We start from the raw sequence: 113,030 nt of genomic DNA, 5'->3' as shown, positions 1-113,030 counted from the left end.
ATGCTGCTTGAGCGCTGCAGGCAGTTGCAGCCTTTCCATGTCATCTTCGGTCAGCGGATAGTTGGCGGCGCGGATACCGAACTGCATGGCCATGTACAGACAGGTCGGGGTTTTGCCGCAGCGCGAGACGCCGACGAGGATGATATCGGCCTTGTCGTAATAATGCGTCCGCGCGCCGTCATCGTTGTCCAGCGCGAAGTTGACCGCCTCGATGCGCTCCATGTAATTGGAGTTATGCCCGATGGAATGCGATTTACCCACGGAGTAGGACGAGTGTGAACTAAGCTCCTGCTCCAGCGGGGCCAGGAAGGTCGAAAAGATATCGATCATGAAGCCATTGGACGTTGCCAGAATCTCGCGAATGTCCTGATTGACGATGGTATCGAAGATGATCGGCCGCACATCGTCCTTGTCGGCGGCATTATTGATTTGTTGTACCATCGCCCGCGCCTTCTCGACGCTGTCGATATAGGGCCTGGTGAACTTGTTGAAGGTAATGTTTTCAAATTGTGCCAACAGGCTCTGGCCCAGGGTTTCGGCGGTGATACCCGTGCCGTCCGAGATGAAGAAAGCGGATCGTTTCATTTTTGCCCCAGGCCTTAAGCAGTTGACGAATTCTGGCTATCATAGGCGTGCTGGCCGGTCCTGAGAGCCCGCAGTTCAGCTTTTTTGCACGCATGCTTTTCGAACACTCGGTTTTGCACGCCCGATCTGTACGTCCGGGCAGACACGCCTGAAGCCACACCGCATGTGGCGCAGGTGAATGAGCTTTTCCCAACAACAAACACAGTTAGTGGAGAGATCACCTTGGTAGAGTACGTAGTTTCCCTCGATAAGCTCGGCGTCCATGATGTAGAGCACGTGGGGGGCAAAAACTCGTCCCTCGGCGAGATGATCAGCAACCTCGCAGGTGCTGGTGTTTCGGTGCCCGGCGGCTTCGCGACTACCGCCCAGGCTTACCGTGACTTTCTCGAGCTCAGCGGCCTGAACGAGCAGATCCATGCGGCGCTGGACGCCCTTGACGTCGATGATGTCAACGCGTTGGCCCGCACCGGTGCGCAGATTCGTCAGTGGATCATGGAGGCCGAGTTCCCCGAGCAGCTCAACGCCCAGATCCGTACTGCGTTTGCCGAGCTCTCTGCCGGTAATCCGAACCTGGCCGTGGCCGTGCGTTCCTCCGCAACGGCCGAAGACTTGCCGGATGCCTCGTTCGCCGGCCAGCAGGAGACCTTCCTGAACATCCGCGGCGTCGAGAACGTGATCCGTGCCGCCAAGGAAGTCTTCGCTTCACTGTTCAACGACCGTGCGATTTCCTACCGCGTACACCAGGGCTTCGACCACAAGCTGGTCGCGCTGTCTGCGGGTGTGCAGCGCATGGTGCGCTCCGAAACCGGTACGGCCGGTGTCATGTTCACCCTCGACACCGAGTCCGGTTTCCGCGATGTGGTGTTCATCACCGGTGCCTACGGTCTGGGCGAGACGGTCGTGCAGGGCGCCGTCAACCCCGACGAATTCTACGTGCACAAGGACACGCTGGCGGCTGGTCGCCCGGCGATCCTGCGTCGCAATCTGGGCAGCAAGGCGATCAAGATGATTTACGGCGAAGAAGCCAAGGCCGGTCGTTCGGTCAAGGTGATCGACGTCGAGCCTGCCGATCGTGCACGTTTCTGTCTGAGCGATGCCGAAGTGTCCGAACTGGCCAAACAGGCGATGATCATCGAGAAGCACTACAAGTGCCCGATGGACATCGAGTGGGCCAAGGACGGTGACGACGGCAAGCTGTACATCGTCCAGGCACGTCCGGAAACGGTGAAGAGCCGTGCGTCGGCCAACGTCATGGAACGCTATCTGCTCAAGGAGACCGGCAAGGTGCTGGTCGAAGGCCGTGCCATCGGTCAGCGCATCGGCGCGGGCAAGGTGCGTATCATCAAGGACGTGTCCGAGATGGACAAGGTCCAGCCCGGTGACGTGCTGGTGTCGGACATGACCGACCCGGACTGGGAACCGGTGATGAAGCGTGCCAGCGCAATCGTCACCAACCGTGGCGGTCGTACCTGCCACGCCGCGATCATCGCCCGTGAGCTGGGCATCCCGGCAGTGGTCGGCTGCGGCAACGCCACGCATACCCTTCAGGATGGCCAGGGTGTCACGGTTTCCTGTGCAGAGGGCGACACCGGTTATATCTTCGAAGGCGAGCTGGGCTTCGACATCAAGACCAACTCGGTCGATGCCATGCCTGATCTGCCGTTCAAGATCATGATGAACGTCGGCAACCCGGACCGTGCCTTTGATTTCGCCCAGTTGCCCAATGCCGGTGTCGGCCTGGCGCGTCTGGAGTTCATCATCAACCGCATGATCGGCGTGCACCCCAAGGCGCTGCTCAACTATTCGGTGCTGCCACCGGAAATCAAGGAAAGCGTCGACAAGCGCATCGCCGGTTACGACGATCCGGTCGGTTTCTATGTCGACAAGCTGGTCGAGGGCATCAGCACTCTGGCCGCCGCGTTCACGCCGAAAAAAGTCATCGTGCGCCTCTCGGACTTCAAGTCCAACGAGTACGCGAACCTGATCGGCGGCAAGCTCTACGAGCCCGAAGAAGAAAACCCGATGCTGGGCTTCCGCGGTGCGTCGCGCTATATCAGCGAGAACTTCCGTGACTGCTTCGAGCTGGAGTGCCGCGCTCTCAAGCGTGTGCGCGAGGAGATGGGCCTGACCAACGTCGAGATCATGGTGCCGTTCGTCCGCACCCTGGGCGAGGCGAGCCAGGTGATCGATCTGCTGGCCGCCAACGGGCTGAAGCGTGGCGAAAACGGCCTGCGCATCATCATGATGTGCGAGCTGCCGTCCAACGCGATTCTGGCGGAAGAGTTCCTCGAGTATTTCGACGGCTTCTCCATCGGCTCCAACGACCTGACTCAGCTGACGCTCGGTCTCGACCGTGACTCCGGTGTGATCGCTCACCTGTTCGACGAGCGTAACCCGGCCGTCAAGAAGCTGCTGTCCAACGCCATTCAGGCGTGCAACAAGGCCGGCAAGTACATCGGCATCTGCGGGCAGGGGCCTTCCGATCATCCGGATCTGGCGCGCTGGCTGATGGATCAGGGCATCGAGAGTGTCTCGCTCAACCCCGATTCGGTACTGGAGACCTGGTTCTTCCTCGCCGAGGCACAGGCGCCTGTCTGACAGGCGGTGGCTCGCCTGAGGCGCATTCCTCGCAACACCGGGCTGCCGTGTGACGCGAACGCGGCCTGAGCCGTCATGTGGTTCAGGTGTTTGAATGAGGCGGTTTCTTCGGAAGCCGCCTTTTTTATGGCGCACCGCGAGACCCCGGAGCGCGTGGTTTCATCCCGTCTGTCAAACCAGATAAAGAGTGATATGCAGAGCAGCAGCCAGCTTTTTCCCGTGGCCTTGATCAGCGCCGAGCGTCGTGGCGATCTGGTCGAGGACGTCTACCGTCTCAAACCTGCCAACAGTCCCGACGCCAGTGTCGAACTCGCGGTAACCCGGCTGGGGCGGGCCGATCAGCCCGACGTGCGTGGCACTCCGGTCATCCTGCTGCATGGCAGCTTTTCCAACCGGCGTTTCTGGTATTCGCCCAAGGGCATCGGTCTGGGCGCGTATCTGGCGCGTGCCGGTTATGACGTGTGGATTCCTGAAATGCGCGGCCATGGCCTGTCGGCTCGCAACCTGAGTTACCGCAGCAATTGCGTGGCGGACTACGCGCGTTTCGATTTGCCAGCCATTGCCGCGTTCATCGTCGAGCAAAGTGGCCAGATACCGCACTGGATCGGCCATTCGCTGGGCGGCACGAGCCTGGCGGCAGCCTTGGGCGGTCAGTACCTGGGGGCTGATACTGCGGCGTCCGTGGCGCTGTTCGGCAGCCAGGTCAGCCGCACCTACTGGCCGCTGAAAGTCCCGCCCCTGCAATGGTCTGCGAAGTGGCTGCTGAGGTCCTTCGAGCATATCTCCGGACCGCGTTTCAAGCGCGGGCCGGAAGACGAGCCGATTGGCCTGGTTCTGGAAAGCATGCGTTGGCACGGGTTGTTCGGGCGTTTCGGTGAGCGTGACAACAACTGGTGGGCAGGGTTGAGCGCGGTTCAGGTGCCGCTTCTGGCTGTCGCTGCGGCCGGCGACCATCAGGATCCGGTGTGGGCTTGCCGTGAGCTGTTCGAGCAGATCGGCAGCGCGCACAGGCAGTTTCTCTGCCTGAGCCGTGAACACGGCTTCAGCGAGGATTTCGACCATGTGCAGATGCTGGTCAGCAAGGCCGCGCAGCAGCAGGTCTGGCCGCGGGTGATCGAGTGGCTGGGCGAGCGGTCCGTTCCTGAACAGGTTGCAGAGTTTCAGGTCGCGGTGGGCAGTTAGCCGTTAAAGTCGCTATGGTTACCGTCAGCCGGTCGTGTCTATTTCAATGTCTGTATCAAGCGCGACCTCATAGCCGATGACAGGAGTTGCCCCCATGCATTACCTCACCCCCGATCTGTGTGACGCCTATCCGGACCTGATTCAGGTCGTGGAGCCGATGTTCAGCAATTTTGGCGGCCGCGATTCGTTTGGTGGCCAGATCGTCACGCTGAAATGTTTCGAGGACAACTCCAAGGTCAGGGAGCAAGTCGAGCTCGACGGCAAGGGCAAGGTGCTGGTCGTCGACGGCGGCGGTTCGCTGCGTTGCGCGCTGCTGGGTGACATGCTGGCAGACAAGGCTGCAAAGAACGGCTGGGAAGGCATGTTGATCTACGGCTGCATCCGCGACGTGGATGTCATCGCCCAGACCGACCTGGGTGTCCAGGCGCTCGCCAGTCATCCGAAGAAAACCGAGAAGCGCGGCATAGGCGAGCTGAATGTGCCGGTGACCTTTGGCGGCGTGACGTTCCGCCCGGGTGAGTACCTGTACGCCGACAACAATGGCGTCATCATTTCCCCATCAACCCTGACCATGCCGGAATAAGCGAAGTATCCATGTTCGATGAAGCAAACGCGCAGTGGGGGCTGGTTCATGCCCTCGTTTTGGACGGTAAGGGTGGGGCGCGTTTCATCGCTCGAACCGAATTGCAGGACCTTGCGTTGCAGCCAGAGGAAAGCCTCTGGCTGCATTGGGACCGCAGCCACCCGCAGACACATGCCTGGCTGCGCACCGGCAGCGGTCTGAGCGAGTTTGCCTGCGACCTGTTGCTGGAAGAGAACACCCGGCCGCGCTTGCTGCCGTTGCCGGAGCAGGAGCTGCTGCTGTTTCTGCGCGGTGTGAATCTGAATCCCGGTGCCGAGCCGGAAGACATGGTCTCGGTGCGTATCTTCGCCGCCGCGCAGCGGGTGATCTCGCTGCGCCTGCGTCCGCTGCGTGCCACCGAGGAACTGATTGAGCTACTGGGGCAGGGCAAAGGCCCGAAGGGCGCCTCGGAGCTGATCCTGCACCTGGCGCAGCACCTCACTGACAAGGTTCAGGATCTGGTGGGTGAACTGACCGAAATGGTCGATGAAGAGGAAGAAAAGAACGACGCCGACGAACGGTACAATCCCGAGCATGGCAAGCTGCTGCACATCCGTCGACGCGCTGCCGGCCTGCGTCGGTTCCTTGGGCCGCAGCGAGATATTTATGGTCAGCTTTCACGCATCAAGCTGTCCTGGTTTGCCCATGACGACGCTGATTACTGGAATGAGCTGAACAACAGCCTGACCCGTTATCTGGAAGAGCTCGAGCTGACCCGCGAGCGGGTGGGGCTGCTGCTGGAGTCCGAGGACCGGCGCCTGCGCGAGCACATGAACCGCACCATGTACCGCTTCGGGATCATTACCTGTATCTTTCTGCCGATGAGTTTTCTCACCGGTCTGCTGGGTATCAACGTTGGCGGCATTCCGGGTTCGGCCAGTTCGTACGGCTTTCTGGTGGCCTGTCTGCTGATCGTCGCACTGGGCGCAGGGCAGTGGTGGCTGTTCCGCCGTTTGCGTTGGGTATAGGGCGAGCCTGGATGGTTATTTGGCGAGCCTGTGTGACTTGTTGTTTTCGCGTCGCGTCTTTGAATGACATTACGTGAGGTGCCTGATGCACGATCCGTTTGAAGAATCTTTACGCGACATGCTCAATTCTTCATCCTCCAGCCGGGATGATGATGCATGTCTGGGACGCGTCCTGAAGACCGCCAATCGCCAGGTCGGCGCTGGTGTGTTGTTCGGGCTGCTGGGCCGCTGGTCAGAGGCGCTTATGATTGCCGTGAACAACGGCTCGGCCCACGTCTCTCCCGTTTCTCGTCGCACCACGAGTGGTGCGCGTTCTATCGATAAGGCTGATTGAGCATGGAATTGAATCTCTGGACCCAGAGCCTTCTTGCTGCAATGACTGCATTGTGGACCAAAGTCGCAAACTTCATCCCCAACCTGTTCGGCGCCCTGGTTGTGGTGCTGCTCGGTTTTGTCGTCGCCAAGCTGCTCGACGCACTGCTCTCCAAATTGCTGGCCAAGCTGGGCCTTGATCGTCTGGTCGGCGGTACCGGCCTGACCAAGATTATCGGCCGCGCTGGCGTCAAGGTGCCGGTCTCCACGCTGATCGGCAAGGTCGTCTACTGGTTCGTTCTGCTTATCTTTCTCGTATCGGCCGCTGAATCATTGGGTCTGCAGAGGGTCTCAGCCACGCTGGACATGCTGGCGCTGTATTTGCCCAAGGTATTTGGTGCCGCGCTGGTGCTGCTGGTCGGAGTGCTGCTGGCGCAACTGGTCAATGGCCTGGTGCGCGGCGCTGCTGAAGGCGTAGGGATCGATTACTCTGCCGGGCTGGGGCGAATTGCCCAGGGGCTGGTCATCATCATCAGTATTTCGGTTGCCATCAGCCAGCTCGAGGTCAAAACCGACCTGCTGAACCACGTTATCGTGATTGCGCTGATTACCGTTGGTCTGACAGTGGCGCTTGCCCTGGGCCTCGGCAGTCGCGAAATTGCCGGGCAGATCATTGCCGGAATCTACGTCCGTGAACTGTTTCAGGTCGGGCAGCAGGTCCAGATAGGGGATACAGAAGGGCAGATCGAGGAAATCGGTACGGTCAAGACAACGCTACTGACAGACGAGGGGGAGCTGGTGTCGTTTTCCAATCGCATCCTGCTCGAGCAGAGAGTAAGCAGCCGTTAAGCGGTTAACCTGCTAATGTATGCCGCCAGGTTGCCGATACAGGCCATGGCGGACATTGACCTGACTGTCGGCAAGATTTGTTTTGAATAAACCTCAACCGTTTTCGACGCGCTATGATCCACACGAGCTCTCAGACGAGGAGCTGGTTGCGCGCGCCCACGTTGAGCTGTTCAATGTGACGCGGGCCTACGAAGAATTGATGCGCCGTTACCAGAGAACACTTTTTAACGTCTGTGCACGTTATCTGGGGAACGATCGCGACGCTGACGATGTCTGTCAGGAGGTGATGCTTAAAGTGTTGTATGGGTTGAAAAATTTTGAAGGTAAATCTAAATTTAAAACCTGGCTGTACAGCATCACCTACAATGAATGCATCACGCAGTACAGGAAGGAACGGCGTAAGCGTCGCTTGATGGACGCGCTGAGTCTGGATCCACTTGAGGAAGCGTCGGAAGAAAAGGCGCCCAAACCTGAAGAACGGGGCGGACTTGATCGCTGGCTTGTGTATGTGAACCCGATCGATCGGGAGATTCTGGTCCTGCGGTTTGTTGCAGAACTTGAATTCCAGGAAATCGCTGACATCATGCACATGGGCTTGAGCGCAACGAAAATGCGTTACAAGCGGGCTTTAGATAAATTACGAGAGAAATTTGCGGGAATCGCCGAAACTTAATACGGTGCAAATATCTCTAACAAACTGGCAAGGTCTGGTAGACTTGCCGCTGAGTTGTCCCCCTGTGTGGGACTGCTTAATAATCATCAGATGGGGATTTAACGGATGAAACTGAAAAACACCTTGGGCTTGGCCATTGGTACTATTGTTGCCGCAACTTCGTTCGGCGCGCTGGCTCAAGGCCAAGGCGCGGTCGAAATCGAAGGCTTCGCCAAGAAAGAGTACTACGACAGCGATCGTAACTTCAAAAACGACGGCAACCTGTTCGGCGGCTCCGTTGGCTACTTCCTGACTGACGATGTTGAGCTGCGTCTGGGCTACGACGAAGTCCACAACGTTCGTAGCGACAGCGGCAAGAACATCAAGGGCGCAGACACTGCTCTGGACGCTCTGTACCACTTCAACAACCCAGGCGACATGCTGCGTCCATACGTATCTGCCGGCTTCTCTGACCAGAGCATCGGTCAAGACGCTCGCCGTGGCCGTGACGGCTCCACCTTCGCCAACATCGGCGGCGGCGCCAAGCTGTACTTCACTGACAACTTCTATGCCCGTGCAGGCGTTGAAGCTCAGTACAACATCGACCAAGGCAACACCGAGTGGGCGCCTAGCGTCGGTATCGGTGTAAACTTCGGCGGCGGCAGCAAGAAAGTTGAAGCGGCTCCAGCTCCAGTAGCTGAAGTGTGCTCCGACAGCGACAACGACGGCGTGTGCGACAACGTCGACAAGTGCCCGGACACCCCAGCCAACGTTACCGTTGACGCTGATGGCTGCCCAGCAGTTGCCGAAGTGGTTCGTGTTGAGCTGGACGTGAAGTTCGACTTCGACAAATCCGTAGTCAAGCCTAGCAGCTACGGCGACATCAAGAACCTCGCTGACTTCATGCAGCAGTACCCACAGACCACCACCACTGTTGAAGGTCACACTGACTCCGTCGGTCCTGACGCTTACAACCAGAAACTGTCCGAGCGTCGTGCAAACGCCGTTAAACAGGTTCTGGTTAACCAGTACGGTGTTGGCGCTAGCCGCGTAAACTCGGTTGGTTACGGCGAAACCAAGCCAGTTGCTGACAACGCAACTGAAGCAGGTCGCGCAGTTAACCGTCGCGTAGAAGCAGAAGTAGAAGCTCAAGCTAAGTAATTAGCCGCTTGTACTGAAAAGCCCGGCTCAGGCCGGGCTTTTCTTTGCCTGCGATTTGGCAGGGTGCTTGTTCAGACGGGCCTGGTGTCAGCTGGCATTCAGCTGCGCGTGGTCCATCAGGGTTTGATTCAGCAGCTCATTGCTGTAAGCCGCAACCGCGCCGATCACCAGAATGGCGGGGCTCTTCAGCTGGAAAGCGGGTGCGTCCTGTTGCATGGCATTCAGGGTGCTACGGCATTCGCGCTGCCATGGCAGCGAAGCGTTCTCGATCATCGCCACCGGCATCTCGCCACTCATTCCGCCTGCCAGCAGGCTCTCGCGAATTTCCGCCAGTTTCGCCACGCCCATGTAAACCACCAGGGTGGTTCCGCCTTGCGCGAGCGCTTGCCAGTTGAGCGTGCTGTCATCCTGAGTGTGGGCGGTGACCAGTGTCACGCCACGGCTTATACCGCGCAGGGTCAGCGAAATGCCGCACTGTGTTGCACCAGCAAGACCCGCTGTAATGCCGTTGACCAGCTCCACGGCCACACCGTGTTCCTGCAGCCATTGAGCCTCTTCACCACCACGTCCGAAGATGCACGGATCGCCGCCTTTGAGGCGGACCACACATTTGCCCTGACGGACGTAGCGCAGCATCAGGCGATGGATAAACGCTTGCGGCGTCGAGCGGCAACCGCCGCGCTTGCCGACCGCGATCACCCGCGCCCCCGGACAATGCTCCAGCACTGCGGGGTTGACCAGATCGTCGATCAGCACCACGTCGGCTTCATGCAAGGCGCGTACTGCCTTGAGGGTCAGCAATTCCGGGTCGCCGGGGCCCGCGCCTACCAGCCATACTTTTGCGCTCATGCCGCATTCCTCATTCTGTAACCGCCACGGTATGGATCAGTCTTCTTATTTCCGGCACGCAGGAGCCGCACTGGGTGCCGCAGCCCAACTGTGTCTTGAGTTGATTCAGGTCCAGCCCACGCTCGATAGCGCTCATGACTGCGTTCTGGCTGACATTCATGCAGTTGCACAAGGTCTTGTCGCGAGTCTGTGTCGAGTCTTTGCCCGGTTCGCTGCTCAACGGTGCCAACAGCCAGCGTCGCAATGGGGCATCGACGCGCTCTTCCAGCCACAACGTCTGCAACCAATGCCGGGCAAGTGTTTCGCCGGCCAGGCGAATCGCGGTAATACGATCATCGTCAATCCGTACCCGCTTGCCGATCGAGCGTTTGGGGTCGTCATACGCCATGACCGGTCCTTCATCCAGGCCCAGTACACGATCAATCTGCTGCAGCAGCGCTGAGTCGGGTGCTTCTGCGCTGGCGGCGCGTATCACCAGCGCCGGTCGCCCGCGTCCGGCAAGGCCCATGCTCAGGTAAGTGAAGGTGTCACACAAGGCGCGCAGCGTTTCCATCCGTTGCTGCACGTTGCCCTCGACCAGCGCAAAGAACTGCCAGGGCAGGTGGGCTTTTTCGATCCTGACGCCGGCGTGCTTGAGTTCCGGTTGTTTCGAGATCGGATCGAAGGCCGGCTGGGTGAGAACGTTGACACCCCCCTTGAGGAACCTGTCGCCCCAATGCATCGGCACAAAGGCCTGGCCGACTGCAACGCTGTCCTCACTGCTGACCGGCAACAGCAGCTCGCCGCGCCGACTGATCAGTTTGACCAAGTCGCCGGGTTGCAGGTCATGGCTGAGCATGTCCTGCGGATTGATGCTCAACACAGCTTCGCTGACATGCCCGAACAAGCGCGCAGCGGTGCCGGTGCGGCTCATGCCGTGCCATTGATCGCGCAGCCTGCCGGTGTTGAGCGTCAGCGGGTAGTCGGCATCGCGCAACTCCCTGGCGGCAATGTAAGGCTCGGACAGAAACTGCGCGCGGCCTGAATCGGTGGGAAAGATACCCTCGCTGTACAGGCGCTGTGTGCCGCTGCTGGCGCCACGCGGGAAGGGCCATTGCTGCGGGCCCTGCTGGTCGATGAGCTCGCGGTCGATTCCGGACATGTCCAGATCGCGCCCGACCGTCAGGCCCTTGAACTCATCGAACAAGGCTTTGGGTGTCGCGAAATCGAACAGCGCGGGTGTGTCGGGTTGCAGGCGTTTTTGCAGGCGCTGGGCGAAATCCACCGTGATTGCCCAGTCGGAGCGCGCTTCGCCGGGCGCCTGGATGGCCTTGCGCACGTTGGAGATGCGCCGTTCGGAGTTGGTCACCGTGCCTTCTTTCTCGCCCCAGCTGGCAGCAGGCAGCAACAGATCGGCGTAACGCGCAGTTTCGGTGGTTTTGAACGCTTCCTGAAGTACCACGAACGGGCAGGTTTCCAGCGCTTGCCTGATGCGGTTCTGGTCGGGCAGTGACTGTGCCGGGTTGGTGCAGGCAATCCACAGGGCTTTGATTGTCCCGTTTTGCAATTGCTCGAACAGTTCGATGGCGGAAAGGCCGGGGCTGGCGGGCAGACTGTCGACGCCCCAGTAATCTGCAACCTCCTGACGATGCTGAGGATTTGCCGCGTCGCGATGGCCAGGCAACAGGTTGGACAGGCTGCCGGTTTCGCGTCCGCCCATGGCGTTGGGCTGGCCGGTGAGTGAGAAGGGACCTGCGCCGGGTTTGCCAATCTGGCCGGTCGCCAGGTGCAGGTTGATCAGCGCGCTGTTTTTCGCACTGCCGGCCGTAGACTGATTCAGCCCCATGCACCACAGCGACAGAAAAGCCGGCGCTTCGCCCACCCAACGGGCGCAGGTGTGCAGCTGTTCCAGAGTAATGCCGCAGAGGGCGGCCACGTGCTCAGGCGGGTAATCATGGACCAGCGTGGCCAGTTCCTCATAGCCCTGCGTGTGCGCGGCAATGAACGCCGGGTCGATCAGCCGTTCGCTCATCAATATATGCAGGATGCCGTGAAACAGCGCGACGTCTGTGCCGGGCTGAATCGCCAGGTGCAGGTCGGCCAGTTCGCAGGTGTCGGTGCGCCGTGGGTCGATGACGATGAGTTTCATCTGCGGACGATGGTTTTTTGCTTCTTCCAGACGACGAAACAGAATCGGGTGCGCGTACGCCATGTTACTGCCGACGATCATCACGCAGTCGCTCAGTTCGATATCTTCGTAGCTGCAGGGCGGTGCATCGGCACCCAGGCTGCGCTTGTAGCCAGCCACGGCCGAGGACATGCACAGCCGTGAGTTGCTGTCGATATTGTTGGTGCCGATCAGGGCGCGCGCCAGCTTGTTGAACGCGTAATAGTCTTCGGTCAGCAACTGGCCGGAAATGTAGAAGGCAACGCTGTCGGGGCCATGTTCGCGAATGGTCTGGGCAAACACATTGGCCGCGTGTTCCAGTGCGGTATCCCAATGGGTCACGCTGCGCGCCAGGCCCTTGCTCAGGCGCAGTTCCGGGTACAGCGCGCGGGCTTCGATGTCGCCGGTCAGGTGCAGGCTCGAACCTTTGCTGCACAGCTTGCCGAAGTTGGCCGGGTGCTTCGGGTCGCCGCTGACGCCGAGAATATGCTCGCCGTCATGTTCGATCAGTACGCCGCAGCCCACGCCGCAATAGCAGCAGGTCGATGCCGTGATCCGAGGGGTGTGAAGGGCAAGGCTGTTCATGCGCAGGCCGCCTGCGCAGCAGCGGGTTTGCCGAACATCAGATGATCGCGTATGGCGTCGATTCCCTGGCCATCACGGATCTGCTGCAAGTACCAGTTGCCGTCGGCGGTGTCGCCGTACAGGCAGGCGCCGACCAGTACGTCGTTCTTGATCACCAGCTTCTTGTAGACGCCGCCAATGGGATCGGAAAGGGTGATGCTTTCAGTGCCTTCACCGCCGAGGAAATCCCCGGCGGAAAACAGGTCGATGCCGGTGACTTTAAGCTTGGTCGAGGTGACCGAACCCGGATAACGCGCGAAGCCCAGTTGCGCAAGGTGATTGGCGCAGACCCGCGCCTGCTCGAACAGCGGCGCCACCAGCCCATAGGCAATGCCGCGGTGGCTGACGCATTCGCCAATCGCGTAGATGCGCGGGTCGTAGGTCTGCAAGGTGTCATTGACCAGAATGCCGCGGTTACAGGGCAGGCCGGCTTGCTCGGCCAATTCGGTATTGGGCCGTATGCCTGCGGCCATGACCACCAGATCGGCATCGATTCTGTCGCCGTTGTTGAATTGCACCGCGGTTACGCGGCCCTGATCATCGCCGAGCAGGGCGTTGGTCTGTTCGTCGAGGCGAAAGCTCAGGCCGCGCTTTTCCAGTGCCGCTTGCAGCATCCGCCCGCTGGTCTTGTCCAGTTGGCGCTCCAGCAGCGTCTGGCCATTATGAATAACCGTGACTTGCATGCCGCGCAGGCTCAAGCCGTTGGCCGCTTCCAGGCCGAGCAGGCCGCCGCCGATGACGACTGCGCGTTTGTGCGTGACGGCGGTGTCGATCATCTGCCGCGTGTGGCTGATGTCGCGATAACCGATGACGCCGTTCAGCGTGTTGCCGGGTATCGGCAGTATGAACGGCCGCGAACCGGTGGCAATCAGCAGCCGATCATAATGGGCCTGGGTGCCGTCATCGGCGATCACCAGGCGTTTGATGCGATCGATCTTCACCACGCGGCGGTTGAGCAACAACTCGATACCGTTGCGTTGGTACCAGTCGAGATCGTTGAGCACGATGTCTTCGAAATTCTGTTCGCCGGCCAGCACCGGCGACAGCAGGATGCGATTGTAATTGGGGTGTGGCTCGGCGCCGAAGACCGTGATGTGGTAAAGGTCTTCGCTCAGTTTCAGCAACTCTTCGAGTGTGCGCACGCCGGCCATGCCGTTGCCGATCATCACCAGTTTGAGTTTGGTCATCTTGCCTCCGAGTCACTGCAGCGCGTGCTCGACACGTTTCGCGCAAACAAAAAAAGGCGTCCCGTCAGTGGCCTGACGAGGACGCCTTTGTCCGGTCCCGTTCTCTCGGGAGACGCAGCCTTCATCGTTGAGGGCTGCGTGTTATGAATTATCTGCAAGAGACCATGCAGTGCTTGTGCCAACTCGCATCTGCCGGCCTGTGCGGCCTGCAGTCGATAACCCAGGCCTTTTCTGCACTGCGTTGAGGCGCGTTGCACAGAAGCGGGGCGCAAAGGCTCAGTGGCGGCCCAGCAGCACGATCACCAGTACCAGATTGAACAGCAGGGAGAGCAGCGCCAGTGTTCGCCAGACTTTCAGTGGTTCGCGTTCCAGCAGCGGACGCGGTTTTGTCACCAACGGACGATGCTCGGCTTGCTCCAGTTCCAGCAACCACTGTTCAGCGGTTTCGTAACGCTGGTTCGGGTCGGCGTGCAGTGCTTTGTCCAGGCTGTGGCTCAGCCACTGCGGCAGATCCGGCCGATAACGGCTGGCAGGTATCGGTGCGCCGAAGCGACGGTGCTGAAAGGCTTCGATCTCGCCGTAAGGGTATTGCCCTGTCAGCAGGTAATACAAGGTGACGCCCGCCGCGTAGAGGTCCTGCTGCGGATGCGGTTCGGCACCATTGAAGGCCTCCGGTGCTATATAGCTCGGCGTGCCGGGCAGGTCTTCGGTATTGATGGCCGAAAGGCCCGGGCAGAACGCCAGGCCAAAATCCAGCAGGCGCAACTCGCCGTCGTCGGCCAGCAACAGGTTTTCCGGTTTGATATCGCGATGGATGATGTTGCGTCGATGCAGCAGGCCCGTGGCCCGTAGCAGCCGGGTGGCGAGGTCCTGCCACTGGGCCAGCGGCAACGGCCCGTTGCCAGTGAAGCGCTCGGCCAGCGTGTGCCCGCGATACTCGCGCATCACGTAATACAGATGCTGGCGGTCTGGCAGCGGGTGTATCTCGGGAAAGAAGCGCCCGGCGACCCGGCGCAGAAACCACTCCTCCAGCAGCAAACCCTGACCGGCGCCGGTTTCGTCATGGCGACTGGCTGGCAGGGTTTTCAACAGCCAGGGTTGCTCATGGATATCGGTGACCCGATATACGATGGACTGGCGCGATTGCGCCACGACGTTGCCGACTTTCCAGCCCTCGAATGCCTGATCGGCCTTGAGCGCGGGTGGCAGCGGCCATTGTTGCAACTGCAGCAACGCGTCCCCCAGATCATCCTCGCCGAGCGTGTCGACCTGAATCAGCAGGGCGCTGGCATTGTCCTGACTGCCGGCCAGGTGCGCCGCGCTGACCAGGGTTTTCACCGCCGCGTCGAGGTCGTGCTGTTCGCCCAGAATCGAGCGAATGCTCGCATCGCCCAGCGTCGCCCAGATGCCGTCGCTGACCAGCAGCAGGCGCTCGCCTTCACACAGTTCGCCGTCCAGGTAATCCATGACCACGTACTGATCCAGGCCCAGGGCACGCTTGAGCACATGCTGCATGTCGGCCTGTTCCCAGACGTGATCTTCACTGATGCGTTTGAGCGTCCCGGTTTGCCAGCGATAAACCCGGCAGTCGCCGACATGGGCGAGGGTGAAGCGCCGACCGCGCAGTACCAGAGCGCTGAGGGTGGTCAACAGGCCGTTGGCCAGCAGCCAGCGATTCTGCGCCAGCAGCAGGCGATCAAGGGACTGCGCCACGCCCCAGGTTTCCGGCGTGGCGTAATAGTCGAGGGCCAGCGCCTGAAGCGTGGACTGCGCCGCCAGTGCGCCGTCGGCACACTGGCTGACGCCGTCGGCAAGGGCGAACAGATAGCCTTTGCTGGCCGCCAGCGCCGGGACTGGCGTGACCAGGCGCACGGCGTCCTGATTCTCCGCTCGCGGTCCGCTGGCGCTGAATTGCGCGAACTGCAATTGCAGGGTCATCGGCGCTTCAGACCCGAGCCGCCGTGACTGCGGCCGAACCCCAAGTGGTTCTCCAGCGACGCTTGACGTTCAGCAGGCCGAACCAGGCCAGTACCGCCAGGCCGGCGAACAGCCACAGGCCCAGCTGGTAGTCGCCGGTGTTCTGTTTGATGGTGCCCAGGCCGGCGGCCAGCAGGAAACCACCGATGCCACCCGCCATGCCGATCAGGCCGGTCATGACCCCGATTTCCTTGCGGAAGCGCTGCGGTACCAGCTGGAATACCGCGCCGTTGCCGGCCCCCAGGCCCAGCATGGCGGCCACGAACAGCGCCAGTGCTGCCCACGAACTTGGCAGGTTGAAGCCCACGGCGGCGATGCCGATGGCGGCAACCGCATACATCACGGTCAGCGTGCGAATCCCGCCGAAACGGTCGGCCAGCGCGCCACCCAGCGGACGCATCAGGCTGCCGCCGAACACGCAGGCAGCGGTGTAGTAACCGGCAGTGATCGGGCTCAAACCGTATTGGTCGTTGAAATAGCCGGGCAGGGCGCTGGCCAGGCCAATGAAACCACCGAACGTCACGCTGTAGAAAAACATGAACCACCAGCTGTCACGATCACCCAGCGCCTTGAGGTAGTCCGCCATGGATTTGGGTTTGCTGCGTTGCGGGGCGTTGCGTGCCATCAGGGTGAAGGCGATCAGGGTCAGGACCAGCGGGATCAGTGCCAGACCGAAGACGTTGCTCCAACCGAAACTGGCGGCCAGCACCGGCGCGATCAGCGCGGCCAGTACAGTGCCGGAATTGCCCGCACCGGCGATGCCCATGGCCTTGCCCTGATGCTGCGCTGGATACCATTGCGACGCCAGGGGCAGCGCGACGGCGAACGAAGCACCGGCCATACCGAGGAACACACCCAGCACCAGCACCTGGCCGTAGGTGTGAATGCCCAGTTGCCAGGCAGCCAGCAGCGCGCCGATGACGATCACCTGGCCGATGATCCCGGCGGTCTTGGGCGACAGCTGGTCGGCCAGCAGGCCCATGAAGAAGCGCAGCACCGCACCCGCCAGAATCGGTGTGGCGACCATCAGGCCACGTTGCTGAGTGGTCAGCTGCAGGTCAGTGGCAATCTGCACCGCCAGCGGACCAAGCAGGTACCAGACCATGAAACTCAGGTCGAAATAGAGAAAGGCCGCGAACAGGGTCGGTTTGTGGCCTGCCTTCCAGAAGCTTGTATCCATGTGCACACCTCATCATCTGCTAGTTAGTCAGTCGGGCCATGACCACGACACGGGTTATTCAGACGCTGTGGTGGAGTGTTCCGAATGACGGCGACTCCACCGGCCCCTGCGCCGGGGCCAAAACGCAAAAAACGTCGCCTCTCTGTCCACTGGCGTGGAAAGGGATGAGCGACGTCTTTGTCGTAAAAGGTGATAGCCGCCGTTGGCTACCGGTGCGATTGCTTTAGCAATAGACGGGCCAAGGGCCGTGCAAGCGCGCCGGCCGCACGTTGCAGGCAGGTTGTAGGGTCTTCAGCGGTTGGGTGGTGAGTTGATGTATGACCTTGAACCGGGCGTCGGCCAGCAGACGCGCTGCAAAAAAGGGCATGGCGGCGAAAAGCCAGATAAACATTTGCGCAGTCCGTATCAAGCAACAGGCACGGGCATGTTAATAAAATCAGGATTGGTTCATTAACATTGGAGTTATTTAATATTATTTAATGTGCCATCAGTTTTAGGCGTAAGTACTGTCATTGTGATGCTGTTTCAATGCGTCTCTATGACGGCCTTAATATATATGAATTAATACGCGGCCCGTCGCGGTTGTACGATAACAGCGCCTTAAATATTTAATTTACTTTGTGGAGTATCTCTGAGAGCATCGCTTCTGTCGCAACGTGTGACGCTTGATCAACAGAAAGTGTTTTCACTTTTCAATCCGGTAATCTGTAGTTGCAGTTTGCCAGTCAATTTCGATAAATGCTTACTGTGTAAGAAGTTATCGGCTACTCGCTCTTTTCTCGGTTTCCGGTTGTCCTCGACACCTGAATGCCCGACACACTCTGCACCTCGGCATTGCACCCGTGCCTGCCGTGTTGTCTTCCTATACGCGCTGCTTGTACAGGCGCCTGCAAAGGACATCATCATCATGAGTAACATCAATTACGCCCCTACCGTCTGGTCCCGTGCCGATGCGTTGAAGGTCAATGAAAATGACCCGACCACCACGCAGCCGCTGGTAAAACCGGACTTTCCGGTCATGAGTGATAAGGTCTTCATCTGGGACACCATGCCGTTGCGCGAGCTTGACGGCACGGTGGTCTCAGTCAACGGCTGGTCGGTCATCGTCACGCTGACAGCTGATCGCCACCCCGACGACCCGCAGTATCTCGGCGCCAACGGCCGCTACGACATCAAGCGCGACTGGGAAGATCGTCACGGGCGGGCGCGCATGTGCTACTGGTATTCGCGTACCGGCAAGAACTGGATCTTCGGTGGCCGGGTCATGGCCGAAGGCGTGTCGCCCACCACCCGCGAGTGGGCGGGCACACCGGTACTGTTGAATGACAAGGGTGATATCGATCTGTACTACACCTGCGTGACACCGGGGGCGACGATTGCCAAAGTACGCGGCCGTATTGTGACGTCCGATCAGGGCGTGGAGTTGAAAGACTTTACCCAAGTCAAAAAACTGTTCGAGGCCGATGGCACTTATTATCAAACCGAAGCGCAGAACTCGACGTGGAACTTCCGCGACCCGAGTCCGTTTATTGATCCCAATGATGGCAAGTTGTATATGGTCTTTGAAGGTAATGTTGCCGGCGAACGCGGTACGCATACCGTTGGTGCTGCAGAACTTGGCCCGGTGCCTCCCGGCCATGAAGAAGTTGGGGGTGCGCGTTTTCAAGTGGGCTGTATCGGTCTGGCGGTTGCGAAAGATCTCAGCGGTGAAGAATGGGAAATATTACCGCCACTGGTGACTGCGGTGGGTGTCAATGATCAGACCGAACGTCCGCATTATGTCTTTCAGGACGGCAAGTATTATTTGTTCACCATTAGTCACAAGTTTACGTATGCCGACGGTGTGACCGGGCCGGATGGCGTTTACGGTTTTGTGGGCGAGCATTTGTTCGGGCCTTACCGGCCGATGAATGCATCCGGACTGGTGCTCGGCAATCCGCCTGCACAGCCTTTCCAGACGTACTCCCACTGCGTGATGCCCAACGGCCTGGTGACTTCGTTCATCGACAGCGTGCCCACCAGCGGCGATGACTACCGTATCGGCGGCACCGAGGCGCCGACGGTCAGAATCCTGTTGAAAGGCGACCGCTCGTTCGTGCAGGAAGAGTATGACTACGGCTACGTGCCGGCGATGAAGGATGTGCAACTGAGCTGACAGGCTGCGCCCCTGTAACCTGTGAAGAACGCCTGTACGGACAGGCGTTCTTCCTGGCTTCAGCCCAGCAGTTCGCTCATCGCGATAATCTGCTCGGCCACCTGAATCAGCTTCTGCTGACGACTCATTGCCTGACGTCGCATCAGCGTGTAAGCGTCTTCTTCGTTGCAATCCTTCATTTTCATCAGCAGCCCCTTGGCCAGTTCGATGCGCTTGCGCTCGGCCAGTTGCTGATCGCGTGCATGCAGTTGCGCGCGCAGCGCCTGATCGCTTTCAAAGCGCGCCATCGCCACATCCAGAATCGGTTGCAGCCGTTGCGCCTGGATACCCTCGACGATATAAGCGCTGACTCCGGACTTGATCGCCTGGCGCATCACGCCCGGATCGTGCTCGTCGGTGAACATCACGATGGGCCGTGGCTGGTCGCGGCTGACCAGCACCACTTGCTCCATCACGTCGCGACCAGGTGATTCAGTGTCGATCAGGATGACGTCCGGGCGCACGGCTTCAACGCGCGCGGGCAGGTCGATGATCAGTCCGGATTCGTCGATCACGTCGAAACCGGCCTCTATCAAGGCTGACCTGAGGCGGCCGACCTTTTTGGCGGTGTCATTGATAAGCAGGATACGCAGCATGTTTACGTTCTCCGTCAACGACTGGCCACAGCGGGCACTTCGTCGGCCAGCGAGTGGAGCTTGAAGCTACGCGCGTAGCCCGCCGGATCGCTGCCGTCCCAGACCCTGCCATCGATCAGCTGGCTGCTGCGCAAGGTTGCGGCGGGTACGTCGATACCCAGCGCACTGGCTGCCTGACGGTACAGGTCGAGTTGCTGAACGCGGCTGGCCACCGCCAGGTAATCCGGGTCTTCGCGCAACAGGCCCCAGCGTCGGAACTGGGTCATGAACCACATGCCGTCGGACAGCCAGGGGTAGTTGACCTGTCCCTGGGCATGGAAGCTGACCGCGTGAGGGTCTTGCCAGTGATTGCCGAGACCGTCGCTGTACTGGCCGAGCAAACGCGGCTCGATGCAGTCCACTGAGGTGTCCAGGTAATCGGCACCGCTTAGGAGTTGTGCGGTGCTGCGCCGGTTATGATCGTTTTCCTCGATGAAGCGGCTCGCTTCCAGTACGGCCATGATCAGCGCTCTGGCGGTGTTGGGGTTCTGCTCGACAAACTCTCGGGTACAGCCGAGCACCTTGCCCGGGTGATCCGGCCAGATCGACTGGCTGGTCGCCATGGTGAAGCCCAGTTGCTGCTGTACGGCGCTGGCGCCCCAGGGTTCGCCGACGCAGAAACCGTCGATGCGCCCGGCCTGCAGGTGTTGCGCCATTTGCGTGGGCGGCACCACGACACTGTTCACATCATCGAGCGGATGAATGCCCTGACTGGCCAGCCAGTAGTAGAGCCACATGGCATGGTTGCCGGTGGGAAAGGTCTGCGCGAAGGTCAGCTTTGAGCCGCTTTGGTGCGCGTGCTTGTCCAGTGCTTCAGGAGTGATCACGCCGGCCTGCTGCAACTCGCGGGACAGGTTGATGCACTGCCCGTTCTGGTTGAGTCCCATGAGGATGGCCATGTCGGTCGCCGGGCCACCGCTGATGCCCAGTTCCACCGCGTAGATCAGGCCGTACAGGCTGTGTGCCGCCTGCAACCGCCCGCTGACCAGTCTGTCGCGCAGCCCGGCCCAGGAGGTCTGACGCTCGAGGTTCAGGCTCAGGCCGTAAGGCTGGGCGAAACCCTGCGTGGCCGCGACCACCAGCGGGGCACAGTCGGTCAATGCCATGAAGCCCACGTCCAGGCTGTTCATTTCCGGAGCGTCGCTACCGGCCACCCAGTCCAGCGCATTACCGGTTTGTTCGTTCATCGCGCGTGCTTCATCAAAGGTCCGTCCAGAAAAAAGGCGTCGTCCGACCCGATGCCGAGTCGCCCTTCGTTATATACAAGTCTGTTTTTGATTCTGGCCGGAGGCGGTAGGAGCGAACTTGTTCGCGAAAGGGCCGGTACAATCGCTGAAAATCTATCGTCTGAAACACGGTCTTCGCGAACAAGTTCGCTCCTACGCCCTTCTGGCAGAAGCGTGAAAAACCCTGTAATTCGGGCTTTCCAGGGCTGTATATAACGCTGAGTGCCAGTGCAAGGGGCTAAAGCGACGCCGTTGTCCATGCACCGCTCCGCCGTTGGAGTGAGTGCCGATAGCGGTTTCAAGCAAGGCATATGCCATCGCCGGGGGAGGGCGAGCAACAAGTTTGTCGCGCGCCTCGCCTGACAGGCCCGCACACGTCTATAATCGCCAGCCTGAATTCAGCTGCTCACGAGCCCATCCCGCCATGTATAACCTGGCCCGCCAGTTACTGTTCAAACTTTCCCCGGAAACCTCTCATGACCTGTCGCTGGACCTGATCGGTGCAGGCGGGCGGCTGGGCCTCAACGGCCTGCTGAGCAAGTCCCCGGCGAAGTTGCCGGTCAGTGTGATGGGCCTTGAGTTTCCCAACCCCGTGGGGCTGGCAGCCGGCCTGGACAAGAATGGTGCGGCCATTGATGGCTTCGCGCAACTGGGCTTCGGTTTCGTCGAGATCGGCACGGTGACGCCACGTCCGCAGCCGGGCAATCCCAAGCCGCGTATTTTCCGCCTGCCCAACGCCGAGGCGATCATCAATCGCATGGGCTTCAACAATCTGGGTGTCGACAACCTGGTGTCCCGTGTCGAAGCGGCAAAGTATCGCGGCGTTCTGGGCATCAATATCGGCAAGAACTTCGACACGCCGGTCGAGCGCGCGGTCGACGATTACCTGATCTGCCTGGACAAGGTCTATGCCCATGCCAGCTACGTCACGGTCAACGTCAGTTCGCCCAACACGCCGGGGCTGCGCAGCCTGCAGTTCGGCGATTCGCTCAAGCAACTGCTCCAGGCCCTGAGCCTGCGCCAGCAGGAACTGACGCAACGGCATGGCAGGCGTGTGCCGCTGGCGATCAAGATTGCCCCGGACATGACCGACGAAGAGACCGTGCTGGTGGCCGCAGCCCTGATCGAGTCCGGTATGGACGCAGTCATTGCTACCAACACCACGCTGAGCCGCCAAGGCGTCGAAGGCCTTCCGCATGCTGATCAGGCGGGCGGTTTATCGGGCGCGCCGGTTCGGGAAAAAAGCACGCACATCGTCAAGGTTCTGGCCGGTGAGCTCGCGGGTCGTCTGCCGATCATCGCCGCCGGGGGGATCACCGAAGGCCGGCATGCCGCCGAGAAGATCGCTGCGGGTGCCAGTCTGGTGCAGATCTATTCGGGGTTCATCTACAAGGGCCCTGCGCTGATTCGCGAGTCGGTGGATGCCATTGCGGCAATGCCTCGCGCCGCACGCTGAACCCGGGGTAAAAAAAGGGGCTCTGCAAGAGAGCCCCTGGGCGTTGGCCCGCCGCCCGGGTCGGGCGTGCATGGTGCAGGTGTGAATCAGTCAGTCATGTATGGCCCGACAGAGGCCTGAAAGTCTTTGATGTGAATCGCCTCATCCGACCGCGTGAAGTTCGTTGAGTCTGTGGATGCCCGCAGTGCCGGTCATACCGTCCCAGTTGTCGCCGCGTCCTTCGCGCCAGCCATTGATCCATGCCTGGCGTACTGACGGTAGAGTAAAAGGGCAAAGCTCACGGGATTTACCATGAACGCCGTATTGATAACCGCGTAAAAATGCTCTTTCCAACGGATCACGCTTAAGTCTTCTCATAGGGTAATGCCCTCGTCTGTTGACTGTAATATCCCTGAGACCCCGTGATGAGGTCGGGCAGAATCTTCTGCCGCTGGGGCCCGCTGCCGGCGTCGCGGGCCTTGATGCCATCACCATTGCAGCGATGACCTGAGACGATTTCTAACTAAAGCGCAGGGCGGTGTGAATGATCGTTTTGTCATAAGCACGTCACATTCAGGTCTGTCGAGCAATAAGCGCAGACCTGTTTCAACCCTGATTTTTTCTGCAGCCCCGTGAACATGGGGTGTTGCGAGCCCATTGAGATCGCTTATCAGGCTCATATACTGGCTCAATGCCTTGGCAGCTTAAGCGACGAAGGGTCATAAAGAGGCTGCAAAAATGTGACTTTTCAAACACGACTTTTGATCGCGTGCTTTTATTGCCGACGTCGCCCTGCCTGATATCTGTTCTAATACGCGCCAAAACTGCCGCAATGACATGACAGGATCATGCGGTGGACCGGCACACATCACGTGCCACGCAGGCGTTCTCCATGAAAGACGCCTGTTCAAATCTGGCAGGGCAATGCGTTGCCCGCCGCAGACGGCTCAGGCCTTGGAATACACATGTCGGATCGCTACGAACTTTTCCTCACTTGCCCCAAAGGCCTTGAAGGCCTGCTTGCCGAGGAAGCCACTGCGCTGGGTCTGCAAGAGACCCGTGAACACACCTCAGCCATTCGCGGCTCGGCCGACATGGAGACCGCTTACCGGCTGTGTCTCTGGTCGCGCCTGGCCAACCGCGTGTTGCTGGTGCTCAAGCGCTTCCCGATGAAGGATGCCGAAGACCTGTACCACGGCGTACTGGATGTCGAGTGGCAGGATCATCTCGAATCCGACGGCACCATTGCGGTGGAATTCAGTGGTCATGGTTCGGGCATCGACAACACCCATTTCGGTGCACTGAAGGTCAAGGATGCGATCGTCGACAAGCTGCGCACCCCGGATGGCGAGCGCCCTTCGGTTGACAAGATCAACCCCGATCTGCGCGTGCACCTGCGTCTGGATCGCGGCGAGGCCATTCTGTCCCTCGACCTTTCCGGGCACAGCCTGCACCAGCGCGGTTACCGTCTGCAGCAGGGCGCTGCGCCGCTGAAGGAAAACCTCGCCGCCGCCATCCTGATCCGCGCTGGCTGGCCGCGTATTGCTGCCGAGGGCGGCGCGCTGGCTGACCCGATGTGCGGTGTCGGTACCTTCCTGGTCGAGGCCGGGATGATCGCCGCCGACATCGCGCCGAACATCAAGCGTGAACGCTGGGGCTTCTCGGCATGGCTGGGCCACGTCCCGGCGCTGTGGCGCAAGCTGCACGACGAAGCGCTGGCCCGCGCCGAGGCCGGGTTGGCCAAAACACCTTCGTGGATTCGCGGTTACGAAGCCGATCCACGGCTGATCCAGCCGGGACGCAACAACATCGAACGTGCCGGCCTGAGCGACTGGATCAAGGTCTATCAGGGCGAAGTCGCGACCTTCGAGCCGCGTCCCGATCAGAATCAGAAAGGCCTGGTGATCTGCAACCCTCCGTACGGCGAGCGTCTGGGAGATGAAGCCAGTCTGCTGTATCTCTACCAGAACCTTGGCGAGCGCCTGCGTCAGGCGTGCCTTAACTGGGAAGCAGCGGTGTTCACCGGCGCGCCGGACCTGGGCAAGCGCATGGGCATTCGCAGCCACAAACAGTATTCGTTCTGGAACGGCGCCTTGCCGTGCAAACTGCTGCTGATCAAGGTCACGCCTGACCAGTTCGTGACCGGCGAGCGACGCACCCCCGAGCAGCGTCAGATCGAACGCGAAAACCCTGTCGAGGTTGAAGTCGTTGAGCGCAAACTCAACAAGAACGGCAACCCGATCAAGCCGGAACCGGTGGTGGTCGAACAGGCGCGCCTGAGCGAAGGCGGGCAGATGTTCGCCAATCGCCTGCAAAAGAACCTCAAGCTGATGGGCAAGTGGGTGCGTCGCGAAGGGATCGATTGCTACCGCGTGTATGACGCCGACATGCCTGAATACTCGCTGGCGATCGATCTGTATCACGACTGGGTGCATGTTCAGGAATACGCAGCACCCAAGTCCATTGATCCGGAAAAGGCGTCAGCGCGGCTGTTCGATGCGCTCGCGGCCATTCCGCAAGCACTGAACATCGACAAGAACCGCGTGGTGATCAAGCGTCGCGAGCGTCAGAGCGGCACCAAGCAGTACGAGCGTCAAAGCGCCCAGGGCCAGTTTCTGGAAGTCAGCGAAGGCGGCGTCAAGCTGCTGGTCAATCTGACCGACTACCTGGACACCGGGCTGTTTCTCGATCACCGGCCGATGCGCATGCGTATTCAGCGCGAAGCGTCGGGCAAGCGCTTCCTGAACCTGTTTGCCTACACGGCGACCGCCAGTGTGCATGCTGCCAAGGGCGGTGCGCGCAGCACCACCAGCGTCGACCTGTCGCGGACCTATCTGGACTGGGCGCGTCGTAACCTGTCGCTGAACGGTTTCTCCGACAAGAATCGTCTGGAGCAGGGCGACGTGATGGCCTGGCTGCAGGCCAACCGCGACGAGTACGACCTGATCTTCATCGACCCGCCGACGTTCTCCAACTCCAAGCGCATGGAAGGCATTTTTGATGTCCAGCGTGATCAGGTCGAGCTGATCGATCTGGCCATGGCACGTCTGGCGCCGGGGGGCGTGTTGTACTTCTCCAACAACTTCCGCAAGTTTGTGCTCGATGAAAACCTGAGTCAGCGTTATGCGGTCGAGGACATTACCGCGCACACCATCGACCAGGACTTTGCCCGTAACGGCAAGATCCACCGCGCCTGGAAAATCATGGCGCGTAGCTGATCCGGTGCGCGATGAACCGATCGGTAACGGTCCGGTCATCGCGCCTCGCGACACTTCCTGCACTCGTTTGCATGCCCGTGTGCTCAAACGCGTTTGAGCCCTGGGCAAATGCCCGATTTGTGGTTGCGTATAAACGGCATATTAATCAATAAGTTGATGTGAAAAGCCTGAGCGTATGGACTTTGATGAAAATTATTTCACAAAGGCTGAAGCTTTTGCATTGCACGGCGTTGCGCGGTGTTATACTCGTGATATCAGATGGCTATACACTTTTAGTTGTTAGTATTTAGATCGTAATCCTACGGTTATGCAATTGCTGTCTTATTGCATCTCTTGTCTGTTTTCGTTTCCTCGGATTGTGCACTTTTATTCCCGATATGATTTCCTCGGGAAAGCGGTATATCGAATTTCAATTGTCGACCTCTTGAGTGACGTCCCTGTTCAATCGGGCGACTGAAGGTATCGACTGTGTTCCGAGATTGTCCACGCCGTACCCACCTCCGAAGGTAACAAGATGAGAAACGTCAAGGTCGCTGTTCGTGCCGGGATGAGCTTTATGCTGATCACCTGCCTGCTCATCGCGCTGGGAGGGATCGCGCTATGGAAAATGGGCGAGTTACGGGCCAGCATGGAATCGCTGGAAAAGGACGCGATGGCCAGCATCATACAGGCTAACAAAATAAGCAGCGCCACGCTGCGTTTGCGACTGGATGCCCGGCGATTGATTGCACAGACTGACCCGCAGGCTCAGACAATTACCGTGACTCGATTGAAAGCTGCGCGAGAAGACATGCTCAAACAATCTGCTGCATATGCGCCGCTGGCAAGCGCTGCCGATGAGGCAAGTCTCTATCAAACCGTCACTGCGTCCGCCCAGAAGTTTGCGTCACTTCTGGATACGGTGCTCGAATTGATTCAGAAAGGTGCCAACGCTGATGCGGTGACGTTTACCGACACCAATATAGTGCCCGTCACCGGTGAGTTGCAGACCGCCATCGATGCGTTGGTGCAGATGAATATTGATCAGGCCGATCAACTGAGTGTGCGTGCAGAAGCCGCCTATGAAAGTGGTTTTATGTTCACAGTGGTTATTATTATAGTGTCATTGATTATTACCATATTTCTCGCGATTCTGTTGACGCGCAGTATTGTCACGCCTTTGAAATCATTGTTGTCGGTCAATGAGCGTATTGCCAGCGGTGATCTTCGTGGTGATATTCCGGTCACCGGTGACGATGAGTTTTCCGAACTGCAACGCGCGACACTGGCCATGCAGAAGAACCTGCGACAAACCATTGGCCTGATCGGCAACTCGTCACAGCAACTGGCTTCCGCTGCCGAAGAAATGAACTCCATCACCGTGCAGTCCAGCACCGGGTTGGGGCGTCAGAATCAGGAGATCGAGCAGGCCGCCACGGCGGTCAACGAAATGACCGCAGCGGTCGATGAGGTCGCACGCAACGCAGCAGCTGCGTCTGACGCAGCGAAAGAATCCAACGCCTCCACCGTGCGCGGGGCTGAGCGAGTGGCCAGTACCGTCACCGCGATCGAAAAACTGAGCGCCACGGTGCTTGCCACCAGTGCTGACGTGCAGCGTTTGGCCGGGCAATCCAACGACATCAGCAAAGTTCTGGCGGTGATCCGTACTATCGCCGAGCAAACCAACCTGCTTGCCCTCAATGCCGCTATTGAAGCCGCTCGTGCCGGCGAGCAGGGCCGTGGTTTTGCGGTGGTGGCGGATGAGGTCCGGGCACTGGCGCATCGCACCCAGCAGTCCACCCAGGAAATCGAGCAAATGATCGGCGCCGTTCTAGAGGGCTCCGAACAAGCCACCCGGTCGATGCAGGAAAGTTGCATGGGCGCGCAGGATACTCTGGGGGTTGCACATGAGGCCGGTGCAGCGCTTGACGATATTGCCCGGCGTATCGAAGAAATCAATGACATGAACACGCTGATCGCCACAGCTTCCGAAGAGCAGGCGCAGGTGGCTCGTTCCATCGACCACAATCTGATCAGTATTCGCGACCTTTCCGTGCAGAGTACCGAGGGCGCCAATCAGACTTCCCTTGCCAGTGGCGAACTGTCGAGACTGGCCATTGAAATGAATGGCGTCGTTACACGATTCAAGATGTAACTTGATTGGCTGTCCGCAAGGCGAAGCCATGTCTTCAAGCTTGCGGACAGACCAACGGACCATCATGAAACAGTCATAAGCCTATGAAAATTATTGGCGAATAGCTATAACAGAAGTCATAGCCAGCCTGACGCTTCCGTATGTTGGCGTCATGAGTTTGTGTGTATGACAGTGAAACGGTTCAAGCTCAGAGTTCTGAGTTTCATCAATGGCCAGCTTTCAGCGTGGCTTATCGCTGTCGTGGCATTGCTGGTCGGCGTGGCACTTACGATCATGCTGGCGCTGGCCGACAACGAGTTGTATCAGCGCCAGTTGCGTCAGCGTTTCGATACCGTTGCCGCGGAGCGCTTCAGTCGCCTGCAGGAGCGTCTGGACCGGCAGACTACCCGGCTCGACACCCTGGCTCGCTTCTTTATCTACTCCCATCAGGTTGAACTGTCCGAATTCAACGGCTTTGTCGCGCCGTTACTGATTGGTACCCAGGCGTATGCCTGGAACCCTAGAGTGTTGCAGGCCGAACGGACGGCTTTTGAAAGACAGTTGCGTGAGGAAGGCTCAGCCGCGTATGCCATAAGCGAAATGGATGAAAACGGCGCCTTGAAAACCGCCGCCGTGCGAAATGAGTATTTCCCGGTTCGATTCATCCAGACGCTCAGTGACATTCCGACGCCAGCAGGGTTCGATATCGCCTCGGAGCCGGTACGCCGTGCCGCGCTGGAGCGTGCGCGGTTGCTGAAACGAACCGTCGCAACGCCTCGTATCCGCCTGCTTTCCCTGGAGCCGTCGGACACGTATGGCATTCTGCTGGTCGCGCCGGTGTTCTCGACTGGCCAGCCGGTTCCACAGTTGCGGGGCTATGTCACCGCCGTGATCAGCCTGACGCAATTGATGAATGTGCGCACGGCAGAGCAGGACAATCTTGCCGTGACCATGCTCGACCTCAGTTCGCCGGAAAAGCCCGAGCAGGTTTATCAGTCGCCGCTCCCTGCGATACACAATCAGTTGTATGCCAGCAGCCTGCTGAACCTGGGTGACAGGGATTATCTGGTCGAGGTTCGCCCTACGCAGATTTTCAGCCTGAACAACCAGATCATGATGCCCGGCCGGGTGTTGTGGCTTGGAGGGCTTTTGAGCCTGATGCTCAGCGCCTTGCTCTACAGTCTGATCAGCCAGCGTCAGCGCGCCTTGCAACGGGTGGCGCAGCGCACCCGCGAGCTGCGCCAGCGCGAGCACCAATTGAGGGCCGCGCATGGGCAGTTGCGCAGTGTGCTGGACGCGGCGACCGAAGTGGCGATCATCGCCACCGATCTGGACGGGCTGATCAAGACGTTCAACGTCGGAGCACAGAAAATGCTCGGCTATGCGCAAGAGGATGTGCTGGGCAGGTTCCGGCTGATGGACTTTTATCAGTCTGCCGATCTGGAGGCCCGCGCGAGCCGCATGAGCAAGAGCCGCGGGCAACCCATCAGCGCCTCGCAGCTGATGTTTCTCGATGCTGTGCAGGATGGTAATCACCCTTCGCAGGAGTGGACCCTGCAGCGCAGCGATGGCAGCACGCTGGTGGTGAACATGCTGGTCACTGCGGTGCGTGACGATCAGGGGCTGTGGACCGGGTATCTGGCGGTATGCATCGACGTCACCGAGCACAAGCGCGTCAACCAGGCCCTTGCCGAGCAGGGACAGTTGTTGAAAAAGCTCGGCTCGCAAGTGCCTGGCGGCATTTACCAGTACCACCTGGCCGTCGATGGCAGCGCATGTTTCAGGTACGCCAGCGCCGGCATGTGCGAGCTGTTCGAGGTGGACGAAGAGCAGTTGCTGGGCGATTCCGAAACTATCCTGCAACGCATACAGCCGCTGGACCTGGCACGGGTCAGAAGCTCCATTCTGATCAGCGCCACACACCTGACACCGTGGAGCCAGGAGTACCGCGTCAATCTGCCACGCAAGGGGCAGCGCTGGTTACGCTCGGCCTCAACGCCTGAGCGCCTGGCCGATGGCAGCGTGCTGTGGCATGGCTTTGTGTCCGATATCACCGACCTCAAACGCGTCGAGCAGGAGTTGCGTGCGCTGTCGGTCACCGACGTGCTGACCGGCGCCTATAATCGTCGCTACTTTCAGGACCGGATGCAGGCCGAGCTGAAAAGAATCGACCGGCACGGCGGTAACCTGTCGATCATCATGCTCGATATCGATCACTTCAAGCGGATCAATGACCGCTTCGGGCATGCCGCAGGCGATCAGGTGCTCAAGGCCATCTCGGAAAAGATCAGCCAGCGGCTGCGCAGCGACGATGTGTTCTGCCGTCTGGGTGGCGAAGAGTTTATGGTGATCTGTCCGGGAACACGGGGTGCCCAGGCCTATCAACTGGCACTGAGCCTGCGCGAGGAACTGCGCAATCAGGCTATCGAAGGCGTCGACCAAGTGGTCACAGGCAGCTTCGGGATCGCCAGCTGGCGAGAGGGTGAGGGGATCGACGAGATGTTGCTGCGCGCCGACTCGGGCGTCTACGCCGCCAAACAGGCCGGTCGCGACCGGGTCGAGCCCGAGCAGGGTTGATGCAGACAGGCCCGCTGCGATAGCGGGTCTGCCAATGGCCGGTATCGGTTGGTTATTGCTGGATCGAGACCGTGGTGTTGGTCAGCTTGGGCTGTCGATACAGATCGACCAGTACCTCGTCGAGTATCGAGGATGCACCGAACGGACGCGGGTCGTTGAGGATCGCCACGACGGCCCAGGTGTTGCCGTTGCTGTCGCGGCTGAAGCCGGCAATCGCGCGTACGGTATTCAGGGTGCCGGTCTTGATATGCGCTTCGCCCAGCAGCGGGGTGCGCTTGAGTCGCTTGCGCATGGTGCCGTCGAGACCGGCCAGCGGCATGGAGCTCATGAACTCGGCAGCATAGGGGCTGCGCCAGGCCGCTTGCAGGATCACCGCCATCTCGCGCGCACTGACACGCTCGGCCCGCGACAGCCCGGAGCCATTCTCCATGACCAAATGCGGCGCAGTGATGCCTTTCTTCGCCAGCCATTGACGGATGACACGCTGGGCGGCCTTGCCGTCGTCACCGTCAGCTTCGTTGCGGAACTCTTCGCCCAGGCTCAGGAACAGTTGCTGAGCCATGGTGTTGTTGCTGAATTTGTTGATGTCACGGATGACTTCCACCAGGTCCGGGGAAAAGGCCTTGGCCAGCAGCTTGGCATTGCCGGGTAGCACGCCAACGCGGTCCTTGCCCTGAATGGTACCGCCCAGTTCCTGCCAGATGGCTCGCACTGCGCCGGCCGCATAGGTAGGGTGGTCCAGCAGTGACAGGTAGGTCTGTGAGTTGCAGCCATTGCCCAGCTGGCCGGTGACCGTCACGTTGACGCTGCCATCCGCCTGGGTGACCGGGTTGTAGCGCACATCCCCGGTGCATTGTTTCGAGGCGCTTGCCTTGACCTGATTATCAATGCGAATGCTGGCAATCGGCGGCTCGACCGAGACCAGAATCCTGCCGTCATCATTGCGGGTCACGAAGCGTAGCGCCTTGAGGTTGACCATCAGCGCGTCGGGCTTGACCAGAAACGGCTTGTTGTCGTCATTGCCGTCATCGTTGAACACCGGCAATTGCGGTTGCACAAAATGACTGCGGTCCAGAACCAGATCGCCGGTCACCTGCTGTACACCATTGGCGCGCAGGTCACGCATCAGCAGCCAGAGCTTTTCCATATTCAGCTTGGGATCGCCGCCGCCCTTGAGGTACAGGTTGCCGCGCAGCACGCCGTTGCTCAGGGTGCCGTCGGTGAAGAATTCGGTTTTCCACTGGTGGGTCGGGCCGAGCATTTCAAGGGCCGCGTAGGTGGTAATCAGCTTCATGGTAGACGCCGGATTGACCGATACGTCGGCGTTGAACACGGTCGGTGTACCTGGGCCGTTGAGCGGCAGCATCACCAGCGAGAGTGCGTCATCGCCGAGTTTGCTGGCTTTCAGGGCCTGTTGAACCTTGGGGGGCAGCGTGGTGTTGATGACGGCAGCGTAGGAGGGTAGGGCCAGGGGCAAAAGGAGTGACGCGAGCAACAATGGACGTAGCGACTTGATCATTGACTAAAACCCTACTGCAAAGAGGGAAACGAAAAAGAGGGCATGGATGAATTCCCTCGGTAACTATTGCAAATGTAGATTCGATTTCGATAACTATAGTAGTGAATGCGCGGCGGGCTTTTTTTGTAACACAGAATGCCACGCATGATACGAGCCGCATTATGCCCCAAGCGGGGCAGGCTTGTGACCGGGGGGCAAGCCGGTAAATGCTATTTTTTATTGATTCGGTATCCATGGCCGTCGCAAGGCCGGATATCCACTCCACGCCGCAATTGTCGGGCTTTTAAATCGCCAAGCTGGTAAAGTGCCGCCCGATATTTATTGATGAGGATTGTCCCATGGCCACTAACCGCTCCCGCCGTCTGCGCAAAAAACTGTGTGTGGACGAGTTCCAGGAATTGGGTTTTGAACTGAACCTGGACTTCAAGCAAGAGCTGGACGACAAGGCAATCGATGCTTTCCTTGACGCTTTCCTGAAAGAAGCAATGGAAGCCAACGGTCTTGGCTATGTGGGCGGCGACGACTTCGGTCTGGTTTGCCTGAGCAAGCGTGGCTCGGTCAGCGAAGAGCAGCGTGCTGCTGTCGAAGCCTGGCTCAAGGGCCGCAGCGAACTGACAGAAGTCACTGTCAGCCCGCTGATCGACGTCTGGTACCCGGAAAAGGAAATCAATCCGGCCGCCTGATGTAACGGGAAGCAGGCCAGCGCCTGCTTCCCTTGCCTGTTCCCGCACGTCCCCTCGTACACCCCCTCGCTATACCGTCTTTAACGCTCAGTCAGGCTTGGCCTGCTGCAGCATCAGCGCGTCCTCAAGCTCGATCATGGCCAGTTCGACGGTCTGCTGGCAGGTGTAGAACTGCTCATCCGGTGTGTCCGGTTCGCAGGCCAGTTCAAGCGCATCACAGGCATCAACCACCCTTGAAGCTGTGATGATCCGTGCCGCGCCCTTGATCCTGTGCGCCAGATCGCGGGTTTTCTGGCGATTGTTCTCCGGCATCAGTCTGGCCAGTAATAGCCGGTCTTCGTGGTTGCTGTGCAGCAGTTGCGCGAGCAGGCGTTCAACCATTTCAGGACGGTCACCGGTCAGGTTGCTGACGCTGTCGAGGCTGAAGGGCAGGGCACGTGCGGGCGCCAGCGGGGCAATGGCTGTCAGCCGTTCGCTGAGCATCGAGAGGCTGATGGGTTTGAACAGGCAATCGTCCATGCCCGCCGCCCGGCAGCGCTCGATTTCGTCAGGCTGCGCGTTGGCCGTGAAGCCCCAGACAGGGCAGCGTTGGCGCTCGCAGGCGCGCTCCTGTTCGCGGATAGCAGCGGTCATGTCGTAGCCGTTCATGATCGGCATGTTGCAATCGGCGACGACCAGATCGAAGGCATCGTTTTTCCAGCGATCGAGCCCTTGCGCGCCGTTTTCGGCCATTTCGCAGTGATGGCCGAGAAACCTCAGTTGCTGGCAAAGCAGCAGTCGATTGGCAGGATGATCGTCGACGATCAGGATTCTGAGGGTCTGATGAACGACGGCTGCCGGTTGCGCAACGACGGGCTGCCCGGTCAGCGGTTCAAGTGTGGTCAGCACCAGGTTCATGCTGATCCGGGTGCCGTGCCCTGGCGTGCTGTCGAGCGAAAGGTTGCCGCCCATCATCATGCACAGGCTGCGGCAGATCACCAGCCCGAGTCCGGCGCCGGTACGCGCCATTTGTCCGGTGTTATCGGCCTGGGCGAACGGCTCGAACAAACGTTGCTGGTCTTCGACACTGATGCCGATGCCGCTGTCCTGAACGGTGATGTGCAGATGCAGCAGTTGCGGGTCCGGATTTTCGGCTGCCAGCAGTACGACCTTGATCCGCCCCATCGGGGTGAACTTGATGGCGTTGCTGACCAGATTGGACAGTATCTGTTTGAAGCGCAACGGGTCGATCAGTACGTCGGCGTTGATCCTGCTGTCCAGTTCGAGCACCAGCTCGAGGTCCTTCTGCCGCGCCAGCCCGTCGAATACCCGGAGCACCGCCTCCACCAGCCGACGCAGATTCGCACGCTCGGGGTTGAGTGACAGCCGCCCGGATTCGATGCGGGCGATGTCGAGGATGTCGCCGATCAGGTCTAGCAGGTCATTGGCCGAACTGTAGGCGACTTCGATGGCGGAGCGATCCAGTTCGCCATGATCGGCACGTTTGAGCGCCAGTTCCAGCATGCCGATCACCGCATTCATGGGCGTGCGGATTTCATGGCTCATGGTGGCCAGGAAGGTACTCTTGGCCCGGCTGGCGGCGTCGGCCTGTTCCTTGGCAGCCTGCAAGTCTTCGATGAGCTGGCGACGCTCGCTGATGTCGATCCAGCCACCGATGATGCCCTGTACTTCGCCCAGAGAATCGCGAAATGGCAGGATCCAGTGGTAGATGGTCAACTGTCGATCGCCGATGCGCAGAGGGCGGTCGAGGATCAGCGCGGTATTGCTGGCCATGACCCGCTGATAGTCGGCAGCGTATTCCCGGGCTTCGAAGGCATTGCCCAGTACCCCTTCGGTAGCGCTCTTGCCGATGATGTCTTCCCGTTTCGCGGAGAACACCCTGAGGTAGCTGTCATTGCACATGCGCAGCATACCTTCGCGATCCCGAACATAGATCGGATGCGGCGTACCCTCGACCAGGGCGCGCATGAATTCGAACTGATCGCCCAGCGCCCGCTCCGCAGCTTCGCGCTGACGTATCTGCCGCCGCATCCACGCATTCCAGGCCAGCAGGCCCAGCAGCAACAGGCCTGCACCCACCACAATCTGATAGATCAGCCGTTCATAGTCGTGCCAGTTGGCGCGTGAAGGGGTATAGACGCGCCAGCGGTTGTTGATCGCTGCCAGATCCTGCGGCGCGATGCTCGCCAGCGCCTTGTCGAGAATCGAGCTCAGCTCGATGGCGTTGCGTGAGGTCGCCATGGAAATCAGCGCCGGATCCTCGCCGACGGTGGCGGTCATCTGCAAACGCTCCTCGAAGATCCCGGACGACAGGAAATAGTCTGCGCTGAGCAGCGAGATGACCGCACCTTCCGCTCTGCCCAGTGACAACATGTCCAGCGCCTGGAACGGGTTGTCGATTTCCAGCGGCACCACCCTGGGGTATTTGCGGCTTAGCCAGTCGAGCACCGGGCTGCCCTGGGTAATTGCCAGACGCTTGCCGTCCATCTGCTCCAGATAGCTGGGGGCGCCCGGTTCCTTGCGGGTGACCAGCACGAACGAATTGTCGATGTAGGGACGGGTGAAGCTCAATCGGTCCTCGCGTGCATCACTGGACACCAGCGCACCGATCATGTCTGCCTGGCCTTCGCTGACCTGATTCAACATGTCGGTCAGGCTGGGCGAGCGTTTGACGTCGAACCTGAGCCCGGTACGCAGACGTACCAGTTCGAGCAAGTCTGCGGTGATGCCGCGAAAGTTGCCCTTGGCATCGAAGAATGTCAGCGGTGCATACGCTTCGTTGACGACTACGCGCACGGTAGGGTGCTGAGCGATCCAGCGCTCCTCGCGTTGCGTCAGTTGCAGCTTCTGGTCGGTGAGCATCAAGTCGCTGCCCGTGCTCCAGCGTCTGGAGATATTGACGCGTTCATCAACCGGGATCGCCTTAAGCGTCTGATTGATGATGCCCAGCAGTTGCGGGTTTTCACTGCTGACCGCGAAGCTGAAGCCGTTGGGCTCGTGCTTGCCGAAATTCGACATCTGCACGTTGTTCAGATACCCCTTATTGATGATGTATTGGGTGGAAATCGTATCGCCCAGGAACACATCCGCCTGATTGAAGGCGACTGCATTGATGGCGTTCTGAAAAGAGGGATAGGTCTTCAGTGTCGCGCCGGGATAGGACGCTTCGACCTCGGCAGGCGGCAGGTAGTGATAGACCATGCTCAGCCGCATGCCTTTCAGGCCCTCGTTCAGGGGGCGGTTGTCTCCGACCCGGGTGACCAGGACGGGCTGGTCCACCGAGTAGGGCTGTGAAAGCCTGATGGTGCGATCGACTGCTTCAAAACCGTTTGCGGTGCCCAGCAGATCGATCTGGCCTGCGCCGAGGGCCTTGATTGCAGCATCACGGGTTTCGAAACGCTGAACCCTGATCGGCAGGTCCAGCGCATCCGAGATGATCCCTGCGTAATCGGCAGTGATGCCTTCGTAATCGTTACCCGACATCGTGATATCGAAGGGTGGGTAATCAGGGTTGGAGGTGCCGAGAATCAGTTCGCGTTGCCCGCGCACCCACTGCCACTGGTTATTGTCCAGTTTCACGTCCATGTGCGCCGGACTCGAGCGACCGAGCAGGGTATAGTGATCGGCCGCATGAACACCGGCCTCAGCACCCCAGCCTATGCACAGGCTTGTGGCCAGTATTAATAATTGTCTGAAGCGCTTGGACATCCGTTTTCTCACACTAGCGCGTTGCGTTTTGCCATCTCGATAAGTTCTACCAAGGTTCTGGTTTTCAGTTTTTGCATAAGCCGCGTTTTGTAAGTACTGACGGTTTTGTTACTGAGAAACATGCCCTTGGCTATTTCCTTGTTGGAACGGCCCTGGGCAAATAACTGCAATACCATCAGTTCACGGTCATTGACCAACTTGAACAGCTCCAGCTCGTCGGTCTGGCCATCTTCACGAACTGCGCACGTCAACGCCTGACTGGGAAAGTAATTGTAGCCGGATAATACCGCTTTCACCGAACTGAGCAGTTCACTGAGGTCTTCCTGTTTGCACACATAACCCGAGGCGCCCGATTGCATGCAGCGAATGGCAAACAGGTTGGGGGTCTGCGACGTCAGCACCAGAATCTTGGAGGGCAGCCCCATCGTATTGAAGCGGGCCAGCACCTCGAGGCCGTCGAGCTTGGGAATGCTGATGTCGAGGATGATCAGGTCGGGCATGCACTCACGCACCATTTGCATGGCGTCGACACCGTTATCGGTCTCGCCGACCACCTCATAATTTTCGTTCTCCAGAAGCATTCTTACCGCCATCCGGATGACCGGATGGTCGTCGATGATAAAAACTGAGTTCATATTCCATTCCATAACAAGCAGTGAAGAAAGCGCGCACCTTAGCTCAGATGTTCGGGCAGGCACATAAAGAGACTTGCTCGGCAGGCATATATAGGAAAAGTCCTACAAAAATTAGCGTATCGGAGTACGTAAAAGCCTACGTAGAACATAAGTGTGTTTAAACGTTAACGCTTATTTCAATGTGTGTTTGGCGAGTGCTGCCCCGAATGTTTATTACTTTCTGGAATCATCATTCATGTTGACTGATGATTTCCTACGGGTCTGAACGTCGAATTAATCAATCCAGTTTGCCGGCGTCTGGCATGTACCTGTTTTTGCCCGGCATATTTGAAGCCGAATAAAGCCGGCTGGCCGACGTCAGTCAACGAGGTTCCCCAGCAGGCGGCTGAGGTCGGGCCCGTGCAGGGGTTTGCTCAGGCAACCGAGCAGGGGGAGATCGCGCTGCAGGGCGAGTTGCTGCAGGTTTTCAAGCTGTGTATCAGGCAAGCCGCTGAGCAGAATGGCCTGGCGCAGCCAGCCGTGTCGGGCGGCCTCGTCGATCAGGTCGAGGCCTGACATGTCCGGCAGGCACTGATCGCACAGCACAAGCCCGTAGGGTTCCGCGCTGCGTTGCATGGCGGCCATGGCCTCGGCCGCCGTCAGCACGGGAGTCAGCAGGAAGTAGCCATGGTTGTTGAGCAGCACCTGAGTGGCGATCAGTTGAAACGGGTGATCTTCCACCAGAAGGATGCGCAGGCTATGTGTGGACATGAGCGTTCCGGAAAGGCCCTGGCGAAGCGTTCAGGCATCGGCAGGCGGCGTGCGGACCCGTGAGTATCGCAGGCGGATGGATGATGTGCCGGATGGCAGTTGAAGTGGCTGGAATTATTGAGGGATGCAAGAAAAGCTGCGATAGGACCCGTCTGACATGCATGTAGGGCCTGTCTGAGTTTTGCGAGGCAATCAGTCTGACCAGCCTTTTGCCTGTATCCATTCAGGCAGCGGGCTGGTCGATGGAAGCTATATCTGTCCGGAGCGGCCGGTCATTTCCCGGGCCATTTCGCTGGCGTAGCTGTCGGTCATCCCGGCGATGAAATCGATCATGCGCAGGAACGAGGTATGCAGCGGTGCCTTGGGATCGGGCGCGCTGTTACCCAGCAAGTCGAGGATACGTCGATGCTTGAACGAGGGTGTCCTGCCGCCAAACTGTTCGACGGCCGCGCCGCAGAACGCGTTGAGGAGGATTTCCAGCGTGGTGTAGGCACCGATTTCATGCAGCGTCTTGCGCTTGTCCTGAAAGATTTTCTTGCGCGCCATGTCCTTGGCGTTGAGCACACAGCGTTTGGCCGGACCGTGCATGTGCTCGACCAGGTCGCCAGGCAGGGTGCCGGCCAGCAAGGCGTCCTGCTGCTCGACGAAGGCTCTGGCGGCCGCGTTGGTCAAGTGCTCGATAGCCTTGCCACGCAGGATTGCCAGTTTGCGCCGTCGTGAGTCGCCCGGGCCCAACTGTCGGTAGGTTTCCGGCAGATCATCGCCGACCAGCCCGAGCAAAAGCGATTCCACTTCCGCGTAATTGAGCAGGTCCATCTCCAGACCGTCCTCCAGATCGATCAGGGCGTAACAGATGTCGTCGGCGGCTTCCATCAGATACACCAGCGGATGACGCGCCCAGCGCTGATCTTCGAGCTGCGGCAAACCCAGCTTGCCGGCGATCTGCTCAAGGATCGGCAGTTCGCTCTGATAGCAGCCGAACTTGTGCTTCTTGTAGCCCAGCGAGTCCGCATGGCGGGCGGTCCACGGGTATTTGAGGTAAGTACCCAGCGTTGCGTAGGTCAGGCGGGTGCCGCCGTCGAACTGGTGGTATTCCAGCTGCGTCAGCACCCGGAACCCTTGGGCATTGCCTTCGAAATTGAGGAAGTCATTGCGCTCGGTCTCGCTCATCGCGTCGAGCCAGCCACGCCCGGCCGCCTGATTGAACCAGTTGCGAATCGCATCTTCGCCCGAGTGGCCGAACGGCGGATTGCCGATGTCGTGCGCCAGACAGGCCGATTGCACGACCATGCCCAGGTCGCTCGGATCGCACCAGTCGGGCAGGGCAGAGCGCAGCGTTTCGCCGACGCGCATCCCCAGCGAGCGGCCGACACAACTGACTTCCAGCGAATGGGTCAGGCGCGTATGGATATGATCGTTGCTGGACACCGGATGCACCTGGGTCTTGCGTCCCAGGCGGCGGAAGGCCCCGGAAAAGATGATCCGGTCATGGTCCTTGTGAAACGGACTGCGCCCCAGTTCCTCGGGGCTGTGCAGGGTCTTGCCCAGTCGTTCGCGGTTAAGCAGTGTTTGCCAATCCAATGCGTTCACTCCGTCAATAATAGGGGCGTAGCTTCCCGGTTCGACACGCCTGCCGCAAGGGCCGCATTGATGAAATCAGGCCCGTAGAAAAACAAATGCCTGCTCCGGAATACCGGAGCAGGCATTTACATTCAGGCCGGGAGATTCGAGCCTGGGTCACGCGAGACGCAGGGCGCAATCAGACTTTGCGATTGCGATTCTGCAGGGTGCGTGCTTGCATGGCGACCTTGACCAGGGGCGTCAAAGTGATGCCCAGCTTCAACAGGCGTCCCAGCAGGCTGGTACGCCCGGTCTTGGCACGTTTACCGCTCAGGAAGCCCAGCAGGGCCACCGAGCCCACGCCCCAGAGCGGCGCGTGGCGAAAGCCCAGCGCGCTTTTCCAGTCATGGCGGATGCCGCGAAAGCGTTGCAACGGCTGCATCAGTTGCGTCGATTCGTGGCGAATTTCCTGGCGGTGCATTTCCATGCGCAAGCGAATCAATGCCTTGCGCAGTTCTCGACGGGTATTGCTCTGGTGCGACTTGGGTTCACTCATGGCATCAATCGCTCACGGTCATTGGCCAGTTCTTCGAGGGTCGCATGGAAAGGCGAGGACTCGTCGAAGATCGCTGCCTTGAGGCGCAATCCACAGAAGATCGCGGCCAGCAGGTAAAACGTACACAGGCCGACGATGCCCGCCAGACGATAGCTGTCCCACAGAACGATCAGCAGCAAGGCCGAGAGCCCGGTGAGCAGCAGCAGGCCGAAAACCAGGGCCAGACCGGCGAACAGCAGCAGGCTGACGGTTCGCGCTTTCTGTTCCTGCAATTCGATGCCGAACAGCTCGACGTGAGTGTGCAACAGGCCAAGGAATGCAGCGCCCAGGCGCCGCGGTGAAGAGCCCGGAGTTCCCTCGGGCGGTGCTGATTCCGTTCCCAGAGTCATGATGTTAGCGCCTTGTAGCCAGCAGACCGATCAGAAAGCCGACACCTGCGGCGATACCGACGGACTGCCAGGGGTTGTTCTGAACGTAATCTTCGGTGGCGACCACTGCGGCTTCGCCGCGCTCGCGCAGCGAGTCTTCGGTGGTCTTCAGGGTTTCCTTGGCACGCAGCAGACTTTCACGGATCTGGGCGCGCAGTTCATCGGCCTGATCACCCGCCAGAGAGGCGGTATGCGCCAGCAATTTCTCAGTGTCGGCAACCAGTACCTGGAAGTCGGCTCTCAGGATTTCCTGAGCATTCTGTGCAGTTTCGCGGGCCATGATGTTCTCCGTTTGGTGGGCGTATGAATGTTTCGAGTACAGGTGATTCCTGAAGGTTCACTTCGATTGCCGTATCGTGTTCGATCAGGCTTTACGCTGCCGCTGCACCTTACTCCAAAACTATCTGCCAGGAAAAACCGCAAGCACTGGAAGATTGGGGTTCCGTATTTCTGGCCATTGGCTATGCTCCACACGCGTGACCACGGGATGGCCTGGCGCGCGCGACATCCGTTGAATGGAGAGAGGCATGGAGCGGCTGTATTCCCTGCAGGGGCTCAGGGGCGTAGCGGTCCTTGGCGTTGTGTTGTTTCACATGATGTCGGTAGAGAGCAAGTTTTCCGGTGGCGATATCCTTCTGCCGCCCTGGCTCGATTTTTTTCAGCTGGGCGTCGATCTGTTTTTCGTCATCAGCGGATTCGTCATGGTAATTGTCAGTCGTGGACGTTTTCAGAGCGCAATCGAGGCTCAGCGCTTTCTGTTCAATCGAGTATCGCGGATCTATCCCACGTACTGGCTGTACTTTTTCATCACCCTGGCGGTTTATCTGGTGCAGCCGGGCATGGTCAACAGCGGGCATGGCTCGTCCAACCTGATCATGTCGTTCCTGTTGTTGCCCAACGACAAGGTGCTGCTGGTGATGGTCGCCTGGTCGCTGCTGTTCGAGTTGTGGTTCTACGTGGTGTTCTCCGGCTTCCTGCTGTTTCGCGAGCGCAGTCTGCCGTTTCTGCTTGGCGGCTGGGGCGTGATCATCGTGGTGTTCAATACGCTGGCAGACTGGCAGGACTATTCCTCGGCAGTGAAGATCATCCTGCATCCCTATGCCCTCGAGTTCATGCTGGGCGCCGCGCTGGCCCTGTTCTTTTACGGTCGCCACAGTGCCCGCGTACCGACGGCTGCGGTCTGGTTACTGCTCGGTGTCGCGTTGTTGGCGGCGGTGCCCCTGATCGGCTATTACCGGCTGTATGAAAGTCAGGGCCTGCTGCGCATGCTCATGGTCGGCGGCACATTCGGCATGCTGGTGGTGACTCTGGCCTTGCTCGAACGGCGCCGAAAGCTGGTGGTGCCCGGGTTTCTGGTTGCTGTGGGCGATATGTCCTACACGATCTATCTGTCTCATCTGCTGGTGCTGGGGGTGATCGGCAGGGTCTGGAGCCTGGTGGGGGCCTGGCCCGAAAGCTATCTGGACAACCTGTTTTTCGCGCTGCTGATGCTGGCTGCGGCGGTGTGCTATGGCTGGGTCGGTTATCGTTGTTTCGAGAAACCGGTACTGGACCGTGCCAACGCGTTCAGCAAGGCGCATTTCCGGGTGTCGACGTGATCCCGGTGCGCGCCTAGAATAATTTCCGCTCACCGAGGATTCGCCGAGGATTGACTCATGCCCCCCGAATGCCAGCTGTTCAGCACCCTGGGATGTCCGCTGTGCGAGGTTGCCGAAGCGGTTTTACTGCCGTTTGCCATTGAGCACGGCCTGCTGGTTGAGCTGGTCGACATCTGCGAGGATGAGCAACTGCTTGAACGCTACGAGTTGCGCGTTCCTGTGTTGCGTCGAGTCGACACCGGTGACGAGCTGGACTGGCCATTTGACGCGCCTCAAGTGGCGTCGTTTCTGAGTCGCTGAGCTGTCTTGTCGTTGAGCTGTATTCCCTTTCATTTACCGGACACGACGCGCAGTGAATATCGATACACGCATCAAATTTCGCCATCTGGTCTGCTTTCTCGAAGTGGCCCGGCAGGGCAGCCTGGCGCGTGCCTCCGACGTTCTGGCGATCAGTCAGCCTGCGTTGTCGAAAAGTCTCAAAGAGCTGGAAACCCTGCTCGACACCACGTTGTTCGTGCGCAGCAAGAGCGGTGCGGCACTTACCGAAGCGGGTGTGGCGTTCATGCGCTTTGCCGGGCCGAGCGTTCAGGCCCTGCGCGAGGGTGTCAGCAGCCTGAGATCCGGTGAACATGACACCGTTACTGCACGGCTGGGCGTACTGTCGACGGCCGAAAGCCTGCTGGTGCCTGAGGTCGTTCATCGCCTGCACCAGAGGCACCCGGCGCTGATCGTCAGCGTGATGACCGGGCCCAGTGCCTATCTGCTGTCGCAATTGAGGGTAGGGGAGCTGGATCTGGTGGTCGGGCGCATGACTGACAGCCCGCAGATTCAGGGCCTGACGTTCGAGCACCTGTACAACGAGTCGATGACACTGGTGGTGCGCAGCGATCACCCGCTGCTGGCTGCGCCGCTCAAGCCCGAAAGCCTGGAGCAATTCCCGCTGGTGTTGCCGCTGGCAGGCACGACCATCCGCAAGTTTGCCGACAGCCTGTTCGTGCAGTGCGGTATTCGCATGCCGCGGCAACGCCTGGAAACCCTCTCGCTTACCCTCAGTCGGCGCTATGTGCAATGCAGCGATGCGGTGTGGATCGCGCCACTGGATGCCGTGTCGCTGGAGTTGAAAGGTGGCACGCTGGTCGAACTGGACATGGGTATTCGTGAGCCGGGCGGCTCGGTCGGTTTGTGCAGCAACCCGGCCTTGCCACTCACGCGCGCAGCGCAGTGGTGTGTGGACGAGCTGCGCAGTCTTGGAGAGGCCTGTCGCAACGGCTAGCATCCATAACCAAATGGTTATGGATCATGGGGTTTATTTCAGTTCTCCATAAGCATGGATCGCGCGACACTTCGCCGCAGCCTGTAGCGCATGTGATCGACGCCTGCGCGCCCCATAAGAAAGAAAAAAGAGGAGAACGCCATGTCTGCCGCGGACAACAGCCGCTTCGTCATTCGTGACCGAAACTGGCATCCAAAAGCGCTCACACCTGATTACAAGACCTCGATCCTGCGCTCGCCGCGCCAGGCGCTGGTCAGTATCCCGCAGTCCATTTCCGAAACCACCGGCCCGGATTTCTCGCATTTGAAATTCGGCCAGCACGATAACGACCTGCTGCTCAATTTCAACAACGGTGGGCTGCCCATCGGTGAGCGTATTCTGCTGGCCGGGCGAGTCTGCGATCAGTATGGAAAGCCGATCCCGCATACCCTGGTGGAGATCTGGCAGGCCAACGCCGGCGGGCGTTATCGCCACAAGCGCGATGCCTATCTGGCGCCCATCGATCCCAATTTCGGCGGCGTCGGACGTGCGTTGACCGACAGCGAAGGCAATTACAGCTTCCGTACCGTCAAGCCAGGGCCTTACCCATGGCGCAACGGTCCCAACGACTGGCGCCCGGCACACATTCATGTGTCGATCAGCGGGCCGTCGATTGCCACACGGCTGATCACCCAGTTGTATTTCGAAGGCGATCCGCTGATTCCGATCTGCCCGATCGTCAAGGCCATCGCCAACCCGGACGCCGTGCAGAGCCTGATTGCCAGGCTCGACCTGGGCATGGGCAATCCAATGGATTGCCTGGCGTATCGCTTTGATATCGTGTTGCGCGGCCAGCGCAAGACTCACTTCGAAAACTGCTGAGGAGGCCCGACATGCCCGTTCAATTGCTGCAGGAAACCCCTTCGCAAACCGCCGGCCCCTACGTCCACATCGGTCTCGCACCGCAGGTGGCCGGCAACCCGACCCGCGAGCTGGAAATCTGGAACGAGATGGCCAGGCCCGAGGCGCCCGGCGAGCACATCGTGTTGCTGGGCAACGTCTTCGACGGCAACGGCCATCTGATCCGCGATGCCTACCTGGAATTCTGGCAGGCGGATCATCAGGGCGCGTATCACAGCGAATTCCACCCGGACAGACCGTTCAACGGCTTTGGTCGCACGGCAACCGCGGACGATGGCCAGTGGATCCTGAAGACCATCAAGCCAGGCTCTGCGCGCAATGCGGCGGGTGTGCCGATGGCGGCGCACATCAATGTTTCGCTGTTTGCGCGTGGCATCAATATTCATCTGCAGACGCGGTTGTATTTCGACGACGAAGCCCAGGCGAATGCGCAGGACCCGGTGCTCAATCTGATCGAGCAGCCCCCGCGTCGCGAAACCCTGGTGGCGCGCCGCTGCACGTACGAGGGGCAGACGGCCTATCGTTTTGATATCCGTGTGCAGGGTGAAGGCGAGACAGTGTTCTTCGATTTCTGAATCGCTTGTCGATTCCGAAATCAATGTGCGTGCGATTCAAGGCGCCTGCATCGGCAGGCGACCCTATAAAAATAAAAGGACACCTCCATGACGCTTTCCGCCGGCAGCCCCGCGCCGAGTACGCTCGACGTTCAGGCCTTCATCAATGCGCAACCGCTATCCGGGTACCAGTGGCGAGTGGTTGCGCTGTGTTTTCTGATCGTGTTTCTCGACGGCCTCGATACTGCTGCAATGGGCTTCATTGCCCCCGCGCTCAGCCAGGATTGGGGGATTGATCGGGCCAGTCTGGGGCCGGTGATGAGCGCTGCGCTGATCGGCATGGTGTTCGGCGCGCTGGGTTCCGGCCCGCTGGCGGACCGCTTTGGACGCAAGGTGGTGCTGGTGGTCGCGGTGCTGCTGTTCGGTCTATTCAGCCTGGCATCAGCCTATAGCAGCAACATCGATCAATTGCTGGTCCTGCGCCTGTTGACCGGGCTCGGGCTTGGCGCAGCGATGCCCAACGCCACCACGTTGCTGTCGGAATACACCCCCGAACGGCTCAAGTCGTTGCTGGTGACGAGCATGTTCTGCGGTTTCAATCTGGGCATGGCCTGCGGCGGTTTTGTGTCGGCCAAGCTGATCCCCAGCATGGGCTGGCACAGCCTGCTTATGCTGGGCGGTATCCTGCCCCTCCTGCTGGGGTTGGTGCTGATGGTCTGGCTGCCGGAGTCGGCGCGGTTTCTGGTGGTTCGCAATCGCGGTGCGGAGCGGATCCGCAAGGTACTGGCACCGATCGCGCCGAAGGCACTGGCCGGCATCACTGACTTCAGCGTTCCCGAACAGAAAACGGTCAGCAGCCGCAACGTGCTGAAAGTGATTTTTTCCGGCACCTACAGCGCCGGCACGCTGTTGCTGTGGCTGACGTATTTCATGGGCCTGGTCATCGTCTACCTGCTGACCAGCTGGCTGCCGACGCTGATGCGCGACAGCGGCGCGAGCATGGAACAGTCGGCTTTCATCGGCGCGCTGTTTCAGTTCGGCGGCGTGTTGAGCGCTGTGGGCGTGGGCTGGGCGATGGATCGTTACAACCCGCACAAGGTCATTGGTTGTGCCTATGCGCTGGCGGGTGTGTTCGCCTGGCTGGTCGGGCAGAGTCTGGGTAACGTCGCGCTGTTGGCGACACTGGTGCTGCTGGCCGGTATGTGCATCAACGGCGCGCAGTCGGCGATGCCGTCACTGGCAGCGCGTTTTTACCCCACCCAGGGGCGTGCCACGGGGGTGTCGTGGATGCTCGGGATCGGCCGTTTCGGCGCCATTCTCGGCGCCTGGGCCGGTGCCACGCTGCTGGGCCTGGGCTGGACGTTCGAGCAGGTGCTGACCGCGCTGGTGATTCCGGCGGCGCTGGCCGCGATTGCGGTGCTGATCAAGGGCTGGGTCAGTCATTCGGACGCTACCTGAAACCTTTCAATCTGGAGTGGTGATGTGAACAGAGCGAGCAATCAACTTTTCGATGCCTACTTCATGCAACCCGAAATGCGCGAGATTTTTTCCGATGAAGGTCGGGTGCAGGGCATGCTCGATTTCGAGGCTGCGCTGGCGCGGGCGCAGGCACGGGTCGGCCTGATCCCGCCTGAAGTGGTCGCCGACATCGAGCTGAGCTGCGACGCACGGCTGTTCGATTTCGACGCGCTGGCAATCGCCATCGGCAGTGCCGGCAATTCGGCGATTCCGCTGGTCAAGGCGCTGGGCAAACAGATTGCCGCACGCAGTGCTGAAGCCGAGCGCTACGTGCACATGGGCGCGACCAGTCAGGATGTGATGGACAGCGGGCTGATCCTGCAACTGCGTCGAGCCATCGTGCTGCTTGAGCATGACCTTACCCGACTGGCCGATGCGATGGCTGAGCAGGCGCAGCATCATGCTGGCACGCCGCTGGCCGGACGCACCTGGCTGCAGCAGGCCACGCCGGTTACCCTGGGGATGAAAATCGCCGGCTGGCTGGGCGCGGTCACTCGCCATCGACAGCGTTTGAACGAGATCAAACCGCGCCTGCTGTGCCTGCAGTTCGGCGGCGCTTCCGGCAGCCTCGCGGCGCTGGGCGATCAGGCCTTTTCGGTGGCCGAAGCGCTGGCCGGTGAACTGCAGCTGGCGTTGCCCGAGCAGCCCTGGCACACCCAGCGCGACCGACTGGTGGAATTTGCCAGCCTGCTAGGCCTGATCGCCGGCAGTCTCGGCAAACTCGGGCGCGACGTGAGCCTGCTGATGCAGACCGAAGTGGGCGAGGTCTTCGAGCCTTCGGCACCGGGCAAGGGCGGGTCTTCGACCATGCCGCACAAACGCAACCCGGTCGGCGCTGCGGTCATGATCAGCACCGCCACCCGCGCACCGGGGCTGGTGGCCACGATGCTGGCGGCCATGCCGCAGGAACATGAACGCAGTCTGGGCCTGTGGCATGCCGAGTGGGAGACCTTGCCGGAGCTGTGCTGTCTGGTCTCCGGTTCGCTGCAGCAGGCATTGCAGGTGATACCCGGTCTGCAGGTCGATGCCGAGCGCATGGCGGTCAATCTGCAATCCACCAAAGGCCTGGTTCTTGCCGAGGCAGTGAGCATTGCGCTGGCTCAGCGCATCGGGCGCGATGCAGCCCACCATCTGGTTGAACAGTGCTGCCGGCGTGCGGTGGAGCAGGGCGCGCATTTGCGTCAGGTGCTCGGCGAAACCCCGCAGGTCAGCGAGCAGTTTTCTTCTGACGAGCTGGATCGTCTGCTCGATCCGGCCCATTACCTTGGCCAGGCTCGCCATTGGGTCGAGCGCGCCGTGGCCGAACACACAAGGATTTCCCGATGACCGAAGACGAACGTTACGAGGCCGGCATGCAAGCGCGCCGCGCGGTGCTGGGCGACGCGCATGTCGATAACAGCCTGAGCAAACTGACGCCGTTCAATGAAGAGTTCCAGGAGATGATCACCCGTCACGCCTGGGGTGATATCTGGACGCGTCCGGGGTTGCCGCGCCATACGCGCAGCCTGATCACCATCGCGATGCTGATCGGCATGAATCGCGAAGGCGAGTTGCGCCTGCACCTCAAGGCCGCGAAAAACAACGGCGTGACCCGTGAGGAAATCAAGGAAGTGCTGATGCAGAGCGCGATCTACTGCGGCATTCCGGCGGCCAATGCGACATTCCACCTGGCGGAAGCAGTGTGGGATGAAATGGGCGTGGAGTCATTGCAGGACAATTGAGAGCGCTGATCGAGAACGCCGCCGCAGCGCCCTCGGCCACGGCGGCGTCCTGTCTGGGTCAGAGCAGCGACAACGGGTAGCTGACGATCAGGCGGTTTTCGTCGAACTGGTTGGTGCTGTAGTCGCGACGCATGGTGGAGTTGCGCCATTTGACCGACAGGCTTTTGAACGCGCCGTTCTGGAACACATAAGCCAGCTCGGTTTCCCGTGCCCACTCTTCGCCGTCGGTGATGGCCCCGGTATGCACGTTGTCGCCGCTGATGTAGCGGTTCATCAGGGTCAGGCCGGGTACGCCCAGGGCTGCGAAGTCATAGTCGTGGCGCAGCTGCCAGGATTTTTCCCTGGCGTTGTCGAAGCTGGAGTTGTAACTGTCGTTGGCCAGGGTTCCGCCGCTGGTGCCGTTGACGCGCATCCAGGCGCTGTCGCCGCTGACTTTCTGCAGGCCCAGGTAAAAGGTGTTGCCACCGTGCCGTGCCGAAAGCAGCGCTGACCAGGTCTTGTTGTCCAGATCGCCGGCCAGCGACTGACCGTCGTCCTTGCCCTGGAAGTAGCCAAGGTTGGCCCCCAGCGTCCAGCTGCCCAGCGGCTGGCTGTGCAGCAGGTTGAAATATTGCTGGTGGTAGATGTCTTCAAGCTCGGCGTACCACACGCCGACCTGGGTGCGATTTTGGTTGAACACGTATTCGCCGCCGCCAAAGTTGAAGCGGTCGGAAGTGAACGCGGTGCGGCCATTCAGGGACATGTCTTCCATGCTGGCGTCGTTGCGCGGGCTGTTGCCACGGAACTGGCCACCGTAGAGGGTCAGGCCGTCGATCTCCTTGGAGGTGATCTGCCCGCCCTGAAAGGTTTGCGGCAGCGAGCGGCCGTCATCCGAGCGCAGGATCGGCAGCACTGGCATCCACTCGCCGACCTTCAATTCGGTCTTCGAGAAGCGCGCCTTGCCGGCCACCGCCAGTCGGCCGAAGTCGTCGGCCGGGCGTCCATCGCCATGGATGGGCAGCAATTGCGTACCGCCGGTACCCTTGCCGCCGTCGAGCTTGAGCGAGTAGAGGCCAAGCGCGTCGACACCGAAGCCGACGGTGCCCTGGGTGAAGCCGGAGCGGGCGTCGAGAATGAAGTTTTGCGTCCACTCCTCGGCGTAGTTCTGCGCGTTGGCCGGGTCGACGAAGTTGCGGTTGATGTAGAAGTTGCGTAGGTTCAGATTGACCTTGGCGTCTTCGACAAATCCGGCGCTGTGGCCGCTGATGGGCGCCAGACTTGCAGCGACGGCCGCCGACAGACCGCAAAGGAGTTTGCAGGGAGAATTCACGCGCATGGAACAGACCTTTTTTGTAGTTATTGAGTCGTTTAGCTGGCTGCGATAGTGAAATGCCGGAACGCGGCGTGCAATTGTGAAACAGTTGTTTTGGGCGATTATCGAACGTTAATGAACCGGTTCGAACATTTTCTGCGAGAAGCCGCAAACGTGTGTGCGATGCTCACGGGTAACTATGGGTAGAGAGCGTGTTCGGCCACGGTGTCGGGCTGCGGAAACTTGAACAAGGAAGCGCAATGAGCACTGCCAGCACGCCGTCGTCCGGCGTCAATCAACCTCTCAAAGGTATAGGCTTCATTCTTCTGGCGACCTTTCTGTTTGCCAGTCACGACACCCTGTCCAAGTACCTGTCCGGCTTCTATCCGATCATTCTGGTGGTCTGGGCGCGCTATCTGGTGCACACGCTGTTGATGGCCTGCATTTTCATGCCTTCAGCGGGGTTGCGAGTGTTGCGCACCAAAAGGCCCGGCCTGCAGGTCTTGCGCGCACTGGCGCTGCTGGGCACCAGTCTGCTGTTTACCAGCAGCCTGATGTTCATCCCGCAGGCAGAGGCGACCGCGGTCAACTTTCTTGCGCCGTTGCTGGTCACCGCGTTATCGGTGCCGCTGCTGCACGAGCGTGTAACGCGCGGCCAGTGGATTGCGGTGGTGGTAGGGTTTGTCGGGGTGATGATCATCATTCATCCGGGCGGCGAGCTGTTTACCCCGGCAATTCTGCTGCCGCTGTCGTCAGCCTTGTGTTTTGCGCTGTATCAACTCCTGACGCGGCTGGTCAGCCCGTTCGACAGCCCGACCACCAGCAACTTTTTCGCCGGGCTGTTCAATACCCTGTTGATGAGTGCGCTGGTGCCGTTCTTCTGGGAAGTGCCAGCGCTCAAGCACCTGCCGTTTCTGCTGGCGCTCGGCGCGTGTGGCATGTCGGCGCATTTGCTGCTGACCCAGGCCTTCCGCTTCGCCGCCCCGGCCATGCTTGCGCCGTTCAGTTATTGCCAGATCGTGTTTGCCGGACTGCTGGGCTACCTGGTCTTCGACCACACCCCGTCCCCGACCGCGCAGGCCGGCATCGCCATCATCTGCCTCAGCGGTCTGGCAGCAGCGTGGCAACAGCGACGTAAGGGTGGGTAACTACCGGAGCTGAAGATCCGATTGACGCGTATGCCGATGTTCAGTTGGCATGTTTTTCCTGACGCCCTGCGTCGCAGCAGAATGTCATGCTGCGTCTGCAGGAGGCCGCCATACGTGCTTTTCGATCACGGTGGCACTGACGACGCAGAGTGCGACGTTAGTGACGGCTGAGTCCTGGCGCTGATCCGGGGGTAGCCTGGCAGGACGCCAGGCTAGCCGTATCGGGCCATGGATGGCCCGTTGCGGCGACCCCCGGATCAGTGACAGGGCGAAGGAACCCGACGAAGTCGGGCCGGAAACAGGAGCGGGGACTTTGCTCACTTTGGTCCCTCAAAGTGAGTCGCCGAGGGGCGAAAAGGTGACCTGAGCCGAACGCCAATCCACCTGACAAAGAAAACCCGCTGTGTGACGCAGAGCGTCACGAACTGCATCCCCACGCGGAGCGTGGGGACGATAGCCATTCTGGGTTTTCGGGCAGTGTCAGACAATCACTCGCTGAGCGTCGGAACCTTGCGAGGGGCCATGAAGTACATCCAGATCAGGGCAATGAAATACATCGCCGGGATCATCGTGAACAACACGTTGTAGTTGTTATTGGTGGCGGTCAGCACCGCACCCACGATCTGCGTCATGAACATACCGCCGATGGCCGCACACATGCCGCCGAAGCCGAACACGGTACTCATCATGTGCTTGGGGGTGTAGTCCATCACCAGGCTCCAGATATTCGCCGTCCAGGCCTGATGCGCACCCACGGCAAGCGAAATGGCCAGTACCGCTACCCACAGCCCGCTGGCATTGGCGGCGAACACCACGCTGCAGATCGTGATGGCAAAGATCAGCATCGACAACAGCCGCGCAGTCGTCGCACGCATGCCACGACCAATCAGCCAGGACGACAGGATACCGCCACCGACACTGCCGAAATCGGCCGTCAGCCAGATCAGAATCAGCGGAACACCCATCTGCGTCACGCTGATCCCCAGGTTGTATTGCTGATTGAGGAACGGCGGCAGCCAGTACAGGTAAAACCAGAACACCGGAGCAGTGATCGCATACGCCAGCGCGAACGCCCATGTGCCACGCATCTTCAGAATGCCGGTGAATGGCACCTTGACCGGAGCCGGTTCGACTTCCTGATTGATGTAATCCAGCTCGGTCTTGCTGACGGTCGGATGCTCTTCGGGGTTGTAGTACTTCAGGCGCCAGGTGATAGCCCAGAGCAGCCCCAGCGAACCCATCGCCACGAAGGCGGCCTGCCAGCCCCAGACCGTGAGGATCACCGGCAGCAGGGCCGGGGTCAGCATGGCACCAACGTTGGTGCCGGCGTTGAAGATACCGGTGGCCACAGCGCGCTCACCGGCAGGGAACCACAGCCGCGTGGTCTTCACACAGGCCGGGTAATTGGCGGCTTCGGTCAGGCCCAGAATGAAGCGGCAGACCATGAAGCCCACGGCGGAAGTGGCCAGGCCGTGAGCACCGGTCGCCAGGCTCCACAGCAGCACCGCGAGGAAGAATGCACGTTTCACGCCGACCTTGTCGATGAAGCGGCCCTGCAGCACAAAGCCGACCGCGTAACCCACCTGAAACCAGAAGTTGATGTTGGCGTAGTCCATCGCCGTCCAGCTCATTTCCTTGGCGAGGATGGGCTGCATGACGCCGAGCGCGGCACGGTCGATGTAGTTCAGCGTAGTGGCGAAGAACACCAGGGCGAGCATGCCCCAGCGAGTCTTGCCGACGGCGAGTGCGCCGCGGATCTTTTCGCCCATCCCGGCACGGGCGGCCTGGGCGACAGGGTTGGTCTGGGTGTTAAGCATGATGTTCTAACCATCCGTTCCAGGACTGTGCTGCTGGCAACAGTCGGACTGAGAAGTCCACTCGATGCAGGCGTTGTGCAGGTAAAGTGAAGTCGTAGAACCGCGATTCGACTGGCCTCTAGACTCAGGCTGTCCTCGAAACGATCCGTCGGGCCGACAATTTACAGGTTGAGCCGCGTAAGTGTGTTGGAATGTTTCAGGCGACGCGGACCCAGACCGGGCTTTTGGCCGGGTGGGTTCGTCGAACATGTCGTCTGATAAGACGGACGGGCGATCGGGCGAGCAAAGCGAGAAGGGTGCACATGAGCAATGTTCCTGTTTTTTGAATTGTTATGGGTTTGCTGCTGATGAAGCGAAGATCAAAATGTTTGGCTGCGGGTCTATCCTGCAATGTGATGCTGATGTTGAGCATTGCGAGATACAGCGTCAATTGAGTAAAACGGCTTTTGTTCGATAATCGAACGTAAAACTAACCGGTTCGTACACTTTATGTTGCTGTAGTATTTTCACAGGCAAATACTTTACTCGCACCTCTGAATAAGGCCGGGAAAGGCCAGGAATGCGGTGCTGTCCAGTCGCGATCCAAGCAGGTCGCGTTCATCCAGGAGCTGAAAAGCATGCAGCGTTCAATTGCTACCGTATCCTTGAGCGGTACTCTGCCCGAAAAGCTCGAAGCCATCGCCGCAGCCGGCTTTGACGGCGTCGAGATTTTCGAAAACGACTTGTTGTATTACGACGGCAGCCCACGCAACATCAGGCAAATGTGTGCCGACCTGGGCATCGCCATCACCCTGTTCCAGCCGTTCCGCGATTTCGAAGGCTGCCGCCGTGATCGTCTGCAGCGCAATATCGACCGTGCCGAACGCAAATTCGATCTGATGCAGGAGCTGGGCACCGATCTGGTGCTGGTCTGCAGCAATGCGTCTGCCGATTCGGTGGGCGACGAAAACATTCTGCTCGATGACCTGGGCCTGCTCGCCGAGCGCGCGGGTGCCCGTCACCTGCGCGTCGGTTATGAAGCGCTGGCCTGGGGCAAGCACGTGAACACCTGGCAACAGGTCTGGAACCTGGTGCGCCAGGTCGACCACCCGGCACTAGGCGTGTTGCTCGACAGTTTTCATACCCTGTCGCTGAAGGGCGATCCGAGCGCCATCGCGCAGATCCCGGGCGACAAGATCTTCTTCGTGCAGATGGCCGACGCGCCGCTTCTGGCGATGGATGTACTGGAGTGGAGCCGCCATTTCCGCTGCTTCCCGGGTCAGGGTGAATTCGATCTGGCCGGCTTCCTCGCGCCGATCCTGCGCAGTGGCTATACCGGGCCTTTGTCGCTGGAAGTGTTCAACGATGGCTTCCGTGCAGCGCCGACACGCGCCAATGCCGCGGACGGTCTGCGTTCGCTGCTTTATCTGGAAGAGAAAACCCGCCAGCTGATGGCGCGTGACGAGCCGGCCGCGGTTCCCGAAATCCTCTTCAATCCGCCTGCGGCCAGTACCTACAATGGCGTCGAGTTCCTCGAGTTTGCCGTTGACGAGAGCCACGGCGCTCGCCTGTCGGGCTGGCTGCAACGGCTGGGCTTTGCCAAGCTGGGTCAGCATCGCTCCAAGGCGGTCAGTCTGCTGGGGCAGGGCGATATCAGGATTGTGCTCAATGCCGAACCCTATTCCTTCGCCCACAGTTTTTTCGAGGCGCACGGCCCTTCGTTGTGCGCCACCGCCTTGCGCGTCGACGACGGTCATCAGTCGCTGGAACGCGCGCGTGCTTTCAAGGGCCAGCCCTATCGTGGCCTGGTCGGTCCCAACGAACGGGAGATTCCGTCGGTCCGCGCGCCCGACGGCAGCCTGATCTATCTGGTGGATAACGCCGCACCGGGAGAATCGATTTACGACAGCGATTTTGTCGTCGATCCGCAAGCCGTCGCCAAGGGCGGGTTGCAGCGTATCGACCACATGGCCATGGCGCTGCCGGCCGACAGTCTGGACAGCTGGGTTTTGTTCTACAAAAGCATTCTGGATTTCGAGGCTGACGACGAAGTGGTCTTGCCCGACCCCTACGGCCTGGTCAAGAGCCGGGCGCTGCGCAGCCGTTGCAGCACCGTGCGCTTGCCGTTGAATATTTCCGAAAATCGCAACACGGCCATTTCCCATGCGCTGTCGAGCTATCGCGGCTCGGGTGTGCACCACATCGCATTTTCCTGCGAAGACATCTTTGCCGAGGTAAGCCGCGCCAAGGAATCGGGCGTGCCGTTGCTGGACATCCCGCTCAATTACTACGATGACCTGGCGGCACGCTTCGATTTCGACGAGGAGTTTCTCAGCGAACTGGCGTATTACAACGTGCTCTATGACCGCGATGCGCAGGGTGGCGAGCTGTTCCACGTCTACACCGATGCGTTCGACGGGCGCTTCTTTTTCGAAATCCTGCAGCGCAAGAACGGTTACGCAGGGTATGGCGCTGCCAACGTCCCGGTGCGTCTGGCTGCGATGGCCAAGGCGCGCAATGTGGCAGCACGTCAGGCGCGTCTGTAAGGCGAATCCGATTGCAGGGCCGCTGCGAGGGTTCGACGCCCTCGCGGCTTCCCTCGGTTGCCGGTCGGCTTCATACTCCGCGCATCACTCGTGGTCATGAGCCAACAATGAAAACAACTGACGACTCCGTTGCCGTTGCGTCGAAAGGGCGCAAGAACAATCCGGAAAAGACCCGCGAAGACATTCTGCAGGCCGCCGTTGCCGAGTTTGTCGCCCATGGCCTGTCGGGTGCGCGTGTCGATGCCATTGCCGAACGCACCAAGACCTCGAAACGGATGATCTATTACTACTTCGGCAGCAAGGAGCAGCTGTACGTCGAAGTGCTGGAAAAACTCTACGGCGCGATTCGCAACACCGAGAGCCAGCTCAATCTGTCCGAACTCGAGCCTGTGGAAGCGATTCATCGCGTGGTCGAGTTCACCTTCGATCACCACGACAGCAATGTAGATTTCGTGCGCATCGTGTGCATCGAAAACATCCATAACGGCGAGAACGTCAAACAGTCCGAGTCGATTCAGGCCAAGAGCCAGAACATCATCAGGGCGCTCGACGGCATCCTGCGTCGTGGTGAAGCCAGCGGCCTGTTTCGTGACGGCGTTCATCCGGTTGACCTGCACCTGATGATCAGCTCGTTCTGCTTTTACCGGATCTCCAACCGCCATACCTTCAGCGAAATCTTTCAGATCGAGCTGTGGAGCGAGGAGGTCAAACAGCGTCACAAGGCAATGATCTGCGACGCTGTGTTGCGTTATCTCAAGCGCTGATGTTTACAACGTGTGGAAGTGCGCCATCATCCGCTCTGCATCGGCGGACTGGCCACTGAACAGTTCGAAGGCCTTGACCGCCTGAAACACCGCCATGGTGCTGCCATCCAGGGTGCGGCAGCCCAGTGCGCGGGCATGCCTGAGCAGTTCGGTTTCCAGTGGAAAGTAAATGATTTCCGCCACCCACAGTTCAGGCCGCAGCAACTCGACCGGCAACGGCGTACCCGGCAGTTTGGTCATGCCGACCGGCGTGGTATTGACCAGTCCGTCGGCTTCGGCCATCGCCGCAGGCAGGTCGGTACCCACCTGCGCGCGTCCGGCACCGAAGTGCTGGTTGAGGTTGTCCACCAGCCCCTGGGCGCGTTGCGGCTCGACCTCGAACACGCTGAGGCGCTCGACGCCTGCGCTCAGCAGCGCATGAGCCACGGCAGCGCCCGCGCCACCTGCACCCATCTGCACTACCTGTTGGCGTGGGGCCTTGTCCAGGCCGCGCTGAAAGCCTTCGGCAAAGCCCAGGCAGTCGGTGTTGTGACCGATGCGCTTGCCGTCCTTGAACACCACCGTATTCACCGCGCCGATACCGCGCGCTTCGTCGGACAGCTCGTCCAGTAACGGGATGACCGCCTGCTTGCAGGGGAAGGTGATATTCAGGCCGGTGAAGCCGCACTGCCTGGCACCTTCCAGCAGTTGGGGCAGGGCATGGATGTCCAGTTGCAGGGCGTCGATATCGATCAGCCGATACAGATAGCGCATGCCTTGTGCATCGCCTTCATGCTCGTGCATGGCAGGTGTCCGCGAGGCCTGGATGCCCGAGCCGATCAGGCCGGCGAGGATGGAGGGTTTTTCAGCATGAGTCATAAAAATACGTCTCTTGTTTTTGTGTCACTGCCCGGTTGGCGGCAGGTGTTAAACAGAATGTACCAGATGGTTAATAGTGCCGCAGGCAGGAGTCGATTACCACGCAGCGATGTTGTGCGGTGATCGCACTAATCAGTGATAATCCACGGCCAGCCGCTCCAGGCTTACACGAGTTCGAGTCCCCGCATGTCCGAGTCCGTCTTCAGCGCCGCACAGCAGCAAGCCAGTACGTTGTATCTGCCACCGGGCTCGTGGGCCACGGTGCTCGATTGCCTGTGCGCGAAATTTCCGGCCATCAGCCGCGAACAGTGGCTGGATCGGTTTGCTCGCGGCCGGGTGCTGGACGAAAACGGCAAGGCCATCGCGCCTGATCTGGCGTACCGGGAAGGGCTGCGGGTTCACTACTTTCGTGAGGTTGCCAACGAAACGCCGATCCCCGTGGTTGAAACGATCCTCTACGCCGACGAGCATCTGGTGGTGGCTGACAAGCCGCACTTCCTCCCGGTGACACCCGCAGGCGAGTACGTCGAACAAACCTTGCTGCGCCGCCTGATCCATCGTCTAGACAATCCTGATCTGGTGCCGCTGCACCGCATCGACCGGCACACCGCAGGGCTGGTGCTGTTTTCCGCCAACCGGCAGACGCGCTCGGCTTATCAGGGCTTGTTTCCCACACGGCGCATCGACAAGTTTTACCAAGCCATTGCGCCAGCGCTGCCGGGGCTGGCGTTTCCGCGTCTGCACGAGAGCCGTCTGGTCGAGGGCGAACCGTTCTTTCGCATGCAGGAAGGTATCGGCGCGAGCAACACCCGCACGCAGATCGAGGTGCTCGAACGGCAGGATAAATTGTGGCGTTACGGGCTTTACCCGGTGACCGGCAAAAAGCATCAGCTGCGTGTACACATGGCTGCACTGGGTGCTGCCATCTGCAACGACCCGTTTTACCCGGACGTGGTGAAAGACCCGGTGGACGACTATCAAAATCCTTTGAAGCTGCTGGCCAGCAGCTTGCGCTTCGTCGATCCGCTCAGTGGCGAGCAGCGCCACTTCGAGAGCCTGTTGACGCTCGACTGGTAGTACAGGGACAGTGAAATGACAGGCAAAAAAAACCCGCACTCGGCGGGTTTTTTCAAATCAGTAACGCGACGCCCGGATCACAGATCCTTGACGGTACGTACCTGATCCTTGTTGATGCGAGTCTGCTTGCCGTCAAGTTGCTTGAACTCGTAGAAGCCCGAGTCTTCATCGTACTTCGGCGTGTCGACAGCCTGGATTTCACGACCATCATTCAAGGTGATCACAGTGGGCGATGCGCAGCCGGCAAGGGAGGCAATGCTCAGTGCAAGCAGGAAGGCAGCGGGAAGGGTCCGTTGTTTCATTACTGTGTCTCCAGATGGATTCTTGATTTGCTGAACTCTCAGACGGATACACCGTCAGCAAGTTCCGTATACACCCGCAGCAACTTCAATGACCAGTCACTTGTTGCGGTTTTCACTGATCCCGGTCAACAGACAGGGAGTGTTCAGGTTGGCCAGGCGTGGATCGCCGGCTTCCAGTTGCAGGGCGACCGGTTGCAGCGGCTCCAGAGCCCGTCTCGGGCTGCGCTCGCCGGCCTGCCATGCGGCTTCCAGCGTTGCGGCGTGAGCGACAGGGATCATACCTAAAAGCGGCTGCCAGTGCTGACCTTCACGCACCATTATCGGTCGCTCCGGGTATTCAGAGGCTTTTTCACGCAATGCGTGCAGCAACGCTGCATCGACCAAAGGTACGTCGCAGGGCAGGATCAGCAACCATCGATGTCGCGCCAGAGGCAGCGCGGCACGTATTCCGGCCAGAGGCCCGTTGAAATCGGTATCGTCGTCCTGCACCAGTCGATCGGCGTAACGCGCATAGCGATCGATATTGCGATTGCAGGAAATGATCAGGTCGTCGGTCAGTGGCCGGGTCAGCCGGTGCAGATGTTCGATCAGCGCGGCGCCTTGCCATTCGATCAGGCCCTTGTCACGCCCGCCCATGCGCTGCCCGCGGCCTCCGGCCAGCAGCAGAATAGAGCAGGGCGGCAGTGGGGCAGGAACATTCATCGAACACTCGTCGGGCAGTCAAAAGGAGGGCTGTGATATAACACCCGCCTGTTTTCTTAACAACTGGATGAGGCCATGAAAGCCAAGGCTGACACACCGTTCGTAGCCCTTAATATCGCCGTACTGACCGTCAGCGATACCCGCACCCGTGAAACCGATACCTCGGGCCAGATGTTCGTCGATCGCCTGACCGACGCAGGCCACGGCCTGATCGAGCGCGTGCTGCTCAAGGATGACCTGTACAAGATCCGCGCGCAGGTAGCGACCTGGATTGCCGACGATCAGGTGCAGGTGGTGCTGATCACCGGTGGCACCGGCTTCACCGGCCGTGACAGCACGCCTGAAGCCGTGGCCTGCCTGCTGGACAAGCAGGTCGATGGTTTCGGTGAGCTGTTCCGGCAGATATCGGTGCCGGATATCGGCACCTCGACCATTCAGTCCCGCGCGCTGGCCGGCCTGTCCAACGGCACGCTGGTGTGCTGCCTGCCGGGCTCCACCAATGCGGTGCGCACGGCATGGGACGGCATTCTTGCCCAGCAACTGGATTCGCGCTTCCGGCCTTGCAACTTTGTGCCTCACCTCAAGCAGGCCGAGCCCTGTGCGACCCGTGGTTGAGTGCTCATGAGCCACGAGCCGAAAACCCTGCTGCCTGTTGAAGATGCCATTGCACGGCTGCTGAAGATGGCCGAAGCCACGCCGATCACCGAGCGCCAACGCGTCTCGCTGGCCGATGCCGAGGGCCGGGTACTGGCAGTCGATCTGGTCTCCACGCTGGATCTGCCGCCCTGGCCGAACAGCGCCATGGACGGTTATGCCTTGCGCGCGGCGGACTGGCGCGGCGAGCCGTTGAGCGTCAGTCAGCGCATCTTCGCCGGTCAGGCCCCCGAGCCTCTGGCCCCTGGCACCTGTGCGCGTATCTTCACCGGCGCGCCGATGCCTGAAGGCGCTGACTGCGTCGAGATGCAGGAAAACGCCGAGGTGCAGGCGGATCAGCGTGTGCGCTTCAACGAGCCGCTGGGCGCCGGGCAGAATATTCGTCCGCAAGGCCAGGAAACCCGGGTCGGCGATACCGTGCTGGCCGCCGGCACGCGGCTGGGTCCGATCGAACTGGGTCTGGCGGCCTCGCTGGGCCTCGCCGAGCTGGAGGTCATTCGTCGCGTGCGGGTCGCGGTGCTGTCCACGGGCGACGAGTTGATTGAGCCCGGTCAGCCATTGGGGCCGGGGCAGATCTACAACAGCAACCGGGTGTTGCTGTGCAGCTGGTTGAAGCGACTGGAATGCGAGGTCGTGGATGCAGGCATCCTGCCTGATGATCTGGACAAGACTCGCGCTGCACTGGCGAATCTGCAGGGCGTCGATCTGATTCTCTCCACGGGCGGAGTGTCCGTGGGCGAAGCGGATTTCCTCGGCCACGCATTGCGTGAAGAGGGCGAACTGACCCTCTGGAAGCTGGCGATCAAGCCTGGCAAGCCGCTGACCTTCGGGCATTTCCGGGGTGTGCCGGTGATCGGTCTGCCTGGCAATCCGGCCTCTACGCTGGTCACCTTCGCCTTGCTGGCCAGGGCTTACCTGCTGCGTCGCCAGGGCGTGATCGACGTCGCCCCCTTGCAGTTTCCGGTGCCTGCCGGGTTTGTCTGGACGCGTCCTGGCAATCGCCGCGAGTACCTGCGCGGCCGTCTGGAGCAGGGGCGGGCCGTGGCTTATCGCAATCAGAGTTCGGGCGTATTGCGCAGCGCTGCATGGGCCGATGGTCTGATTGAAGTCCGCGAAGGCTCGACCGTGGCCGAAGGCGACTGGGTCAACTTCATTCCGTTGAGTGAAGTGCTCGGCTGAGTGCATTCGAATGGTGGGGCGGGTACGCATGAGCTACTCTCAACAACGCTGACACAGTGGGCAACCGGACTTCGCCCTGGAGTATTGTTATGGCGCCATTGAGAGTGGCTTGTGTGATCCCGACCTACAACGGACGCAAGGATCTGGAACGTCTCCTGGATTCACTGGCTGCGCAGACTGCCAGCTTCGATACGCTGATCGTGGACTCCAGTTCCTCGGATGGCACGCTGGAGCTGGCGCAAGCGCGATGTGCCAATGTGCTGCGCATCGACAGCAAGGATTTCAACCACGGCGGCACCCGGCAGATGATGGTCGATCTGCATCCCGACTATGACGTGTATGTCTTCATGACCCAGGATGCGTACGTTGAAGACATCAATGCCATTGCCAACATTCTGTTGCCCTTCGCCGACCCGAAGGTCGGTGCTGTGTGCGGGCGACAGCTGCCGCACAAGGATGCCAACCTGCTGGCCCAGCATGCACGGTTGTTCAATTACCCGCCGACCTCGCAGATCAAAACGCTGGCCGATGCCGGGACGCTGGGCATCAAGACGCCATTCATGTCCAACTCGTTTGCGGCCTATCGGGGCGAAGCGTTGCGGGCCATTGGCGGTTTCCCGCGGCATGTGATTCTTTCAGAAGACATGTACGTCACCGCGAAAATGCTCATCGATGGCTGGAAAGCGGCTTACGAAGGCTCGGCGGTCTGCCGTCACTCCCACAATTACAGCCTGCGCGAAGAGTTTCGTCGTTACTTTGATATCGGTGTGTTCCAGGCCCGCGAAGCGTGGATCTACGAAACCTTTGGCGGCATTGGTGGCGAGGGCATGCGTTACGTCAAGTCCGAGCTGAAATTCCTCGGTCCCCGGCGAATCCTCTGGTGGCCTGTGTCGTTCGTGCGTAATGCGCTGAAGCTGCTGGCCTACAAGCTGAGCCGGCAGGAAAAACGCTTGCCCCGCGGCGTGAAGAAGAAGCTCGGCATGTACGCGCGTTACTGGGACAGCCCCTACGCCTGAGTTGCGCCGCAGACCAGCCTGCGGCGCATGAGCAGGTCAGCTTTTCGCGGCTTCTTCGTCCAGACGGTCTGCCTCGAACAGTTGCGCGAGGTCGGCCCTGGCTTCGCGGGCGGTCTGCAGGACCTTGGCGTCGTCGTCATACACCTCATGCTGAGCGGCCAGCACCTGTTCGTCGTGACGTTTGAAGCGACTGATGCGTGCGTCGGCCTGTGTTTCGCTGAGGCCCAGGCCCATGAGGGTCTGGCGACTCATTTCCAGGCTTGAATAGAACGTTTCGCGAACCGCGTGAGCGCCCAGGTCCATCAACCGATGAACATGCTGGCGGTTACGTGCGCGGGCAATGATCTTCATGTGCGGATACAGCTTGCGGATCAGCTCGGCAGTCTTGATGTTGGTGTCAGGATCATCGGTCGCGATGACGAAGTATTCGGCCTCATCGACTTTGGCGGCACGCAGTATTTCCGGGCGCAACGGGTCGCCATAGAAGACCGGTACATTGCCAAAGCTACGGGAGAACTCGATGGACTCGACGGCGGTATCCAGGGCGATGAAAGGAATCTTCTGCGCGCGCAGGATACGCGCGACAATCTGTCCCATACGGCCCATGCCGGCAATGACGACGCGTGGTTTGTCGGTCTGGATATCGCGGTATTCCTCCGGCACCTCGACAGGCTTGACCTTGGGTTTGATCCAGCGCGCCAGAGCAATGAACAGCAACGGCGTGACCGCCATCGACAAGGTGATGGTCAACACCAGCATGTCGTATAGCCCGGCCTCGAACAGCCCCTGAGCGCTGCCGATCTTGAACACCACAAAGGCAAACTCGCCGCCTGCGGCCAGTACCAGACCCAGCTGCAGCGCGCTGCGGTTGTTGAGTTCGCCAAGGGTGCGACCGATCAGGAACAGCATCGGCAGCTTGATTGCGATCAGCAACAGCGTCAGGCCCAGCACGATCAGCGGCGAGCTGAGCAACAGGCCAACGTTGGCGCCCATGCCGACACTGATGAAGAACAGCCCCAGCAATAACCCTTTGAACGGTTCGATCTGTGCTTCCAGTTCGTGACGGTATTCGGAGTCGGCCAGCAACAGGCCAGCAAGAAACGCGCCCAGCGCCATGGACACTCCCACCAGTTCCATCAGCCACGCTGTGCCTATCACCACCAGCAAGGCCGTGGCGGTCGAAACTTCCTGGATTTTGGTCTTGGCGACGATCCGGAACACCGGGCGCAGCAAATAGCGCCCGCCAATCACCACAATGGCAATGCTGCCCAGCACGCGCAGACCGTGGTTGATGCTTTCGCCGGTGTCCATCGCGTGGTCAGCCCCGGCCAGAAACGGCACCATGGCAATCAGCGGGATCGCCGCAATGTCCTGAAACAGCAGAATCGCGAACGCCATCCTGCCGTGCGGGCTGTTCAGCTGTTTGCGTTCCGCCAGGCTCTGCAGGCCGAAGGCCGTGGACGACAGGGCAAGGCCCAGGCCCAGAATGGCCGCGGTGTTCAGCGACTGGCCGAAGGCAGCGAAGGCGACCCCGCCGATGATCAGGCCGGTCAGCAGTACCTGCGCCATGCCTACGCCAAACACGGATTTGCGCATGACCCATAAACGTTTGGGCGAAAGCTCCAGGCCAATGATGAACAGCAGCAGTACCACGCCAAGTTCGGAAATATGGCTGACGCTCTCGGTATCACCGATCAGGCCCAATACCGAAGGGCCGATGACCACGCCGGCGAACAAATAGCCGATCACCGCGCCCAGCTTCAACCGCTTGGCCAGCGGCACAGTCAGCACGGCGGCGAGCAGGAATACCACTGCGACCTGCAGCAGGCTGCCTTCATGGGGCATGTAAAACTCCTTGGTAATAATTGAACACACTGTTGAAGCAGGGGCGGTATTAAAGCATGGGAGTTTTACACGGCAACGCGCATCGCAGCATGACGATAATCAACGTCGTTGATAGAACCTGCAGGAAAGGGCGCGCGTGAGGGGGGGACAAGGCGCGTGACGATGCCATCTGTCGCGCATCGGCGTAAGATATGCCCGCAAACAGGCAGCGTCAGTTGCCTGCTCATGAGCATTCAGGAAACCGTTATGACCAACAAGCAGCGTTTGATTTACTCGATTCTGATCGCCCTCGGCGTTCTGGCGATCATGCTGGGCTTGTCGCATCTGCAAAACAGCGGTGCCATCACCGAAAAGACCTTTCAGTACATTGCAATCAGCGTGGCGGTGCTGGTGGTGATCCTCAACGGCATCATGCGTCGCAAGGTCAAGCGCTAAGCGCTGGTGACCGGTGCGGTTACCGGGCGCTGTCCTTGCCAATTTCTCCCAGCCATTCCCGGGCGCGGGGGTGCAGGCTGTAGGTCTTGTCGTCGTTGAGGTCGATCACGCCCTCGTCGCACAGACGCTTGAGCACCTCGCGCACGCTCAGAAACGATAGCGGCACATCGAGCCTGAGCAACTGGCTGTGTACGCCGCGCACTCCCAGAGGGTGGCCTTCTTCACTCGAGACCATTAGCGCGTCGAGCACCTTGAGCCTGACCAGGCTGGTGCGCAGGCCGAAGCTTTTCAGGAGCATCCGGATGTGCTCGTTTCCGGGCCGCTCGGTCTCCAGAGCGGGCGACTGTGCCTGCGCAGCCACTGCGGTTTGCCGCAGCAGGGTGCGAGTCGTGATTCCTTGGCGATTGAACATCCGCAAACTCCTTTTCAGGCTTTTTAAACACTCTCAATTACTAAGACGAACGAGCTCGGCAAAACCTCAGTTATCAGTGGAAAAAAATACGCCGCCCAGCCTGTACAGGCTCGCTGCAGTGAGGTGCGCTTGAGGTTAGATGAAGAATCGACGGGCGCGAGAAGAGATCGTTCCGACGATGGGCGCAGCCGAAATTACCGCGCGTCAGCAAGACCGCGAGTGCGATCAGCCTTTCGGAGCGTCGGCGGTGCGACGGTTGAGTACCGGGTTGCCGTTCTGATTCTGCGTCACATACACCGGCAACACCTTGGGCAGAGAGCCCAGCAGGCTCGACAGGTCGTGAGTGTTGTAACTGCCGCCCAGGCGCATGGCTCCGGTTGCACTGTCCGCCAGCAGAATGGGGGTTTGCAGGTAGCGATTGATCAACGGCAGTGCCTGGCTGAGCGGCAGGTCATTGAAGATCAGCTTGCCATTGCGCCACGCCAGGCTGGTATCGCGTGCTTCGGTCTGGCTGATCAGTGGAGCGTCGTCGCCTGCCTTGTAACTGGCCTGCATGCCGGGGGCCAGGGCGTGGCTCGAAGAAGGATGTGCACGATCACTGTTGATCTGAACCGAACCCTCGACCAGCGTCACGCGTACCTGATCCTGATACATCCATACGTTGAAGCGTGTGCCGGTGACCCTGATGCTGCCTGCGCCGGCATCGACCACAAAAGGGTGCGAGCTGTCGTGGCTGACCTCAAAGAACGCCTCGCCCTTTGTCAGCGTGACGCTGCGTCGATCCCGGTAATTGGCGTAGGTCAGCTCGGTACCCAGGTTCAGCTCGGCGCGGCTGCCGTCTTCCAGCATGACCAGGCGTGTAGCGGTGTCGGCGTTGTAGGTTTCGTAGGCGTCAGGCAGCCAGCCCTGATGCCAGCCGACATACCCGGCGATCGGCAGTGCCAGAGCAACGACCGCTGCGGCTGTGGCCAGTTTTGCCCAGCGGCGACCGCGACGAGGCCGAACGTGATCGGGCAGGGCAGCCTGGGTTTGGCGCGCAGGTGCCGGGTTGAGCGGTTCGATTTGCCCGGTGATGTCCCAGACTTCCAGCATGGCGTTGTATTCGATCGCATGCAGGGGGTGGGCCTTCAGCCATTGCTCGAATTCTTTCCGTTCTGCTGCGGTACAGTCTTCTGCATGCAGGCGCATGCACCAATGCGCAGCGGCATCGGTGATCGCGTCGTGTTCTGCCTTGCTGAAAAGAGGGTCGCTCATGGGCGCTCCAGCCTATACCTTCGGCGCATTCTACCCTTTGATTTCAGGCAGAGAGAACATTTGCAGGCCATTGCCCATGAAGGTGCTGCGTATTTTCTGGTGAATGCAAGCGGCTCTCATTGAAAACTCCCCGTCGCATCCTGAGTGCTATTGCCCGGGGAGTGTCCTTGCAGCGTCCGCAGCGCTACTCTCGGGGCTTGCATTCGCCTTGTCGTTCTCGCTAGCGTTCTCGATCTACCGCCATGAACAGGAGTTCCAAATGCGCGCCAATCCTGCCGATCAGTCGACCCGGGCCGTTTCCCTTGAGCAACTGACAGATCTGTTGCGCCGAATCTTCCTCGCCCATGGCACCAGCGCGGAAGTTGCCGGCGTGCTTGCCGAGAACTGCGCCAGCGCCCAGCGTGATGGCTCGCACAGCCATGGCATCTTTCGCATTCCCGGCTATCTCTCATCGCTGGCCAGCGGTTGGGTGGATGGCAAGGCTGTGCCGGTGGTCGAGGATGTCGGCGCTGCGTTTGTCCGGGTCGACGCCGGAGGCGGCTTTGCCCAGCCCGCACTGGCGGCGGCCAGAGCCCTGTTGATCGACAAGGCGCGCAGTGCCGGCATTGCGGTTCTGGCCATCCGCAACTCTCATCACTTCGCTGCGTTATGGCCGGATGTCGAGCCTTTCGCCGAACAGGGGCTGGTCGCCCTGAGCATGGTCAACAGCATGACCTGCGTTGTGCCGCATGGCGCGCGTCAGCCCCTGTTCGGTACCAACCCGATTGCTTTCGCCGCGCCCCGTGCAGGCGGCGAGCCTGTGGTTTTCGATCTGGCGACCAGCGCCGTTGCCCACGGTGATGTGCAGATCGCCGCACGCGAAGGTCGATTGCTGCCAGCAGGCATGGGCGTCGATCGCGACGGCCAGCCCACTGAAGAGCCCCGCGCCATTCTCGAGGGCGGCGCGTTGTTGCCCTTCGGCGGGCACAAGGGCTCAGCACTGTCGATGATGGTCGAGCTGCTGGCCGCAGGGCTGACTGGGGGCAATTTCTCATTCGAATTCGACTGGTCGAAGCATCCCGGGGCACAGACACCCTGGACCGGTCAGTTGCTGATCGTCATCGATCCTGACAAGGGCAGTGGTCAGTCGTTTGCGCAGCGCAGCGAGGAGCTGGTACGACAGCTCCATGGGGCAGGGCAGGAGCGTCTGCCGGGGGATCGGCGTTATAGCGAACGCGCGCGATCAATGGCACACGGTATCAGCATCGCCCAGACTGACCTGGAGCGCCTGCAAGCACTGGCGGGTCATTGAGGCATTTACAAATTCACTGACCATTCGTCGCGACCAGTCTTGTATCAGCGCGCTGTTCAAAATACTGTATGCATGAACAGTAAAAAACGAATGAGGTCTGTCATGTCCCTTAAGTCAGCGCAAAGTCCGATTGCTCAACAACATCGTACGCTCTCTGCAGTCAACGAAATGCAGCGCGAGGATTTTCTCCGGCTGGCGGCCGCACTGCGCCAGTTCAATGCCTACGAGCCGGAGGTGTCGATAGTCATCGCGGCCGCCCGCGCGGGCGGTGAATACCGCCAGGCCAGCGCGATGGAGTAAAGCGGCTGAATGCAGCCACGGCACGTCTTGGGTTGATTGTGAGTATACGTAACGTATATGCTTCATATATTCAACTTGAGGTGAATCATGGGTCTGGTAAAAATTTCCGAAAACATGCACGCCAATCTGCGCTCTGCCAGCGTTGCGCTCAGCCGTTCCATCAATGCGCAGGCCGAGCACTGGATGCGTGTCGGTATGCTCGCTGAACTGCACCCGGCGCTGGATTACAGCGAGATCTGCCAGATGCTGATCCGTCTCGAAAATGCCGGTGAGACCGTGTTGACCGCTTCGAACTTCAACGTCTCGGAGCTTGCAGCTTCCAGCCTGTCCAAGGCGGCCTCATGAGCAGCGCTATCGGTATCAAGACCGAACAGGACCTCGTGCAGTTGCGCATAGCCGGCAGGCTGGCTGCCGATGTGCTCGCGATGATCACGCCTTACGTCAAGGCTGGCGTCAGCACCGAAGCGCTCGACGACATCTGCAATGAATACATCGTCAAAGAGCTGAAAGTGATTCCCGCGAATGTGGGTTATCACGGTTTTACCAAGACCACCTGCATCTCCCCGAATGCCGTAGTGTGCCATGGCATACCTTCTGCCACCGATATCCTCAAGGAAGGCGATATCGTCAATATCGACGTTGCAGTGATCAAAGACGGCTGGTACGGCGATACCAGCCGTATGTACCTGGTGGGTGAGGTCAGCCCGCTGGCCAGGCGTCTGGTCGAGACGACCTATGAGGCAACTCGCGCCGGTATTCATGCCGTGCGTCCGGGGGCAACCCTGGGTGATATCGGTTACGCCATCCAGAGCGTCGCTCATCGCGAAGGCTTCAGCGTGGTGCGTGAGTATTGCGGGCACGGTATCGGGCGCAAGTACCATGAAGAACCGCAGGTTCTGCACTATGGTGCGCAGGGCAAAGGCCTCAGGCTCAAACCGGGCATGGTGTTCACCATCGAGCCGATGATCAATGCGGGCAGGGCGGGCACCCGGACGTTGCCGGATGGCTGGACGGTTCTGACCAGCGACCTCTCACTGTCTGCGCAGTGGGAGCATATGGTTGCCGTCACCTCGACCGGTTTCGAGCTGCTGACGCCGTGGCCTGACGGTACGGGTGATTACCCGGCCATCTGATCCAGTAGGGTCTGGCAATGTATATGAACAATGGCCTTTTCGAAGGCCATTGCTTTGTTGGAAAGGGCGATGCCTCAGGCTTGTAGCGAAGACCTTCTCCAATGCACCTGCGTCACGCCAAAACGCTTGGCCTGCAAGGTTGCGACGCCTATCGGGCCTGCGGATATATTGCCGCTCACTGTCCCGACACCTGCATGCAGGGTCGCACAATGCAATGCATCGCTCTGGCACAGTTGCTTTGCATGATGCAGAAAGCAGTAAGGTTGGCCATTGAACTGATAGTGAATTTCAAATTCCGTTTGATGATTCATCTTCCCTGCCTGCGAACGTGATGATTAGCCTAGCTGTTTTGACGTATGCACGAGAAGGATCGTCCCCGACTACGCCCTTGTTTTCAAAGAGTAGAACGAAAATCATTCTGCTTATGGGCTAGTTAACAGTTGACCGATGAGTGGTTTTGGATTCACTCAGATGCATTCATCAATGGCCGAGCAATCATCCGTATGAGGGCTCGGCCTTTGATCAACTTCGTTATTTACACGACTTCAGGTCTACCGGGCCTACAAAATCATTGCCACGCCCCATGACACAGGCGACCTGCTGGTTACGCTGGCGCTCCCATGCCTGGGGCGGATAGGTTTTGTCCCAGGCTTGATAAAGCTGTTGGTCCTGGCGCGAGAGACGCAAGTTGTATTGTTTGCTCATGTAGAAGTAGGTGCGCGCAATCATGCCGCGTATCGAGGGGCGGGGCATGACCTTTTTGGCCTTGAAATCCACTTGCGTCAGGCAAGAACCGTACTGACCCTTTTGTTCGGGTATCCAGCCAAAACTGAAATTGCTGCGGTCGCCGTTGACCTCGCCGATGCTGGGCACCAGATTATGCAGGTCCGCCTCGGCGCGTTTGTAGACCGGGTCGGTTTTTGTGCAGTTCTTGCGCCCGCCGTTCTGCCAGCATTGGCGCAGGTGGCCGATCTGCCAGGCAGGCACAATGTGCTCCCATTCAATACGACTGGCGCGTTTGGCGCTCTTGCGCGGGACGTAGCCGCAGCCAGCGAGATCGACTCGATTGCCGGTGTATTTGCAGCCGCAGTAAAACTCGGTCGACTGCGGCGCATACAAGCCCCAGGCAACTTTCTTGGCTTCGCTGAAGGTGCGCGGGGCTTGTGCCTGGGCGGCGAACGATGCGGTGATGAGCAGGGCGGTGCAAAGCAGTTTAGAGAATCGAAACGTCATGCCGTCAATCTTCCTTCGGCAACGTCCAGAAGATTTGCACGCCACCGTCGTCGCGCCAGGCGAGGGTGACATTATCGTTCTCGGCTATTTCTTCAAGCAGTTGCGCCCAGTCGTCTTCTGCCTCGTCCGGCTGACGAAAGAGCAAGGCAGCCCTGGATTTCTGCGCGGTGGGCGAGTTGATGATCTTCTGTACCCGCATGCCCATGCGCTCGTAAGGGCCGGGAGTGGAGGGGGTCGCTGCGCTTTGTTTTGCCACGGAAAAAGGTCCCTGAATATTGCTGTACGGGCATACAGTATTTGAGTGTCGGATCTTTCGCAACATCTATGTAAGATAAAGCCTTCCAAATGGCACACTGTTGCCTTGAAAAAAACCTGACGTTTCCGGAGTCACGCATGAATATCAAGTCACTGGCATTTCCGTTACTGGCCTCGGCAGTTGTGCTGCTGGCAGGCTGTTCCACGCCCTCGGTCGTCACGCTGCAAAACGGTACTCAGTACGTGACCAAAGATATGCCCAAGACCAAGACGCGCGACGGTTTCTACGAGTTCGAGGATATCTCCGGCAAGACCATCCGGATCAAGGCCGATGATGTGGCGACGGTCAAACCCGAGGAGTGAAACCCTGCTCATCGTGACGCCCGCTCCCTGCGTTAGCGGGGACGGGCAGCTCGGGCATATTTAATTTCCGGTGGATTGACAAAGGCTGCAGCTTTTTCCATAGTTCGCTCCTCGCAAACGTTTGCGCGACGATGCCCGGCATCGATTCTGCGCCGTTCGCCCGAACAATAATCACAAGATCGGAGATGAACTCATGAAGCTGCCATTCGCTGGACGCCTTCTCGCTGTCGCCATGTTTGCTGCCGTTACGGCAGTCATGCCCCTCTCTGCGGCCTACGCCCAGACGCCTGAAAAACCCAAGGTCGCACTGGTCATGAAGTCGTTGGCCAACGAGTTCTTCCTGACCATGGAAGACGGTGCCAAGGCCTACCAGAAAGAACACGCCACCGAATTCGACCTGATCTCCAACGGGATCAAGGATGAGTCCGACACGTCTGCACAGATCCGCATCGTCGAACAGATGATCGCCTCCAACGTGAATGCGCTGGTGATCGCGCCAGCCGACTCCAAGGCGCTGGTGCCGGTGCTCAAGAAAGCCACCGATGCCGGAATCAAGGTCGTCAACATCGACAACCAGCTCGATGTCGACGTGCTCAAAAGCAAGAACCTGCAAATCCCCTTCGTAGGGCCTGACAACCGCAAGGGTGCCAAGCTGGTGGGCGACTATCTGGCCGGGAAACTGACCGCTGGCGACGAGGTGGGCATCATCGAAGGGGTGTCGACCACCAACAATGCTCAGCAACGCACCGCCGGGTTCAAGGACGCCATGGACGAAGCGAAAATGAAAGTGGTGTCCACGCAGTCCGGTAACTGGGAAATCGACAAGGGCAACGCTGTGGCCTCGGCGATGCTCAACGAATACCCGAACCTGAAAGCCTTGCTGGCCGGTAATGACAGCATGGCGCTGGGCGCCGTCTCTGCAGTGCGTGCGGCAGGCAAGGCTGGCAAGGTCATGGTTGTGGGCTACGACAACATCAATGCGATCAAGCCGATGCTCAAGGATGGCCGGGTTCTGGCCACGGCCGATCAGTACGCAGCCAAGCAGGCGGTCTTCGGCATCGAAGCTGCGCTCAAGCTGGTCAAAGGCGAGAAGGTCGATACCAACGACAAGGGCGTGATCGAAACGCCGGTACAGCTCGTTACTCAACCTTGATCCACGCCGTGTAAAGGTGCCCGTCCGCAGAGGACGGGCGCTGGGAGAAATGTATGTCAGCGTCTGCTCAGACAGCTGTTCTTTCGGTCAGTGGCATCGGCAAAACCTACGCACAGCCCGTACTCGGTGACGTCGACCTGACGTTGATGCGCGGCGAAGTGCTGGCGCTGACCGGGGAAAACGGTGCCGGTAAAAGCACCTTGTCGAAAATCATCGGCGGGCTGGTAACGCCTACCACCGGAAACATGGAATTCCAGGGCCAGCCTTATCAGCCTGCAAGTCGTACCCAGGCCGAAAAGCTCGGCATTCGCATGGTCATGCAGGAACTCAACCTGCTGCCGACCCTGACCGTGGCCGAAAACCTGTTTCTTCACGACCTGCCCCGCAGGGCCGGCTGGATCGACCGCAAGCGCTTGCGCGAAAACGCGACCGAGGCCATGGCCCAAGTGGGGCTCGACGCCATTGATCCCGATACGCTGGTCGGCGAGTTGGGGATTGGCCACCAACAGATGGTCGAGATCGCCCGCAATCTGATCGGCGACTGTCACGTACTGATTCTCGACGAACCCACTGCCATGCTCACCTCGCGCGAAGTGGAAATGCTCTTCGAGCAGATCACACGGCTGCAGGCGCGGGGCGTCTCGATCATCTACATCTCCCACCGGCTTGAAGAGCTGGCCAGGGTGTCCCAGCGCATCGCCGTGCTGCGCGACGGCAAGCTGGTGTGTGTCGAGCCGATTGCCCGCTACAACAGTGAGCAACTGGTGACCCTGATGGTCGGCCGTGAGCTCGGCGAGCATATCGACATGGGCGCCCGGCAGATTGGCGAGGTGGCGCTGTCAGTCAAGGGGCTCAGTCGCGCCGGCAAGGTTCAGGATGTGTCCTTCGACGTGCGTCGAGGTGAAATCTTCGGTATTTCCGGACTGATCGGTGCCGGGCGTACCGAGTTGTTGCGTTTGATTTACGGTGCAGACGTTGCCGACAGCGGTGACATCGAAGTCGGAAGTCCGCTGCAAAAAGTCAGCATTCGCTCGCCAGCCGACGCGGTGGCGCAGGGTATCGCGCTGATCACGGAAGACCGAAAGAGCGAAGGCCTGCTGATGTCGCAATCGATCAGCGCCAACATTGCGCTGGGCAACATGCATTCGATTTCCAGCGCGGGCGTGGTCAACAGCGAAGATGAGCTGAAACTGGCGCAGCGCCAGGTGGCGGCCATGCGCATTCGCAGCTCCAGTCCGGGCCAGCTGGTCTCCGAGTTGTCGGGTGGTAATCAGCAGAAGGTGGTGATCGGTCGCTGGCTGGAACGTGACTGCACGGTGATGCTGTTCGACGAGCCGACACGGGGCATCGACATCGGTGCCAAGTTCGATATCTACGCGCTGCTGGCCGAACTGACCCGTCAGGGCAGGGCGCTGGTGGTGGTGTCCAGCGATCTGCGCGAACTGATGCTGATCTGTGATCGTATCGGCGTGCTGTCTGCCGGTCGCCTGATCGACACGTTCGAGCGCGATAGCTGGACCCAGGACCAATTGCTGGCCGCTGCCTTCGCCGGTTATCAGAAACGTGACGCGCTGCTCAATGATGCGGCGCCCAGGAACGACTCATGAAAAATACTCCTTCTCCGACGCTGACCGTGCCGGTCCGTCGCGGCGGCAACTACTTTGGCCTGGGTACCTACATCGGGCTGGCCGGTGCGTTGCTGGTGATGATCGTGCTGTTTTCGCTGCTCAGCGATCACTTCCTGTCCTACCAGACCTTCAGCATGCTCGCCAACCAGATCCCGGACCTGATGGTGCTGTCGGTCGGCATGACGCTGATCCTCATCATCGGTGGCATCGACCTCTCGGTCGGCTCGGTGCTGGCGCTGGCCGCTTCGGCGGTCAGTGTGGCAATCCTCGGCTGGGGCTGGAGCGTGTTTCCGGCGGCGTTGTTGGGCATCGCCTGTGCGACGCTGGCAGGTACGATCACAGGTTCGATTACGGTTGCCTGGCGCATCCCTTCGTTCATCGTGTCTCTGGGCGTGCTGGAAATGGCCCGTGGTGCGGCCTATCAGATGACCAATTCGCGTACCGCCTACATCGGTGATTCGTTCGCCTGGCTGTCCGATCCGATTGCCTTTGGCATTGCGCCGTCCTTCATCATTGCGTTGCTGATCATCTTCGTCGCCCAGGCGGTACTGACCCGGACCGTTTTCGGTCGCTACCTGATCGGCATCGGCACCAATGAAGAGGCCGTGCGTCTGGCGGGTATCAATCCCAAGCCTTACAAGATTCTGGTGTTCTCGCTGATGGGGCTGCTGGCCGGTGTCGCGGCACTGTTCCAGATATCCAGGCTGGAAGCGGCCGATCCGAATGCCGGTGCCGGGCTTGAGCTGCAGGTCATTGCGGCAGTGGTGATTGGCGGTACCAGCCTGATGGGCGGACGCGGTTCGATCATCAGCACCTTTTTCGGTGTGCTGATCATTTCCGTGCTGGCCGCGGGCCTGGCGCAGATCGGTGCGACCGAGCCGACCAAGCGGATCATCACCGGTGCGGTGATCGTGATTGCTGTGGTGCTGGACACCTACCGCAGCCACCGGGCTCGGCGCCAGGGCTGATATGGCAACCATCAAGGATGTCGCGGCCCTGGCGGGGATCTCGTACACCACGGTCTCCCACGTGCTGAACAAGACCCGGCCGGTGAGCGAGCCGGTCAGGCTCAAGGTCGAAGCCGCCATTGCACAGCTCGATTATGTGCCCAGTGCAGTGGCGCGTTCGCTGAAGGCCAAGACCACCTCGACCATCGGCCTGTTGATTCCCAACGGCATGAACCCTTATTTCGCCGAGTTGGCGCGGGGCATCGAGGATTACTGCGAGCGCAACGGTTTTTGCGTGATCCTCTGCAACTCCGATGATAATCCGGAGAAACAGCGTGGTTATCTGCGCGTGCTGCTGGAAAAGCGCGTGGACGGGCTGATTGTTTCTTCGGTGGGTGGCGACGCGGGTATTGCAGGTGGCCTTGCCGAGGTACGTACGCCGCTGGTGATCGTTGACCGGGAGCTGGACGGTATCGATGCCGACATGGTCCGTATCGACCATGAACAGGGTGCTTATCTGGCAACCCGGCACTTGCTGGACCTGGGACATCGCGCCATTGCCTGTATTGGTGGGCCATTTCACAGCACAGTGGCCGAGATGCGTCTGGCGGGTTATCGGCGCGCCTTGCAACAGGCGTCCGTTCCGGTCCGTGCCGAATGGGCGCTGCACAGTGAGTTCACCAGCTCTGCCGGTCATGAGGCAGCGTGTCAGCTTCTGGCAGCGCATCCGCCGACCGCGATTTTTGCCGGCAACGACGTCATCGCCATCGGTGTGCTGCGCGCCGCCGCCGAGCGCTTGATTCGTGTGCCTCAGGACCTGTCGGTGATCGGTTTCGATGATATCCAGATGAGTCGCTACGTTTATCCGGCGCTGACCACCGTGGGGCAGTCAATCATGCAACTGGGCGAAACCGCTGCAGAAATGCTGCTGAGCAGAATCGCCACACCCCATGCGCTTCCTGCCGAAAAAAGGCTCGTGACGCCCAGCGTCGTGGTGCGCGAGTCTACGGCAGCGCCAAACACTTTATCCAACGAATGACGCGCAAGCACAGCAACGGATTAATCAGCCATGCAAGCAAAAATAGTGATAGTAGGCAGTCTGAACATGGATCTGGTCATCCGCGCCCAGCGTCTGCCACGTCCTGGCGAGACCTTGAGCGGGGAGACATTCGACACCGTGCCTGGCGGCAAAGGCGCCAATCAGGCGGTCGCTGCGGCACGTCTTGGCGCCAGTGTGGCAATGATCGGTTGTGTCGGGGCGGATGCCTACGGCGAACAACTGCGTGCAGCGCTGCTGGCCGAGCAGATCGATTGTCAGGCGGTGACCGTCGTTGAGGGCGTGTCCACCGGTATCGCCTCGATCGTGGTCGACGCCAACAGCCAGAACGCCATTGTCATCGTGGCCGGTGGCAATGGTCGGCTCACTCCGGCATTGCTCGAGCGCTTCGACGCGCTGCTGGCAGATTCGCAAATCGTCATCTGCCAGCTCGAAGTGCCGACCGAAACCGTTTTCCACACCCTGGCCCGCGCCCGTGCGCTGGGCAAGACCGTCATTCTCAATCCTGCCCCGGCCAGCGAGCCCTTGCCGGCAAGCTGGTATGCCCTGATCGACTACCTGATCCCCAATGAAAGCGAAGCGCAGACCCTGACCGGTGTGAACGTCGACTCGCCGGCTGCCGCTGAAAATGCGGCATCGGTCATGCTGGCGGCCGGCGCGCGCAACGTGATCATTACCCTCGGCGAGCACGGAACCCTGTTCGCCAATGCTTCTGGCATGGATCATATTCCCGCGCGACGCGTGCAGGCCGTGGACACCACCGCTGCAGGTGATACCTTTGTCGGCGGTTTTGCGGCGGCGCTGTCCGCAGGCCATGGCGAATTGCAGGCAATTCGTTTCGGTCAGGCTGCGGCGGCCATCTCCGTCACCCGAGCGGGTGCCCAGCCGTCCATCCCGACGTTCGAGGAAGTACAGGAATTCAATTCGCTATGAAAAAGACCCCGCTACTCAATATTGCCCTGTCCCGCGTGATTGCATCGCTGGGTCACGGTGACATCCTGATGATCGTCGACGCCGGCATGCCAGTACCGGCAGGCGTCGAACTGATCGACCTCGCGCTGACCCGCGGTGTGCCGGATTTCATCAGTGTGCTGGATGTCGTGCTGAGTGAAATGCAGGTTGAAAGCCACGTACTGGCCAATGAGATGGCCGAGGTCAAACCGCCTGCGTTGCAGGTGATCGAAAGCCTGAATCTCGACGACCAGTTGGGGCAACAACGCTGGATAAGCCACGAAGACCTCAAGGTCCTGAGTCGCAAGGCCAAGGCAATCATCCGTACCGGAGAATGTCAGCCGTACAGTAATGTGGCGCTGGTGTCCGGAGTCGTCTTCTAATAATTCAAGAAAGGGAGTTTCATATGACATTGATACAGTTTTCCAGACAGTTCATTCGTGGAGCGTTGCTCTTGTCCATTCTCGGTACTGCTGCTGTCCAGGCGGCTGAAAAGCGTGATCTGATCATCGATACGGATCCAGGCGCGGACGATGTCGTTGCGCTGTTACTGGCGCTGGCGTCACCTGAAGAGCTCAACGTGATGGCTATCACCACGGTGGCCGGCAATGTGCGGCTCGACAAGACCTCGCGTAATGCCAGGCTGGCGCGTGAGTGGGCCGGGCGCGAAGAGGTGCCTGTGTATGCCGGTGCGCCCAAGCCGCTGGTGCGTACGCCGATCTATGCCGAGAACGTTCACGGTCAGGAAGGTCTGCCGGGTGTGCCCGTGCACGAGCCCGCCAAGGGCCTTGCCGAAGGCAATGCCGTCGATTACCTGATCCGCACCCTGAGCAAGGCCAAGCCACATAGCATCACCATCGCCATGCTCGGCCCGCAGACCAACCTGGCGCTGGCCTTGGTACAGGCTCCGGAAATCACTCAGGGCATCAAGGAAGTGGTGGTCATGGGTGGCGCGCATTTCAACGGCGGCAATATCACCCCGGTTGCCGAATTCAATCTGTTCGCCGACCCGCATGCCGCGCAGATCGTTCTGGCCAGCGGTGTGAAGCTGACGTATGTGCCGCTGGATGTGACCCACAAGATTCTCACCAGTGAACAACGCCTCAAGCAGATCGCCGCACTGGGCAACAATGCTGGCAAGCTGGTCGACGGCATTCTCAATGAATACGTCAAGCTGGACATGGAGCATTACGGTTTGCCCGGCGGGCCGGTACACGACGCCAGCGTGATTGCCTGGCTGCTCAAGCCCGAGCTGTTTTCCGGGCGGCAGATTAACGTGACCGTGGACACGCGTGAGGGCATCGGTTTTGGTCAGACAGTGGCCGACTGGTACGGCACGCTCAAGCAGCCGCAGAATGTATTCTGGGTCGAGAACGGCGACGCTCAGGGGTTCTTCGATCTGCTGACCGAGCGTCTGGCGCGTCTCAAGTAAGTACGCAACCTGAGGCCGCGTATCAGGCGGGCAGTCCGGCCGCGGCATAGCGGCTCAGCACCTGGCTGATGAAGGCACGGGCACCCTCGGTGCCCAGTTCCTTGATCAGCAGGTCGACTGCGATGATCATCAGTTCTTCCGGATTCCCGGGGCTGTGCGAGCAGTGCCCCTGAGGCCATCTGGCCTTGATGTCCGCGTCTAGGGTTATGGCTGTCATGTCTGTCTGATCTCCACTGAAGGGTCACGCACACGCTGCTCGCTTCCCGGCGTTTGTGTCCCTGGCAGTAAACCATCCCGCGCGCATTTTGACACTTCTACTTAGATATGATCCTGATAGCCCGATTCAATGAGCTGCGGCGATAAACGTTTTGTGACGATTTCCTTGCACGCCCTGTTTCATGCCAAGGCAGACTCCCGTTCCAGGCAGATCAACAGGTTATACAAGGCATGTCGGTCGGACCGTGCAACCAACGCGCCTGAGCGCGGTCGGACAGGGCTGGAAATGTTCATTGGCAGAGGAGGGTGTATGCCCCGGAAATTCGCAACATTGGGTTTTATGGTCGTGGCTTCATTGATGGCAGGCTGCAGCAGTACGGCATCTGATAGCAGTGCCAGTGCTGAAGCGCCCGTCAAGGCCGACGCGCCAGCCAGCAACGCGATACCTGGGCGCTGTGATGCAGGGCTTGCCCAGTTCGCCATTGGCAAGCAGGCGTCCATCGACCTCCTTTCTCAAGTCCGCGCCCGTTCCGGTTCGCAGGATGCGCGCATTCTTGGTCCTGACGACATGGTTACACTGGAATACCGATCCGAGCGGGTAAACGTCAACACCGACGCGTCGGGGAAGGTGACCCGTATCAATTGCGGCTGAGCCGGTACTTTCTTTTGCACATAAAAAAACCCCGTCGGTGACGGGGTTTTTTTTGTGTCAGGTGAATCAGGCCACCTGAACTTCTTCTGCCTGCATGCCTTTCTGGCCTTTAGCAGCAACAAAAGTAACGGTCTGGCCTTCTTTCAGGCTTTTGAAACCGTCGCTCTGGATTGCTTTGAAGTGTACGAACAGGTCGTCACCGCCACCTTGTGGAGTGATAAAGCCGAAGCCTTTTTCATCGTTGAACCATTTTACGGTGCCGGTTTGGCGATTAGACATGGTGTATCTCCAGAAACATAATTTTCAGTAACGTGCTGCTCAGGCCAACTGGGCACACCGGGCTATCATAGTCGAAATGAGCAAAAAAACAGCTATTAAGGTGGGCGCTTTGCGTAAAGGTCCCGTATATGCGGTTCACCATACTCTGCAAACCGCCCTCAGAGGTGCCAGGCTCAGCACAGAAAGGGCCGTATCAATAGCGCTTAAAGCCATGATTTTCATGGCTTTCAGAAGTGCCGGGGCCAACTGCTATCAGCGCTCGGCACGTGCGTCTTACCCCGGCTGAAAAAAATGATTATTTTGTCGCTGTGCAGTTCTCTGCGACCAGTTTTTGCAGTTTTGCCGTCAATGCAGCGGGTGGCGCTGCCTTGGTGTCCTTGAGCGAGGCTATTTCCTTGTCGGTGAAGTGACTGTCTACCTGTTGTGCTCCGCATTCGCAGTGAGTCGTTGCGGTCTTGTCATTCAGCCCCTGTTTCTTGGCCGCAGCCACGCATTCCTGACTGAAGGTGGTGCGTGTCGCTCCATCCATCGCAGCGTGAGCACCCAGCGGGATGAGGGCGGCGCTGCAGACGAGGAGGCTGGTCAGGCGTGAAAACTTCATGGTGTTCTCCTTATTGCTGGAAAAAACGTACGGGGTCTTGCTGGTTTCTGACGCCCATGAAGCCAGCCAGTTCAGGCGGCGTGCCAATTCCATTTCATTTGCGTGGATGTGCATCCCGGCCGGCCTGGCTGTGTTAGGATGCGCGTCCTGTTATTTTCCAGCGCCCCATGGCCAATGGCTTTCGGTGCCGCGCAGGCAGGTTTTTTCGTACATTCCAGTCATCTGGTCCGGTTCAAGGTTGGCCCCAAGGCTCCTGCCACTGTGAGGCAGGCATACCACCGGATCACGTACTGGCTCATCCCAACCCACGTGACCTTTGGTAGGGGTCACCACTAGGAGAGGAGGCGCCATGCCAACTATTACTCTTCCCGACGGCAGTCAACGTTCATTCGATCAGGCGGTTTCCGTAGCCGATGTCGCGCTTTCAATCGGTGCCGGTCTGGCCAAGGCCACCGTCGCCGGCAAGGTCGACGGCAAGCTCGTCGACGCCTGCGACCTGATCGAAAACGATGCCAGCCTGCAGATCATCACCCCCAAGGATCAGGAAGGACTGGAAATCATCCGTCACTCCTGCGCGCACCTGGTAGGGCACGCGGTCAAGCAGTTGTATCCGACTGCAAAAATGGTCATCGGCCCGGTGATCGACGACGGCTTCTATTACGATATCGCCTACGAGCGCCCGTTCACGCCTGACGATATGGCGGCGATCGAACAGCGCATGCAGCAGTTGATCGAAAAAGATTACGACGTCATCAAGAAAGTCACGCCGCGCGCTGAAGTGATCGAGGTGTTCACCGCCCGTCACGAAGATTACAAGCTGCGTCTGGTCGAAGACATGCCGAGCGAGCAGGCCATGGGCCTGTATTACCACGAAGAATACGTCGACATGTGCCGCGGTCCACACGTGCCGAACACTCGCTTCCTGAAGTCATTCAAGTTGACCAAGCTGTCCGGTGCCTACTGGCGTGGCGACGCCAAGAACGAGCAATTGCAGCGCGTCTACGGCACTGCCTGGGCCGACAAGAAACAACTGGCAGCCTACATCCAGCGCATCGAAGAAGCCGAAAAACGCGACCATCGCAAGATCGGCAAGCGTCTCGGCCTGTTCCATACCCAGGAAGAAGCGCCGGGCATGGTTTTCTGGCACCCGCAGGGCTGGACCCTGTATCAGGTGCTTGAGCAGTACATGCGTAAAGTGCAGCGTGAGAATGGCTACCTCGAGATCAAGACCCCGCAAGTGGTCGATCGCTCGCTCTGGGAAAAATCCGGGCACTGGGCCAACTACGCCGACAACATGTTCACCACCGAGTCCGAAAGCCGCGACTACGCGATCAAGCCGATGAACTGCCCTTGCCACGTGCAGGTGTTCAATCAGGGCCTGAAAAGCTACCGCGAGCTGCCGATGCGTCTGGCCGAGTTCGGTGCCTGTCACCGTAACGAGCCGTCGGGTGCCTTGCACGGCATCATGCGCGTGCGTGGCTTCACCCAGGACGATGCGCACATCTTCTGTACCGAAGACCAGATGCAGGCCGAGTCCGCCGCGTTCATCAAGCTGACGCTGGATGTCTACGCCGATTTCGGTTTCAAGGATATCGAACTCAAATTGTCCACTCGCCCTGAAAAGCGTGTAGGCTCCGACGAGCTTTGGGACCGTGCCGAATCGGCGCTGGCTTCCGCACTCGACAGCGCTGGTCTGCCTTACGACCTGCAGCCGGGCGAGGGCGCGTTCTACGGTCCGAAAATCGAGTTCTCCCTCAAGGATTGTCTCGGTCGGGTATGGCAGTGCGGCACCTTGCAGCTGGACTTCAATCTGCCGATCCGTTTGAGTGCCGAGTACGTTTCGGAAGACAACAGTCGCAAGAATCCGGTCATGTTGCACCGCGCAATCCTTGGGTCTTTCGAGCGTTTCATCGGAATTCTGATCGAGCATTACGAAGGGGCGTTTCCGGCCTGGCTGGCGCCTACCCAGGCAGTGATCATGAATATCACTGACAAACAGGCCGATTTTGCCCTCGAAGTGGAAAAAACTCTGGCCGAAAGCGGGTTTCGTGCCAAGTCCGACTTGAGAAATGAAAAGATCGGCTTTAAAATCCGTGAGCATACTTTGCTCAAGGTTCCTTATCTCCTCGTCATTGGAGATCGGGAGGTTGAAATGCAAACTGTCGCTGTGCGTACACGTGAAGGCGCTGACCTTGGCTCGATGCCGGTCGCCCAATTCGCTGAATTCCTCGCACAAGCGGTTTCCCGGCGTGGTCGCCAAGATACGGAGTAATTATTATTAAGCGTGAAATGAGACAAGATAAACGAGCTGCACCCAAGGCCCCGATCAATGAAAATATCTCGGCCCGCGAGGTTCGTTTAATTGGCGCTGACGGCGAGCAGATTGGCATCGTCTCGATTGATGAAGCGCTTCGTATTGCCGAAGAGGCGAAGCTGGATCTGGTAGAGATTTCTGCCGACGCAGTCCCTCCGGTCTGCCGTGTGATGGATTACGGCAAATCGATCTTCGAGAAGAAGAAGCAGGTTGCTGCAGCGAAGAAGAACCAGAAGCAGATCCAGGTTAAAGAAATCAAGTTTCGTCCAGGGACGGAGGAAGGGGATTACCAGGTAAAACTACGCAACCTGGTACGTTTCCTGAGTGACGGGGACAGGGCCAAGGTATCGTTGAGATTCCGCGGTCGTGAGATGGCCCACCAGGAGCTGGGTATGGAGCTGTTGAAGCGGGTTGAAGGTGACCTGCTCGAATACGGTTCCGTCGAACAGCATCCTAAGATGGAAGGACGCCAGCTGATCATGGTCATCGCCCCGAAAAAGAAGAAATAACCACCAGGGCACGGCAGGCCTTGCGGTTATATTTATCAACTGAATGCGGAGTATCCGAACATGCCAAAGATGAAGACTAAAAGTGGTGCAGCTAAGCGGTTTTTGAAAACCGCCAACGGCATCAAGCACAAGCACGCTTTCAAGAGCCACATCCTGACCAAAATGTCGACAAAGCGTAAGCGTCAATTGCGCGGTAGCAGCTTGCTGCATCCGTCTGACGTGGCAAAAGTCGAGCGCATGCTGCGCCTTCGTTAATTTTGATCAAGATATAGAGGAAGTAACTCATGGCTCGTGTAAAGCGTGGCGTCATTGCCCGTAAGCGTCACAAAAAAATTCTGAAACTTGCAAAAGGCTACTACGGCGCGCGTTCACGCGTATTCCGTGTTGCCAAGCAAGCGGTAATCAAGGCAGGCCAATACGCCTACCGTGACCGTCGTCAGAAAAAACGTCAGTTCCGCGCTCTGTGGATCGCTCGTATCAACGCTGGTGCTCGTGTTAACGGTCTGTCCTACAGCCGTTTCATTGCTGGCCTGAAAAAAGCGTCCATCGAGATCGACCGTAAGGTTCTGGCTGATCTGGCAGTGAACGAAAAAGCGGCGTTTGCTGCGATTGTCGAGAAAGCTAAAGCCACCTTGGCCTAAGTCCCCGACAATCACTTGCCCCGGTTCTCCGGGGTCGGTGTTAAACGTCATAAATAGGGGAAGAGCCTTCAGCTCTTCCCCTATTTTGTATCTGGAGTCTGTACATGGAAAACCTGGACGCGCTGGTCTCTCAAGCTCTTGAGGCTGTGCAAAGCGCCGAAGATATCAATGCCCTGGAGCAAATCCGGGTTCACTACCTCGGCAAGAAAGGCGAGTTGACTCAGGTGATGAAGACCCTGGGGAACCTGCCAGCTGAAGAGCGTCCGCAAGTCGGAGCGCTGATCAACGTTGCCAAGGAACGTGTCACAGAGGTTCTCAATGCACGCAAGGCATCGTTTGAGCAGGCAGAACTGACTGCCAGGCTCGCAGCCGAATGCATCGATGTGACCCTGCCGGGCCGCGGTCAGACCTCAGGTGGTCTGCACCCCATTACCCGTACTCTGGAACGTATCGAACAATTCTTCACGCACATCGGCTACGGCATCGCCGAAGGCCCTGAAGTGGAAGACGATTACCACAACTTCGAGGCGCTCAACATCCCAGGCCACCACCCGGCCCGGTCGATGCACGACACCTTCTATTTCAACGCGAACATGCTGCTGCGCACCCACACCTCGCCGGTACAGGTACGCACCATGGAATCGCAGCAGCCGCCGATCCGCATCGTCTGCCCAGGCCGTGTGTACCGTAGCGACTCGGATATCACCCACTCGCCGATGTTCCACCAGATCGAAGGCCTGCTGGTCGATCGCGACATCAATTTTGCCGATCTGAAAGGCACCATCGAAGAATTCCTGCGTGTGTTCTTCGAGAAAGAGCTGGCCGTGCGCTTCCGTCCTTCGTATTTCCCGTTCACCGAGCCCTCGGCGGAAGTGGATATGGAATGCGTGATGTGCAGTGGCAAGGGCTGCCGCGTCTGCAAACAGACCGGCTGGCTTGAAGTCATGGGGTGCGGCATGGTCCACCCGAACGTGCTGCGCATGTCCGGCATCGATCCTGAAGAGTTTCAGGGCTTTGCGTTCGGCATGGGCGTAGAGCGTCTGGCCATGCTGCGTTACGGCGTCAATGATTTGCGCCTGTTCTTCGACAACGATTTGCGGTTCCTCGCGCAATTTCGCTAAGTCGTACGAACCCATCAGGAGAGCAGGATGAAATTCAGTGAACAATGGCTGCGCGGCTGGGTAAGCCCGCAGGTTTCCCGCGACGAGCTGGTTGCTCGTCTGTCGATGGCCGGTCTTGAGGTTGACAGCGTGACGCTGGCCGCCGGCGTTTTCAGCGGCGTGGTAGTGGGGGAGGTGCTGAGCACCGAGCAACACCCCGATGCCGACAAGTTGCGTGTGTGTCAGGTCAGCAATGGCAGCGAAACCTTTCAGGTCGTCTGTGGCGCGCCAAACGTGCGTCCGGGCCTGAAAATTCCATTCGCCATGATCGGCGCCGAGCTTCCGGGCGACTTCAAGATCAAGAAAGCCAAGCTGCGCGGCGTCGAGTCCAACGGCATGTTGTGTTCGGCTGCCGAGTTGCAGGCCGGCGAGGGCAATGATGGCTTGATGGAGCTGGCAGCCGATGCGCCAGTCGGTCAGGACATTCGTGTCTATCTGAGCCTGGACGATGCCAGCATCGAGGTCGACCTGACCCCGAACCGTGGCGACTGCCTGTCGGTGGCCGGTCTGGCGCGTGAAGTCGGTGCGCTTTACGCCGCTGAGGTCACCCGTCCGCAGGTCGCTGCTGTCAGCGCTGTACACGATGAAGTGCGCCCGGTCGAAGTGCTGGCGCCGGCTGCATGCCCGCGCTACCTGGGCCGTGTGATCCGCAACGTCGACCTGTCGCGTCCGACCCCGCTGTGGATGGTCGAGCGTCTGCGTCGTTCCGACGTGCGCAGCATCGATGCCGCTGTCGACATCACCAACTACGTGATGCTGGAACTGGGTCAGCCTCTGCATGCGTTCGATCTGGCCGAAATCAACGGCGGGATTCGTGTGCGTATGGCCGAGGAGGGCGAGAAGCTCGTTCTGCTCGACGGCCAGGAAGTCAGCCTGCGTGCCGACACGCTGGTCATTGGCGATCACCAGCGCGCGCTGGCAATCGCCGGTGTCATGGGTGGCGAGCACAGCGGTGTGACTGCCGGTACTCGCGATATTTTCCTGGAAAGCGCGTTCTTCGACACCATTTCGGTGGCCGGCAAGGCGCGTTCCTATGGCTTGCATACCGACGCTTCGCACCGCTACGAGCGTGGTGTGGACTGGCAACTGGCCCGTGAAGCCATGGAGCGGGCCACTGGCCTGCTGCTGGAAATCACCGGTGGCGAAGCCGGCCCCGTGATCGAAGTGGTCAGCGAGCAGCATTTGCCGTCGATCGCCCCGGTTACGCTGCGCGCCAGCCGCGTCGAGCAGATGCTCGGTCTGGTGATCGAAAACGCTGAAATCGAACGCCTGCTGAAAGGTCTCGGTCTGGCTGTGACTGCCGAAGCCGATGGGCAATGGCGTGTCGAAGTGCCAAGTCATCGTTTCGACATCAGCCTTGAAGTCGACCTGATCGAAGAGCTGGCACGTCTTTACGGCTACAACCGTCTGCCGGTCCGCTATCCACAGGCCCGTCTGGCTCCTCAGGCCAAGGCCGAAGCCAGCGGCGATCTGCCTGAGCTGCGCCGCCTGCTGGTTGCCCGCGGTTATCAGGAAGCGATCACCTACAGCTTCATCGACCCGAAATGGTTCGAGCTGTTCTCGCCGGGCGCCAAGCCCTTGCTGCTGGCCAACCCGATCTCCAATGACATGGCGGCCATGCGTGCCTCGTTGTGGCCGGGTCTGGTCAAGGCGCTGCAGCACAACCTCAACCGCCAGCAGGACCGCGTGCGGATGTTCGAAAGCGGCCTGCGCTTCGTCGGTCAGCTCGATGGCTTGAAGCAAGAGCCCATGCTGGCGGGCGTTGTCTGCGGCAGCCGCCTGCCGGAAGGCTGGGCGCAAGGTCGTGATGCAGTCGATTTCTTCGACGTCAAGGCTGACGTTGAAGCGGTTCTGGGCTTTGCCGGTGCACTGGGCGAGTTCACCTTCACGCCGGGTCAGCATCCTGCCTTGCACCCAGGCCAGACGGCGCGCATCGAGCGTGATGGCCGTGAGGTCGGTTTCCTGGGCGCCATTCACCCGGAACTGTCGAAAACCCTGGGGCTGGATCGTCCGGTGTTTGTTTTCGAGCTGGTTCTGGCGGAAGTGTCGACCGGCCGTCTGCCGAAATTCCACGAGCTGTCGCGCTTCCCTGAAGTGCGCCGCGACCTGGCGCTGCTGGCCGATCGGGATGTTTCGGCCAGTGCGGTTCTGGACGTTATTCGTGAAAATGCAGGCGAGTGGCTCACAGACCTCAGGTTATTTGATGTTTACCAGGGTAAAGGCATTGATCCGCATAGAAAAAGCCTTGCAGTCGGCTTGACCTGGCAGCATCCATCACGCACTCTTAATGACGATGAGGTAAACGCAACGACACTTGCTATCCTCACCTCGCTTGAGGAGAGGTTAAACGCCACGTTAAGGAAGTAGCGTATGGGGGCTCTGACGAAAGCTGAGATGGCCGAACGTCTGTACGAAGAGCTGGGCCTGAATAAACGGGAAGCCAAGGAACTGGTCGAACTGTTTTTTGAAGAAATCAGGCACGCTCTGGAAGATAACGAGCAGGTGAAGTTGTCAGGTTTCGGCAACTTCGACCTTCGAGACAAGCGCCAGCGGCCTGGGAGAAATCCCAAGACCGGTGAAGAGATTCCGATTACGGCGCGCCGTGTGGTCACCTTTCGTCCAGGGCAGAAGCTGAAGGCCCGAGTTGAGGCATATGCTGGAACCAAGTCATAACGACGAGCTGCCGCCGATCCCCGGCAAACGCTACTTCACCATCGGTGAGGTCAGCGAGCTCTGCGCGGTAAAACCGCACGTTCTGCGTTATTGGGAGCAGGAGTTTCCTCAACTCAACCCCGTCAAGCGACGCGGAAACCGTCGGTATTATCAGCGCCAGGACGTGCTGATGATCCGCCAGATCCGCGGCCTGCTATACGATCAGGGCTTCACCATCGGTGGCGCCCGACTTCGTCTTACCGCCGGTGAACCAAAGGATGACACCCAGCAGTACAAGCAGATGATTCGCGAGATGATTGCGGAGCTGGAAGACGTACTCGTCATGCTCAAGGCGTAATTGAGCAGTCAGGATACTTCCAAAATTCAAATGCTTAGGGTATATTCCTCAACGTTTTCGCAGGTTGCAAAACAGATACACGCCTAGTCGGGGCGTAGCGCAGTCCGGTAGCGCACTAGCATGGGGTGCTAGGGGTCGAGTGTTCGAATCACTCCGTCCCGACCATATAATTCAAAGGGTTGCGAGATTTTATCTCGCGACCCTTTTTTGTTTTTAAGCGTTTTTACCCCTACAAAAATTCTGGCTCTTGGTTGAATCTTCAGCAGCTACAAAGTTCATGGCGCGAGAAGAGTGCTTCGCTGTGTGCTGGAAGGGGACGGCCGTTAAAGAGCCTTTTCCGGTGCCGGTTGGTCGTTGGGTTGGGCGATGATTGTTTTGAGCTCTGCGCTCATGGGGAATTTGAGATTCAAGCCTTTGGGAGGGATGGGCTGAGTAAACCATTTATCGTAGATGGCGTTGATTTCACCTGAGACAAAAAGTGACTTAATCGAGTCATCCACGACTTTTTTGAGATCCGGATCACCCCGACGCATTGTGCAACCATAGATTTCGTTGGATTGCGGGGTGCCAGTCACTACCCAATCTTCCGGTTTCTTTGCCTTTGCCATTTCGCCCGCTAGCAATGCGTCGTCCTGCATAAACGCAATGGCGCGGCCGGACTCGAGCATTTGGTAAGACTCGCCAATGTCTTTGGCAGAGATTACGTTCATGTTCATCTTTTTCTCGGCATTCATGACCTTGAGCATCCGCTCGGCAGTGCTGCCAGCAGTAGTCACTACGTTCTTGCCGTTGAGATCTTGAAAGTCCTTGTAAACCGAATCCTTCCTGACCAACAGACGGGTGCTGGCTTCAAAAATGCCGACCGAGAAGTCGACCTGCCGAGCTCTCTCGGCGGTATTGGTTGTGGAGCCGCACTCCAGGTCCACAGTGCCGTTTTGCACCAGTGGGATACGCGTCTGTGATGTCACCAGGTTGTACCGTACGTTCAGCTTGGGCATACCGAGTTCTTGCTTGATAGCCTCGACAATCTTTAATTGAATGTCATGGGAGTAGCCCATCGGCTGACCGGATCCGTCGGCCATATAAGAGAAGGGAATGGAAGAGTCTCGGTGACCCAGGGTGATGGTCCCCGAGGTCTTGATTTTCTTAAGCGTGCCGGTGGGTTCGGCAGCCATGAGGGCAGTACTACTTAAGGCCACAGTCAGGGTAACGCCCAGGATTGCAGAGAAGGTACGCATCAAAAGCTCCTCATTAGGGTGAGGCGAGAGGTCTCGCGGGGCTTGGCGACTCGCTTGTTGTTAGTGACGGTCCAGCCAGACGGTCTGTGCATTACAGAATTCGTGCACACCGAAATGCGACAGTTCACGGCCAAAACCGCTTTTCTTTACGCCGCCGAAAGTGACGCGTGGATCGGTTGCGCAATAGCCATTGATGAATACGCCGCCGGTTTCCAGTTCGCCGGCCAGCTTCTGGGCCAGTTCCAGAGCATGTGCGGCGTCCCGCGCAGTTGTGATCGATGCCACGGGTCTAAGGCTGGAAACGTTAGTCATGACACCGTCCTGCAGGATGGGAATGGATGCATAGCTTCTAAGCAACAGCGCCGGTTTTGAATCAGATCGCGCGAGCCAAAATGGATTGCGCGCGACCAATGACCGGCGCATCGACCATTTGCCCATCCAGCACGAAAACGCCTTCACCTGAACGAGCGGCTTCGATAATGCGTTGCGCCCACTGCAATTCTTCCTGGCTTGGTTTTAGCGCCTGATGAATGATTGCGACTTGGGTTGGATGGATACACAGCGCGCCACCAAAGCCCATGTCGCGTGCAAAATGAACCGCGCGTAGTAGCCCAGCGGTGTCCTGGAACGACGGAAATACCCCATCCAACGCTGGAGCGAGCGCTGCAACCCGGGTGGCGAGCAAAACGGCGTAGCGCGCATGGCTAAGGATTTCTTCGGCGGCAGGGCTGCCAGTAGTCAGGTTCAGGTCCAGACCCAGATCCAGACTACCGAACGACAACCGCTCAACGCCTTGAGTGCCGGCAATTTCGTTGAGTGCTGACAAGCCCTTCGCGCTCTCGATGATTGGCCAAATCGGTTTTTCGGTACCGGCAGCTGTGGTGACCTGTTTCGCGCTTTCTGCTTTGGGCAGCAGAATTCCGATAACGCCAGCGTGGCGTCGGCAAAGATCCAGGTCCGCAACATGCGCCCAGTGATCCGGGGCATTCACTCGGACCAGAATTCGTGCATCCGGGGCTTCGCTCAGAAATGCGTCGAGGTTATCCCTCGCCTGCTCCTTGAGGTTTTCTTGCACGGCATCTTCCAAGTCAACGATGACCCGATCCGCCCCGGTGGCAATAGCTTTTGAGATGCGCTCTGGTCGAGTGGCCGGCACAAACAGGGCGGAGCGAACAAGTGATTTGCTCATGGCGTTGCTCCATTGCTGAACTCGATCTCTCCGATCTGTGCAGTGCCGTCCTGATTGCCAGCCCAGACCTGTGCCTTGCCGTTTTCGATTAGACGTCCGCCCACCTCGAAAGGCTTAGGCGAAATCAGAGGTCGTACTCCGCGGAATGCGAAACGCTCCAGACGCGCAGCTGGATGCGCTTTGGTAAAGGCACGCAAACTCAACGTGGCGATCAATGGACCATGTACCACCAGCCCCGGATAACCTTCGGTCTCTGTCACATACGGCCAGTCATAGTGAATACGATGACCATTGAAGGTCACTGCGGAATAGCGAAACAGCAGGGTTGGAGTGGGTTCTATCCGTTCCTGCCATTGGCCTTCAGGTAACGTTTCGGTACCGTTCAGTTTGGGCGGGGAAGCTTCACGGTAAACAATGTCCTGATCGTCTTGAAGGGCGCGTTTGCCGTCCTGGAAAAACTCATGGCGTACTGTGACGAACAATAAGGAACCCGTGCGACCGTGCTTCTCCTCGACGTTGAGGATGGTCGATACACAGGTCACTTCAGCATCCACTCTTAATGGCTGGAAAAACTCAATTCGGCTTCCCGCCCACATGCGATTGTGGTTATGGGCCGGCGGCAAAAATCCCCCCAGCGCTGGATGGCCGTCCGGCCCCAGTTCGCTGGCACCCACCGGCTCCTGAAAAAATGCCCAGTGCCACAGGGGCGGCAGCGGCTCACCGGGTTTTGGTGCCGACTCGCCCAATGTCGCGGCAATGCGTCTGACCAGAGTGAAACTGATCCGGTCCTGGCTTTCCTGACGTCGTCCAATCCAGGCGGAAAAATCGGAACTGTTGCTCATATTCTTTGCTCCAGTCGGTCAGTGATCAAGCCAGGGTGGCCATTTCTGGAATCGCTTCAAAAAGATCCGCCACCAGGCCGTAATCGGCCACCTGGAAGATCGGTGCTTCTTCGTCCTTGTTGATCGCAACGATCACTTTGGAGTCTTTCATGCCGGCCAGGTGCTGGATCGCGCCGGAGATACCGACGGCGATGTACAGCTGTGGCGCAACGATCTTGCCGGTCTGGCCGACCTGCATGTCGTTCGGTACGAAACCTGCGTCGACCGCTGCACGGGAAGCACCGACGGCAGCGCCCAGCTTGTCGGCCAGGGCGTACAGGTGTTTGAAGTTGTCGCCGTTCTGCATGCCGCGGCCGCCGGAAACGACGATCTTGGCAGCGGTCAGCTCAGGACGATCGGACTTGGCCAGCTCTTCGCTGACGAAGCTGGAAGTGCCGGCGTTGTGAGCAGCAGCAACCGCTTCAACAGCAGCCGAACCACCTTCAGCGGCAACCGGGTCGAAACCGGTTGCACGCACGGTGATCACTTTGATCGCAGCGGTCGATTGCACAGTAGCGATGGCGTTACCGGCGTAGATCGGACGCTTGAAGGTGTCAGCGCTTTCTACCGAGATGATCTCGGAAATCTGGTCAACGTCCAGCTGGGCGGCAACGCGCGGCAGGATGTTTTTGCCGTTGGAAGTGGCGGCAGCCAGGATGTGGCTGTAACCAGCGCCCAGTTCGGCTACCAGCGGAGCAACGTTTTCCGGCAGCTGATGCGCGTAGGCAGCATTGTCAGCGTTCAGGACTTTGCTCACGCCTGCGATTTTCGCGGCGGCTTCAGCCACGGCGCCAGCACCCTGGCCGGCAACCAGAACGTGGATGTCGCCGCCGATTTTGGCAGCGGCAGCCACGGTGTTCAGGGTGGCCGGAGCCAGCACTTTGTTGTCGTGTTCAGCAATAACCAAGATAGTCATTTAGATTACCTTCGCTTCGTTTTTCAGTTTCTCGACCAGTTCAGCCACCGACTTGACCTTGATGCCCGCGCTGCGTGCAGCCGGCGCTTCGACTTTCAGGGTCTTGTTGGTGGAGGCGGTGGAAACGCCCAAAGCGTCCGGAGTCAGCGTCTCGAGAGGCTTCTTCTTGGCTTTCATGATGTTTGGCAGGGACGCATAGCGCGGCTCGTTCAAACGCAGGTCGGTGGTGACGATCGCTGGCAACTTCAGGGAGACAGTCTGCGCGCCGCCGTCGATTTCGCGGGTCACGGCAACGCTGTCGCCGGAAACTTCGACTTTCGAGGCGAAAGTGCCCTGACCGTAGCCGCTCAGTGCAGCGAGCATCTGGCCGGTCTGGTTGTTGTCGCTGTCGATGGCCTGTTTGCCCAGGATCACCAGCTGAGGCTGTTCCTTGTCGACCACGGCCTTGAGCAGCTTGGCCACGGCCAGGGAAGTCAGGTCTTCAGCGGATTCGACGAGGATGGCGCGGTCGGCACCCAGAGCCAGTGCGGTACGCAGCTGTTCCTGAGCGGTGGACGGGCCGATGGAGACGACGACGATTTCAGTCGCAACGCCTTTTTCTTTCAGGCGTACGGCTTCTTCCACTGCGATTTCGCAGAACGGGTTCATCGACATCTTGACGTTGGCGAGGTCTACGCCGGAATTGTCCGCCTTGACGCGAACCTTGACGTTGTAGTCGACCACTCGTTTCACAGCTACCAGCATTTTCATTGGGCAGTGTTCTCTCGAAAAACTTTGATCGTTGCAGGCAGGCTTTTTATTTTCAGCTGAAGGCTAAATCGCCCCGGCTACGCGCATTTGTTCAATACGGTCTGTACCCAGCCCCAGTTCCCTGAGCACCTGTTCGGTGTGCTGACCTAGACCCGGTACGGCATCCATACGTGGCTCGAACGCGCTGTTGCTGCCGGGAGGTATCAAGCTCGGAACGGTACCGGCGGAGGTTTCGACTTCCCGCCAGCGATCACGCGCCTGAAGTTGCGGATGGTCCCAAACACCTTGCATGTCATTGACCCGAGCATTAGCAATTTGCGCATGCTCCAACCGATCAAACACGGCATCGAAATTGAGTGTGGAGAACGATTCAACGATGAGTGCCCGCAGCGCCTGGCGGTTTTCGACGCGCTTGAAGTTGGCAGAGAAACGTTCGTCTTTCGCCAGTTCAGGAGTAAGCAGTACCTTGTCGCAAAACAGCTGCCACTCACGCTCGTTCTGCAACCCCAGCATGACTGTGGTGCCGTCACCGATGGGGAAGGGACCATAGGGGTAAATTGTGGCGTGCGCGGCGCCGGCGCGAGGGGGAGGGGGAGAGCCGTCGTACGCGTAGTACATCGGGTAGTTCATCCACTCGACCAGGCTTTCCAGCATGGACACATCGAGGTGGCTGCCTTCGCCAGTGCGTCCACGCAACAGCAAGGCAGACAGAATTCCGGTGTAGGCGTACATGCCGGCCGCGATGTCAGCAATCGAGCAACCGGCCTTGGCCATTTCGTCTTCACCCGGTCCGCCGGTGACCGACAGGAAACCGCCTTCGCTCTGGATCAACAGGTCATAGGCTTTTTTCTTTTCATACGGGCCGCCTGCGCCGTAGCCTGAAATGTCACAAACGATCAGGCGCGGAAACCGCTGATGCAAAGCCTCAAATGAAAGTCCCATTCGTGCTGCGGCACCCGGCGCCAGGTTCTGCACCAGGACATCGGCAGTGGCCAGCAAGCTGTCCAGCACCTCGGTGGCCGAATCTTGTTTCAGATCGAGGGTCAGGCTTTCTTTCGAGCGATTGGTCCAGACGAAGTGCGAGGCGAGACCGTTGACGCGTTGGTCGTACCCTCTGGCGAAATCACCGGTGCCTGGGCGTTCGACCTTGATCACACGCGCGCCAAGATCGGCCAATTGTCGGGTGCAGAAGGGCGCTGCAATCGCATGCTCAAGGCTGACGACGGTAACGCCATCGAGCGGACGGATGCCTTTGGGTTGGCTCATGATTATTATCTCTCTTGTCATGGCTCCCCAGTCGCGTCTGCTTGGGCCGACGCACTGGGCTATACGCTTATTCCTTAAAAGGAGCGCGGCAGTTCGAGCAGGTGTTCGGCAACGTACGACAGGATCAGATTGGTGGAGATGGGAGCAACCTGATACAGACGGGTTTCACGGAATTTGCGCTCGACGTCGTACTCGCAGGCAAAACCAAAACCGCCGTGGGTCTGCAAGCACGCATTGGCGGCTTCCCACGAGGCTTTCGCCGCCAGGTACTTGGCCATATTGGCACTGGCCCCGGCGTTGATACCGCTGTCGTATTCCTCGCAAGCACGCCAGCGCATCAGGTCAGCCGCTTCGATTTCAATGTGTGCTTCAGCGATGGGGAACTGAACGCCCTGGTTCTGCCCGATAGGGCGTCCGAACACGACGCGATCACGCGCATAGGCGCTGGCTTTTTCGATAAACCAGCGACCGTCACCAATGCATTCGGCTGCGATCAGTGTGCGCTCGGCGTTCAGTCCGTCCAGAATGTAGCGGAAACCTTTGCCTTCCTCGCCGATGAGGCTATCGGCAGGAATTTCCAGGTTGTCGAAGAACAGCTCGTTGGTTTCGTGATTGACCATGTTGGCGATCGGCTGCACGGTCATGCCGTTGCCAATGGCCTCGCGTAGATCGACGAGAAAGATCGACATACCTTCGGATTTTTTCTTCACGTCGGTCAAAGGCGTGGTACGCGCCAGCAAGATCATCAGATCGGAGTGCTGGACGCGCGAGATCCAGACCTTCTGCCCGTTGATCACATACTTGTCACCTTTGCGCACGGCGGTGGTCTTTATCTTTGTAGTGTCGGTACCGGTAGTGGGTTCGGTGACGCCCATCGATTGCAGGCGCAATTCGCCGCTGGCCAGTTTCGGCAGGTAGTAGCTTTTCTGCGCCTCGCTGCCGTGTCGTAGCAGGGTGAACATGTTGTACATCTGGCCGTGCACGGTGCCGGAATTACCGCCGCAGCGGTTCACTTCTTCCAGGATTACCGAGGCCTCAGCCAACCCGAGGCCGGAGCCACCATATTCGACAGGGATCATCGCTGCCAGCCAACCTGCGTCGGTCAGTGCCTTGACGAAGGTTTCCGGAAAGCCTTTTTCTTCGTCGACTTTGCGCCAGTAAGCCGCATCGAATTCAGCGCACAGAGCGCGTACGCCCTCGCGGATGGCATTGAGTTCTTCAGAGTTACGGTCAGTCATTTTTATTCTCCTCAACGCGTCACGCACGGTAACTGCCCTGCGTGACCGGGGCCGAGCAAAGAGCAATCAGATCGGGTTGAAACCCAAGGCGGCACGAAAGCGATTCTTGACGTAATGACCATCGCGCGGCGGCAGCACCCGGGGCGGGTTCTCCGCTTTGATCTTTATCGTCGCGAGCTTGACGCCGTCGCGGCTCGCAAAGCGCTCGCGCAAGTTATGTACGCCTTCCATGTCGCGGATCTCATCGGTCCAACTGAAGCCGCAAGTTTTCGCCACCTGGTCCAGGGAAATACCAAAGCCGGCGTGGCTGACTTGCATGCCGGTTTCACCAAAGTGACCGTTATCCAGCACAGCGATGGTCAGGTTGGCAGGCTTCTGCAGTGCCACCGTGGCCAGTGCGCCGAATCCCATGAGCAACTCGCCGTCACCGGTGACCACCACCACCGACTTGTCTGGCTGCGCATTCGCCAGGCCCAGGCCCACAGTGATTGCGCTGCCCATGGCGGCCCAGAGGTAATAATTCAGATCGTTGTCACCGGCGGCCATCACGTCATAGGACGCGGAGCCCAGCCCCGTCACGACCAGCACGTCTTTGCGGTCGGCCAGTAAGGCCTTGACCACTTCGCGGCGGCACAGAGTGTGGTTTGCGCTTACTTGACCCATTTCTTTTCTCCAATCAGGCGCTGGCCGAGCAGCAGGGCAGTGGACGAATCACCGTTGAAGGCCATGGTCGCGGCACCGTGCAGCAACGGGGCGACGTCTTCCGGGACGTCCGCGCGCCAGGTCATCACTTTCATCAGATTCAGGGAGGCTTCTGTGGCCTGGCCCATCGGGTTCTGCCACGCGTTGAATTCGGCCCAGTCGCCGCGCATTGTGACCACCATCAACAGCGGAAAGCCTGCGCAGACTTGCAGAGCGAGAGTGTTGATGCAGTTACCGACTCCGCTGGATTGCATCAGGAGGGCACCACGCTCTCCACCAAGCCATGCGCCGGCGAGATAGCCGATGCCTTCTTCCTCGGTGGTGAGGACAACGGCCTTGATGTCCGGGTCCGCATACGACATGCGGATCGCCGCCGAGTGGCCTGCATCCGGTACGAAGACCACGTGTTTGACGTCGTGGGCCTTGAGCACGCGGAACACGTCCTCTTGCCAATTCTGTCCCACGGTGTGTTCAGCTTCTGTTGACATGCCAATCTCCCAAGCAGTGCTGCTTTTGTGTTTTCACCCATTCTGGGAGGGATGGAGGAGAAGGACGACTACCGTTTTTGTCTTTGAGATATGCCCATTTTGTATAGCTAGGGGGGAATGCGTGGCCTGTTGGGCAACGGCGATAGCCACGCATTATGGGAAGGGAAATGATTAACGCAGAGAGGGGCAGGACGTACGGAATCGCCTCGCGCTCCCTACGCAATGAAGCGTCATCCATAGCGTAGGCAATGCGAATGTAAGGGAAGGCCAAAAGCGCTTCCATGCACCACTGCCACATCCGCGTCGTCGAGCAGCGCCTGCGCGACATCTTTGTCGGTGTGCAGTACTCGGCCGGTATCAAGAGGCCCGTCTTTGACTCAAGTCAGTTCAAGGATCTTGATCTGGATTGCAGGCATGGCCAAACCGGGAAAGGTAACCAAGGTTCATCAAGAGCATTCATCACAAGTAGCATCGGTATCCGCTATCCAGTGATTTTAAAAGGGCCCATGGATCATCATGGGCCCTTTCAAAAAACCACGGTAATCGTCAGTGCCTCAGATCCTGGCAGCCTGCGATTTGATGCAGCCCCTCAGTCCGGTGCGTTCTTCGATCTCACCCGAGCCGCTGATGTAACCATAGCGGGACAGGTTGGGCATTAGCGTCGCTGCGATGAACGTGATGGTTACTACGGCCGCGACGTAGAAGAAGAAATACTCCTCAATACCCTGCGACCGAAGCGACAAGGCGACGTATTCGGCGGTGCCACCGAATGCCGCGTTGCCGACGGCATAAGGAAAGCCCACACCCAATGCACGTACCGCTGGCGGGAACAGTTCAGCTTTGACGATACCGGCAATCGGGGTGTAGAGCGACGCGATTGCCAGGCCGCCAAATACCAGCAGGAACGCTGTAAATGGACTGCTGACTGATTGCAGTGAATAGAGCAGGGGGATCACCAGTAGCATGGCCAACCCGGAAAACAACAACATATGGACCTTGATTCCGATTCGGTCGGCGAGCAGACCAAAGAGTGGCTGACAAAACATGAAACCGACCAGGGCGGCCGTCATGATGAAGCTCACCGTTTCCGGACTAAACCCCGCAGAGATCACCAGAAATTTCTGCATGTAGGTGGTGAAGGTGTAGAAGTAAAGTGAACCGCCAATGGTAAACGCGACCACCAGTGCCACTGCGCGTTTGTGTTTGAACATGCCACGTAGCGAGCCGGCATCTTTGCGGTTCATTTCTTTTTTTGTGGCGGTTTCATGCATCGCGCGACGCAAATACACGACTACGATAGAACTAAAGGCGCCGATGAAAAAAGGAATTCTCCAGCCCCATTCCCGCAATTCCTCGCCGGTAAGGGTTTGTTGAAGTATGACCACGGTCATCAGGGCGAGGAGTTGGCCTGCGATGATGGTGAAGTACTGGAATGATCCATAGAAACAACGACGCCCAGGTGTCGCGATTTCACTGATGTAGGTGGCGCCGGTGCCGTACTCCGCGCCGACTGACAGACCCTGAATCAGCCTGGCAACGACAAGCAAAACTGGCGCCGCCACACCGATGGTTTCATAGGTCGGCATGACGGCAATCAACAAGGAACCGGCGCACATCATGAACACCGAGATAATCATCGATACCTTGCGGCCGCGGGTATCAGCAATCCAGCCAAAAATCCAACCGCCGAGCGGCCGCATGAAAAAGCCGACGGCGAAGACGCCGGCGGTTGCGAGCAACTGACTGGTGGTGTCGCCTTTGGGGAAAAACGAGCTCGCAAAATAGATGGCGGTATAGGCGTAAATGAAAAAGTCGTACCACTCCACCAGATTGCCCGAGCAGGCACCCATGATGGCTCTGACACGATTCGGACTTTTCATCTGATCGGACTTTTCAGTGTGGCGTGTTGAGTCGCTGGTTGATGCAGACATTTTGTTCACCCTTGTTTCAAGGCGAGACGATACGAGGCCCACGCTGATGCGTGTCCGACGTTGCTAGCTCGATGGGTTGATGTGCTTAACGCAAGTGCTGTGACCCTTCGACGACCAAGGCACATGAAGCGGGGGGGCGTATATGAGAGGTCAGCTGTTCGCTGACTGTATAAGGCGGGTCGGTCAGGTAACGGGAAAGGTAGTAAATCATGGCGGCAAGCCCTCGAATCTTATTCTTGTAGTCAGTCGATCGCTCTTGGCGTCGACGTTGATTGCACGCTACCGCAGAGTGACGAGGGTAATAAGCCGTCAGCCAGGTCTAACTGATATACCGAAATTCTATAGCTTGTCTTGCAGCCCCTGCGGGCTGGGGGATACAGCCGGCTATAAAGCCATTAGGTCCCATGCGACGCGGGCCCTGTGGCATTTCAGGAAACGCTAATGCGTTTACACTCATACTACTTCGACGCATTTCGCGCCGAGCCCGACTTTGACTGGCCTGGTAATGGATGTCGTTCAACTCAAAACCTTGATTCATGTGGCCGAGCTAGGCAGTCTCAGCAAGGCCTCAGACCGGCTTCACATCGCACAACCGGCACTCAGCCGACAAATTCGAATGCTAGAAAAAGAACTCGGCACCTACCTGTTTGATCGGCATGGACGAGGCATGGAGATTACCGATGCTGGTCGCGAGGTGCTGGCGCATGCCACTCGAATCATGGAAGAAATGGAATCCATTCGAAGTTCAGTGGTGGGCGGAAAGACCTCTTTTCGGGGAACGGTCGTCATCGGTACGACGCCGACGGTAGCGGAAATTGTCACCGTTCCTTTAGTGCGCAAAATCAAAGAGGCGCATCCGAATCTTGCCGTCAGGTTTTCCTCGGCCTTCAGCGGTTATCTGCTGGATTGGGTTCAGCGTGGCGAATTGGAACTGGCGATTTCTTACGATCCCCAACCCCTGCATACGCTGCGTATCGTGCCGGTGATGATGGAAAACTTGCTGCTGGTCGGACCTGCCAGTGCCAAGCTGCGCCTGGATGTGCCGGTGTCATTCGAGTCTTTGGCCGAGCAGCAGTTGGTGTTGCCAAGCGCCCGCCACAGTCTTCGCGTGATTCTGGATAATTGTGCGCGAGAAGTCGGCATCAAGCTCAAAACCAGCGTTGAAGCTGACTCCTTCGGCGCGATGATTGACCTGGTTCGTAATGGCTTCGGTTTGACAGCTTTGCCACTGGCATCAATTTACGCCCAAATCGAAGCTGGTGTGCTCAGTGCCGCCCCCTTGGTTGACCCTATTCCCATGCGCAAACTTGTTCAGGTTTTTCCTGCCGACAGGCGTGTCAGTCCGGCTGCCAAATTCGTCGGGGATGCCTTCATCGAAATTGCTGCCGACCTGGTCAATCGTAAGATTTGGGCTGGGCACATGCTTTGAGCCAACGGATTCGTTGGCCAGGTGAATCGTTCGTTTAAACGTAATTGCTCAGCTACTCACTCTATCCGCCTTTCTCACCACTGATGACATTGTCTTGAATCAACAAACACGACTGCCTGGCGTATTCGGCATTTTCATTTTGGGGATGCTGCAGGTTCTGGTCTGGGGAGGCTCGTTCTTCCTGATGGCCGTCATGGCCGACTCGATCATGAAAGAAACCGGCTGGGCCAGCCAATGGGTGTATGGCGCACTGTCTCTGAGCATTCTGGTTTCCGCGATGCTGGCGCCGTTGACCAGCCGGCTTATTGCCCAGTATGGCGGTCGCCCTATTCTGGCCAGTAGCGGTCTGGGCGTCGCCATCGGGTTGTTTCTGATGGCCAGTTCGACCTCGTTGCCGATGTTTTTTTTGTCTTGGGCTGTAATAGGTGTCGGTATGGCGCTGGGGTTGTATGAAGCGCTATTCGCCGCTTGAACAGCTGATCAATATCGAAACCGGGATGCGCGGCTTTGTCATTGCTTCAAAGGATGCGTTTCTGGAGCCATTGGTGGCGGGGGAGAAGCGCTTCATCGAAGAACTCGATTCGCTCAAGCGTCTGACAGCTGACAATGCGGAACAGCAGCGCCGCCTGGCTGCTCTGGGTGACACCCAGAAACGCTGGCTTGATGAAGATGTCAATCCGATCATCGCCCTGCGCCGCGATCTGACTGCACGCAATATGCCTGATGATGAATTGGATGCACGCATCACCTCGGGTGCCGACAAGGCCAAGATGGACAGCATGCGCGCTTTACTTGCCGAGATCAGCGGTGCCGAGCAGAAGTTGCTGGTTCAGCGTAGCCAGGACATGACGGACGCCAAGCATTTGGCGATCCTGATCCTGATGTGCGGCGGCCTGGCCGCGGCTGTTCTCGCGATGATCCTTGCCGCTGTATTGGGGCGCAGTACCACGGCGCGTTTGCAACTGGCCATTGATGCCGCAACGGCAATTGCCAATGGCAAGCTGGACACCGTGATCGATACCAGCAGCCACGACGAACTGCCGAAAGCCTTTGATCGTATGCAGAATCGCCTGCGCGAGATGATTCAACAGATCAGCCAGGCCGCCAATCAACTGGTCGTCGCCGTGCAACAGATTTCCGGTGCCTCCGAGCAACTGTCCGGTGCTATCCAGGAACAGTCGACGTCCGCCTCGGCGATGGCGGCCACGATCGAAGAGCTGACCGTCAGCATCCATCACGTTTCCGAAAACGCCGACGAGGCGCATGAACTCGCCAGTCGTTCAGGGCAACAGTCGAAGGACGGTGCGCAGGTCATCGAAAATACCCTGTCCAGCATGAATGGCATCGCCCGGACCGTGCAGCTTTCCTCTACTCAGGTCGCAGGCCTGGGTCAGCACTCCGAGCACATTTCATCGATCGTCAGCGTGATTCAGGGCATTGCCGACCAGACCAACCTGCTGGCCCTCAACGCTGCCATCGAAGCTGCTCGTGCCGGTGAACAAGGCCGTGGCTTTGCAGTGGTTGCCGACGAAGTGCGCCTGCTGGCGCAGAACACCGGCAAGTCCACCAAGGAAATCGCCGGGATGATCGAGAAAATTCAGGCGGGTGTACGGGAAACCGTCGAGAGCATGCGTAGCGGCGTTCAGGAAGTGAACGAAGGCGTCGAAATGGCGGGCACCGCCGGTCAAGCGATCATCGAGATTCGCGACAGTTCGGGCAAGGTTCTGCAAGTGGTCGACCAGATATCCTTCGCGCTGCGTGAGCAAACCGCAGCGAGCCAGGATGTCGCACGTAGCGTCGAGCGCTCCGCGCAAATGGCTGAACAGAACAACATATCGGTTCAGGAATTGCTCAAGACCAGCGGCGGCCTGAAGAACCTCGCTACCAGCCTGCAGACGGAAGTGGGAAAGTTTCGGCTTTAAGGTCTGAAGACACATCTCGTCAGCAGGATCACCCTGCTGAAACCCCCGGTATTAGTCGAAGCGCTGATACCGGTTTTTTTTGCATATTCAAAAAACGCGCCTAACCTTTGATGCGCTGGATGACGATCCCGAGCAGCGCATCGAAATTCATGCAATGAAATGGCAGCGCGGATTCTCTCAGGGCTGACGATTTTTTACGTCAATGCTGAGCCAGAATACTGTCCAGCAGACCCGGGAAACGGCTCTCAAGCATCTGTTTGCGAAGCGAGTTCATGTGCGTGGTGCCAACATTGCGCGTCTGTACAAGCCCGGCGTCGCGCAGCACGCGGAAGTGATGGGACATGCTGGATTTGGGGCGTCCGCCGTCCAGTTCGCCGCAGGTGGCCTCTGCAACGCCGGCCAGGCAGCGCACGATTCCCATGCGAACGGGATCACTCAAGGCATAGAGTACGCGTTCGAGTGTGAGGTCTTCAGGATCGGGGTGTTGGAAGGTTCGCATGGTGGGGATGATATCAAGGCTTCCGTTTATTGCCATAGTTCGATTACCATCGAACAACTGAAATCAAAAGTCATCTGGCCTACGGGAGCTTTCCAATGTCTGCATTGTTCGAACCCTTCAAACTGAAAGACGTCACGCTGCGCAACCGAATCGCCATTCCTCCGATGTGCCAGTACTCGGCAACCGAAGGTGTTATCAACGACTGGCACCACGTGCATCTGGCCAGCATGGCACGCGGTGGTGCGGGTCTGTTGGTGGTCGAAGCTACCGCCGTTGCGCCGGAAGGGCGTATTACCCCCGGTTGCACCGGTATCTGGAATGACGAACAGGCGCAGGCATTCGTGCCTGTCGTCAAAGCCATCAAGGCCGCAGGGTGCGTACCGGGTATTCAGATTGCTCACGCCGGTCGCAAGGCCAGCGCCAATCGTCCATGGGAAGGCGATGACCATATCGCGGCGTCCGATTCGCGCGGCTGGGACACCATCGCGCCGTCCGCCATCGCGTTCGGTGCCAACCTGCCGAAAGTCCCGCGCGCCATGACCCTGGACGATATCGCGCGTGTTCGCCAGAACTTCGTCGATGCTGCGCGTCGCGCACGCGATGCCGGCTTTGAATGGATCGAGCTGCATTTTGCCCACGGTTATCTGGGGCAGAGCTTCTTCTCCGAGCACTCCAACCAGCGCACCGATGAGTACGGCGGCAGCTTCGATAACCGTAGCCGTTTCCTGCTGGAAACCCTGGCTGCAGTGCGTGAAGTCTGGCCTGAGAACCTGCCGCTGACCGCACGTTTTGGCGTGATCGAGTACGACGGTCGCGACGAGCAGACTCTGGCAGAGTCGATCGAACTGGCGCGCCGCTTCAAGGCTGGCGGGCTGGATCTGTTGAGCGTCAGCGTCGGTTTCAGCACCCCGGATGCCAACATTCCGTGGGGGCCTGCGTTCATGGGGCCGATCGCCGAGCGTGTGCGTCGTGAGGCGGACATTCCCGTGACCAGCGCCTGGGGTTTTGGCGAGCCCAAGCTCGCTGAAGAAGCGGTCAAGTCAGGCCAGCTCGATCTGGTCTCGATTGGTCGTGCACATCTGGCCGACCCTCATTGGGCCTACTTCGCAGCGAAAGAACTGGGCGTTGAAAAATCGGCCTGGACCTTGCCTGCACCTTACGCTCACTGGCTTGAACGTTATCGCTGAGTAAGCCTGATCTGAAAGGATGCACTCTTTGGTGGCGCCTACAGTGTATGCATCTTCTCGTCAGATGAAGTGGTGGGAGGCATTTGCCAACCACCACCCAGCGCTTTGAATACGGCGACCGCCGCCTGCGCGGATTCGACCTGGGCCTGCGCCTTGGCGTCAGCGACCTGCAGCATTTTCTCGTCGGCGCGCAGCACCTCGATCAAGCTGGCGGCACCTTTGCTATAGCTTGCGAATGACGATTGCCGGGCTGAAGCAAGTGCAGTTTCGCCTTTACCCAGCATTGCAGCTTGAGTTTCGCGACTGGCCAACGAAGAAAAAGCGTTTTCAACGTCCTCAGTGGCGCGCAAAACTGACTGTCGATAAGCCGCCAGAGCCTCTGCCTCTTGTCCTTTGGCTTGACTGATCCGGGCGTTCACCCGGCCGAAATCAAAAAGCCTCCAGCGAAGCCCCAAAATACCTGCTGACTGACTGGCACCACCGGTAAACAGATTGCCGCTCGACACGGCTGTGGCGCTGCCCAGCAATGCGCTGAGTGAGAGTTTGGGATAATACTCGCTGATCGCCACGCCGATACGCGCGTTCGACGCGGCGAGGCGCCGCTCGGCCACGATCAGATCAGGTCTGCGACGGAGGAGATCGGCTGGCGTTCCTGTCGACGTCAGCTCGGGTGCGTGTGGGATTCGACCCGTTTCAGCCAGAGAGCCCCGATGAGTGCCAGGCGGTACGCCCAGCATCACGTCAAGCGCGTTCATTGCAGCGTCGAGACCGGTTTGCAGAATCGGCACTGTTGCCTGCACCTGTAGAAGCTCAGCTTCGATCTGACGAACTTCATAGTCAGGGGACAGACCACGCTCATGGAGGAGCTGGACTTTTTCCAGAAGGTCTTGCCGGGTTTTAAGTTGTCGGTTCGTGATCGCCAGCCTGGCTTGCAGACCACGGATGTTAATGTAGGTATCGGCGGTCCGGGCTGCCACAGCGAGCCTGGCAGCCGCGACACCTGCCTGCGAAGCTTGATATTCAGCCAGCGCAGCCTGTCGACTGCGTTTCAAACCGCCAAAAACGTCCAGCTCCCAGCTTGCGGTCAGATTGGCTTCATAGGCATTGCCATAACGATCGTAGCCAGGTGCCGAGTTCAGCACCTGGCCGAGTGGAGTCTCTACCGATTGATGAGCCCGCGCCGTCTGTGCATCGATGTTGCCCGACGGGAGCAGGGCGGCGGTTGCCGCATCTGCTCCGGCGCGTGCCTGAGCCAGTTGCGCGCTGGCTTGAGCGAGATCGAGGTTCTGCGCCAGTGCGCGTGACACGAAGCTGCTCAGTAACGGATCATCAAAACCGTCCCACCACGCGGCACTGACAAGCGGATGCGCGGTAATATTCGCAGCGCCACGTGGTTGAGTCAGATAGCGGTCAGGCAGGGGCGCATCCGGGCGCTGGTAATCCGGACCCACGGCGCAGCCCGACAGCAGGCCGGTGCTCATGACCAGTACATAAGTACAAAGCGTGCGCATGGAAATTCCTTGAGATGATCAGGTCGTGACTATATTACGATTCGGTCACTTGTTGTCAATGAGTGTTCACATAGCTAAGCTGGAAACATGACTAATCAAATCAAGACATCGCCAACACGTGGTCCCTCCGACCACAGCGTTCGCGATCAGGTTGTCGAAGCGGCAACACAGCATTTCGGCCACTACGGCTATGAGAAAACCACGGTCTCCGATCTGGCCAAGGCCATCGGTTTTTCCAAGGCCTACATCTACAAGTTCTTCGACTCCAAGCAAGCCATCGGCGAAGTGATCTGCTCGAACCGGCTGGCGATGATCATGGCGCTGGTGAACTCGGCCATCAGCGACGCACCAACGGCCTCCGAAAGGCTGCGGCGCCTGTTCCGCTCGCTTGCGGAGGCGGGTAGCGATCTGTTTTTTCACGACCGGAAGCTGTATGACATAGCCGCTGTCGCAGGCCGTGATCAGTGGCCTTCTGCTGCCGCGCACGACGAACGTATTCGCCAGCTCATCCAGCAAATCGTTCTTGAGGGCAGGGAGTCCGGAGAGTTCGAGCGCAAGACACCTCTGGATGAGGCCGTTCAGGCCATTCACCTGGTCATGCGTCCGTACATCAACCCGGTGCAATTGCAATACAACCTCGACATCGTGTCGACGGCCCCGGTCCATCTGTCGGCGTTGATACTGCGAAGTCTGGCACCCTGAATTTGTGACCATTGACTAATTTGGTCACTTTACGGAGAATCGTTTCCCTGCTCACTTGATTTCAAGTAAGGGATCCCATGCTCCTGTCCAGACCCAACACTACCGTCTTGTTGTTATTGCCTCTCTTCCTGGCTGCGTGCAGCGAGTCGTCCGGGGGGCGCGATCCACGTACCCAGCCGCCTCTGGTAAGGGCGGCCACCGTTGCAAATGCTGATCAAGCCTCCCGTTCATTCACCGGGGTTGTGGTCGCTCGGGTTCAGAGCGAACTGGGGTTTCGGGTTTCCGGGAAGGTGCTCGAGCGCCTGGTTGATACCGGCCAGACCGTCAAGCGCGGTGAGCCGCTGATGCGCCTGGATCCCGTTGACCTTGGTCTTCAGGCTCAGGCCCAACAGCAGGCGGTTGCCGCTGCTGTGGCGCGCGCCAGGCAGACCGCCGATGACGAAGCGCGCAACCGTGACCTGGTCGTCGCTGGTGCGATATCCGCTTCCGCTTACGACAGGATCAAATCCCTGGCCGACACCGCCAAGGCAGAACTGAATGCTGCACAAGCGCAGGCCAGCGTGGCACGTAACGCAAGCGGGTACGCCGTCTTACTGGCGGACGCCGACGGCGTGGTGGTCGACACTTTGGTCGAGCCTGGGCAGGTCGTCAGCGCAGGCCAGCCCGTGGTCAGGCTGGCAAAGGCCGGGCCACGCGAAGCCATTGTCCATCTGCCTGAAACCTTGCGGCCGGCGATGGGTGATCGGGCTGAGGCCAGACTGTATGGCGACAGTGCGCGCGTCATACCGGCAAGGTTGCGGCTGCTCTCTGACGCCGCAGACCCGCTGACGCGTACGTTTGAAGCCAGGTATGTGCTTGAAGGCTCAAACGTCAGTGCGCCTCTGGGGTCAACGGTGTCCCTCGATATCGCCGCTGGCAAGCCTGCCCGGCAGTCGCTGGCGATACCCATTGCCGCTCTGCATGACCCCGGTCGAGGCCCAGGTGTCTGGGTCATTGCAGGTACGCCTGCACAAGTCACCTGGCGCGCCGTACAGCTGCTGGGTGTGAGTGACGATTCGGCAAACGTGAGTGGTGGTCTCGAGGCCGGTGAGCAGGTCGTGGCATTGGGCACGCATTTACTTCACGACGGTGAGCAAGTGCGCGTGCAGCAGGGTGGTATCACCGCTGAGGCGCAACCATGAATCCGGGACGCTTCAACCTTTCTGCACTGGCCGTTCGCGAACGCGCCATCACGCTGTTTCTGATTATTTTGATCGGCGTGGCCGGTACGCTTTCATTTTTCAAACTGGGGCGTGCGGAAGATCCGCCTTTCACCGTCAAGCAAATGACCGTTATTTCTGCGTGGCCTGGCGCAACCGCTCAGGAGATGCAGGATCAGGTCGCCGAGCCGCTTGAAAAACGTATGCAGGAATTGAAGTGGTACGACCGTAGCGAGACCTACACCCGGCCAGGTCTGGCATTCACTATGGTTTCATTCCAAGACAAGACGCCACCTTCTCAGGTGCAGGAAGAGTTTTATCAGGCGCGCAAGAAACTCAGTGATGCCGCGAAGTCATTGCCCGCAGGGGTCATTGGTCCGATGGTCAATGATGAATTCTCGGATGTGACCTTTGCGCTGTTTGCGTTGAAAGCCAAAGGTGAGCCGCAGCGACTGCTGGTACGCGATGCCGAGTCACTGCGCCAGCGTCTGCTGCATGTGCCGGGCGTGAAGAAGATCAATATCATCGGCGAGCAAGCCGAACGAATTTTCGTGTCGTTCTCCCATGAGCGGCTGGCAACGTTGGGTATCGCTCCTCAGGACATTTTTTCGGCGCTCAACGACCAGAACGTCCTGACGCCTGCCGGTTCGATTGAAACCAGCGGACCGCAGGTGTTTCTGCGTCTTGACGGTGCCTTCGACACGCTTGAGAACATCCGCAACACGCCGATTGTGGCGCGGGGTAAAACGCTGAAGCTTCAGGATGTGGCGACAGTGGAGCGCGGCTATGAAGACCCCGCGACCTTTCTGGTCCGCAATCAGGGTGAGCCGGCCCTGTTGCTGGGCATCGTGATGCGCGACGGTTGGAACGGTCTGGACCTGGGCAAGGCGCTGGACGCAGAAACGGTCAGCATCAACCAAGGCATGCCATTGGGAGTGACGCTTTCAAAAGTCACTGACCAGTCGGTGAACATCGGTTCGGCCGTTGACGAGTTCATGATCAAATTCTTCGTCGCCTTGCTTGTGGTGATGCTGGTGTGCTTTCTCAGCATGGGCTGGCGAGTCGGTGTGGTGGTCGCTGCAGCCGTACCGCTGACGCTGGCCATTGTCTTCGTCGTGATGGAAGCGACGGGCAAGAACTTCGATCGTATTACCCTGGGATCACTGATCCTGGCGCTGGGCCTGTTGGTGGACGACGCAATCATTGCCATCGAAATGATGGTGGTGAAGATGGAGGAGGGCTACGACCGGATCAAGGCGTCAGCCTATGCCTGGAGCCACACAGCGGCGCCCATGCTTGCCGGTACCCTGGTGACCGCTGTCGGCTTCATGCCCAATGGCTTTGCGCAGTCGACTGCCGGCGAGTACACCAGCAACATGTTCTGGATTGTCGGCATCGCCTTGATTGCCTCATGGATAGTTGCAGTGGTCTTCACACCTTATCTGGGGGTGAAGATGCTGCCGGGAATCAAGCCGGTTGAAGGCGGACACGCTGCCATCTACGACACGGCGCATTACAATCGTTTCAGACGGGCTCTGGCCCATGTCATTGCCAGGAAGTGGTGGGTGGCGGGTGCGGTGATCGCTGCATTTGTGGTGGCGATTCTCGGAATGGGGGCAGTCAAGAAACAATTCTTCCCGACCTCCGATCGCCCGGAAGTACTGATCGAAGTGCAGATGCCCTATGGCACGTCCATCGAGCAGACCAGCGCCACTACCGCCAAGGTCGAGGCGTGGCTGCACAAGCAGGATGCCGCGAAGATCGTCACGTCCTACATCGGCCAGGGCTCGCCACGCTTTTATCTGGCAATGGCGCCGGAGCTGCCCGACCCGTCGTTTGCAAAGATCGTTGTACTGACTGAAAGCCAGGAAGCACGTGAGGCGCTCAAGCTGCGGATTCGTCAGGCTGTTGCTGACGGGCTTGCACCTGAAGCCCGGGTCCGGGTCACACAGCTCGTGTTCGGTCCTTACTCACCGTTTCCCGTGGCGTATCGCGTGAGCGGGCCAGCCCCTGACACATTGCGCGAGATCGCCGCGCGGGTCGAAACCGTGATGGCGGCGAGTCCGATGATGCGTACCGTCAACAGCGATTGGGGTACACGAGTGCCCACGCTGCACTTCTCTCTGGATCAGGACCGTTTGCAGGCCGTCGGGCTGACCTCGAGCGCAGTTGCCCGGCAATTGCAGTTCCTGCTCTCAGGTATCCCTGTCACGTCTGTCCGCGAAGATATCCGTTCAGTGGACGTGATGGGCAGGGCGGCAGGTGACATCCGCCTGGACCCTGCGAAGATTGAGGGTTTTACGCTGGTGGGGGCTGCCGGTCAGCGTATTCCTTTGTCGCAGGCCGGAGTGGTCGAAGTGCGCATGGAAGACCCGATTCTGCGCCGTAGAGATCGTGTGCCGACCATCACCGTGCGCGGTGATATTGCGCAAGATCTGCAACCGCCGGATGTCTCCGTCGGGATCATGAAAGCACTGCAGCCGATCATCGACAGTCTTCCGCAGGGCTATCGGATCGAGCAGGCCGGATCGATAGAGGAGTCGGCAAAGGCCACTGTGGCATTGGCGCCGCTGTTTCCGATCATGATTGCCGTCACCTTGCTGATCATCATCCTTCAAGTGCGTTCGATGTCGGCGATGATGATGGTGTTTTTCACCGCGCCGCTCGGGTTAATCGGTGTTGTACCGACACTGCTTCTGTTCAATCAGCCGTTCGGTATCAACGCCCTGGTCGGGCTGATCGCGCTGTCCGGCATTCTGATGCGCAATACCTTGATCCTGATCGGGCAAATCGACCATAACGAAAAGCAAGGGCTCGATCCGTTTCATGCGGTGGTTGAAGCGACCGTACAGCGCGCACGCCCGGTGCTGCTCACGGCACTGGCGGCGATCCTGGCGTTCATTCCTCTGACCCATTCGGTGTTCTGGGGCACGCTTGCCTACACGCTGATCGGAGGCACTCTCGGCGGGACTGTCATGACGCTGGTCTTCCTGCCAGCGATGTATTCGATCTGGTTCAAAATCCGTCCGGACAGAGGATCGCTACCCCGAAATTCCAGCAGTCATGCCTCAACTGGCACAGAGATGAAGAGAATCTGATCATGAATCAATATGGCCAAAAGCGGATTGTCGTAACGGGTTGCGGCATAGTCAGTCCCTTGGGATGCGGAGTCGAAAAGGTCTGGCACAGATTGTTGGGTGGCCGCTCGGGCATTGGCTTGCTGCCGGGCAGCGTCAGTGATGGCACCGGTGTTTCAGTCGCAGGTCAGGTGCCGACCCTTGGAGAAGACCCGGTTGCCGGGTACGCCCCGGACAGCGTGATCCCGATGAAGGAGCGCAAGAAAATGGACCGCTTCATCGAGTTCGCACTCGTTGCTGCTCATGAAGCGCTCGCGCAGGCGGGTTGGCATCCTGACTCTGAAGTGCAACAACAGCGCACGGCGACCGTCATTGCTTCGGGGGTTGGCGGTTTTGGTGCCATTGCCGACGCTGTGCGTGTCACGGATACCCGTGGACCTCGAAGGCTGTCGCCATTCACTGCTCCTTCCTTTCTGGCGAACATGGCGGCTGGACAGATTTCCATCCGTTATGGTTTCAAAGGGCCGCTGGGCGCCCCCGTGACTGCCTGTGCAGCCGGCGTGCAAGCCATTGGCGACGCAGCGCGGTTGATCAGAAGCGGTGAGGCCGACATTGCAATCTGCGGTGGTGCCGAGGCCGCCATCGATCGCGTCACCCTGGGATGCTTTGCTGCGGCCCGTGCGCTTTCCACGAGCTTTGCGGGTCGACCGCAAGAGGCTTCACGCCCGTTTGACCGGGACCGTGACGGTTTCGTCATGGCTGAAGGCGCGGGCCTGCTGGTCATTGAATCACTGGAGCATGCCCTGGCGCGGGGCGCGACGCCGCTTGCGGAGCTGACTGGCTATGGCACCAGTGCGGATGCCTATCACCTGACGGCCGGGCCGGAAGACGGTCGCGGTGCGCGCAGGGCCATGGAGCAGGCACTGCATCAAGGTGGCACTAGGGCCGATGAGGTGCAGCATATCAATGCTCACGCCACTTCCACACCTGTCGGTGACAAGGGGGAACTGGCTGCTATTCGCTCATTGGTCGGCACTCGATCAGGCGTTGCCATCAGCTCGACGAAATCGGCCACCGGACATTTGCTGGGCGCTGCCGGCGGAATCGAAGCAGTGTTCACAGTGCTGGCACTAAGAGATCAAATCGTGCCACCCACATTGAACCTCACGCACCCGGACGAGGCTGCTGAAGGGCTTGACCTGGTGGCCATGGTCGCCCGAGAGACCCCAATCGTTCATGCCCTTTCAAACGGCTTCGGATTTGGCGGGGTCAATGCCAGCGTTCTCTTTCGGCGCTGGGAAGGCAAGTTGTAAGTCGTTTGAGCCTGGAAAGTGCTCTGCAACGGCCTGGCTGCTCACTTGCGCCGCACCCGCGGCGCAAGTCCTGTCAATTGCTGCCGAACGCACGCCCAGGCCAGATGCAGCGCATTACGCAACGCCACTGCATCGGCGCTCATCACGCGTACGGACACGCCGCAATCGTTCGGCAGTGCGCTGACGCCCTGGTAGCTATCGGCAACGTCCCGTAACGTTTCGCGTAACGTCCGTTTCAAATCCTCTACCGGTAAACCCTGACCCACCAGCATGAACGTTGCCAAGGCTTGCCGTTGTCCGCTTACGCCGGGCAGTCGGCGTTGCAGGTCTGCGCCGGTCATTGCCAGTCGGTCACCGGCCAACAGTTTTCCGGCCGGGCTGTAGACCTGCAGATCGGCGCGGTAAAAGTCGGGCAGTCCTTCGCTGCCTAGAGGTGTATGCAGGCAGAATGCATCACACAGCAGCACCCGTGCGCCGGGGTGCAATGTCACGTCCACCCGGCTGTGCAGTCGTGTCTGTGGAAACAGAATGGTCGCCATCGGCAGGTACTCCAGCAGCGCATCGGCTTCGGCGACCAGCGTCACGGTCTGCCGCGCCGATTGTTCTAGCATGCTGTGCGCGACCGTCGCAGCGCCGGTGCTGACGTGCACTTGTGTACCTGGCCCCGCGTGCAGATGCAGGTGCAGTTGTTCCCCGGCGAACAGGCCTCCCGAGCACGATTGCAGGTAGACCGCCGCCATGCCGGGCGGGTCCTGCGGCAGGGTCAGGGTACGCCCCAGATGGAAGGGGTAGCCGACCTCCTGACGAGACACATAACTGGCCCCGGAAGGCGCTTTGCTGAAGGCGATATGTGCCGTGCTTTTCGTCTGTGCGGGCAGTGACGATTGATGGGCGTTCATGTGCGGTCGAACAACACGGCACGGCTTATCGCGTCCACCACCGCGTCGACGCCTTCGCCGGTGTTGCAGTTGGTAAACAGCACCGGCTGCCCGTTGCGCGCTTGCGCTGACTCGCGCCGCATGCGCGGCAGGTCGACGCCCACATAGGGTGCCAGGTCGTATTTATTGACCACCAGCAGGTCGCAGCTCAAAACGCCGGGGCCGCGTTTGCGCGGGATATCGTCGCCGCCTGCGACATCGATGACGAAAATCCAGTAGTCCACCAGATCCAGCGAAAAGGTCGAGGCCAGGTTGTCGCCGCCCGATTCGATCAGCACCAGATCAAGATTACCGAAGCGCGCTTCCAGCTCATCGGCCATTTGCAGGTTGAGGGTCGGGTCTTCGCGAATGGCGGTGTGCGGGCAGGCACCGGTTTCCACCGCACGAACCCGCTGCGGGTCGATCAGCCCGCTGCGCTGCACACGCTCGGCATCTTCACGGGTCGCAAGGTCATTGGTGATGATCGCCAGCTCGGTACCACGCGCGATGAAGCGCGGAATCAATTGTTCCAGCAGGCGGGTCTTGCCCGAGCCCACCGGGCCGCCGATGCCCACGCGAGCAGCGCCGGGATGGGGTTGGGCATCGGTGTGCGGGGCAGATGCGTTCAAGGGCAGGCTCATTGTCGGGTTTCCTCTGCGGGGTGGGTTTCAACGCAGCATGTAGCGCTGCGCAAGTGGCACTTCGCTGACCGGCTCGCAGTGCAGGCGCTCGCCGTCGGCGTACACATCGAAAGTCTGCGGGTCGACGCGGATATCCGGGCAGGCATCGTTGTGCAGCATGTCGGACTTGCGCAGGGTGCGAGTGCCGAACGCGGGCAGCAGTTGCTTCTTGAGCCCCAGGCGCGTGGCGGTGTCGGCTTCGACGGCAAGACGATTGACGAAGTTGACCGACAGCGCCTGTTTGGCCTCGCCAAACGCGCCCCATTGCGGGCGCATCACCAAGGGTTCGCAGGTGTACAGCGAGGCGGCGGAATCACCCATTACGGCGTGCACGATGAAGCCACCCTTGACCACCAGTTCCGGCTTGATGCCGAAGAAGGCCGGCCGCCAGAGCACCAGATCGGCCAGCTTGCCGGGCTCCAGAGAGCCGATGTAGCTGTCGATGCCGAATACCCGCGCGGCATTGATGGTGTATTTGGCGATGTAACGCTTGATCCGTTCGTTGTCGCCCAGTGCCGTGGTTTCTTCCGGCAGGCGACCGCGCTGGTCTTTCATTTTTGACGCCAGTTGCCAGGTCCGGCAGATCACCTCGTTGATACGGCCCATGCCCTGACTGTCGGAGCCCAGGATCGAAATGGCGCCGGTGTCGTGCAGGATGTCCTCGGCGGCAATGGTCTGCGGGCGCACCCGCGATTCGGCGAACGCCACGTCTTCCGGCACATCCGGATTGAGGTGGTGACAGACCATGATCATGTCCAGGTGCTCGTCGAATGTATTCACGGTGTAGGGGTTGGTCGGGTTGGTCGAGGAGGGGATGCAGTTGCTTTTGCCGGCGACGCTGATGATGTCCGGCGCATGCCCGCCACCTGCACCTTCGGTGTGGTACATGTGGATGGTGCGGTCGCCGATGGCCGCCAGCGTGTCTTCGAGAAACCCGGATTCATTGAGCGTGTCGGTGTGCAACTGCACCTGAAAGTCGTATTCGTCGGCGACTTTCAGGCAGGTGTCGATCACCGCTGGCATGGCGCCCCAGTCCTCGTGAATCTTCAGCCCCAGGCAACCGCCACGCAGTTGCCCGAGCAGCGATTCGGGCTTGCTGGAATTGCCGCGTCCCAGAAAACCGAAGTTGATCGGCCAGGCCTCGGCGGCTTGCAGCATCTTGCCGACGTTCCACTCCCCGCCACAATCGATGCCGACCGTGATCGGCCCCAGCGAGCCGCCGATCAGTGTGGTCAGGCCTGCCGCCAGCGCGTGATCGCAGAGTTGCGCAGAGTCGAAATGCACGTGCACGTCGATGCCGCCGGGGGTGACGATCAGACCCTCGGCATCGCGTACGGTCGTGGCGACGCCGCAGATCAGTTGCGGGTGTACGCCGTCCATGATCTGCGGGTTGCCGGCCTTGCCAATGGCCACGATCTTGCCGTCCTTGATACCGATGTCGCCTTTGACGATGCCGATCACCGGGTCGATGATCAGCGCGTTGCAGATCAGCATATCGAGGGCGCCGTCAACGCTGTCATGCCCGGGCATCAGGCCCATGCCGTCACGCAGCGTCTTGCCACCGCCGTGCAGGCACTCATCACCGGGTACCGAGTGGTCGAACTCGACTTCGGCCAGCAGCGAGGTGTCGCCCAGGCGCACGGCATCGCCAGTCGTGGGGCCGTACATGGCGGCGTATTCCTTGCGCGTCATCGTTGCCATGCCTCAGGCTCCTTTGAAGAATTGGGCGCGGGCACGCTCCAGCGCTGCGAGCTTGCAGGCCGGATCGTGCAGGTTGCCATTGGTCAGGCCACTGAAGCCGTGGATGTCGCCAGTTCCGCCAAACTGCACCAGTTGCACTTCGCGCAGCTCGCCGGGTTCGAAGCGCACGGCCGTGCCTGCGGGAATATCCAGGTGCA

106 protein-coding genes, 1 tRNA gene and 4 pseudogenes (2 of these 111 only partly in view) are annotated in these 113,030 nt (G+C 59.3%); 60 read left to right on the top strand and 51 right to left on the bottom strand.

Annotated elements, in window-relative coordinates; all coding sequences use genetic code 11:
- Both KBY02_RS09515 and KBY02_RS26495 read right to left on the bottom strand, forming a co-directional pair.
- Positions 1–585, bottom strand: the 5' portion of a protein-coding gene (locus tag KBY02_RS09515; protein ID WP_003347114.1) for a pyruvate, water dikinase regulatory protein. The gene continues 234 nt to the left of window position 1, outside the view; only the first 585 of its 819 coding nucleotides appear in the window; its start codon is at positions 583–585; its stop codon lies beyond the left edge, outside the window.
- A gap of 75 nt (positions 586–660) precedes the next feature.
- Positions 661–861, bottom strand: a complete 201-nt coding sequence (locus KBY02_RS26495; RefSeq protein WP_373686963.1) for a hypothetical protein — start codon at positions 859–861, stop codon at positions 661–663.
- Here KBY02_RS26495 and ppsA point away from each other — a divergent pair.
- The 8 genes from ppsA to KBY02_RS09475 all read left to right on the top strand — a co-directional run bounded on the left by ppsA (position 808) and on the right by KBY02_RS09475 (position 8,929).
- The gene (gene ppsA, locus KBY02_RS09510; RefSeq protein WP_003406749.1) at positions 808–3,183 is read left to right on the top strand and encodes a phosphoenolpyruvate synthase; all 2,376 of its coding nucleotides are present in this window, start codon (positions 808–810) and stop codon (positions 3,181–3,183) included. The two genes, KBY02_RS26495 and ppsA, sit on opposite strands and share 54 nt — an antisense overlap.
- Before the next feature lie 192 nt (positions 3,184–3,375).
- Positions 3,376–4,365, top strand: a complete 990-nt coding sequence (locus tag KBY02_RS09505) for an alpha/beta fold hydrolase (RefSeq protein ID WP_116886880.1) — start codon at positions 3,376–3,378, stop codon at positions 4,363–4,365.
- 94 nt (positions 4,366–4,459) lie between these two features.
- The gene (gene rraA / locus KBY02_RS09500) at positions 4,460–4,948 is read left to right on the top strand and encodes a ribonuclease E activity regulator RraA (RefSeq protein ID WP_003406747.1); all 489 of its coding nucleotides are present in this window, start codon (positions 4,460–4,462) and stop codon (positions 4,946–4,948) included.
- Positions 4,949–4,959: 11 nt separating this feature from the next.
- The gene (locus tag KBY02_RS09495) at positions 4,960–5,955 is read left to right on the top strand and encodes a zinc transporter ZntB (RefSeq protein WP_011267432.1); all 996 of its coding nucleotides are present in this window, start codon (positions 4,960–4,962) and stop codon (positions 5,953–5,955) included.
- Between the two features lie 85 nt (positions 5,956–6,040).
- A complete protein-coding gene (locus KBY02_RS09490) occupies positions 6,041–6,289 on the top strand; it encodes a crfX protein (RefSeq protein WP_003406745.1) in 249 nt (82 codons plus the stop codon).
- Between the two features lie 2 nt (positions 6,290–6,291).
- Complete coding sequence (locus KBY02_RS09485) at positions 6,292–7,116, top strand: mechanosensitive ion channel family protein (RefSeq protein WP_003315687.1); 825 nt, start codon at positions 6,292–6,294, stop codon at positions 7,114–7,116.
- Positions 7,117–7,198: 82 nt separating this feature from the next.
- Positions 7,199–7,789 carry an RNA polymerase sigma factor SigX gene (gene sigX, locus KBY02_RS09480; RefSeq protein ID WP_003406744.1) on the top strand — a complete coding sequence of 197 codons (591 nt, stop codon included), beginning with the start codon at positions 7,199–7,201 and terminating at the stop codon, positions 7,787–7,789.
- Positions 7,790–7,894: 105 nt separating this feature from the next.
- On the top strand, positions 7,895–8,929 hold the full coding sequence (locus KBY02_RS09475; RefSeq protein WP_003406743.1) for an OmpA family protein: 1,035 nt from the start codon (positions 7,895–7,897) through the stop codon (positions 8,927–8,929).
- 87 nt (positions 8,930–9,016) lie between these two features.
- Here the strand turns inward: KBY02_RS09475 and cobA are convergent, their stop codons facing one another.
- The 6 genes and pseudogenes from cobA to KBY02_RS09445 all read right to left on the bottom strand — a co-directional run bounded on the left by cobA (position 9,017) and on the right by KBY02_RS09445 (position 17,283).
- Positions 9,017–9,778, bottom strand: a complete 762-nt coding sequence (gene cobA, locus KBY02_RS09470; RefSeq protein WP_129451832.1) for a uroporphyrinogen-III C-methyltransferase — start codon at positions 9,776–9,778, stop codon at positions 9,017–9,019.
- Between the two features lie 10 nt (positions 9,779–9,788).
- Positions 9,789–12,509, bottom strand: a complete 2,721-nt coding sequence (locus KBY02_RS09465) for a nitrate reductase (protein WP_032653950.1) — start codon at positions 12,507–12,509, stop codon at positions 9,789–9,791.
- A gap of 19 nt (positions 12,510–12,528) precedes the next feature.
- A pseudogene (locus tag KBY02_RS09460) lies at positions 12,529–13,735 on the bottom strand (NAD(P)/FAD-dependent oxidoreductase); the annotation flags it as partial.
- A gap of 276 nt (positions 13,736–14,011) precedes the next feature.
- Positions 14,012–15,673 (bottom strand): bifunctional protein-serine/threonine kinase/phosphatase, encoded by a 1,662-nt coding sequence (locus tag KBY02_RS09455; RefSeq protein ID WP_129451834.1) that lies wholly within the window; start codon positions 15,671–15,673, stop codon positions 14,012–14,014.
- A gap of 7 nt (positions 15,674–15,680) precedes the next feature.
- On the bottom strand, positions 15,681–16,892 hold the full coding sequence (locus KBY02_RS09450; protein ID WP_011267436.1) for a nitrate/nitrite transporter: 1,212 nt from the start codon (positions 16,890–16,892) through the stop codon (positions 15,681–15,683).
- A gap of 223 nt (positions 16,893–17,115) precedes the next feature.
- Complete coding sequence (locus KBY02_RS09445; protein WP_003406736.1) at positions 17,116–17,283, bottom strand: hypothetical protein; 168 nt, start codon at positions 17,281–17,283, stop codon at positions 17,116–17,118.
- A 516-nt stretch (positions 17,284–17,799) separates the two neighbouring features.
- Here KBY02_RS09445 and KBY02_RS09440 point away from each other — a divergent pair.
- Positions 17,800–19,047 carry a glycoside hydrolase family 68 protein gene (locus KBY02_RS09440; RefSeq protein ID WP_024640693.1) on the top strand — a complete coding sequence of 416 codons (1,248 nt, stop codon included), beginning with the start codon at positions 17,800–17,802 and terminating at the stop codon, positions 19,045–19,047.
- 59 nt (positions 19,048–19,106) lie between these two features.
- On the opposite strand, the gene KBY02_RS09435 is transcribed toward KBY02_RS09440, so the two are convergent.
- Together KBY02_RS09435 and KBY02_RS09430 are read right to left on the bottom strand one after the other, a co-directional pair.
- A complete protein-coding gene (locus tag KBY02_RS09435; protein ID WP_003406734.1) occupies positions 19,107–19,682 on the bottom strand; it encodes an ANTAR domain-containing response regulator in 576 nt (191 codons plus the stop codon).
- 14 nt (positions 19,683–19,696) lie between these two features.
- Positions 19,697–20,908 (bottom strand): CmpA/NrtA family ABC transporter substrate-binding protein, encoded by a 1,212-nt coding sequence (locus KBY02_RS09430; RefSeq protein WP_032653944.1) that lies wholly within the window; start codon positions 20,906–20,908, stop codon positions 19,697–19,699.
- 463 nt (positions 20,909–21,371) lie between these two features.
- Between KBY02_RS09430 and KBY02_RS09425 the strand changes: the two genes are divergently transcribed.
- Positions 21,372–22,403, top strand: a complete 1,032-nt coding sequence (locus KBY02_RS09425) for a quinone-dependent dihydroorotate dehydrogenase (protein ID WP_003346110.1) — start codon at positions 21,372–21,374, stop codon at positions 22,401–22,403.
- A gap of 141 nt (positions 22,404–22,544) precedes the next feature.
- Here the strand turns inward: KBY02_RS09425 and rmf are convergent, their stop codons facing one another.
- Positions 22,545–22,760: a ribosome modulation factor gene (rmf, locus tag KBY02_RS09420; protein WP_002553055.1), complete on the bottom strand. Its 216-nt coding sequence runs from the start codon at positions 22,758–22,760 to the stop codon at positions 22,545–22,547.
- 587 nt (positions 22,761–23,347) lie between these two features.
- Here rmf and rlmKL point away from each other — a divergent pair.
- From rlmKL to KBY02_RS09405, 3 genes are all read left to right on the top strand, one after another.
- On the top strand, positions 23,348–25,600 hold the full coding sequence (rlmKL, locus tag KBY02_RS09415) for a bifunctional 23S rRNA (guanine(2069)-N(7))-methyltransferase RlmK/23S rRNA (guanine(2445)-N(2))-methyltransferase RlmL (RefSeq protein WP_011267439.1): 2,253 nt from the start codon (positions 23,348–23,350) through the stop codon (positions 25,598–25,600).
- Positions 25,601–26,114: 514 nt separating this feature from the next.
- A complete protein-coding gene (locus tag KBY02_RS09410) occupies positions 26,115–27,734 on the top strand; it encodes a methyl-accepting chemotaxis protein (RefSeq protein ID WP_024640690.1) in 1,620 nt (539 codons plus the stop codon).
- A gap of 165 nt (positions 27,735–27,899) precedes the next feature.
- Positions 27,900–30,290, top strand: a complete 2,391-nt coding sequence (locus tag KBY02_RS09405) for a diguanylate cyclase (RefSeq protein WP_225650218.1) — start codon at positions 27,900–27,902, stop codon at positions 30,288–30,290.
- Between the two features lie 52 nt (positions 30,291–30,342).
- Here the strand turns inward: KBY02_RS09405 and dacB are convergent, their stop codons facing one another.
- A complete protein-coding gene (gene dacB, locus KBY02_RS09400) occupies positions 30,343–31,809 on the bottom strand; it encodes a D-alanyl-D-alanine carboxypeptidase/D-alanyl-D-alanine-endopeptidase (RefSeq protein ID WP_004408519.1) in 1,467 nt (488 codons plus the stop codon).
- A 338-nt stretch (positions 31,810–32,147) separates the two neighbouring features.
- On the opposite strand from dacB, the gene KBY02_RS09395 reads away from it, so the two are divergent.
- The gene (locus tag KBY02_RS09395; RefSeq protein ID WP_003346101.1) at positions 32,148–32,492 is read left to right on the top strand and encodes a YggL family protein; all 345 of its coding nucleotides are present in this window, start codon (positions 32,148–32,150) and stop codon (positions 32,490–32,492) included.
- Positions 32,493–32,579: 87 nt separating this feature from the next.
- Here KBY02_RS09395 and KBY02_RS09390 read toward each other — a convergent pair whose 3' ends face one another.
- The 7 genes from KBY02_RS09390 to KBY02_RS09360 form a co-directional block, all read right to left on the bottom strand.
- Entirely contained in the window at positions 32,580–36,200 is a 3,621-nt protein-coding gene (locus tag KBY02_RS09390) for a transporter substrate-binding domain-containing protein (RefSeq protein ID WP_225650217.1), read from the bottom strand.
- 8 nt (positions 36,201–36,208) lie between these two features.
- Positions 36,209–36,835 carry a response regulator transcription factor gene (locus KBY02_RS09385; RefSeq protein ID WP_004408514.1) on the bottom strand — a complete coding sequence of 209 codons (627 nt, stop codon included), beginning with the start codon at positions 36,833–36,835 and terminating at the stop codon, positions 36,209–36,211.
- A 357-nt stretch (positions 36,836–37,192) separates the two neighbouring features.
- Positions 37,193–37,585 carry a response regulator gene (locus KBY02_RS09380; RefSeq protein WP_004408512.1) on the bottom strand — a complete coding sequence of 131 codons (393 nt, stop codon included), beginning with the start codon at positions 37,583–37,585 and terminating at the stop codon, positions 37,193–37,195.
- 249 nt (positions 37,586–37,834) lie between these two features.
- Positions 37,835–39,166, bottom strand: a complete 1,332-nt coding sequence (locus KBY02_RS09375; RefSeq protein ID WP_004408510.1) for a deoxyguanosinetriphosphate triphosphohydrolase — start codon at positions 39,164–39,166, stop codon at positions 37,835–37,837.
- A 178-nt stretch (positions 39,167–39,344) separates the two neighbouring features.
- Entirely contained in the window at positions 39,345–39,701 is a 357-nt protein-coding gene (locus KBY02_RS09370) for a hypothetical protein (protein WP_004408508.1), read from the bottom strand.
- Positions 39,698–40,090, bottom strand: coding sequence for a phage holin family protein (locus tag KBY02_RS09365; protein WP_002553117.1), 393 nt, complete (start codon positions 40,088–40,090; stop codon positions 39,698–39,700). The genes KBY02_RS09370 and KBY02_RS09365 overlap by 4 nt, the downstream gene beginning before the upstream one ends.
- A 4-nt stretch (positions 40,091–40,094) precedes the next feature.
- Complete coding sequence (locus KBY02_RS09360) at positions 40,095–40,409, bottom strand: DUF883 family protein (RefSeq protein ID WP_003315618.1); 315 nt, start codon at positions 40,407–40,409, stop codon at positions 40,095–40,097.
- Between the two features lie 247 nt (positions 40,410–40,656).
- Here KBY02_RS09360 and KBY02_RS09355 point away from each other — a divergent pair, with 247 nt between their 5' ends.
- From KBY02_RS09355 to pcaC, 8 genes are all read left to right on the top strand, one after another.
- Positions 40,657–41,727 carry an acyltransferase family protein gene (locus KBY02_RS09355; protein ID WP_116799724.1) on the top strand — a complete coding sequence of 357 codons (1,071 nt, stop codon included), beginning with the start codon at positions 40,657–40,659 and terminating at the stop codon, positions 41,725–41,727.
- 57 nt (positions 41,728–41,784) lie between these two features.
- Positions 41,785–42,027 (top strand): glutaredoxin family protein, encoded by a 243-nt coding sequence (locus tag KBY02_RS09350; protein ID WP_003315616.1) that lies wholly within the window; start codon positions 41,785–41,787, stop codon positions 42,025–42,027.
- A 52-nt stretch (positions 42,028–42,079) separates the two neighbouring features.
- Positions 42,080–43,000, top strand: a complete 921-nt coding sequence (pcaQ, locus tag KBY02_RS09345; protein WP_032653928.1) for a pca operon transcription factor PcaQ — start codon at positions 42,080–42,082, stop codon at positions 42,998–43,000.
- A 141-nt stretch (positions 43,001–43,141) separates the two neighbouring features.
- On the top strand, positions 43,142–43,861 hold the full coding sequence (pcaH, locus tag KBY02_RS09340) for a protocatechuate 3,4-dioxygenase subunit beta (protein WP_003366939.1): 720 nt from the start codon (positions 43,142–43,144) through the stop codon (positions 43,859–43,861).
- Positions 43,862–43,872: 11 nt separating this feature from the next.
- Entirely contained in the window at positions 43,873–44,475 is a 603-nt protein-coding gene (pcaG, locus tag KBY02_RS09335; protein ID WP_011267445.1) for a protocatechuate 3,4-dioxygenase subunit alpha, read from the top strand.
- Between the two features lie 87 nt (positions 44,476–44,562).
- A complete protein-coding gene (locus KBY02_RS09330) occupies positions 44,563–45,912 on the top strand; it encodes an MFS transporter (RefSeq protein WP_011267446.1) in 1,350 nt (449 codons plus the stop codon).
- A 24-nt stretch (positions 45,913–45,936) separates the two neighbouring features.
- Positions 45,937–47,298 (top strand): 3-carboxy-cis,cis-muconate cycloisomerase, encoded by a 1,362-nt coding sequence (locus tag KBY02_RS09325; protein WP_004408496.1) that lies wholly within the window; start codon positions 45,937–45,939, stop codon positions 47,296–47,298.
- Positions 47,295–47,693, top strand: a complete 399-nt coding sequence (gene pcaC, locus KBY02_RS09320) for a 4-carboxymuconolactone decarboxylase (RefSeq protein ID WP_004408495.1) — start codon at positions 47,295–47,297, stop codon at positions 47,691–47,693. The genes KBY02_RS09325 and pcaC overlap by 4 nt, the downstream gene beginning before the upstream one ends.
- A gap of 58 nt (positions 47,694–47,751) precedes the next feature.
- On the opposite strand, the gene KBY02_RS09315 is transcribed toward pcaC, so the two are convergent.
- Complete coding sequence (locus KBY02_RS09315; protein WP_011267448.1) at positions 47,752–49,008, bottom strand: OprD family porin; 1,257 nt, start codon at positions 49,006–49,008, stop codon at positions 47,752–47,754.
- A gap of 236 nt (positions 49,009–49,244) precedes the next feature.
- Here KBY02_RS09315 and KBY02_RS09310 point away from each other — a divergent pair, with 236 nt between their 5' ends.
- On the top strand, positions 49,245–50,132 hold the full coding sequence (locus tag KBY02_RS09310) for a DMT family transporter (protein ID WP_011267449.1): 888 nt from the start codon (positions 49,245–49,247) through the stop codon (positions 50,130–50,132).
- Between the two features lie 488 nt (positions 50,133–50,620).
- Here the strand turns inward: KBY02_RS09310 and KBY02_RS09305 are convergent, their stop codons facing one another.
- On the bottom strand, positions 50,621–51,949 hold the full coding sequence (locus tag KBY02_RS09305) for an MFS transporter (RefSeq protein WP_011267450.1): 1,329 nt from the start codon (positions 51,947–51,949) through the stop codon (positions 50,621–50,623).
- 617 nt (positions 51,950–52,566) lie between these two features.
- Between KBY02_RS09305 and quiC the strand changes: the two genes are divergently transcribed.
- Both quiC and KBY02_RS09295 read left to right on the top strand, forming a co-directional pair.
- Positions 52,567–54,474 carry a 3-dehydroshikimate dehydratase QuiC gene (quiC, locus tag KBY02_RS09300; protein ID WP_024652224.1) on the top strand — a complete coding sequence of 636 codons (1,908 nt, stop codon included), beginning with the start codon at positions 52,567–52,569 and terminating at the stop codon, positions 54,472–54,474.
- A gap of 107 nt (positions 54,475–54,581) precedes the next feature.
- Positions 54,582–55,238: a TetR/AcrR family transcriptional regulator gene (locus KBY02_RS09295; protein WP_003416207.1), complete on the top strand. Its 657-nt coding sequence runs from the start codon at positions 54,582–54,584 to the stop codon at positions 55,236–55,238.
- A 3-nt stretch (positions 55,239–55,241) separates the two neighbouring features.
- On the opposite strand, the gene KBY02_RS09290 is transcribed toward KBY02_RS09295, so the two are convergent.
- Positions 55,242–56,096 (bottom strand): shikimate dehydrogenase, encoded by an 855-nt coding sequence (locus KBY02_RS09290; protein ID WP_011267452.1) that lies wholly within the window; start codon positions 56,094–56,096, stop codon positions 55,242–55,244.
- Positions 56,097–56,282: 186 nt separating this feature from the next.
- On the opposite strand from KBY02_RS09290, the gene KBY02_RS09285 reads away from it, so the two are divergent.
- Positions 56,283–57,173 (top strand): pseudouridine synthase, encoded by an 891-nt coding sequence (locus tag KBY02_RS09285; protein ID WP_024639010.1) that lies wholly within the window; start codon positions 56,283–56,285, stop codon positions 57,171–57,173.
- Between the two features lie 77 nt (positions 57,174–57,250).
- Here the strand turns inward: KBY02_RS09285 and KBY02_RS09280 are convergent, their stop codons facing one another.
- Complete coding sequence (locus KBY02_RS09280; protein WP_003315600.1) at positions 57,251–57,475, bottom strand: YgdI/YgdR family lipoprotein; 225 nt, start codon at positions 57,473–57,475, stop codon at positions 57,251–57,253.
- 96 nt (positions 57,476–57,571) lie between these two features.
- Positions 57,572–58,177 (bottom strand): molybdenum cofactor guanylyltransferase MobA, encoded by a 606-nt coding sequence (mobA, locus tag KBY02_RS09275; protein WP_103714480.1) that lies wholly within the window; start codon positions 58,175–58,177, stop codon positions 57,572–57,574.
- Positions 58,178–58,252: 75 nt separating this feature from the next.
- On the opposite strand from mobA, the gene moaB reads away from it, so the two are divergent.
- From moaB to KBY02_RS09260, 3 genes are all read left to right on the top strand, one after another.
- Entirely contained in the window at positions 58,253–58,792 is a 540-nt protein-coding gene (moaB, locus tag KBY02_RS09270) for a molybdenum cofactor biosynthesis protein B (RefSeq protein WP_004408480.1), read from the top strand.
- A 6-nt stretch (positions 58,793–58,798) separates the two neighbouring features.
- Positions 58,799–60,010 (top strand): gephyrin-like molybdotransferase Glp, encoded by a 1,212-nt coding sequence (glp, locus tag KBY02_RS09265; RefSeq protein WP_011267455.1) that lies wholly within the window; start codon positions 58,799–58,801, stop codon positions 60,008–60,010.
- Positions 60,011–60,099: 89 nt separating this feature from the next.
- The gene (locus KBY02_RS09260) at positions 60,100–61,026 is read left to right on the top strand and encodes a glycosyltransferase (RefSeq protein ID WP_011267456.1); all 927 of its coding nucleotides are present in this window, start codon (positions 60,100–60,102) and stop codon (positions 61,024–61,026) included.
- Positions 61,027–61,062: 36 nt separating this feature from the next.
- Here KBY02_RS09260 and KBY02_RS09255 read toward each other — a convergent pair whose 3' ends face one another.
- A complete protein-coding gene (locus tag KBY02_RS09255) occupies positions 61,063–62,871 on the bottom strand; it encodes a monovalent cation:proton antiporter-2 (CPA2) family protein (protein ID WP_004408474.1) in 1,809 nt (602 codons plus the stop codon).
- 246 nt (positions 62,872–63,117) lie between these two features.
- Between KBY02_RS09255 and KBY02_RS09250 the strand changes: the two genes are divergently transcribed.
- The gene (locus KBY02_RS09250; RefSeq protein ID WP_003393013.1) at positions 63,118–63,306 is read left to right on the top strand and encodes a hypothetical protein; all 189 of its coding nucleotides are present in this window, start codon (positions 63,118–63,120) and stop codon (positions 63,304–63,306) included.
- A 19-nt stretch (positions 63,307–63,325) separates the two neighbouring features.
- Here KBY02_RS09250 and KBY02_RS09245 read toward each other — a convergent pair whose 3' ends face one another.
- Positions 63,326–63,718, bottom strand: coding sequence for a hypothetical protein (locus KBY02_RS09245; protein ID WP_004408469.1), 393 nt, complete (start codon positions 63,716–63,718; stop codon positions 63,326–63,328).
- Between the two features lie 225 nt (positions 63,719–63,943).
- Positions 63,944–64,972 (bottom strand): FecR family protein, encoded by a 1,029-nt coding sequence (locus KBY02_RS09240; protein WP_116893329.1) that lies wholly within the window; start codon positions 64,970–64,972, stop codon positions 63,944–63,946.
- Between the two features lie 259 nt (positions 64,973–65,231).
- Between KBY02_RS09240 and KBY02_RS09235 the strand changes: the two genes are divergently transcribed.
- From KBY02_RS09235 to map, 4 genes are all read left to right on the top strand, one after another.
- Positions 65,232–66,263 carry an Ldh family oxidoreductase gene (locus KBY02_RS09235; protein ID WP_058399456.1) on the top strand — a complete coding sequence of 344 codons (1,032 nt, stop codon included), beginning with the start codon at positions 65,232–65,234 and terminating at the stop codon, positions 66,261–66,263.
- Between the two features lie 102 nt (positions 66,264–66,365).
- Entirely contained in the window at positions 66,366–66,563 is a 198-nt protein-coding gene (locus KBY02_RS09230) for a hypothetical protein (protein ID WP_011267459.1), read from the top strand.
- Positions 66,564–66,650: 87 nt separating this feature from the next.
- Positions 66,651–66,908 carry a ParD-like family protein gene (locus tag KBY02_RS09225; RefSeq protein WP_004408456.1) on the top strand — a complete coding sequence of 86 codons (258 nt, stop codon included), beginning with the start codon at positions 66,651–66,653 and terminating at the stop codon, positions 66,906–66,908.
- Entirely contained in the window at positions 66,905–67,696 is a 792-nt protein-coding gene (gene map / locus KBY02_RS09220) for a type I methionyl aminopeptidase (protein WP_003346035.1), read from the top strand. The genes KBY02_RS09225 and map overlap by 4 nt, the downstream gene beginning before the upstream one ends.
- A 74-nt stretch (positions 67,697–67,770) precedes the next feature.
- On the opposite strand, the gene KBY02_RS09215 is transcribed toward map, so the two are convergent.
- From KBY02_RS09215 to KBY02_RS09205, 3 genes are all read right to left on the bottom strand, one after another.
- Entirely contained in the window at positions 67,771–68,007 is a 237-nt protein-coding gene (locus KBY02_RS09215; protein ID WP_011267460.1) for a DUF6555 family protein, read from the bottom strand.
- Between the two features lie 220 nt (positions 68,008–68,227).
- Positions 68,228–68,929, bottom strand: coding sequence for an endonuclease (locus tag KBY02_RS09210; protein WP_011267461.1), 702 nt, complete (start codon positions 68,927–68,929; stop codon positions 68,228–68,230).
- A 4-nt stretch (positions 68,930–68,933) separates the two neighbouring features.
- Complete coding sequence (locus KBY02_RS09205) at positions 68,934–69,185, bottom strand: DUF1654 domain-containing protein (protein ID WP_003416220.1); 252 nt, start codon at positions 69,183–69,185, stop codon at positions 68,934–68,936.
- A 137-nt stretch (positions 69,186–69,322) separates the two neighbouring features.
- Here KBY02_RS09205 and KBY02_RS09200 point away from each other — a divergent pair, with 137 nt between their 5' ends.
- The 8 genes from KBY02_RS09200 to KBY02_RS09165 all read left to right on the top strand — a co-directional run bounded on the left by KBY02_RS09200 (position 69,323) and on the right by KBY02_RS09165 (position 76,715).
- Entirely contained in the window at positions 69,323–69,547 is a 225-nt protein-coding gene (locus tag KBY02_RS09200) for a YgdI/YgdR family lipoprotein (protein ID WP_003315580.1), read from the top strand.
- Between the two features lie 193 nt (positions 69,548–69,740).
- Complete coding sequence (locus KBY02_RS09195) at positions 69,741–70,700, top strand: sugar ABC transporter substrate-binding protein (protein WP_004408447.1); 960 nt, start codon at positions 69,741–69,743, stop codon at positions 70,698–70,700.
- Between the two features lie 53 nt (positions 70,701–70,753).
- Positions 70,754–72,307, top strand: coding sequence for a sugar ABC transporter ATP-binding protein (locus KBY02_RS09190; RefSeq protein WP_116828148.1), 1,554 nt, complete (start codon positions 70,754–70,756; stop codon positions 72,305–72,307).
- Entirely contained in the window at positions 72,304–73,296 is a 993-nt protein-coding gene (locus tag KBY02_RS09185; protein WP_004408445.1) for an ABC transporter permease, read from the top strand. Before KBY02_RS09190 ends, KBY02_RS09185 begins: the two co-directional genes overlap by 4 nt.
- Position 73,297: 1 nt before the next feature.
- Complete coding sequence (locus tag KBY02_RS09180; protein WP_024652228.1) at positions 73,298–74,314, top strand: LacI family DNA-binding transcriptional regulator; 1,017 nt, start codon at positions 73,298–73,300, stop codon at positions 74,312–74,314.
- A 30-nt stretch (positions 74,315–74,344) separates the two neighbouring features.
- The gene (gene rbsK / locus KBY02_RS09175; RefSeq protein WP_011267464.1) at positions 74,345–75,265 is read left to right on the top strand and encodes a ribokinase; all 921 of its coding nucleotides are present in this window, start codon (positions 74,345–74,347) and stop codon (positions 75,263–75,265) included.
- Positions 75,262–75,666 carry a D-ribose pyranase gene (rbsD, locus tag KBY02_RS09170; protein ID WP_024639017.1) on the top strand — a complete coding sequence of 135 codons (405 nt, stop codon included), beginning with the start codon at positions 75,262–75,264 and terminating at the stop codon, positions 75,664–75,666. Before rbsK ends, rbsD begins: the two co-directional genes overlap by 4 nt.
- Before the next feature lie 23 nt (positions 75,667–75,689).
- A complete protein-coding gene (locus tag KBY02_RS09165; RefSeq protein ID WP_011267466.1) occupies positions 75,690–76,715 on the top strand; it encodes a nucleoside hydrolase in 1,026 nt (341 codons plus the stop codon).
- Between the two features lie 22 nt (positions 76,716–76,737).
- Here KBY02_RS09165 and KBY02_RS09160 read toward each other — a convergent pair whose 3' ends face one another.
- On the bottom strand, positions 76,738–76,932 hold the full coding sequence (locus tag KBY02_RS09160) for a hypothetical protein (RefSeq protein WP_011267467.1): 195 nt from the start codon (positions 76,930–76,932) through the stop codon (positions 76,738–76,740).
- A gap of 309 nt (positions 76,933–77,241) precedes the next feature.
- Here KBY02_RS09160 and KBY02_RS09155 point away from each other — a divergent pair, with 309 nt between their 5' ends.
- Positions 77,242–77,583, top strand: a complete 342-nt coding sequence (locus KBY02_RS09155) for a lipoprotein (protein ID WP_011267468.1) — start codon at positions 77,242–77,244, stop codon at positions 77,581–77,583.
- Between the two features lie 66 nt (positions 77,584–77,649).
- Here the strand turns inward: KBY02_RS09155 and KBY02_RS09150 are convergent, their stop codons facing one another.
- Positions 77,650–77,862, bottom strand: a complete 213-nt coding sequence (locus tag KBY02_RS09150) for a cold-shock protein (protein WP_003315566.1) — start codon at positions 77,860–77,862, stop codon at positions 77,650–77,652.
- Positions 77,863–78,157: 295 nt separating this feature from the next.
- A complete protein-coding gene (locus tag KBY02_RS09145; protein ID WP_011267469.1) occupies positions 78,158–78,463 on the bottom strand; it encodes a hypothetical protein in 306 nt (101 codons plus the stop codon).
- Between the two features lie 349 nt (positions 78,464–78,812).
- Between KBY02_RS09145 and thrS the strand changes: the two genes are divergently transcribed.
- From thrS to KBY02_RS09100, 9 genes are all read left to right on the top strand, one after another.
- A complete protein-coding gene (gene thrS / locus KBY02_RS09140; RefSeq protein WP_011267470.1) occupies positions 78,813–80,735 on the top strand; it encodes a threonine--tRNA ligase in 1,923 nt (640 codons plus the stop codon).
- The gene (gene infC, locus KBY02_RS09135; protein ID WP_170846037.1) at positions 80,735–81,286 is read left to right on the top strand and encodes a translation initiation factor IF-3; all 552 of its coding nucleotides are present in this window, start codon (positions 80,735–80,737) and stop codon (positions 81,284–81,286) included. Before thrS ends, infC begins: the two co-directional genes overlap by 1 nt.
- 60 nt (positions 81,287–81,346) lie before the next feature.
- Positions 81,347–81,541, top strand: a complete 195-nt coding sequence (gene rpmI / locus KBY02_RS09130; RefSeq protein ID WP_002553160.1) for a 50S ribosomal protein L35 — start codon at positions 81,347–81,349, stop codon at positions 81,539–81,541.
- Between the two features lie 29 nt (positions 81,542–81,570).
- Positions 81,571–81,927, top strand: coding sequence for a 50S ribosomal protein L20 (rplT, locus tag KBY02_RS09125; protein WP_002553161.1), 357 nt, complete (start codon positions 81,571–81,573; stop codon positions 81,925–81,927).
- 104 nt (positions 81,928–82,031) lie between these two features.
- Positions 82,032–83,048: a phenylalanine--tRNA ligase subunit alpha gene (gene pheS, locus KBY02_RS09120; protein ID WP_003367019.1), complete on the top strand. Its 1,017-nt coding sequence runs from the start codon at positions 82,032–82,034 to the stop codon at positions 83,046–83,048.
- Between the two features lie 27 nt (positions 83,049–83,075).
- Positions 83,076–85,454 carry a phenylalanine--tRNA ligase subunit beta gene (gene pheT / locus KBY02_RS09115; protein WP_225650215.1) on the top strand — a complete coding sequence of 793 codons (2,379 nt, stop codon included), beginning with the start codon at positions 83,076–83,078 and terminating at the stop codon, positions 85,452–85,454.
- Between the two features lie 3 nt (positions 85,455–85,457).
- On the top strand, positions 85,458–85,760 hold the full coding sequence (gene ihfA, locus KBY02_RS09110) for an integration host factor subunit alpha (RefSeq protein WP_002553164.1): 303 nt from the start codon (positions 85,458–85,460) through the stop codon (positions 85,758–85,760).
- Entirely contained in the window at positions 85,741–86,097 is a 357-nt protein-coding gene (locus KBY02_RS09105; protein WP_004408375.1) for a MerR family transcriptional regulator, read from the top strand. Before ihfA ends, KBY02_RS09105 begins: the two co-directional genes overlap by 20 nt.
- A gap of 88 nt (positions 86,098–86,185) precedes the next feature.
- A tRNA-Pro gene (locus KBY02_RS09100) sits at positions 86,186–86,262 on the top strand.
- A gap of 158 nt (positions 86,263–86,420) precedes the next feature.
- Here KBY02_RS09100 and KBY02_RS09095 read toward each other — a convergent pair.
- The 12 genes and pseudogenes from KBY02_RS09095 to KBY02_RS09040 all read right to left on the bottom strand — a co-directional run bounded on the left by KBY02_RS09095 (position 86,421) and on the right by KBY02_RS09040 (position 96,696).
- Complete coding sequence (locus KBY02_RS09095) at positions 86,421–87,335, bottom strand: transporter substrate-binding domain-containing protein (RefSeq protein WP_011267472.1); 915 nt, start codon at positions 87,333–87,335, stop codon at positions 86,421–86,423.
- Positions 87,336–87,395: 60 nt separating this feature from the next.
- A pseudogene (locus tag KBY02_RS09090) lies at positions 87,396–87,623 on the bottom strand (aldehyde dehydrogenase family protein); the annotation flags it as partial.
- A gap of 85 nt (positions 87,624–87,708) precedes the next feature.
- Positions 87,709–88,524, bottom strand: a complete 816-nt coding sequence (locus KBY02_RS09085; protein ID WP_011267473.1) for an HpcH/HpaI aldolase/citrate lyase family protein — start codon at positions 88,522–88,524, stop codon at positions 87,709–87,711.
- On the bottom strand, positions 88,521–89,366 hold the full coding sequence (locus tag KBY02_RS09080) for a MaoC family dehydratase N-terminal domain-containing protein (RefSeq protein WP_225650209.1): 846 nt from the start codon (positions 89,364–89,366) through the stop codon (positions 88,521–88,523). Before KBY02_RS09080 ends, KBY02_RS09085 begins: the two co-directional genes overlap by 4 nt.
- Positions 89,367–89,391: 25 nt before the next feature.
- Complete coding sequence (locus tag KBY02_RS09075; protein WP_011267475.1) at positions 89,392–90,321, bottom strand: electron transfer flavoprotein subunit alpha/FixB family protein; 930 nt, start codon at positions 90,319–90,321, stop codon at positions 89,392–89,394.
- Positions 90,322–91,071, bottom strand: a complete 750-nt coding sequence (locus KBY02_RS09070) for an electron transfer flavoprotein subunit beta/FixA family protein (RefSeq protein WP_011267476.1) — start codon at positions 91,069–91,071, stop codon at positions 90,322–90,324.
- 63 nt (positions 91,072–91,134) lie between these two features.
- Entirely contained in the window at positions 91,135–92,337 is a 1,203-nt protein-coding gene (locus KBY02_RS09065; RefSeq protein WP_024652272.1) for a CaiB/BaiF CoA transferase family protein, read from the bottom strand.
- A gap of 74 nt (positions 92,338–92,411) precedes the next feature.
- Positions 92,412–93,575, bottom strand: a complete 1,164-nt coding sequence (locus tag KBY02_RS09060; protein ID WP_003442215.1) for an acyl-CoA dehydrogenase family protein — start codon at positions 93,573–93,575, stop codon at positions 92,412–92,414.
- 66 nt (positions 93,576–93,641) lie between these two features.
- The gene (locus KBY02_RS09055) at positions 93,642–94,238 is read right to left on the bottom strand and encodes a thiamine pyrophosphate-dependent enzyme (protein WP_011267478.1); all 597 of its coding nucleotides are present in this window, start codon (positions 94,236–94,238) and stop codon (positions 93,642–93,644) included.
- Positions 94,226–94,765: a thiamine pyrophosphate-binding protein gene (locus KBY02_RS09050; RefSeq protein ID WP_011267479.1), complete on the bottom strand. Its 540-nt coding sequence runs from the start codon at positions 94,763–94,765 to the stop codon at positions 94,226–94,228. Before KBY02_RS09050 ends, KBY02_RS09055 begins: the two co-directional genes overlap by 13 nt.
- Positions 94,766–94,936: 171 nt before the next feature.
- Positions 94,937–95,118: pseudogene (locus tag KBY02_RS09045) on the bottom strand (aminotransferase class I/II-fold pyridoxal phosphate-dependent enzyme); the annotation flags it as partial.
- Positions 95,119–95,319: 201 nt separating this feature from the next.
- Positions 95,320–96,696, bottom strand: a complete 1,377-nt coding sequence (locus tag KBY02_RS09040) for an MFS family transporter (RefSeq protein WP_011267480.1) — start codon at positions 96,694–96,696, stop codon at positions 95,320–95,322.
- A 505-nt stretch (positions 96,697–97,201) separates the two neighbouring features.
- Between KBY02_RS09040 and KBY02_RS09035 the strand changes: the two genes are divergently transcribed.
- The 3 genes and pseudogenes from KBY02_RS09035 (at position 97,202) to KBY02_RS09025 (ending at position 100,047) form a co-directional block, all read left to right on the top strand.
- Positions 97,202–98,125 carry a LysR substrate-binding domain-containing protein gene (locus KBY02_RS09035; RefSeq protein ID WP_011267481.1) on the top strand — a complete coding sequence of 308 codons (924 nt, stop codon included), beginning with the start codon at positions 97,202–97,204 and terminating at the stop codon, positions 98,123–98,125.
- A gap of 145 nt (positions 98,126–98,270) precedes the next feature.
- Positions 98,271–98,594 (top strand): annotated as a pseudogene (locus tag KBY02_RS09030) (MFS transporter); the annotation flags it as partial.
- Positions 98,575–100,047, top strand: coding sequence for a methyl-accepting chemotaxis protein (locus KBY02_RS09025; RefSeq protein WP_225650207.1), 1,473 nt, complete (start codon positions 98,575–98,577; stop codon positions 100,045–100,047). The pseudogene KBY02_RS09030 and the gene KBY02_RS09025, both read left to right, overlap by 20 nt.
- A gap of 199 nt (positions 100,048–100,246) precedes the next feature.
- On the opposite strand, the gene KBY02_RS09020 is transcribed toward KBY02_RS09025, so the two are convergent.
- Entirely contained in the window at positions 100,247–100,582 is a 336-nt protein-coding gene (locus KBY02_RS09020; protein ID WP_011267489.1) for an ArsR/SmtB family transcription factor, read from the bottom strand.
- 59 nt (positions 100,583–100,641) lie between these two features.
- Between KBY02_RS09020 and KBY02_RS09015 the strand changes: the two genes are divergently transcribed.
- On the top strand, positions 100,642–101,733 hold the full coding sequence (locus tag KBY02_RS09015) for an NADH:flavin oxidoreductase/NADH oxidase (RefSeq protein WP_024641380.1): 1,092 nt from the start codon (positions 100,642–100,644) through the stop codon (positions 101,731–101,733).
- 38 nt (positions 101,734–101,771) lie between these two features.
- Here the strand turns inward: KBY02_RS09015 and KBY02_RS09010 are convergent, their stop codons facing one another.
- Positions 101,772–103,244 carry an efflux transporter outer membrane subunit gene (locus KBY02_RS09010; RefSeq protein ID WP_225650205.1) on the bottom strand — a complete coding sequence of 491 codons (1,473 nt, stop codon included), beginning with the start codon at positions 103,242–103,244 and terminating at the stop codon, positions 101,772–101,774.
- Positions 103,245–103,331: 87 nt separating this feature from the next.
- On the opposite strand from KBY02_RS09010, the gene KBY02_RS09005 reads away from it, so the two are divergent.
- The 4 genes from KBY02_RS09005 (at position 103,332) to fabF (ending at position 109,535) form a co-directional block, all read left to right on the top strand.
- Positions 103,332–103,946, top strand: coding sequence for a TetR/AcrR family transcriptional regulator (locus tag KBY02_RS09005; protein WP_060400716.1), 615 nt, complete (start codon positions 103,332–103,334; stop codon positions 103,944–103,946).
- A 77-nt stretch (positions 103,947–104,023) separates the two neighbouring features.
- Positions 104,024–105,127 (top strand): efflux RND transporter periplasmic adaptor subunit, encoded by a 1,104-nt coding sequence (locus KBY02_RS09000; RefSeq protein ID WP_060400715.1) that lies wholly within the window; start codon positions 104,024–104,026, stop codon positions 105,125–105,127.
- On the top strand, positions 105,124–108,243 hold the full coding sequence (locus KBY02_RS08995) for an efflux RND transporter permease subunit (RefSeq protein WP_225650203.1): 3,120 nt from the start codon (positions 105,124–105,126) through the stop codon (positions 108,241–108,243). The genes KBY02_RS09000 and KBY02_RS08995 overlap by 4 nt, the downstream gene beginning before the upstream one ends.
- A 2-nt stretch (positions 108,244–108,245) precedes the next feature.
- On the top strand, positions 108,246–109,535 hold the full coding sequence (gene fabF / locus KBY02_RS08990) for a beta-ketoacyl-ACP synthase II (protein ID WP_032626194.1): 1,290 nt from the start codon (positions 108,246–108,248) through the stop codon (positions 109,533–109,535).
- A 41-nt stretch (positions 109,536–109,576) separates the two neighbouring features.
- On the opposite strand, the gene KBY02_RS08985 is transcribed toward fabF, so the two are convergent.
- The 4 genes in view from KBY02_RS08985 to KBY02_RS08970 are tightly spaced (at most 27 nt apart) and all read right to left on the bottom strand, a layout consistent with a single transcriptional unit that may run on beyond the window.
- Entirely contained in the window at positions 109,577–110,434 is an 858-nt protein-coding gene (locus KBY02_RS08985; protein WP_225650201.1) for an urease accessory protein UreD, read from the bottom strand.
- Entirely contained in the window at positions 110,431–111,093 is a 663-nt protein-coding gene (gene ureG / locus KBY02_RS08980) for an urease accessory protein UreG (RefSeq protein ID WP_054092276.1), read from the bottom strand. Before ureG ends, KBY02_RS08985 begins: the two co-directional genes overlap by 4 nt.
- Positions 111,094–111,120: 27 nt before the next feature.
- A complete protein-coding gene (gene ureC, locus KBY02_RS08975; protein ID WP_011267497.1) occupies positions 111,121–112,833 on the bottom strand; it encodes an urease subunit alpha in 1,713 nt (570 codons plus the stop codon).
- A gap of 3 nt (positions 112,834–112,836) precedes the next feature.
- On the bottom strand, positions 112,837–113,030 hold the 3' portion of the coding sequence (locus tag KBY02_RS08970; RefSeq protein WP_011267498.1) for an urease subunit beta. It continues 502 nt past the right edge of the window; only the last 194 of its 696 coding nucleotides appear in the window; the start codon falls outside the window, past its right edge; it ends in the stop codon at positions 112,837–112,839.

The sequence above is a fragment of the Pseudomonas sp. P129 genome, from assembly GCF_020312195.1.
Lineage (GTDB): Bacteria > Pseudomonadota > Gammaproteobacteria > Pseudomonadales > Pseudomonadaceae > Aquipseudomonas > Aquipseudomonas fragariae.
Note: the sequence above shows the minus strand (reverse complement) of the source record. Positions and strands in the feature narration are given on the sequence as shown.

Bases quoted from the DNA above. Each gene is read 5' to 3' on its own strand.
- KBY02_RS09505 (WP_116886880.1), top strand. From the start codon at position 3,376: ATGCAGAGCAGCAGCCAGCTTTTTCCCGTGGCCTTGATCAGCGCCGAG.
- rraA (WP_003406747.1), top strand. From the start codon at position 4,460: ATGCATTACCTCACCCCCGATCTGTGTGACGCCTATCCGGACCTGATT.
- KBY02_RS09495 (WP_011267432.1), top strand. From the start codon at position 4,960: ATGTTCGATGAAGCAAACGCGCAGTGGGGGCTGGTTCATGCCCTCGTT.
- KBY02_RS09490 (WP_003406745.1), top strand. From the start codon at position 6,041: ATGCACGATCCGTTTGAAGAATCTTTACGCGACATGCTCAATTCTTCA.
- KBY02_RS09485 (WP_003315687.1), top strand. From the start codon at position 6,292: ATGGAATTGAATCTCTGGACCCAGAGCCTTCTTGCTGCAATGACTGCA.
- KBY02_RS09475 (WP_003406743.1), top strand. From the start codon at position 7,895: ATGAAACTGAAAAACACCTTGGGCTTGGCCATTGGTACTATTGTTGCC.
- cobA (WP_129451832.1), bottom strand. From the start codon at position 9,778: ATGAGCGCAAAAGTATGGCTGGTAGGCGCGGGCCCCGGCGACCCGGAA.
- KBY02_RS09465 (WP_032653950.1), bottom strand. From the start codon at position 12,509: ATGAACAGCCTTGCCCTTCACACCCCTCGGATCACGGCATCGACCTGC.
- KBY02_RS09455 (WP_129451834.1), bottom strand. From the start codon at position 15,673: ATGACCCTGCAATTGCAGTTCGCGCAATTCAGCGCCAGCGGACCGCGA.
- KBY02_RS09450 (WP_011267436.1), bottom strand. From the start codon at position 16,892: ATGGATACAAGCTTCTGGAAGGCAGGCCACAAACCGACCCTGTTCGCG.
- KBY02_RS09445 (WP_003406736.1), bottom strand. From the start codon at position 17,283: ATGTTTATCTGGCTTTTCGCCGCCATGCCCTTTTTTGCAGCGCGTCTG.
- KBY02_RS09440 (WP_024640693.1), top strand. From the start codon at position 17,800: ATGAGTAACATCAATTACGCCCCTACCGTCTGGTCCCGTGCCGATGCG.
- KBY02_RS09435 (WP_003406734.1), bottom strand. From the start codon at position 19,682: ATGCTGCGTATCCTGCTTATCAATGACACCGCCAAAAAGGTCGGCCGC.
- KBY02_RS09430 (WP_032653944.1), bottom strand. From the start codon at position 20,908: ATGAACGAACAAACCGGTAATGCGCTGGACTGGGTGGCCGGTAGCGAC.
- KBY02_RS09425 (WP_003346110.1), top strand. From the start codon at position 21,372: ATGTATAACCTGGCCCGCCAGTTACTGTTCAAACTTTCCCCGGAAACC.
- rmf (WP_002553055.1), bottom strand. From the start codon at position 22,760: ATGAGAAGACTTAAGCGTGATCCGTTGGAAAGAGCATTTTTACGCGGT.
- rlmKL (WP_011267439.1), top strand. From the start codon at position 23,348: ATGTCGGATCGCTACGAACTTTTCCTCACTTGCCCCAAAGGCCTTGAA.
- KBY02_RS09410 (WP_024640690.1), top strand. From the start codon at position 26,115: ATGAGAAACGTCAAGGTCGCTGTTCGTGCCGGGATGAGCTTTATGCTG.
- KBY02_RS09405 (WP_225650218.1), top strand. From the start codon at position 27,900: ATGACAGTGAAACGGTTCAAGCTCAGAGTTCTGAGTTTCATCAATGGC.
- dacB (WP_004408519.1), bottom strand. From the start codon at position 31,809: ATGATCAAGTCGCTACGTCCATTGTTGCTCGCGTCACTCCTTTTGCCC.
- KBY02_RS09395 (WP_003346101.1), top strand. From the start codon at position 32,148: ATGGCCACTAACCGCTCCCGCCGTCTGCGCAAAAAACTGTGTGTGGAC.
- KBY02_RS09390 (WP_225650217.1), bottom strand. From the start codon at position 36,200: ATGTCCAAGCGCTTCAGACAATTATTAATACTGGCCACAAGCCTGTGC.
- KBY02_RS09385 (WP_004408514.1), bottom strand. From the start codon at position 36,835: ATGAACTCAGTTTTTATCATCGACGACCATCCGGTCATCCGGATGGCG.
- KBY02_RS09380 (WP_004408512.1), bottom strand. From the start codon at position 37,585: ATGTCCACACATAGCCTGCGCATCCTTCTGGTGGAAGATCACCCGTTT.
- KBY02_RS09370 (WP_004408508.1), bottom strand. From the start codon at position 39,701: ATGAGTGAACCCAAGTCGCACCAGAGCAATACCCGTCGAGAACTGCGC.
- KBY02_RS09365 (WP_002553117.1), bottom strand. From the start codon at position 40,090: ATGACTCTGGGAACGGAATCAGCACCGCCCGAGGGAACTCCGGGCTCT.
- KBY02_RS09360 (WP_003315618.1), bottom strand. From the start codon at position 40,409: ATGGCCCGCGAAACTGCACAGAATGCTCAGGAAATCCTGAGAGCCGAC.
- KBY02_RS09355 (WP_116799724.1), top strand. From the start codon at position 40,657: ATGGAGCGGCTGTATTCCCTGCAGGGGCTCAGGGGCGTAGCGGTCCTT.
- KBY02_RS09350 (WP_003315616.1), top strand. From the start codon at position 41,785: ATGCCCCCCGAATGCCAGCTGTTCAGCACCCTGGGATGTCCGCTGTGC.
- pcaH (WP_003366939.1), top strand. From the start codon at position 43,142: ATGTCTGCCGCGGACAACAGCCGCTTCGTCATTCGTGACCGAAACTGG.
- pcaG (WP_011267445.1), top strand. From the start codon at position 43,873: ATGCCCGTTCAATTGCTGCAGGAAACCCCTTCGCAAACCGCCGGCCCC.
- KBY02_RS09330 (WP_011267446.1), top strand. From the start codon at position 44,563: ATGACGCTTTCCGCCGGCAGCCCCGCGCCGAGTACGCTCGACGTTCAG.
- pcaC (WP_004408495.1), top strand. From the start codon at position 47,295: ATGACCGAAGACGAACGTTACGAGGCCGGCATGCAAGCGCGCCGCGCG.
- KBY02_RS09315 (WP_011267448.1), bottom strand. From the start codon at position 49,008: ATGCGCGTGAATTCTCCCTGCAAACTCCTTTGCGGTCTGTCGGCGGCC.
- KBY02_RS09310 (WP_011267449.1), top strand. From the start codon at position 49,245: ATGAGCACTGCCAGCACGCCGTCGTCCGGCGTCAATCAACCTCTCAAA.
- KBY02_RS09305 (WP_011267450.1), bottom strand. From the start codon at position 51,949: ATGCTTAACACCCAGACCAACCCTGTCGCCCAGGCCGCCCGTGCCGGG.
- quiC (WP_024652224.1), top strand. From the start codon at position 52,567: ATGCAGCGTTCAATTGCTACCGTATCCTTGAGCGGTACTCTGCCCGAA.
- KBY02_RS09295 (WP_003416207.1), top strand. From the start codon at position 54,582: ATGAAAACAACTGACGACTCCGTTGCCGTTGCGTCGAAAGGGCGCAAG.
- KBY02_RS09290 (WP_011267452.1), bottom strand. From the start codon at position 56,096: ATGACTCATGCTGAAAAACCCTCCATCCTCGCCGGCCTGATCGGCTCG.
- KBY02_RS09285 (WP_024639010.1), top strand. From the start codon at position 56,283: ATGTCCGAGTCCGTCTTCAGCGCCGCACAGCAGCAAGCCAGTACGTTG.
- KBY02_RS09280 (WP_003315600.1), bottom strand. From the start codon at position 57,475: ATGAAACAACGGACCCTTCCCGCTGCCTTCCTGCTTGCACTGAGCATT.
- mobA (WP_103714480.1), bottom strand. From the start codon at position 58,177: ATGAATGTTCCTGCCCCACTGCCGCCCTGCTCTATTCTGCTGCTGGCC.
- moaB (WP_004408480.1), top strand. From the start codon at position 58,253: ATGAAAGCCAAGGCTGACACACCGTTCGTAGCCCTTAATATCGCCGTA.
- glp (WP_011267455.1), top strand. From the start codon at position 58,799: ATGAGCCACGAGCCGAAAACCCTGCTGCCTGTTGAAGATGCCATTGCA.
- KBY02_RS09260 (WP_011267456.1), top strand. From the start codon at position 60,100: ATGGCGCCATTGAGAGTGGCTTGTGTGATCCCGACCTACAACGGACGC.
- KBY02_RS09255 (WP_004408474.1), bottom strand. From the start codon at position 62,871: ATGCCCCATGAAGGCAGCCTGCTGCAGGTCGCAGTGGTATTCCTGCTC.
- KBY02_RS09250 (WP_003393013.1), top strand. From the start codon at position 63,118: ATGACCAACAAGCAGCGTTTGATTTACTCGATTCTGATCGCCCTCGGC.
- KBY02_RS09245 (WP_004408469.1), bottom strand. From the start codon at position 63,718: ATGTTCAATCGCCAAGGAATCACGACTCGCACCCTGCTGCGGCAAACC.
- KBY02_RS09240 (WP_116893329.1), bottom strand. From the start codon at position 64,972: ATGAGCGACCCTCTTTTCAGCAAGGCAGAACACGACGCGATCACCGAT.
- KBY02_RS09235 (WP_058399456.1), top strand. From the start codon at position 65,232: ATGCGCGCCAATCCTGCCGATCAGTCGACCCGGGCCGTTTCCCTTGAG.
- KBY02_RS09230 (WP_011267459.1), top strand. From the start codon at position 66,366: ATGTCCCTTAAGTCAGCGCAAAGTCCGATTGCTCAACAACATCGTACG.
- KBY02_RS09225 (WP_004408456.1), top strand. From the start codon at position 66,651: ATGGGTCTGGTAAAAATTTCCGAAAACATGCACGCCAATCTGCGCTCT.
- map (WP_003346035.1), top strand. From the start codon at position 66,905: ATGAGCAGCGCTATCGGTATCAAGACCGAACAGGACCTCGTGCAGTTG.
- KBY02_RS09215 (WP_011267460.1), bottom strand. From the start codon at position 68,007: ATGAATCATCAAACGGAATTTGAAATTCACTATCAGTTCAATGGCCAA.
- KBY02_RS09210 (WP_011267461.1), bottom strand. From the start codon at position 68,929: ATGACGTTTCGATTCTCTAAACTGCTTTGCACCGCCCTGCTCATCACC.
- KBY02_RS09200 (WP_003315580.1), top strand. From the start codon at position 69,323: ATGAATATCAAGTCACTGGCATTTCCGTTACTGGCCTCGGCAGTTGTG.
- KBY02_RS09195 (WP_004408447.1), top strand. From the start codon at position 69,741: ATGAAGCTGCCATTCGCTGGACGCCTTCTCGCTGTCGCCATGTTTGCT.
- KBY02_RS09190 (WP_116828148.1), top strand. From the start codon at position 70,754: ATGTCAGCGTCTGCTCAGACAGCTGTTCTTTCGGTCAGTGGCATCGGC.
- KBY02_RS09185 (WP_004408445.1), top strand. From the start codon at position 72,304: ATGAAAAATACTCCTTCTCCGACGCTGACCGTGCCGGTCCGTCGCGGC.
- KBY02_RS09180 (WP_024652228.1), top strand. From the start codon at position 73,298: ATGGCAACCATCAAGGATGTCGCGGCCCTGGCGGGGATCTCGTACACC.
- rbsK (WP_011267464.1), top strand. From the start codon at position 74,345: ATGCAAGCAAAAATAGTGATAGTAGGCAGTCTGAACATGGATCTGGTC.
- rbsD (WP_024639017.1), top strand. From the start codon at position 75,262: ATGAAAAAGACCCCGCTACTCAATATTGCCCTGTCCCGCGTGATTGCA.
- KBY02_RS09165 (WP_011267466.1), top strand. From the start codon at position 75,690: ATGACATTGATACAGTTTTCCAGACAGTTCATTCGTGGAGCGTTGCTC.
- KBY02_RS09160 (WP_011267467.1), bottom strand. From the start codon at position 76,932: ATGACAGCCATAACCCTAGACGCGGACATCAAGGCCAGATGGCCTCAG.
- KBY02_RS09155 (WP_011267468.1), top strand. From the start codon at position 77,242: ATGCCCCGGAAATTCGCAACATTGGGTTTTATGGTCGTGGCTTCATTG.
- KBY02_RS09150 (WP_003315566.1), bottom strand. From the start codon at position 77,862: ATGTCTAATCGCCAAACCGGCACCGTAAAATGGTTCAACGATGAAAAA.
- KBY02_RS09145 (WP_011267469.1), bottom strand. From the start codon at position 78,463: ATGAAGTTTTCACGCCTGACCAGCCTCCTCGTCTGCAGCGCCGCCCTC.
- thrS (WP_011267470.1), top strand. From the start codon at position 78,813: ATGCCAACTATTACTCTTCCCGACGGCAGTCAACGTTCATTCGATCAG.
- rpmI (WP_002553160.1), top strand. From the start codon at position 81,347: ATGCCAAAGATGAAGACTAAAAGTGGTGCAGCTAAGCGGTTTTTGAAA.
- rplT (WP_002553161.1), top strand. From the start codon at position 81,571: ATGGCTCGTGTAAAGCGTGGCGTCATTGCCCGTAAGCGTCACAAAAAA.
- pheS (WP_003367019.1), top strand. From the start codon at position 82,032: ATGGAAAACCTGGACGCGCTGGTCTCTCAAGCTCTTGAGGCTGTGCAA.
- pheT (WP_225650215.1), top strand. From the start codon at position 83,076: ATGAAATTCAGTGAACAATGGCTGCGCGGCTGGGTAAGCCCGCAGGTT.
- ihfA (WP_002553164.1), top strand. From the start codon at position 85,458: ATGGGGGCTCTGACGAAAGCTGAGATGGCCGAACGTCTGTACGAAGAG.
- KBY02_RS09105 (WP_004408375.1), top strand. From the start codon at position 85,741: ATGCTGGAACCAAGTCATAACGACGAGCTGCCGCCGATCCCCGGCAAA.
- KBY02_RS09095 (WP_011267472.1), bottom strand. From the start codon at position 87,335: ATGCGTACCTTCTCTGCAATCCTGGGCGTTACCCTGACTGTGGCCTTA.
- KBY02_RS09085 (WP_011267473.1), bottom strand. From the start codon at position 88,524: ATGAGCAAATCACTTGTTCGCTCCGCCCTGTTTGTGCCGGCCACTCGA.
- KBY02_RS09080 (WP_225650209.1), bottom strand. From the start codon at position 89,366: ATGAGCAACAGTTCCGATTTTTCCGCCTGGATTGGACGACGTCAGGAA.
- KBY02_RS09075 (WP_011267475.1), bottom strand. From the start codon at position 90,321: ATGACTATCTTGGTTATTGCTGAACACGACAACAAAGTGCTGGCTCCG.
- KBY02_RS09070 (WP_011267476.1), bottom strand. From the start codon at position 91,071: ATGAAAATGCTGGTAGCTGTGAAACGAGTGGTCGACTACAACGTCAAG.
- KBY02_RS09065 (WP_024652272.1), bottom strand. From the start codon at position 92,337: ATGAGCCAACCCAAAGGCATCCGTCCGCTCGATGGCGTTACCGTCGTC.
- KBY02_RS09060 (WP_003442215.1), bottom strand. From the start codon at position 93,575: ATGACTGACCGTAACTCTGAAGAACTCAATGCCATCCGCGAGGGCGTA.
- KBY02_RS09055 (WP_011267478.1), bottom strand. From the start codon at position 94,238: ATGGGTCAAGTAAGCGCAAACCACACTCTGTGCCGCCGCGAAGTGGTC.
- KBY02_RS09050 (WP_011267479.1), bottom strand. From the start codon at position 94,765: ATGTCAACAGAAGCTGAACACACCGTGGGACAGAATTGGCAAGAGGAC.
- KBY02_RS09040 (WP_011267480.1), bottom strand. From the start codon at position 96,696: ATGTCTGCATCAACCAGCGACTCAACACGCCACACTGAAAAGTCCGAT.
- KBY02_RS09035 (WP_011267481.1), top strand. From the start codon at position 97,202: ATGGATGTCGTTCAACTCAAAACCTTGATTCATGTGGCCGAGCTAGGC.
- KBY02_RS09025 (WP_225650207.1), top strand. From the start codon at position 98,575: ATGAAGCGCTATTCGCCGCTTGAACAGCTGATCAATATCGAAACCGGG.
- KBY02_RS09020 (WP_011267489.1), bottom strand. From the start codon at position 100,582: ATGGCAATAAACGGAAGCCTTGATATCATCCCCACCATGCGAACCTTC.
- KBY02_RS09015 (WP_024641380.1), top strand. From the start codon at position 100,642: ATGTCTGCATTGTTCGAACCCTTCAAACTGAAAGACGTCACGCTGCGC.
- KBY02_RS09010 (WP_225650205.1), bottom strand. From the start codon at position 103,244: ATGCGCACGCTTTGTACTTATGTACTGGTCATGAGCACCGGCCTGCTG.
- KBY02_RS09005 (WP_060400716.1), top strand. From the start codon at position 103,332: ATGACTAATCAAATCAAGACATCGCCAACACGTGGTCCCTCCGACCAC.
- KBY02_RS09000 (WP_060400715.1), top strand. From the start codon at position 104,024: ATGCTCCTGTCCAGACCCAACACTACCGTCTTGTTGTTATTGCCTCTC.
- KBY02_RS08995 (WP_225650203.1), top strand. From the start codon at position 105,124: ATGAATCCGGGACGCTTCAACCTTTCTGCACTGGCCGTTCGCGAACGC.
- fabF (WP_032626194.1), top strand. From the start codon at position 108,246: ATGAATCAATATGGCCAAAAGCGGATTGTCGTAACGGGTTGCGGCATA.
- KBY02_RS08985 (WP_225650201.1), bottom strand. From the start codon at position 110,434: ATGAACGCCCATCAATCGTCACTGCCCGCACAGACGAAAAGCACGGCA.
- ureG (WP_054092276.1), bottom strand. From the start codon at position 111,093: ATGAGCCTGCCCTTGAACGCATCTGCCCCGCACACCGATGCCCAACCC.
- ureC (WP_011267497.1), bottom strand. From the start codon at position 112,833: ATGGCAACGATGACGCGCAAGGAATACGCCGCCATGTACGGCCCCACG.